Below are 115,343 nucleotides of genomic sequence, written 5' to 3'. Positions count from 1 at the left end.
GCCCGCCGGTTCGCCCAACGTGGCGCGACACGCCGCGCTTTGCATAGCTGACTTCCGCCAGGGAAGGATGTCGGGCATGCGCGTCTACCTGGGGGCCGACCACGCCGGCCTGGAGCTCAAACAGCAGATCATCGAGCACCTGAAAGCAACTGGGCACGAGCCGATCGACTGCGGTGCATTCACCTATGACGCCGAGGACGACTACCCGGCGTTTTGCATCGCCGCCGCGCAACGCACCGTGGCAGACCCGGGCAGCCTGGGCATCGTGCTGGGCGGATCGGGCAATGGTGAGCAGATTGCCGCCAACAAGGTCCCCGGTGCCCGCTGCGCTCTGGCCTGGAGCGAGCAAACCGCATCGTTGGCGCGCGAGCACAACAACGCGCAGCTCATCGGCATCGGCGGTCGGATGCACACCGTTGCCGAGGCGCTGGCTATCGTCGACGCCTTCCTGTCCACACCGTGGTCCAAAGCCGAGCGGCATCAACGTCGAATCGACATCTTGTCCGAGTACGAGCGGACCCACCAAGCGCCGCCGGTGCCCGGCGCTCAGGACTGAGAGCACCTGTGCCCGAAGGGCATACGTTGCACCGGTTGGCGCGGTTGCATCAGCGCCGGTTCGCCGGTGCGCCGGTGGTGGTATCGAGTCCGCAAGGCAAATTCGCTGACTCGGCCGGCGCGGTAGATGGCCGAGTGTTGCGCGCCGCCAGCGCATGGGGCAAGCATCTGTTCCATCACTATGCCGGCGGTCCGGTGGTGCACGTGCACCTCGGTCTCTACGGGGCTTTCACCGAATGGGTACGTTCTGCCGGTGAGCTTCTTCCCGACCCGGTCGGGCAGGTGCGGATGCGGATGGTTGGTGCCGAATACGGCACCGACCTGCGCGGGCCCACCGTATGTGAGGTGATCGACGACGCCCAGGTTGCCGATGTGCTCGCCCGGCTGGGACCTGACCCCTTGCGTAAGGATGCCGACCCGTCGTGGGCGTGGGCTCGGATCGCCAAGTCGCGCAGGCCGATCGGTGCACTTCTGATGGACCAGAAGGTGATGGCGGGGGTCGGCAACGTCTATCGCAGCGAGTTGTTGTTTCGGCACCGCATCGACCCGTACCGCAGCGGTCAGCGGATCACCGAAGCGGAGTTCAGCGCGGCCTGGACCGATCTGGTGGCACTGATGAAAGTCGGTTTGCGCGGCGGCAAGATCGTTGTGGTTCGTCCCGAACATGACCACGGGGCACCGTCGTACGCGGCGGGACGGCCTCGCACCTACGTGTACCGGCGCGCGGGAGATCCATGCCGGGTGTGTGGGGCCACGGTCGGTACGGCCGTACTCGAGGGCCGCAACGTCTTTTGGTGCCCCTCCTGTCAGGCGTGATCTTGATCACTATCTATGTGCGCAACGTGACGTCACCTGACTTGCGTTCTGGCACTTCGGTTGTCGGCCCCAGGTTGGGCACGATTCTTCAGATTGGCTACAGGTTGGCCGGGTAAGTCTGGTGCCTATGAAAACTTACCCACGTTTAGCTGCAACAGGCTTGGCAATGGTCCTCGGTCTGGGACTGGCCGGAGTAGGCGTCGCATCCGAGGCTGCGGCGCAGCCCGGCGCCCCCACGCAGTGGTGCCCGGGCGACTTTTGGGATCCCGGCTGGGGGCAAAACTGGGACATGGGTCACTGTCACGACAACTGGCGTGGGCCAGGACCCAACCCCCAGCCCGGTCACGCAGGTCCGGAAGGGCCGGGAGAGCCCGCACCTGGGCAGCAGGGACCGGACGGGCCGGGTGGTCCCGGGGGGCCGGGAGAGGGGCTGGGCGGGCCGGGTGGTCCGCACTGATCCCTGACGACGCCTAGCCGGATGGCCGCACCCTGCCGACATCGGTTCGGCAGGGTGCGCTCGTTCGGGTTGGCCGCGGCGAGCTAGTCCGCGGCAACGTCAAGTGCCGCGTAGACCTCGTTGCTCAACGCGACGCTGCGCGGGTCGGCGTTGGCCTTGCTGGCGTCGAAGCGGTTCATCACGTACGCATAGCCGATCCGGTGTTCGAGGTCGACGAAACCGAACGACCCGCCCAGGCCGCCATGGCCGAAGATTTTCTGGTTGGGACCGTTTACGGCGCGCTGGTTGAGCATGTACCCCAAGCCCCAGCCGTGATCGGCGACCCGCGGCCCGAGCACCAGGTCGGTGTCGAAGCCGCCCTGCGAGACCCGGACCAGATCCATGTGCTCGCGGCTCAGCAGTTTCTCCTGCGCCAGTGCGTTGTAGAACGTTGCCAATCCCAGCGCGGAGACCTGCGCGTTGGTGCCGGGGAACTCCAGCTGGCGCCACAGGTGCAGGTCGTTGGAGCCAAGTTCGTCATCGGGGGCAAACCCCATCGCAATCGACAGCCCCGCCTTGGGGTGGTCGTCGAGGCTGGTGGGGTCGCTGGGGGCTTGCACATCGGCCAGCAGGTCTCGGGCGTGCGGCTTGTTGACCCGCTCGGCGCAGCGGCTCTGGTCGAAGGGGGACAGGCCGATGTGGACGTCGGCGCCGATCGGTTCGGCGATCTCGGTGCGCAGATACTGCCCGACCGTGCGCCCGGTGATCCGGCGGAATACCTCGCCGAGGATGAAACCGAACGTGGTCATGTGGTAGCCCTGGGCGCTACCCGGCTCCCACCGCGGCTCGGCCAAGGCCAATTGCTCGCACACGAAATCCCAGTCGGTGACTTGTTGCCAGCTCATTCGCGCGTTGGGGCCGATCACACCGGAGCGGTGGCTGAGCACCATGGCCACGGTGATGGCTTCCTTGCCCGCCTGCCCGAATTCGGGCCAATAGCGGGCGACCGGAGCGTGTAAGTCCAGTTCACCGCGGTCGGCGAGCTGGTGGACACAGGTGGCCGTGAGCGCCTTGCTGCCGGACAACACGGTGGTCAGGGTGTCTTGCCGCCACGGCCGGGTACCGGCGGCGTCCGCGGAACCGCCCCAGAGATTGACGACCAGATCACCGTCCACCCACACCGCGACGGCTGCTCCGACCTCCATGCACTGGGTGAAGTTCCGTTCAAAGGCAGCACGCACTCTTTGGAACTTCCGCGCACATGAGCCGTAAATATCGACGTCGCTCATGGCGCCTTTCTGTGGTGCATAGGCCGTGCTTGGAGCGGGCGACGGGAATCGAACCCGCGTAGCTAGTTTGGAAGACTAGGGCTCTACCATTGAGCTACGCCCGCATGTAGCAAGTCGAGCGAAACTCTACGTGGTGGCTGAGATCAAATCTAATCGACGCAGTCATGTGACCGCTTGGGACGCGGCGCGACTTCCTCGAGGACCCTGTCGGACCCTGGAGGTCCTTGCAGGCCCGCCGCCGCCGGGCCGTAGGATCGCGAGGTCAGTCCGGGGTGTAGCGCAGCTTGGTAGCGCATCCGCTTTGGGAGCGGAAGGCCGCAGGTTCAAATCCTGTCACCCCGACCAACTCACCGCCACGAACAACCACCAAGGAGCAGATCCGTGAAGAGCAGTGTCGAGCAGTTGAGCCCCACCCGGGTTCGCATCAAGGTGGAGGTGCCCTTCGCCGAACTCGAGCCTGATTTCCAGCGGGCCTACAAAGAGCTGGCCAAACAGGTGCGGCTGCCCGGCTTCCGGCCGGGGAGGGCGCCGGTCAAGCTTCTCGAGGCTCGCTTTGGCCGGGAAGCGATGTTGGACCAGATCGTCAACGATGCCGTGCCCAGCCGGTACGGCCAGGCGTTGGCAGAGTCCGAGATCCAGCCGCTGGGCCGACCGGACATCGAGGTGACTCAAAAGGAGTATGGCCAGGACCTGGCCTTTACCGCTGAGGTGGACGTTCGACCGGAAATTGCGCTGCCGGACCTGACCGGGCTGTCGGTTTCGGTGGATGCGATCGAGGCCACCGACGACGAGGTCAACGCCGAGTTGGAGTCGTTGCGTGCCCGGTTCGGCACGCTGACCGGAGTGGAGCGCCCGGTGGCCACGGGGGACTTCATCTCGATCGACTTGTCGGCGGCTGTCGACGGCGAGGACGTGCCTAACGCCGCCGCCGAAGGGTTGTCCCACGAGGTCGGCTCCGGCCGGCTTATCGCGGGTCTCGACGATGCGGTGGTCGGATTGTCGGTGGACGAGTCGCGGGTATTCACCGCCAAGCTGGCGGCCGGAGATCACGCCGGGCGCGATGCCGAGGTCACCGTCACGGTCAAGTCGGTCAAGGAGCGCGAACTGCCCGAACCCGACGACGAGTTTGCGCAGTTGGCCAGTGAGTTCGACACCATCGACGAGCTGCGCGCAAGCCTTCGCGAGCAGGTGCTGCAAGCCAAGCGGGTCGGCCAGGCGGAGCAGATTCGCAACGCCACCATCGACGCCCTGCTCGAGCGGGTCGACGTGCCGACGCCGGAGTCGTATGTGCAGGCGCAGTACGAGGGTGTGCTGCACAGCGCACTCAGCGGCATCAACAACGACGAGGCCAGGTTCAACGAACTGCTCGTTGAGCAAGGATCTTCGCGTGACGCGTTCGACGCTGAGGCCAGGACCGCCTCGGAGAAGGACGTCAAGCGGCAATTGTTGCTGGACGCCCTGGCCGATGACCTCAAGGTCCAGGTCGGTCAGGAAGACCTGACCGAACGCCTGGTCCTCACGTCGCGCCAGTACGGCATCGAACCGCAACAGCTGTTTGCCTACCTGCAGGAAAACAACCAGCTTCCGTCGATGTTCGCCGACGTTCGGCGCGAGTTGGCGGTCAAGGCCGTGGCCCAGGCCGCGACGGTGACCGACACCGACGGCAACACGATCGACACCAGTGAGTTCTTCGGCAAGCCGCCGGAGAACGACGTAACGGACTTGTTGGACGACGACGCCGACGGAGACGCCGGCGTGGACGCCGATGGGGATACAGAAAACTCAGCAGAGCCCGCCGACGCGGACAGCGCCGACGCGGACAGCGCCGACGCGGCCCAGGGGGCCGGCTAAGGCCACATGGCATGACGCTGTGAGCGAACGCGCCGACTTCAGGGGGTGCGTGGGCGCCACACAGTGGGTGCGGTTGGTTAGGGTCGGACACAGAAGAACTCGAGAAAGCAGGTAACCCAGTCGTGACTGACATGCGTTCGAACTCGCAGGGTCTCAATCTCACGGACTCGGTCTATGAGCGCTTGCTCTCCGAGCGCATCATCTTCCTGGGGTCGGAGGTGAACGATGAAGTCGCCAACCGGCTGTGCGCGCAGATTCTGTTGCTCGCCGCCGAAGACGCCAGCAAGGACATCAACCTCTACATCAACTCGCCGGGTGGATCGATCAGCGCCGGCATGGCGATCTACGACACCATGGTGCTGGCCCCCTGCGACATCGCCACGTATGCGATGGGCATGGCCGCCTCGATGGGCGAGTTCCTGTTGGCGGCGGGCACCAAGGGCAAGCGTTACGCGTTGCCACACGCCCGCATCCTGATGCACCAGCCGCTGGGTGGGGTGACCGGTAGTGCGGCCGACATCGCGATTCAGGCCGAGCAGTTCGCCGTCATCAAGAAGGAGATGTTCCGGCTCAACGCCGAATTCACCGGCCAGTCGATCGAGCGTATCGAGGCGGATTCGGATCGCGACCGCTGGTTCACCGCCCCCGAAGCTCTGGAATACGGTTTCGTCGATCACATCATCACCCGCGCCGCCCACGTCAACGGAGAAGCACAGTGAATCCTCAGGTCCAGCCCCAGGCGCGGTACATCCTGCCGTCGTTCATCGAGCACTCCAGCTTCGGGGTCAAGGAATCCAACCCGTACAACAAGCTGTTCGAGGAACGCATCATCTTCCTCGGCGTCCAGGTCGACGACGCGTCGGCGAACGACATCATGGCGCAGCTGCTGGTGCTGGAGTCGCTGGACCCCGACCGTGACATCACCATGTACATCAACTCGCCGGGCGGCGGGTTCACCTCGCTGATGGCGATCTACGACACCATGCAGTACGTGCGGGCGGACATCCAGACGGTATGTCTGGGACAGGCCGCTTCGGCCGCGGCCGTGTTGCTGGCCGCGGGAACCCCGGGCAAGCGCATGGCGCTGCCCAATGCGCGAGTGCTGATCCACCAGCCGTCGTTGTCGGGCGTCATCCAGGGACAGTTCTCCGACCTGGAGATCCAGGCCGCCGAGATCGAGCGGATGCGCACCCTGATGGAGTCCACGCTGGCCCGCCACACCGGCAAGGATCCCTCGGTGATTCGCAAGGACACCGACCGGGACAAGATCCTGACCGCCGAAGAGGCAAAGGACTACGGGATCATCGACACGGTTCTGGAGTACCGCAAGCTCTCGGCCCAGAACGCCTGAGGCACGGCCGGAATTTCGTTGACGGGCGACGGTCAGTACGACCGCGCTCGGCTGTCTTAGTCGAGGTCTGACCCGGCGAGTTGGCTCTCGTCGGGGTCGGGGCTCTCGTCACAGTCGGGGCGGGCAAAGCGCCGCAAGCCCAGGACGAACGCGGCCGCCAGTAACACCGAGGCGCATCCCAGCGCGATTCGGATGCCCTGCATGAAGTCCGAATCGGCGGCGCTGACGATATTGGTTTCCTGCGCCGACGTGATGCGGTGTCGCGGCCCGATGAAGGCCGCGTGCGCATGCGGATTGGCGCTGTCCACGATGGTGTTGACAACGATCGAGCGCACGACGGGATCGGGCAGGTCATCTTCCATGCTGTCCGGCAGTGTGGCGCCCAAACCATGCGGCCAGAATCGAGCCCAAGAAGGCGACACCAAAAATTCCGCCCATGGACCTTTGCAGGTTGAGCAGGCCGGCGGCCATGCCGGCGCGGTGATCATCAACCTTGGTCATACCAAGGTGTAGCAGCGGTGTGACGCTGCCGCCGGCCCCCGCGCCGAAGACGGTCAGTCCCATCAGGGCGAGCGCGGGCACATGGCCCATCGCGGTGACGAACAGCACCAGCCCGGTGACCATGGCAGCCAGACACGTCACCACCGGCAGCCGCGGGCCCCATTTGTTGACCGCCGCGCCCGCCAGCAGGCTCGCCATCCCAAATCCCGCGGCCACCGGCAACATCATCAGGCCCGCGTGCAGCGGCGACAGGTCGCGCACATTCTGGAAGAACTGCGTGATCACCATCAGCGTCCCAAAGAAGCAGGACATCACCACGAAATAGACGATCAGCACAGACCGGTACACCGGCTCGGTGAACAACTGGAGATCGATCAACGGAAACGGGGCGCGCCGTTCATGCCGGATGAAAGTCCACAACAACGCGACGATGATCAACAGCAGTGAGGTCAGCACGATGACCGACCGCTGCTGAAACCGAGGTGCCTCGATGATCGTGTACGCCAGCACCGCGATCCCGGGCACGAAGGTCAGCTGTCCCACCCAATCCAGCTCGGTCGGGTCAGGATCCCTGGACTCGTCGACACCGATCAGGGTCAGCACCAACACGATCGCGCCGAGCGGCACGTTGACCGCGAACACGCTGCGCCAGCCAAGGGTCTCCACCATCAGTCCGCCCAGCGCCGGTGCCGACGCGGCGCCGACCATCCCAATGGCCATCCAGTCCGCGATGGCCCGCGCCTTCATGCGCTGATCGGGAAAGGCGTGGCTGAGCAGGGCAAGTGACAACACCGATATGAACGATGCGCCCAGGCCCTGGATCACTCGGGCCGCGGTGAACATGCCGAGATTGATCGGGAGCACGCAAACCACCGAACTTGCGACGAACAGGGCCAGTCCGACAAAGAATCCGCGCCTGCGGCCGTAGCGGTCGCCCAGCAAGGCGCAGCTCATCAACATGGCCGCCATCCCCAGGCTGTATCCGGCGACTGCCCACTGAAGACCTTGCTCGCCGGTGTGAAACACCCTTTGGATACTGGGCAATGCGACGTTGACGATATTGACGTCCACGAACACCATGAAGATGCCCAGCCCCGTTGCCGCCACGGTCAGCCGCTGGCGTCGGGTCATGACGACATTGTCAGTGGCGGGGGCAGTGGCGGGTACCTCAGCGCTGCCTGACGTGGTTGGGGGTTCGCCGATTTCGCCTGGGTTGCTCATAGCCCGCCTTGACCTTTCGCGTGGACAGGGAATGCGGCTAGAAGTTCGTCGGCTAGGTTTGACGGCTTTGACGGGCCCGCGGATCGGGGAGCAGGCCGGGACCCCAGGGCGGACCACGAGGCCGGTCGGCGGCCGGCGCTGCCAAACCATGCGTTGCCGAGCATCGCTCTCACAATGCTCAACACTAGGGAAACTGACGTAGTAGCAACTGCGTTTTACGCAGCTTTTCCAACGCCGGCTCGGTGACGGGGGACCAGGGCTCAACCGTGGGCGCCGGCGGGACTGGGCGCCGACGCGAGCCGCCGACCTCGATCAGTGCAGAAACATCAGCCAACCGCGCAACGTCGCTGTAGGGTTGTCGCCTGGGGGCTTGGTAGCCATGAGTTTCGCCAGCTGACGGGCCTCGGTGGCGTAACGACCACGACACGCCAGAGAAACGTACAGCGCGTCTCGGCGAGTAGTGGGAGCCGTTGGGCTATATGTTGCATTCAGACGAAAGGCACGAATAACCCAGTGAATACCAAGGACGCTATTCGGTGTTAACGGTCGCGGTGGGCCGGAGCAAGCGGGTAGCGTCGGGGGGTACACGCGGCACGGCAAGACGAACGGCGAACAGGAAGTAGGCCCTCACCAAAATGGCGCGCATAGGAGACGGCGGCGACCTGCTGAAGTGCTCGTTCTGCGGAAAGAGTCAGAAACAGGTCAAGAAGCTCATAGCTGGCCCCGGTGTGTACATCTGTGATGAGTGCATCGATCTGTGCAACGAGATCATCGAAGAGGAACTCGCTGACGCCGACGATGTGAAACTCGACGAACTGCCCAAGCCGGTCGAGATCCGGGAATTCCTCGAGGGCTACGTCATCGGCCAAGACACCGCGAAGCGCACGCTCGCCGTCGCGGTCTACAACCACTACAAGCGGATCCAGGCCGGCGAGAAGTCTCGCGATTCCAGGTGCGAGGCCGTGGAGCTGACCAAGTCCAACATCTTGATGCTCGGGCCTACCGGATGCGGTAAGACCTACCTAGCCCAGACCCTGGCCAAAATGCTGAACGTGCCGTTCGCGATCGCCGACGCCACCGCGCTGACCGAGGCGGGTTATGTGGGTGAAGACGTCGAGAACATCTTGCTCAAACTCATTCAGGCCGCCGACTATGACGTGAAGCGCGCCGAGACCGGCATCATCTACATCGACGAGGTCGACAAGATCGCTCGCAAGAGCGAGAATCCCTCCATCACGCGCGATGTCTCCGGTGAGGGTGTTCAGCAGGCCCTGTTGAAGATTCTGGAGGGCACCCAGGCTTCGGTGCCCCCGCAGGGCGGCCGCAAGCATCCGCACCAGGAATTCATCCAGATCGACACCACGAACGTGCTGTTCATTGTCGCGGGTGCATTCGCCGGGCTGGAGAAGATCATTTACGAGCGGGTCGGCAAGCGCGGTCTGGGCTTCGGCGCCGAAGTGCGCTCCAAGGCCGAGATCGACACCACCGACCACTTCGCCGAAGTGATGCCCGAGGACTTGATCAAGTTCGGGTTGATCCCCGAATTCATCGGTCGGCTCCCGGTCGTTGCCTCCGTCACCAACCTGGACAAAGAGTCCTTGGTCAAGATCTTGTCCGAACCGAAGAACGCACTGGTCAAGCAGTACACCCGGCTCTTCGAAATGGATGGTGTGGAGCTGGAGTTCACCGATGACGCGCTGGAAGCGATCGCCGACCAGGCGATCCACCGCGGCACCGGCGCTCGCGGGCTGCGGGCCATCATGGAAGAAGTCTTGCTGCCGGTGATGTATGACATCCCGAGCCGTGACGACGTCGCCAAAGTGGTGGTCACCAAGGAGACCGTGCAAGACAACGTGTTGCCGACGATCGTGCCTCGCAAGCCGTCACGTAGTGAGCGCCGCGACAAGAGTGCTTAACCGGCGCTGATGCCGGGCGCTTCCGGTCGCAAGCCGGCGTCATCGACCGAGTCGAGTGACGCCGGCTTCGCTGATTCGATGGCGGCCTACGATGCGCTGCCGCGGCGAGTGGTCCATGCGCTGGACCTGGTGAACTTCTCGCTGGCTGACGTCCGCGATGGCTTGGGTCCGTACCTGTCGGTGTACCTGTTGGTGACCAACAACTGGGACCAAGCCTCGATCAGGTTTGTGATGGCTGTCGGCGGCATCGCGGCCATCGTGGCGCAGACACCGATGGGCGCGTTCGTGGACCGGACGAAGGCCAAGCGGGCGTTGGTCATCACCGGCGCCTTGGCGGTCACCGCGAGTGCGCTGGCGATGCCTCTGTTTCCCGAACTCCGCTCCATCTCGTTGCTGCAGGTGCTCACCGGGATCGCCAGCTCGGTCTTTGCTCCGGTGCTGGCTGCAATCACGCTGGGCATCGTCGGCCCGCAGCTGTTCGCCAGGCGGATCGGGCGCAATGAATCCTTCAATCACGCTGGCAACGCCACGGCCGCCGCCATCACCGGTGGGTTGGCCTTCTTCTTCGGGCCGGTGGTGGTGTTCTGGGTGCTTGCCACCATGGCGGCGATGAGCGTCGTGGCAACCCTGCGTATTCCGCATGATGCGATCGATCATGACCTCGCCCGCGGTATGGATCACGCGCCCGGGGAACCGCATGCTCAGCCATCAGGCTTTGGGGTGCTGCTGCACAACCGCACATTGATGATCTTCGCGGCGGCCGTTGTCGCTTTCCACTTCGCCAACGCGGCCATGCTGCCGCTGGTTGGCCAGGTGCTGGCCCTGCACAACAGGGACGAGGGCACGGCGTTGATGTCGTGGTGCATCGTGGCGGCCCAGGTGGTGATGGTGCCCGTGGCGTACGTGACCGGAAGCAGGGCCGATGCCTGGGGACGAAAGCCGATCTTTCTGGTGGCGTTCGCCGTCTTGACCGCTCGTGGCTTTCTCTACACGCTGTCGGACAACTCGTACTGGCTGGTTGGGGTCCAGTTGCTCGACGGCATTGGCGCCGGCATCTTCGGAGCGCTGTTTCCGCTTATCGTCCAGGACCTCACCCACGGAACGGGTCACTTCAACATCAGCCTTGGCGCCATCACCACGGCGGTGGGGGTCGGCGCGGCGTTGTCCAACTTTGCTTCCGGCTGGGTGGTCGTCACTGCGGGCTACAACGTGGCCTTTATGTCCCTTGGTGCGATCGCTGGCGCGGGCTTCATCTTGTACTTGCTTGCGATGCCGGAAACGGCATCGGCAAGACTTGCCGGGCGTTGAGTTGCGGTGGCTGTGCGCGGCGGGCTGACGTCGTGCGCCACGCTCGGCGCGGCCGGGGCGGAAGAAGTGACCAATACCACACTTTTCTTCGGCCGCCGTTATCGCCCCCTCTGACGTCGGGTTTGCGATGTATGTCCCCTGTACACGGGACATTTCGGCGTCATTGTCCCCTTAGGGAGGTGACATGAGGTTGCCATACACTCCTTATGTAAGTGCCATAATCGGTACTGCCAGTGACACAAAATCGTGAGGGCGGGGAGCCACTCCGACGACGCGTAATCTAGAGATTTGGCGCGGAGTGCCTGTCCCCAGTTAGACGGAAGGGCGGAGACGTGGATCCGAACGGCAGCGAAGCCGGACCAGAGTCTCATACCGCGGCGACCCATGGCGGGCCTGACCGGCAGCGCCTGGAGAATGTGGTTATCCGTTTCGCCGGGGACTCCGGCGACGGCATGCAGCTGACCGGCGACCGATTCACGTCGGAGGCCGCGCTTTTCGGCAATGACTTGGCGACCCAGCCGAACTACCCCGCCGAGATCCGGGCCCCCGCAGGCACGCTTCCCGGGGTTTCGTCTTTTCAGATTCAGATTGCCGACTACGACATCCTGACCGCCGGTGACCGGCCCGACGTGCTGGTGGCGATGAATCCGGCCGCGCTGAAGGCCAATATCGGCGACCTGCCGCTGGGCGGGATGGTGATCGCCAACTCGGACGAGTTCACCAAGCGCAATCTGACCAAGGTGGGGTACGTAACGAACCCGCTGGAGTCTGACGAGCTCGAGGAATACGTCGTCCACTCCGTCCCGATGACCACGCTGACGCTGGGAGCCGTCGAAGCGATCGGCGCATCGAAGAAGGACGGGCAGCGGGCCAAGAACATGTTCGCGCTGGGCCTGGTGTCCTGGATGTATGGGCGGCCGATACAGACCAGCGAGACGTTCATCAGGGAGAAGTTCGCCCGCAAGCCCGAGATCGCTGAAGCCAATGTGTTGGCCCTGAAGGCGGGCTGGAATTTCGGCGAAACCACCGAGGCTTTCGGCACCACCTACGAAGTACCCCCGGCGAAGCTTCCGCCCGGCGACTACCGGCAGATCTCCGGGAACACCGCGCTGGCTTACGGCATCGTCGCGGCCGGGCAGCTGGCCGGCCTCCCCGTGGCGCTGGGCAGCTATCCCATCACGCCGGCGTCGGACATCCTGCACGAGCTGTCCAAGCACAAGAACTTCAACGTGACCACCTTCCAGGCCGAAGATGAGATCGGTGGCATCTGTGCCGCACTTGGCGCCGCTTATGGGGGCGCGTTGGGCGTCACCAGCACATCGGGACCCGGCATTTCACTCAAGTCGGAGGCGCTCGGGCTCGGCGTGATGACCGAGCTGCCGCTGATCGTCATCGATGTGCAGCGGGGAGGGCCGTCGACCGGTCTGCCCACCAAGACCGAGCAGGCTGACCTGCTGCAGGCCCTATACGGCCGCAACGGTGAGTCGCCATTGGCGGTGCTGGCGCCGCGGTCGCCTGCCGACTGCTTTGAGACCGCTCTCGAGGCGGTGCGGATTGCGGTGTCGTATCACACGCCGGTGATCCTGTTGTCCGACGGTGCGATCGCCAACGGATCGGAACCATGGCGCATCCCGAACGTCGCCGATCTGGCGCCGATCAAGCACACCTTCGCCAAGCCCGACGAGCCCTTCCAGCCCTACGCCCGCGACCCGGAAACCCTGGCGCGCCAGTTTGCCGTGCCCGGCACTCCCGGACTGGAACACCGTATCGGCGGACTAGAGGCGGCCAATGGAACGGGCGCCATCTCGTATGAGCCGACCAACCACGACCTGATGGTGCGGTTGCGGCAGGCCAAGATCGAGGGGATCAGTGTTCCCGATCTCGAAGTCGACGATCCGACCGGTGATGCCGAGCTGCTGATCATCGGGTGGGGCAGTTCCTACGGGCCCATCGGCGAAGCGTGCCGGCGGGCGAGGCGGCGTGGGACCAAAGTGGCGCATGCTCATCTGCGCTACCTCAACCCCTTCCCGGCGAATCTGGGCGAGGTGTTGCGACGTTACCCGCAGGTGGTGGCTCCGGAAATGAACCTGGGTCAGCTGGCGTTGGTGCTGCGTGGGAAGTATTTGGTCGACGTGCAGTCAGTCACCAAGGTCAAGGGTGTCTCGTTCCTGGCCGACGAGGTGGGGCGCTTCATCCGGGCCGCGCTGGCCGGCAGACTGGGCGAACTCGAGCAAGACAAGATGATGGTCGCCAAGTTGTCGGCGGCCACGGTTGAAGCGGGAGTAGGCGCATGACCCGTGCCGCGACGACGCAGAGCGAGGCGATGAGGAGGAGCGGCGCTCATGACTAGCGTGATCGGCAATCTGGCTGGCACAAACCTGGGTGTAACGCCTGTTTTGTCCAAGAACACCGGAGTGCCCACCACCGACCAGCCACAGAAGGGCAAAGATTTCACCAGCGACCAGGAGGTCCGCTGGTGCCCCGGCTGTGGCGACTACGTCATTCTCAACACCATCCGCAATTTCCTGCCGGAGCTGGGGTTGCGTCGCGAGAACATCGTGTTCATCAGCGGGATCGGCTGCTCTAGCCGCTTCCCGTACTACCTCGAGACCTATGGCTTCCACTCGATCCACGGGCGCGCTCCGGCAATTGCGACCGGTCTCGCGCTGGCCCGCGAAGACCTCTCGGTTTGGGTGGTCACCGGTGACGGCGATGCCCTTTCGATCGGGGGCAACCACTTGATCCACGCGCTGCGGCGCAATGCCAACATCACGATCCTGCTGTTCAATAATCGGATCTACGGGCTGACCAAGGGCCAGTACTCGCCGACGTCGGAGGTCGGCAAGGTGACCAAGTCGACGCCGATGGGTTCGCTGGACACCCCGTTCAACCCGGTGTCATTGGCGTTGGGGGCCGAGGCCACGTTCGTCGGCCGCGCGCTGGACTCCGATCGTGCGGGGCTTTCTGAAGTGCTGCGCGCCGCCACCGAGCATCGTGGCGCTGCGTTGGTCGAGATCCTACAGGATTGCCCGATTTTCAACGACGGCTCCTTCGACGCGCTGCGCAAGGAGGGTTCCGAAGAGCGGGTCATCAACGTCCACCACGGCGAACCAATCGTGTTCGGCGCCAACGGGGAATACTGCGTGGTGCGATCCGGCTTCGGCCTCGACGTGGCCAAGACCGCCGACGTCGCCGTCGACGAGATCGTGGTGCATGATGCCCACGCCGATGACGCGGCCTACGCCTTCGCACTGTCGCGGCTGTCCGATCAAAACCTCGAACACACGGTGTTGGGTATCTTCCGAAGCATCAGCAGACCGGCCTACGACGACGCGGCTCGCTCCCAGATCAGTGCCGCTCGGGAGTCGACGCCTTCGGATTCGGCGGCGCTGCAGTCGCTGCTGCGTGGCCGCGACACCTGGACCGTTTCCTGAAATGGCCGGACGCGAGTCGGACGCCGTGTCGTTGGCAGGGGTCGTCCTAGCCGGGGGAGAATCCCGGCGAATGGGACGTGACAAAGCCACACTGGTGCTGCCCGGTGGCAGCACGACAATGGCCGAGCACGTGCTCGGCATTGTCGGGCAACGCTGCGAGCCCGTCTTTGTGATGGCGGCCCAGGGGCAGCCACTACCGCCCCTGCAGGTTCCTGTGCTGCGCGACGAATTGCGCGGGTTGGGACCGCTGCCGGCGACCGGACGTGGCCTGCGTGCGGCCGCGGAGGCCGGCGCTCGGTTTGCCTTTGTGTGTGCCGTCGACATGCCCGGGCTGACGGTGGATCTGATCGATGATCTGGTGCGCAGCGCTATTGAGACCGACGCCGAGGTGGTGCTGCCGTGGGACGGCCGCAGCCACTATCTGGCGGCGATATACCGGACCGATCTCGCCGAGCGGGTCGACGCGCTCGTCGCCTCGGGCGAGCGCAAGATGAGCGCTCTGGCCGACCGTTCGGATACGCAACGGATCGTGATGTCGGACTCTGCGCCGTTGGCCAATGTCAACACTGCCGCGGACCTGCCCGCACCGGTGCGGCCCGGACACTGACCCTTGCCGTATCGGTCGCTGGGTGGCCTGCGTGCACCGGTGGTTATGACTGCTTTTCTAGATTTGTCTCGCTGATTTCATTTCCGTTCGATTTGGAATGGGTCTCCGAATATTTCTCTTCTTTAGTGTTCGTCGATTCGCATCGTTATTTGTCGCGGCCTATCCCGTTATTGGTTTCCCCCGGATCTTGAACGGTCGGAGCGGCAGGGCTCCGGCGTTGTTGATTAGCAGGCTTGTGAGCTGGGTTGATGATCTTTGGTGCCGCGCTATTGGGGCCGGAGTATAGGCACGGGCTATCTGGAGAACGATCGAGTTGGTTACTGTTCGTCGTTGGTCTGGAGTTGCCCGTGCCTACCGTTTCAGTATTGCCTGTGTCGTCGGTTCCAGAGGTGTTCGACCGCTGGAGTCCTGGTGAGCGCAGCGAGCTCATCGGATCGGAGTTTCTCGATGTGTTGGCCTCGGTGCCAGACCCGAGGGACCCGCGCGGTCGGAGGTATTCGCTGATGGCTTTGTTGGCGATCGCGGTTCTGGCCACTGCCGCGGGGATGCGCGGCTATGCTGGTTTTGCCACATGGGCGGCCACCGCTCCCGATGATGTGTTGGCCCAATTAGGGGTCCGGTTCCGGAGGCCCAGTGAGAAGACCTTCCGCGCTGTTTTGTCTCGGCTAGACCCCGCCGACCTCAACGCCAGGATGGGCAGTTACTTCACTGCACACGTGGCCAGCAGCGACCCCAGTGGATTGGTGCCGATCGCGTTGGACGGCAAGATGCTGCGTGGTGCTTTACGCGCCAAAGCGACAGCCACGCATCTCGTGTCGGTGTTCGCCCACCGTGCCCGATTGGTGCTCGGTCAACTCGCTGTCGCCGAGAAAAGCAATGAAATTCCCTGCGTACGTGCCCTGCTCACGCTGCTGCCGGGTAGCTTGCGGTGGCTGGTCACCGTGGATGCGATGCATACCCAGGTCGTCACCGCGAAGTTGATCTGCGCCACCTTGAAGTCGCACTACCTGATGATCGTCAAGTCCAACCAAGCCAAAATACTTGCGCGTATCACCGCGCTGCCCTGGGCCGAGGTGCCCACAGCCGCTACCGACGACTCCCGCGGCCACGGCCGTGTCGAGACCCGCACCCCGCAAATCATCACCGCTGCACGAGGAATCGGCTTCCCCTACGCAAAACAAATCATCCGGATCACTCGTGAACGCTTGATCACCGCCACCGACCAGCGCAGCGTGGAGGTGGTCTATGCCATCTGCAGCCTGCCGTTCGAGCACGCCCGCCCTACCGCGATCATGACCTGGATGCGTCAACACTGGGGAATCGAGAACAGCCTGCACTGGATACGCGACGTCACCTTCGACGAAGACCGTCAAAGGGCACATACCGGAAACGGCGCACAGGTCCTAGCAACGCTACGCAACACCGCGATCAATCTGCACCGCCTCAACGGCGCCGACAACATCGCCGAAGCCTGCCGGATCACCGCTTTGACCGCCAACCGCCGCCTAGACCTCCTCAATCCACAATTCCCCAGCTCACAAGCCTGCTAATCAACAACGCCGGAGCCCTGGTCGGAGCGGCTACCGGCGCCGCTAGAACGTATTGCGTTGCCGTACAGGGTATTTAGTACCTACGGTCGATTCCGTTTTAGCCGGGGAGCCTTCCTATTGGTCCGGCGCTGCCCTGGGTGGGAGCTGGCGACCGTATTGCAGCAAATTCGAAAACATCGCAATCTTCGTGCCGATGCGGGGGCCTGCCCGGCTCTTGTCGCGCAGCCTGGGGTTTGCTTCGTGGAGTTAGGGTCGTCTCGGTGTGGCGGAGGTAAAAGCTCTGTCCTGCAGCGATATTCGTCCCTGCGGTGACTCTTTGCTCCGTCAGCCGCCACTGCTCGTCCATCGCGGTGAACGACACTGTGACACTTGATGTTCAGTTGTTTGACAGCAGACTTCTACGAACTGCAGCTGAATGTGGTCCAACTCGCCTTTGTCCGTGGTTATGACCTGGGTCACGGCGGCCGCGCTGTGGGTGCCTAGTGCGCCGGCCGAGTTGTTGATGGGCAAACTCGTGTCTCAGCTCACAAAATGTGCGTGATTCGGCTCACGAAGGCGCTCAAACCGGCAATGCTCGTGTATTGCCACAAACTTGCGCCTGACCAGCGGGAACATTTCTGGTATCCGGCCGTGATTCGCGCGTTATAGAACTGAAATATCGGCGTGGCGGAGATGGCGAATCCAAATCGTTATCGTACGGTCCCCGTAGCCCAAAAAACCGGGCAACAGTAATGAACAAAATTGAATCCACGGACCCGCGTGTGAGCGGAGCTGCGGGCGGCACGAGTTTCGTATAGCCGCCGCTGCGGTCGGGCAAGGCCCGCCGGGCAGATCAGGCCCTCCGCTGTCGTGCCGAAACGAGACGGCACGTCTCAAAGCAGCAATTCCTAACTGGACATCGCAACCAACCCACGTCTCGTGGGCTGGCTGGCTTTGGCGCGCGCACCGCGAAAGGAACAATCTTGAAGAACGTCCGCAAGACGCTCATCGTCGCGGCGATCACAGGGACGCTCGTGACTGTGCCCACCGCCGCCACCGCCAACGCCGACGACGGCCTGGACCCGAATGCGGTCGGTGCCGACACGACGGGCTTTGACCCCAACCTGCCTGCGGCCCCGGGTGCCTTTGAGCCGCCCGCCCCGCAGGACGCACCGCCGGCCCCCGCGCTGGCCGATGCCGACCCGGACCTGCCGCCGCCGGCGCCGGACGCCATGATCGCGCCGGTCGACATGCCGGAGGCCCCCGCTCCGGAGGAGGCACCGCCGGCCCCGCAGGACGCACCGCCGGCCCCCGAGGCCATGATCGCGCCGGTCGACATGCCGGACGGTCCCGCTCCGGAGGATGCACCGCCGGCCCCGGACGCCTTCGCGCCGCCGGCCCCTGAGGATGTTCCGCCAGCTCCGGAACCAGTCGCTTTCGAGCCGCCGGCGTCGGACGTTGCCCCGCCGCCCGCTCCCAAGGTCTACACCGTGAACTGGGACGCCATCGCACAGTGCGAATCCGGCGGTAACTGGGGCATCAACACCGGCAACGGCTACTCCGGTGGCCTGCAGTTCACCGCGAGCACCTGGCGGGCCAACGGCGGCGCGGGATCGGCCGCCGGTGCGAGCCGTGAAGAGCAGATCCGAGTGGCCGAGAACGTGCTGCGCAGCCAGGGCATCGGCGCGTGGCCGGTCTGCGGCCGACGCGGCTAGCCGACGCCACGCTGGACTTTTGATGAGAGTGTCGGGCCTTCGGGCCCGGCACTCTCACCTTGTTTGGGGTCTTACCGGGTCCAGCCCGGCCCTATCAGGTGTGAATCCGGGCGCCACTGGCCCTCGTCTGCTCACTAACCCCTGACCGCGCGGTAGCGTCGGGTCGGTGAGCGAGACGCCGCGTGAATTCGACATCATCCTCTACGGAGCGACCGGCTTCGTCGGCAAGCTGACCGCGCAATACCTGGCCCGGGCCGGCGGCGACGCGCGAATCGCGCTGGCCGGCCGGTCGACCGACCGATTGTTGGCGGTCCGTCAGACGCTGGGAGAGGCCGCACAGTCCTGGCCCGTGGTCAGCGCCGACGCCGGCGCACCGGCGACACTCAAGGAGATGGCCGCCCGCACCCGGGTGGTCGTCACCACGGTTGGGCCGTACATGCGCTATGGCCTGCCCCTGGTGGCCGCGTGCGCGGCTGCCGGCACCGACTATGCCGATCTGACCGGCGAGCCGCCGTTCGTGCGCGAAAGCATCGACCTGTATCACAAACAGGTCGCCGACACCGGGGCCCGGATCGTGCACGCCTGTGGCTTCGATTCGATTCCATCGGACCTCACCGTGTACGCCCTCTACCGTGCCGTCCGCGACGACGGTGCCGGTGAGCTGGGTCGCACCGACTTCGTCGTCCGTTCGTTCGCCGGCGGGGTATCGGGCGGCACGGTCGCGTCGATGCTGAAAATTTTGCGTGCCGTCTCCGCCGACCCCGATCTGCGTCGCCAGTTCACCGACCCCTACACGCTGAGCACCGACCGCGCCGCCGAGCCGGAACTTGGACCGCAGCCCGATCTGCCCTGGCGTCGTGGTGGACGAATCGCTCCAGAACTGACCGGGCTGTGGACGGCAGGATTCATGATGGCGCCCACCAACACCCGCATCGTGCGGCGCAGCAACGCGCTGCTGGATTGGGCGTACGGCAAGCGGTTCCAGTACACCGAACACATGAGCCTGGGCTCGTCGGCGGTGGCGCCAGTGGCCTCGGCCATGATCAGCGGTGTTGGCAACGCGATGACGGGCTTGGGCAGCCGCTACTTCCGGTTGCTGCCACAACGGTTGGTGGAGCGCATCGCTCCCAAACCCGGCACCGGCCCCAGCGCCGCAACTCGGGAGCGCGGCTACTACCGCATCGAGACCTACACCACGACGACCTCGGGTGATAGGTACGTGGCACGGATGGGGCAGGACGGTGATCCCGGGTACAAAGCGACGTCGGTGTTGCTGGGGGAGTGCGGTCTGGCACTGGCCTTCGATCGTGACCAGCTTTCGGGCCTGCATGGCGTGCTCACCCCGGCGGCCGCGATGGGTGACGCGTTGCTAGCGCGCTTACCGGCCGCGGGTGTCGCGCTGGCTACCGAACGGTTAACTTGAACTGGTCTGCCGCAACGGCTTTCGGTGAAGAGCGCGGCGGTCTAGTGTCGAAAGTGGTCCACAGAAGTTCACAGCGCACCCAATGAGCCGCAAAAGAGGTGGCATCGATGGCCGGTCTCGACGATCTTTACGCTCGGATACCTACCTCGGAAATCGCCAGTCGGCTAGGCGTCGACCAGGGCGAGGTTGACAGCGCGGTTCACGTGCCGGTGCCGGTGCTGGTCAGCGGTCTGCACCAGACTTCGCAAGATCCCGACCATGCCAGCAGGATCGAATCTGCCGCCAACCGTCAGGCGGCCCGGGGCCTGCTCGACGCCGGCGGGGGTCTGGATCACAACCTTGATGCGGCGGACCGGGGCGACGGACATCAGACGATTGCGACACTTTTCGGTGGCAACGACGCCGAGCAAGTCGCATCGGCGTTGGCCAAGGGCGGCGCCGGCAACCGCGATCTGCTCAAGCAGCTGTTGCCGATCGTGCTCCCGATTGTGTTGGCCTACATCGGAAATCAGCTAGGCTCGGGGGAAGGATCGCAGCAGAACTCCGAGTCAGCCTCCCGCGGAGGGCTAGGCGAGGTGCTGGGCAGCATCCTCGGGGGCGGATCCGTTGACAAGTCCCTGGGGAGCATTCTCGGCAGTGTGCTGGGAGGCAAAGGCGGCGCCCTGGGTGACATTCTGGGCGGCCCACTGGGCGGTAAGAAGTAGCGCCAGTCGGCGGCCGGCGTAGCTGCCGTTTCGCTCGACCACCGCGAGCCGATTCAAGATAAGTAACGAGAGGGGTATTGCCAATGTCGGACACACTGACCGAAGGACAGCAGCTGGTGCCGGGGGAGTCACTGGTTTCCAAGAACGGGGCTTACACCCTGACCTTGCAAGACGACGGCAATCTCGTGTTGGCCTCCCGCGGCACCCCGCTGTGGGCGAGCGCCACCAACGGCCAGCAGGTGGTGCGCGCCGAGGTGCAGCGCGACGGCAACTTTGTGGTGTACACGGCGGACAAACCGGTCTGGCACACCGACACCAAAGGCAAGAAGAACGTCCGGCTGGTGCTGCAAGACGATCGCAATCTGGTGCTCTATGCCGCTGACGGACCGGCCTGGTCGACGCATACCGAGACCGACGCCCCGCCGCCGCCCGAGCCCACCGCCGCGGCCGAAGCCACTGCCTCGGATACGGCTCAGCGCGTCGACACCACCCCGGAGGCCGTCGCGGCAGCGGTCGCCGAACCGGCGCCACCGGAGCCTGCTGCCGAGCCCGCGCCGCGGACCTACACCGTGGTCTCCGGTGACACCCTGTGGGCCATCGCGGAGCGCTTCTACGGCGACGGCAGCAAGTATCAGGTGATTGCCGAGGCCAGCGGTGTGGCCAATCCCGACTTGATCCACCCCGGCGAGGTGCTCACGATTCCCTGATCGCGGCTAAACGGCGTGCACCTGAGGTTTTGGGTGCCTACAGGCCGCCCGAGCGCTATTCCTAGAATTGACCGGTGACCGCCAGCGCCGATTCTGCCGCCGACCAGCTGCCCAAGTCGTGGGATCCAGCTGCGATGGAAGGCGACATCTATCAGAAGTGGGCGGATGCCGGCTACTTCGTCGCCGATCCGACCAGCTCGAAACCGCCGTACTCGATTGTGTTGCCGCCGCCCAACGTGACCGGCAGCCTGCACATGGGCCATGCGCTGGAACACACCATGATGGATGCCCTGACCCGCCGCAAGCGGATGCAGGGCTATGAGGTGCTGTGGCAGCCGGGAATGGACCATGCCGGCATCGCGACCCAGACCGTAGTGGAAAAGCAGCTCGCGGCCGACGGTAAGACCAAGGAAGACTTCGGTCGCGAGCTGTTCGTCGACAAGGTCTGGGACTGGAAGCGCGAGTCGGGCGGCGCGATCGGCGGCCAGATGCGCCGGCTCGGTGACGGGGTGGACTGGAGCCGTGACCGGTTCACCATGGACGAGGGCCTGTCGCGGGCGGTGCGAACGATCTTCAAGCGGCTCTACGATGCCGGGCTGATCTATCAGGCCGAGCGGTTGGTCAACTGGTCGCCGGTGCTGCAGACGGCGATATCCGACCTCGAGGTGAACTACCTCGAGGTGGAGGGTGAGCTGGTGTCGTTCCGGTACGGCTCACTAGAGGACTCCCAACCCCACATCGTGGTGGCCACCACCCGGGTCGAAACAATGTTGGGCGATACCGCGATCGCCGTCCACCCGGACGATGAGCGCTACCGCCACCTGGTCGGCACCACCTTGGCGCACCCATTCGTGGACCGGCAGCTGATCATCGTCGCCGATGGGCACGTGGATCCCGAATTCGGCACGGGTGCGGTCAAAGTCACCCCGGCACACGACCCGAACGACTTCGAGATCGGAATGCGCCACCAATTGCCCATGCCTTCGATTCTGGATACCAAGGGCCGGATCGTGGACACCGGAACGCAATTCGACGGCATGGACCGATTCGAAGCCCGGGTCGCGGTGCGTGAGGCGCTCGCGGCCCAGGGGCGCGTCGTCGAGGAGAAACGTCCCTACTTGCACAGCGTCGGGCATTCCGATCGCAGTGGAGAGCCAATCGAGCCACGGCTTTCGTTGCAGTGGTGGGTGCGGGTGGAGTCGCTGGCCAAGGCCGCGGGTGATGCGGTGCGCAATGGGGACACCGTGATCCACCCCGCAAGCCTGGAGCCACGCTGGTTCGCCTGGGTCGACGACATGCACGACTGGTGCATCTCGAGACAATTGTGGTGGGGTCACCGCATTCCGATTTGGTACGGCCCCGACGGGGAGAAGGTGTGCGTCGGTCCGGACGAGACGCCGCCGCAGGGGTGGGAACAGGACTCCGATGTCCTGGACACCTGGTTCTCCTCGGCGCTGTGGCCGTTTTCCACACTGGGCTGGCCCGAACTGACTCCAGAGCTGGAAAAGTTCTATCCCACAAGTATTTTGGTCACCGGATATGACATCTTGTTCTTCTGGGTGGCCAGGATGATGATGTTCGGCACCTTCGTCGGCGGAGACGAGGTGATCACCCTGGACGGCCGCCGTGGCGCCCAGGTGCCGTTCACCGACGTTTTTCTGCATGGCCTGATCCGCGACGAGTTCGGCCGGAAGATGAGTAAGTCCAAAGGCAACGTCATCGACCCACTGGATTGGATCGACACGTTCGGTGCCGACGCATTGCGCTTCACTCTGGCCCGTGGTGCGAGCCCCGACAGTGACCTGGCAGTGGGCGAGGACGCGGTCCGGGCGTCACGAAACTTCGGTACCAAGTTGTTCAACGCGACCCGTTACGCGCTGCTCAACGGTGCCGCGCTGGCCCCGCTGCCCCCGCTGGGGGAGCTGACCGATGCCGACCGCTGGATCCTGGGGCGGCTCGAAGAGGTTAGGGCCGAAGTTGATTCGGCCTTCGACAGTTACGAATTCAGCCGGGCCTGCGAGGCGCTCTACCACTTCGCGTGGGACGAATTCTGCGACTGGTACGTCGAGCTGGCCAAAACCCAGCTCGCCGAGGGCCTTTCGGCTACCACCGCGGTGCTGGCGGCGGGGCTGGACACACTGTTGCGGTTGTTGCACCCCGTCATCCCGTTCATCACCGAGGCGTTGTGGCAGGCGCTGACCGGGCAGGAATCGCTGGTGATCGCCGACTGGCCGCAGCCCTCCGGAATCACCCTGGATCCGGTTGCCGCGCAGCGGATCAGTGATATGCAGAATCTGGTCACCGAGATCCGGCGTTTCCGCAGTGACCAAGGGCTGGCCGACCGGCAAAAGGTGCCCGCTCGGCTGATCGGTGTCGAGGAATCCGATTTGGGTGCTCAGGTTGCTGCCGTCACCTCACTGGCGTGGCTTACCGCGCCGGGTGAAGGCTTTGCGCCGTCGGTCTCGCTGGAGGTTCGGCTCGGCCCGAGCATGAACCACACGGTTGTTGTCGAGCTCGATACCTCGGGCACCATCGACGTGGCTGCCGAGCGGCGGCGTCTCGAAAAGGACTTGGCCGCAGCCGAAAAGGAATTGGTATCGACCGCGGCCAAATTGGCAAACGCCGATTTCCTGGCCAAGGCGCCCGAGGCCGTCGTCGGCAAGATCCGCGATCGCCAACGTTTGGCGCAGGAGGAAAGCGACCGGATCACGACCAGGTTGGCAGCGCTGCAATGAGTTTCGATCCACCTGACTGGACAGGGTTAGCTCAAGGGAGTGACGCCGAACCGACCCCGGACGAACTCGCGTCTCTGCTGCAGGTCGAGCACCTGCTGGACCAGCGCTGGCCGGAAACCCGCATCGAGCCGAGCCTGACGCGGATCAGTGCGCTGATGGACCTGCTTGGTTCACCACAGCTGAGCTACCCGTCGATCCACATCGGGGGCACCAACGGCAAGACGTCGGTGGCGCGCATGGTTGACGCGCTAATCACCGCGCTGCATCAACGCACCGGCAGGACCACCAGCCCACATCTGCAGTCGGCGGTGGAACGGATATCGATCGATGGAAAGCCGATCACCCCGGCTCAATACGTCCAGACCTACCGCGAGATCGAGCCGTTCGTGCAAATGATCGACCAACAGTCGCAGGCCGCAGGCGGGGCGGCAATGAGCAAATTCGAGGTGCTCACCGCGATGGCGTTCGCCGCGTTCGCGGACGCGCCGGTCGATGTCGCGGTGGTCGAGGTCGGTCTGGGAGGACGGTGGGATGCCACCAACGTGATCAACGCGCCGGTCGCGGTGATCACCCCGATCAGCATTGATCACGTCGACTACCTCGGTGATGACATCGCGTCTATCGCCGGTGAAAAGGCCGGCATCATCCACAAAGCCGCCGACGGTTCCCCTGACACGGTCGCTGTCATCGGGCGTCAGCTCCCTGAGGCCATGGAGGTGCTGCTGGCCCAGGCGGTTCGCGCCGACGCCGCCGTCGCGCGAGAGGACTCCGAGTTCGCCGTGCTGGGCCGCCAGGTGGCGGTAGGCGGGCAGCTGCTTCAGTTGCAGGGCCTCGGTGGGGTCTACTCCGACATCTACCTGCCGCTGCACGGTGAACATCAAGCGCATAACGCGGTGGTGGCGCTGGCGGCAGTGGAGGCGTTCTTCGGTGCCGGCGCCCAGCGTCAGCTCGATGTCGACGCGGTGCGTGCTGGTTTCGCCGCGGTCACCAGCCCCGGCAGGTTGGAGCGCCTGCGCAGCTCACCGACGGTCTTTATCGATGCCGCCCACAATCCGGCCGGGGCGGCGGCGCTGGCGCAGTCGCTGGTCGCAGAGTTCGACTTCCGCAGCCTGGTTGGGGTGGTCGCCGTGATGGCAGACAAGGACGTGAATGGCATTCTGGCCGCACTCGAACCCGCATTCGACTCCATCGTGGTGACCCACAATGGTTCGCCACGGGCGTTGGATGTCGCGTCACTGGCCCTGGCGGCGGAGCAATACTTCGGCCCCGACCGGGTGATCACCGCAGAGAACCTGCGTGATGCCGTCGACGCGGCAACCGCGCTGGTCGATGAATCCGCGATCGACTGGGAAGCGCAGGGGGGCTCACTGTCGGGAACCGGGATCGTCATTACCGGTTCGGTGGTCACTGCCGGGGCCGCCCGCGCCTTGTTCGGTCGTGATCCGCAATGACCGGGCAGCCGCAAGAGCCGGCAAATCACGGGGATCCGGCACCACAGTCAGACCCATGGAAGAGCTTCGGCTCGGTGATGGCAGCGACACTTATCCTCGAGGCGATCGTGGTGCTGTTGGCCATCCCGGTGGTGGGTGCGGTCGGCGGCGGGCTGACTCCGGCGTCGCTGGGTTACCTCATTGGGCTTGCCGTGACGCTGGTGTTGCTGGCCAGCGTGCAGCGCAGGCCGTGGGCGATCTGGGCGAACCTGGGCATTCAGCTGGTGCCTATCGCCGGCGTTTTCGTGTACCCGGCCGTCGGGTTTTTGGGTGTGGTGTTCGGCGCGGTATGGGCCATGATGGCGTACTTCCGTGCCGAGGTCAGGCGTCGAGAGCGCCAGGGGCCTCCGCCGTCGCGCTGATCTGACCGGCCTAGGGGCATCCAGGTTTAGGCCGCAGAATCGGGCCATCTACTGTTAGCCCCCGTGACCGAACGGACCCTCGTACTGATCAAGCCAGACGGTGTGCAGCGCCAACTGGTGGGCGAGATCATCAGCCGCATCGAGCGCAAAGGCCTCGCTATCGCGGCGCTAGAGCTCAGGAACGTGACCGAGGAGCTGGCCAGCCAGCACTACGCCGAACATGAGGGCAAGCCGTTCTTCGGCTCGTTGCTGGAGTTCATCACCTCGGCGCCGGTGGTAGCGGCGATCGTGGAGGGACCGCGAGCCATCGCGGCGTTTCGCCAACTCGCCGGTGGTACCGATCCGGTCGAGAAGGCCACGCCGGGCACCATCCGGGGTGACTTCGGCCTGGAAACCCAGTTCAACTTGGTGCACGGCTCGGATTCGGCCGAATCCGCGCAGCGCGAGATCGCACTCTGGTTTCCCAGCGCCTAGCTCCGCGACGCGGGGCTTGCGGGCTGGTTTTGGACCGGGTTGCTCAGGCGAGGGTGACTCGCTCCGGTGGTATGGGATACTGACTTCGGGTGAACGTCGCTGTACCAGCGTCGGACACCCGGATGAAGACTTCGACAAGCGCGACGATCGCGTTCCCGTGATGCGGCGCGGCGTGTCAAGCCGTCATTCAGTACGGCGCCGAGTGGGTTCGTTCGGAGCTGCTCGGAGCGAGACCATCACAAGCCCGGGAGAAGTGACCCGGGCACACAGTGAAGCCCTCGCGTGGCCGCGTCGATTAGACGCGCCCGGGGGCTTGAGGAGAATACGTGGTAGACGGTGCCCCATCTTCAGACCCGGAAAACGAGCCGACACAGCGTGAGGACCTGCCGGACCGCCTGAGAGTTCACTCACTGGCGCGAACGCTGGGAACCAGTAGCCGTCGGGTGCTGGATGCGTTGAGTGCGCTCGATGGGCGGATTCGCAGCGCCCATTCCAGTGTGGACCGCGTCGATGCGGTCCGGGTGCGCGACCTGCTGGCCGAGCAACCTGCCGAGGAGGGCCAGGCCGAGGAGGGCCAGCAAGCTCCTGACGCCGTGGCCGCTGAGGTGCCCGATGCGCCCGGCGAACCCGCCGAGCCCGAATCGCGCCTGATGCTGGAAACCCAGGAGACGGTGCAGGTCGTCGAGACCTGGGTGGAGCGGCCGCACTACATGCCGCTGTTTGTCGCACCCCAGCCGATTTCGGAGCCCGTCGCTGGCGACGATGCCGATGACGAGTCGGGCGACGAAGGTGACGATGACGAAGAGCAGGCCGACCGGCCGGCCAACCGGCGCCGCCGCCGGGGTCGGCGCGGGCGCGGCCGCGGGCGCGGCGAGCAGGGCGCAAACGACGGTCAGGACCAACCCGGCGACGATGGTGACGATTCCCCGCAGAAGACGGGGGGCAACTCCACGTCATCGGACGACAGCGAGGCGCAAGACGGCGCTGACTCCGAAGAGTCGGACAACGGCGACGACGACAACGGTTCGGCCGACGGCGCCAGCCGGCGTCGGCGCCGGCGCCGGCGCCGCAAGTCGGGTGCTGGTGATGACGGCGACGAGGGTCCGGCCCCGGATGACCCGCCCAACACGGTCGTACACGAGCGTGCCCCCCGCTCCGGCGGCAAGTCGGGCAACTCGGATAGCGGTGACGATTCCGGTGGCAACGAGGTCAAGGGCATAGACGGCTCGACACGGCTGGAAGCCAAGCGGCAGCGCCGCCGCGACGGGCGTGACGCCGGACGGCGCCGCCCACCGGTGTTGAGTGAGGCCGAGTTCTTGGCTCGTCGCGAGGCGGTCGAGCGGGTGATGGTGGTGCGCGACCGGGTTCGCACCGAGCCGCCCCACCCGGGCTCGCGTTACACCCAGATCGCGGTGCTTGAAGACGGCATCGTCGTTGAGCACTTTGTGACCTCGGCTGCTTCTGCCTCCCCGGTGGGCAACATCTACCTGGGGATCGTGCAGAACGTGCTGCCTTCGATGGAGGCGGCATTCGTGTATATCGGTCGTGGCCGCAACGGCGTGCTCTACGCCGGTGAAGTCAACTGGGACGCGGCGGGCCTCGGCGGGGCCGACCGCAAGATCGAACAGGCTCTCAAGCCAGGCGACTACATCGTTGTGCAGGTCAGCAAGGACCCGGTCGGCCACAAGGGTGCCCGACTGACGACACAGGTATCGCTGGCGGGCCGCTATCTGGTGTACGTGCCGGGTGCGTCATCGACCGGGATCAGCCGCAAGCTGCCCGACACCGAACGTCAGCGGCTCAAGGAAATCCTGCGTGAGGTGGTGCCCTCCGACGCCGGCGTGATCATTCGAACCGCGTCCGAGGGTGTCAAAGAGGACGACATCCGTGCGGACGTCACCCGGCTGCAGGAGCGCTGGAACCAGATCGAGGCCAAGGCCGTCGAGATCAAACAGAAGGCCGCGGGCGCCGCGGTAGCGCTCTACGAAGAGCCCGACGTGCTGGTCAAGGTCATCCGGGATCTGTTCAACGAAGACTTCGCCGGGCTGGTCGTATCCGGGGACGACGCGTGGGACACCATCAACGAGTACGTGAGCTCTGTTGCCCCTGATTTGGTTTCCAAGCTGAGCAAGTACGAACCGGCCGTCGGGTCGGAGGGGCAGGTCGGGCCGGATGTCTTTGCGGTGCATCGCATCGACGAGCAACTGGCCAAGGCAATGGATCGCAAGGTGTGGCTGCCCTCGGGCGGCACTCTGGTGATCGACCGGACCGAAGCGATGACGGTGGTCGACGTCAATACCGGCAAGTTCACCGGTTCCGGCGGAAACCTCGAGCAGACGGTGACCAAGAACAACCTGGAGGCCGCCGAGGAGATCGTGCGCCAGCTGCGGCTGCGCGACATCGGTGGCATCGTGGTGATCGACTTCATCGATATGGTGCTGGAGTCCAACCGTGACCTGGTGCTGCGCCGGCTGACCGAGGCGTTGGCCCGCGACCGGACCCGTCACCAGGTGTCGGAAGTGACTTCGCTGGGTCTGGTCCAACTGACTCGCAAGCGGTTGGGGACCGGGCTGATCGAAGCCTTCTCAACCTCCTGTCCGCACTGCAGCGGCCGTGGGATTCTGCTGCATGCCGACCCGGTGGATTCGGCGCCGACGACTGGACGTAAAGCTGACTCGGGTGGTCGGCGGAACCGCCGATCGAAGAAGAACCGCGCCGAAGAGCCCAGCGAGAAGGAGGCCGTGGCCAAGGTTCCCACCCACGCCCCGGGCGAACACCCGATGTTCAAAGCCATGGCCGCGAGTTCGTCATCGGAGGCCGAGCACGGTGACGGGGAAGTCGAGGAGTCCGGCGAGGAGTTGACCGCCGCGGTCGACGACCAAACCGCGGTTCAGGTGGCCCTTGATCTCGGCGAGACCGAAGAGTCCGAAGAGACCGACGGGTCCGACGAGACCGACGAGACCGACGAGACCGACGATTTTGATGACGACTCGGACGACTCGGACGAGGACGACGACACCGACGAGACCAACGACACCGACGTTGACGCCGATGAGGACGAAGACACCGACGAGGACGTCGACGGGGACGAAGACACCGAAGACGACGACGAACTCGACGACGACCTCGACGAGGACGATCTCGACGACGACGACGACCTCGACGAAGACGACGACGACCTGGATGACGAGCTGGATGACGACGATTCGGATAGCGACGACGAGGATGGTGAGAGCGAACTCACAGAGCCGGCTGCTGGCCGTCCCGCAGCCCTCGAGGTCACCACGATTGCCGAGCGCCCGCGCCGGCGGCGTGCGGCCGGCGCGGGCGGTCCGCCCATCCATCTGGGCTGATGACAGGGCGAGTGAAAGACCTGGTGATAGGGCTATGGGAGGGCTGGTGACAGGTTCAACGCACCAACCCGCTGGACGCCAGGAGCCAGTTTGACCCTGTAGCCGCTGGTCACGTACCCTCGGAAAGTTGTCATCAGGCGTTTGCCGAGCGTTGACGTCTCGGCCGGTGACAGCGGGACAGATGAAGTCCCCAAACCAGACCAGCACGCGTAAGCAGTCTTTGCGCGTGCCCACGAGAAGCAAGCACAACAACGAGTAGAGGTGCACCCACGATGGCGACCTACGCAATCGTCAAGACCGGCGGCAAACAGTACAAGGTTGCCGTGGGAGACGTGGTCAAGGTCGAGAAGCTCGAATCTGAGCCCGGTGCGAAGGTATCGCTGCCGGTCGCCCTGGTCGTTGACGGTGCCGCCGTCACCTCCGATGCCGACGCCCTTGCCAAGGTCGCGGTGACCGGCGAGGTGCTGGAGCACGTCAAGGGCCCCAAGATCCGGATCCACAAGTTCAAGAACAAGACCGGCTACCACAAGCGGCAGGGTCACCGTCAGCAGTTGACGGTCCTTAAAGTCACTGGCATCAAGTAGTAGCGGAGACCAGACACATGGCACACAAAAAGGGCGCGTCCAGCTCGCGCAACGGTCGTGATTCCGCCGCACAGCGGCTGGGGGTCAAGCGGTTCGGCGGCCAGGTCGTCAAGGCCGGCGAAATCCTGGTTCGCCAGCGCGGTACCAAGTTCCACCCCGGTGTGAATGTCGGACGCGGCGGTGATGACACGTTGTTCGCCAAGGCGGCCGGTGCGGTCGAGTTCGGCATCAAGCGTGGACGCAAGACAATCAACATCGTGGAGCCGGCCACACAGGACGCCTAGTCGCGTCCGCCTCCAGGTCGAGATCGACGTTTTGCAGCTGAGTTCTCGCACAAAGTCTGCAAAACGTAGATTTCGTCCGGGAAAGGATATGTAAGGAAGCCCGATGCCTCGGTTCGTCGATCGGGTCGTCATTCACACCCGAGCGGGTTCCGGTGGTAATGGCTGCGCCTCGGTTCATCGTGAGAAATTCAAGCCGCTCGGTGGTCCCGACGGCGGTAACGGCGGGCGCGGCGGCAGCGTCGTCTTTGTGGTAGATCCACAAGTGCATACCCTGCTCGACTTCCATTTCCGCCCGCACGTCACCGCGGCGTCAGGCAAACAGGGCATGGGCAGCAACCGGGACGGCGCTGCCGGTGCAGACTTGGAAGTCAAAGTTCCCGACGGCACCGTCGTACTCGACGACAACGGCCGGCTGCTTGCCGACCTGGTGGGAGCCGGCACCCGCTTTGAAGCCGCCGCGGGTGGTCGCGGCGGGCTGGGCAACGCAGCGCTGGCGTCGCGGGCGCGCAAGGCGCCAGGCTTTGCCCTGCTTGGTGAGCCGGGACAGGCCCGTGACCTCACCCTAGAACTCAAGACCGTCGCCGATGTGGGGCTGGTTGGATTCCCCTCCGCCGGAAAATCCTCGCTGGTGTCGGTCATCTCGGCGGCCAAGCCCAAGATCGCCGACTATCCCTTCACCACCCTGGTTCCCAACCTCGGCGTGGTCGCTGCCGGTGGTCACTCATTCACCGTCGCCGACGTTCCCGGTCTGATTCCGGGCGCCTCACAGGGCCGGGGGCTGGGGCTGGACTTTCTGCGGCACATCGAGCGCTGCGCGGTGCTGGTACATGTCGTGGACTGCGCCACCGCTGAACCGGGCCGGGACCCTATTTCCGACATCGACGCGCTGGAGGCCGAATTGGCGGCCTACCAACCCACGCTGCAGGGCGATGCGGTGCTCGACGACCTGGCCGAGCGGCCACGTGCGGTGGTGCTCAACAAGATCGATGTGCCCGAGGCCCGCGAGCTTGCCGAGTTCGTTGAGGACGAGCTCGCGCAACGCGGCTGGCCGGTATTTCTCGTATCCACGGTCACCCGGGAAAACTTGCAGCCGTTGATCTTCGGGCTGTGGCAGATGGTCTCGGAGTACAACGCGGCTCGGCCGCAAGCCGCGCCGCGACGGCCGGTGATCCGCCCGGTTCCGGTCGATGACAGCGGCTTCGACGTGCAGGCGGACGGACACGGGGGCTTCGTGGTGACCGGCGCTCGACCCGAGCGTTGGATCGGCCAGACCAACTTCGACAACGACGAGGCCGTCGGCTACCTGGCCGACCGCCTGGCGCGGCTGGGGGTCGAGGAGGAGCTGCTGCGGTTGGGGGCAAAGCCGGGGTGCGCGGTCACCATCGGTGAGATGACTTTCGACTGGGAGCCGCAAACGCCCGCGGGTGGTCACGTCGCAATGTCCGGTCGGGGTACCGATGTGCGGCTGGAACGCAGCGACCGCGTCGGTGCGGCCGAGCGCAAGGCTGCCCGCCGCCAACGTCGTGAACGCGATGACGATTGATGGGCAGCCCGCACCGCGAAGCCATTCGCACCGCCCGCAGTGTCGTGGTCAAGGTTGGGACGACGGCACTGACCACGCCATCGGGGGTGTTCGACGCCGGCAGGCTGGCTGAACTGGCCGACGCGATCGAGTCGCGGATGAAGGCCGGTACCGACGTCGTCATCGTGTCTTCGGGGGCGATCGCTGCCGGCATCGAACCGCTCGGACTATCACGTCGGCCAAAGGACCTGGCGACAAAGCAGGCGGCGGCCAGCGTCGGTCAGGTGGCGTTGGTGAACTCGTGGAGTGCCGCCTTCGCCCGCTACGGCCGCACGGTAGGGCAGGTGTTGTTGACGGCACACGACATTGCGATGCGGGTGCAGCACACCAATGCCCAGCGCACACTGGACCGGCTGCGGGCACTGCATGCGGTGGGAATCGTCAACGAGAACGATACGGTTGCTACCAACGAGATTCGCTTCGGCGACAACGATCGGCTTTCGGCGCTGGTAGCGCACCTAGTAGGTGCGGACGCCTTGGTGCTGCTGTCCGACATCGACGGCCTCTACGATGCCGATCCACGAAAATTCCAGAACGCCAGATTCATTCCCGAGGTGTCCGGTCCGGCCGACCTCGATGGAGTAGTCGCCGGACAAGGCAGCCACCTGGGCACCGGCGGCATGGCGTCGAAAATGTCGTCGGCGCTGCTGGCCGCGGATGCCGGAGTTCCGGTGTTGCTCGCTCCTGCGGCGGATGCGGCGGCCGCACTCACCGATGCGTCGGTGGGCACCGTCTTCGCCGCGCGGTCCGAACGCATGTCGGCCCGCCGATTCTGGGTACGCTATGCGGCCGAGTCCGCCGGATCGCTGACCCTCGACGAAGGTGCTGTGCGGGCCGTCGTCGGGCATCGGCGCTCGTTGCTGCCGGCGGGCATCACGGCAGTGGCGGGCAAGTTCTTTGGCGGCGATGTCGTTGATCTGTGTGGGCCCGACGCGACGATGGTGGCCCGCGGTGTGGTTGCCTATGACGCGACGGAGTTGGCCGCCATGATGGGCCGGTCCACCTCAGAGTTACCCGGTGAGCTGCGCCGGCCCGCGGTCCACGCCGACGACCTTGTCGCGGTGTGAGCGAGGTGGCGCCGGCCGCCGAGCCGGGAGGCTCGACGACCGCCCCAGTGGTTCCGTGACGGGCCGTTGCTGATGTCGACGGTGTTTCGGCGTCAAGGGCTTTGAAAGGCGCGGGATTCGGGTTCCGGCCAGATCGCCAGCGGCAAGTCCGTTGCGAGCGACTCAACCCGGGCGATGGCCGCTCCGCTCGCTCGCCGAATCGGCGGGAATCGTTGGTTCCGCTTCGGAAGCGACGCCGAGCCGTTGTGACCAATCTTCTTAGTGATGAGACGACTATCGCCGAGTGATCGGCCTATGTCCACAGGTAGAGGCCTTGCGCTGAGATTTTTGTGTGAGGGCTTGGGGCCGTGAGGTTTTCAACTTTCTATGGTGATTTCGCTGCACCGGCGGTGCTCGGTCTGTCCGGCTATCGTGGGGCCTCGTCGGAGATGACGGAGGTCTTGATGTCATTCGTGAGCGTGGCGCCCGAGGTAGTGGCGACGGCGGCTTCGGATTTGGCGCGCATTGGTTCGTCGATCGATGCGGTCAACGCAGCGGCGGCGGGCGCCACGACGACGGTGCTGGCCGCCGGTGCCGATGAGGTGTCGGTCGCGATCGCGGCCTTGTTCGGCACCCATGCCCAGGAATATCAGGCCATTAGCACCCGGATCTCGGCCCTCAATGAGCGCTTTGTCGCGCTGTTGACCGCGGGGAGCAACAGCTACGCGGCTAGCGAGTCGGCCAGCGTCTCGTGGTTGCAGGCCGTGGAGCAAGACGTGCTGGGTTTGGTGAATGCACCCAGCCAGAACTGGTTTGGGCGGCCGCTGATCGGCAATGGCGCCGATGGGGTGGCGGGGACCGGGCAAGCCGGTGGGGCTGGCGGAATTCTGTGGGGTAACGGCGGCGCCGGCGGCTCCGGCGCGGTCTGTCAATCCGGTGGCGCCGGCGGGTCGGCGGGGTTGCTCGGCCATGGCGGTGCCGGTGGGGCCGGGGGCAGGCCGGGGCTTCCGGTACCGGCGGTGTCGGTGGGGGCGGCGGCGCCGGCGGATGGCTGTACGGCAACGGTGGAACCGGGGGAGTTGGCGGTGCGGGCCCGGTCAACGGGGGTGTTGGAGGTGCCGGCGGGCGGGCCTGGTTGCTGGGTGCTGGCGGGTCCGGTGGTGCCGGGGGACAGGGGCTTGGTCTAAACGGGGGTGCCGGCGGGTCCGGCGGAAACGGCGGTTTATTCGGCATCGGCGGCACCGGCGGTGCCGGTGGTGACAGTTCCGGCTCCGGTAGTGCTGGGGCCGGTGGCGATGGCGGTCATGGCGGGTTGTGGGGTCGGGGCTGGGCTGGCGGTATCGGCGGAGTCAATTCGGACTCTGGCGATGGTGGGGCCGGTGGCGGTGGCGGCGATGGCGGACGGCTGTTCGGTAGCGGTGGCGCTGGCGGGGCCGGCGGAACCGGCGCGGTCGCCGGTAGCGGCGGTGACGGGGGCGCCGGTGGCTCTGCTGTCGGGCTGTGGGGGTTGGGCGGTCACGGCGGCGCGGGTGGCGACGGTGCTGTCGGTCTGGCAGGCGGTGTTGGTGAGGCGGGTGGTGAGGGCGGCAGTGCCGGCAACGGTGGTGCCGGCGGGCTCGGTGGTTGGCTGATCGGCTCCGGCGGGGCGGGTGGCCTCGGAGGTGTTGGTGGCGCCGGTGGCGCGGGCGGGGCCGGGGCTGCCGGGATCGCGCCCGGGAGCAACGGCGGCAATGGCGGCAGTGGCGGCGTTGGTGGTGCCGGCGGGGCGGGCGGTTCTGGCGGGCAGGGCGGCTTTTTGCGGTTCCTGGGCGGGCAGGGTGACGGTGGCGCCGGTGGCACCGGCGGAGCCGGCTCCACCGTCGGTGCCCACGGGGCGGATGGGTTCAGTCCCATCACTGGTGGTAACGGCGGTGGCGGTGGAAACGGTGCCTCCGGTCCAGCCGCGTCTGCCGGGGTTGCCGGTGGGGCGGGTGGTGCCGGCGGTGATGGCGGGTTGTATGGCAATGGCGGCGCCGGTGGGGACGGCGGTGATGGTGTGGCCGGTGGCGGGGGGCGGATGCCACCGCGGCTGGCGGATCAGGCGAGAACGGCGGCATGGGCGGGGCCGGTGGCATGGGTGGTGCCCTGGGCGGTCACGGTGGCGCAGGCGGGTCCGGTGGTGTCGGCGCGGCCGGCGGGTCCGGCGGGCTTGGTGCTACCGGCGCTGAGGGTGTGACCGGGGGCAACCTTCATGGCGGTGACGGTGGCAGTGGGGGCAAGGGTGGTGTCGGCGGGGCCGGTGGTGACGGTGGCGCCGGCGGTAAGGCTCAGGTCGCGGGATTCGCCGACGGCACCGAGGGTGTCGGCGGGGCCGGTGGTGAGGGCGGATCCGGCGGTGTCGCTGGTGACGGTGGTAAGGGTGCCGACGCGGCGGCGTTCTCGGGTGCGGCCGGGGGTAACGGTGGGCATGGTGGCGATAACGGTGCCGGTGGCGCCGGTGGTACCGGCGGAGCCGGCTCCACCGTCGGTGCCACCGGGGCGGATGGGTTCAGCCCCATCACCGGCGGCAACGGCGGTGACGGTGGAAACGGCGCCTCCGGTCCAGCCGCGTCTGCCGGGGGTGCCGGTGGTGCCGGCGGTGATGGCGGGTTGTATGGCAATGGCGGCGCCGGTGGGGACGGCGGTGATGGCGTAGTCGGTGGCCAGGGGGCGGATGCCACCGCGGCTGGCGCATCCGGGGAGAACGGCGGTGATGGCGGGGCTGGCGGCATGGGCGGGGTCGGTGGCATGGGTGGTGCCCTGGGCGGTCACGGTGGCGCCGGTGGGGTCGGTGGTGTCGGCGCGACCGGTGGTGCGGGCGGGCTTGGTGCTACCGGCGCTGAGGGTGTGACCGGGGGCAACCTTCATGGCGGTGACGGTGGCAGTGGGGGCAAGGGTGGTGTCGGCGGGGCCGGTGGTGACGGTGGTGCCGGCGGTAAGGCTCAGGCCGCGGGATTCGCCGACGGCACCGAGGGTGTCGGCGGGGCCGGTGGTGAGGGCGGATCCGGCGGTGTCGCTGGTGACGGTGGTAAGGGTGCCGACGCGGCGGCGTTCTCGGGTGCGGCCGGGGGTAACGGTGGGCATGGTGGCGACAACGGTGCCGGTGGCGCCGGTGGCACCGGCGGAGCCGGCTCCACTGACGGGGCCCACGGCGCGGATGGGTTCAGCCCGACCACCGGCGGTAACGGCGGTGACGGCGGCAGCGGCGGCAGCGGTTTTCAAGGTGTGAAAGGTGGTGCCGGCGGGGTCGGCGGTGACGGCGGGTTGTATGGCACCGGAGGCACCGGAGGCACCGGAGGCACCGGGGGCACCGGGGGCATCGGCTTCAACGGCAGCACCACCATCGGAGGCGGCAACGGTGGTGATGGCCACACCGGGTTGACCGGTGGTGACGGTGGCGCCGGGGGCAAGGGTGGTGCCTTGGCCGGCCACGGCGGTGACGGTGGTACCGGTGGTGTCGGTGGTACCGGCGGCACCGGTGGTAGCGGTGGTACCGGTACCTCTGGCATTTTCTCCTCCGCAAACGGTGGTGACGGCGGCAACGGCGGCAACGGCGGCAACGGCGGTGACGGTGGTACCGGCGGGACCGGTGGTGTCGGCGGCCTAGGCGGCCAGGCTCAGGCCGCGGGATTCGCGGACGGCACCCAGGGCGTCGGCGGCGCGGGCGGCGTGGGCGGGACCGGCGGGAACGCCGGCAACGGCGGCCACGGCGCAAACGCGGACGTTGGCTCCGGGAAGGCCGGCGGCAACGGCGGCGACGGCGCTACCGGCGTGAACGGCGGTGCCGGCGGGTCCGGTGGTGACGGCGGGCTCTACGGCAATGGCGGCGACGGTGGTGACGGCGGGAACGGCGGCAAGGGCCAGGTCGGCTCCACCGGCCCTGTGGCAGGTAGCGCGGGCGGAACCGGAGGAACTGGCGGCACTGGCGGTCAGGGCGGTGCCGGTGGCAGCGGGGGCGCGTTGGCCGGTCACGGCGGTGATGGCGGTAGCGGTGGAGACGGGGGTACCGGGGGTACCGGCGGTACCGGCAGAAATGGTGCGAACGGGATCACCGGGGCCGATATCGATGGCGGGTCCGGCGGTAAGGGCGGAAATGGTGGGACCGGCGGAGCTGGCGGTGCCGGTGGACAGGGCGGTCAGGCCCAAGCCGCGGGTTACTCCGATGGAACGCAGGGCGTTGGTGGTGCTGGCGGGGACGGTGGGACCGCCGGAATCGGCGGGACGGCGGTGACGGCGCCAACGCGGTAGCGGGCTCCGGTGAGCGTGGTGGTGACGGCGGACATGGGGGTGACTCCGGTAACGCCGGGGCCGGTGGCCAGGCCGGCGCCGGTCCCACATCTGGCGGAAACGGCAAAGCCGGGTCCGGCGTAACCACCGGTGGTAACGGCGGTGACGGCGGAGACGGCGGCAGTGGCGCTATCGGCGTCAAAGGTGGTGCCGGCGGGGCCGGTGGCGACGGCGGACTCTACGGCAATGGCGGAAACGGCGGTGATGGTGGAACCGGCGGGAAGGGCACCGTCGGGGACAGCGGTGCCACATTGTCCGCGGACGGCGATAGGGGCGGGGCTGGCGCGACCGGTGGTGTCGGCGGGGCCGGTGGCGACGGCGGTGCCAAAGGCGGCAACGGTGGCCTCGGCGGGTCCGGCGGTACCGGTGGCATGGGCGGTACCGGTGGCGATGGTGCGCATGGAGCAGACATGGCTTCTGGCAGCGGCGCTAACGGCGGCTATGGCGGCTACGGCGGCTTTGGTGGTGTCGGAGGTGCCGGTGGTACCGGCGGCGTCGGTGGTCAGGCTCACGCCGCGGGGTTCACTGACGGTGCCACCGGGGCCGGCGGCGACGGCGGACAGGGGGGTACCGGCGGCCTCGGGGCCTGGGGAGACAATGGTGGTAAAGGAGCTGACGGGAGCATCTCTGGTCCGCCACAGAATGGCGGCAAGGGCGGTGACGGCGGAGGTGGGGGCCCGGGCGGGCTTGGCGGTCAAGGCGGCCTGAGTGGGGACGGATCAAGTACGGGCGCGGCCGGCGAGCTCGGCACTTTCGGCAACGGCGGCTCAGGCGGAAACGGTGGCATCGGCGGAAATGCCACTGGTTTCAACGCACCCGGTACCGGCGGCGCCGGCGGCGACGGCGGCAACGGGGCCTTTGGTGGCTCGGGAGGAACCGGTGGCAGAGGTGGCTACTCCAGCGTGGGTACCGGTGGCGCCGGCGGTGACGGCGGTATGGGCTTCGGGGGCATAGGTGGCGGCGGCGGCACTGGCGGCCAGGGTGGTAGCGGAGTTGATGCCCAGGGTATTGGTGGTGCCGGCAACGGCGGGGTAGGCGGCAACGGCGGTGACGGTGGTGACGGCTGGGATGCTCCTGGCGGCCAGGGCGGCCAGGGCGGCCAGGGCGGCCAGGGCGGCCAGGGCGGCCAGGGCGGCCAGGGCGGCAAGGGCGGCCAAGGTGGCAACGGCGGTGACGGATCCCCGCCCGTCCCTCCGTTCGGCGGCAGCAGCGGCGGCACCGGCGGCACCGGTGGCACGGGCGGCGCTGGCGGTGACCGGTTCGTCGATACCGAACTTGTCGGGATTGGCGGAGCAGGCCATGGTGGCGTGACCGGCGGCGGGCCGACCGGGCCGGCGCTGGTCGACGGCGGCCTCGGCGGCGCAGGCGGATCCGGCGGAACCGGCGCACACTAATCGCACCGGAATGCCTTCGCTCAGATCAGCGACCTGCCTGCCGAGGTCGTGGTAGGCCAATCCCGGTGCGTCATCGCAGCGACGTTGACGTGAGATACAGGGCACCCCATACGATTTCAGAGAGCGTATCGGCCAGTTCGGCGTCGAATTCGGGCGGTCTGCTCGGTAGGTTCTGATGACAGGTTCGCTCGACCATCCATGTGAGCGCGTTGGCCGTGGTGGTCGCGGATAGTTCGGGGCGGATTGAGCTATCGGCCTGGCCGTCCTCGATGACCCGGGCTAATCGCGCGGAGATGGCGGTCAGGATGTCCCGATATGTTTGTGCTGTCTGGGGGTCATAGCCGGCCATCTCGTTGAGGGCGATGAGGATCGGTTGATGACGGCGATAGCGGGCGATGATGGCGCACATCGCGGCTCTGACGTCGTCCGGATCGTGGCGCCAGGCCACGTCCCACCAATGCTGCGCGCCGGTGGCCAGGTCGTCGAACACCTGACCGGCCAGATGGCGCAGCAGGTGGCCCTTGTCATCGAAGTAGATGTAGAAGCTGGCGCGCGAAATGCCAGCCTCGGTCGCCAACCGATCGACGCTGAGCTCGGTGAAGCTGGCGCCATTGTTCATCAGTCGCTCGGTGGCCTCTAGCAGGCGGTATTCCATCTGCTCGCGCCGCTGCCGGCGGTTGGCCTGCGCATTTCGGGTGATGGACGCCATGTTTGCCCGGGCACCTCCTGGTCTTCGGACGAGCATAGCCAACCGCTCGACATATTGACTAGACATAGTGTCTAGACATAGCATCGTCGGTCTGTGACCGGGGTCATAGTTGATGAAGGAGAGCGGCGATGACGGCAATTTCGGCGAGCGTGCGGCCCTACGACACGATCGATCTGTCATCGCGTGCGTTCTGGGCATCGAGTGCGGCGCAGCGGGAGAGCTCATTTTCGGTGTTGCGGGCCGAACGCCCGGTGAGCTGGCACCCTCCGGTCGAAGACGCGCTCATCCAGGATCCCAGCGACCCGGGGTTCTGGGCGGTCACCCGGCGCGCTGACATCGTTGCGGTCAGCCGCACCAACGAGGTGTTCTTGTCCGGCAATGGCGTGCTGTTCGAGAATGTCCCCGCCGAACTGCTGGAAGCGTCACAGTCATTTCTGGCGATGGACCCACCGCGACACACCAAGCTGCGCAAGTTGGTCAGCGCGGCATTCACGCCCAGGCAAGTCCGTCGCATCGAGGACTCGATCAAGATCAACGCCAAGGGCATTGTCGAAGAGCTCCGGATGGCCGGCGGCGGTGTCGATTTCGTCGAGCACTGCGCCAAGGAACTGCCCATCCGCACCCTGTCGGACATGGTGGGAATTCCCGAAGCCGACCGTGAGCGGGTGGCACATGCCGCCGATGCGCTGGTCTCCTGGGCGGACCCCCGCTACCTGAATGGTCGAGAACCGCTGGCCGTGCTCTTCGAAAATCAGATGTATCTGCATCAGGTCGCCGCCTCTTTGGCCGCCGAGCGGCGGGACCGGCCCGGCGATGACCTGTTCAGCGCTCTGGTCAACGCCGAGGTGGACGGCGATAGGCTCGCCGATGCGGATGTGGCGGCGTTTTTTGTGCTGCTTGCGGTGGCCGGTAATGACACCACCCGCCAGACCATCAGTCATGGCCTGAAGGCGCTTACCGACTTTCCCGGCGAGAAGGCTTGGCTGCTAGTCGATTTCGACACTCGCATTGGTACAGCGGTCGAGGAACTCGTTCGGTGGGCTACGCCGGTGATGACATTTCGCCTTACTGCGGCAGCGGATTTCGAGCTGGGCGGACAACTGATTCGTGCGGGGGAGAAGGTGGTGATGTTCTATGCCTCCGGAAACTGGGACGAGGATGCGTTCTGTCATCCCGAACGCCTCGATCTGAGCCGCAGTCCAAATCCCCACGTGGGCTTCGGTGGCGGTGGAGTGCACTTTTGTCTCGGCGCGCATCTGGCCCGCGCGCAACTGCGTGCCATCTTCGGCGAGCTACTTGTGCAACTTCCCGATATCCAAGCCGGTGATCCGGTCTACGTGCCCGGCAACTTCGTACACGCCATCCGCAGCATGCCCTGCACCTTCTGACGGTGCGGGACATGGCATCGGTCCAAGCGGATCATCGGCCTTTGCGCAGGGGCATCCGCTGGTCAAGCTGGCGATCAAAGACACTGCTAGCAAACGGTTATCGGTTCCACGTAAACCGCTGCGGCTAGTTCGGAAGCCAGCAAGACCAGCAGTTCAGAACAACCGCCGTCGACTTTGACGTCGGCCAGATCGTCTCCGCGGGTGTGGCCCCGGTTGATGATCGCGACCGGAATGCCCCGTGCCGCGGCGTGACGTAGAAACCGGTAGCCCGAGAACACGGTCAGTGACGAACCGGCCACGAGCAGCGCGTCGGACTGATCGACCAGTGAAAATGCTTGATCCACACGTTCTTTGGGGACACTTTCGCCGAAGTAGACGATATCGGGCTTGAGCATCCCACCGCAGCAGCGGCAGTCGATGTAGCGAAACGATTCGGTATCGGCGATAACAGCGTCCGCGTCGGGAGCCACGGCCAGGCCGCCGACGGCTTCGGCGCGCTCGATGAATCCCGGGTTGAGCGACTCGAGTTCGGCGGCCAGCGTCGAGCGGCTGATCGTGTGACCACAGCCCAGGCACGTCACCTGCGCATAGGTGCCGTGCAGGTTGACCACATTCTTGCTGCCCGCCTTGGTGTGCAGCAGATCGACGTTCTGGGTGATCACTCCGGTCACCACGCCGGCACGTTCGAGCGCGGCCAGCGCGCGATGGCCGGCATTGGGTGCGGTGTCATCCATGTGCCGCCAGCCAACATGATTGCGCGCCCAGTACCGCTGCCGGAAAACCGGGTCCGACGTGAACTGGCGGATTGTCATTGGATTGCTCGGCGGCGAATCGGGTCCGCGATAGTCCGGTATGCTGGAATCGGTGGAAATCCCGGCGCCGGTGAGCACGGCTATCCGGTGACCGGTCAGCGCCGCGACGAGTTCCGGGGATTCCACAGCCTCGAGAGTAGGCACGAATCAGCTTGCCTGCCAATCGGCCGTCGGACAATCGAGCGGTTTCGTGAGGCGGGTATCCGACCCGGTAGCGGCGCCGACGCGATGGGCGGCAGTGTCGCCGAACTCGGTGAGCAGACCGAAGCCGTTCAGGCCCAGGGGCGGGTGGGGCATGGGCGCCGCGACAACGCACCGAGCGGGACATCTTGCCTGCGATCTAGGCGCCCACCCGGACCCCTAGACAAGGCTCGTTGATCGGTTTCCGCCCGTCGTTTCGGTCTTCGGCGGTGGGAAGCCGATAATGGAACGACGATGGACTTCTACAACGCATACGGCCAGGGCTTTGTGCGCGTTGCCGCGTGCACCCACCACACCACGCTTGGTGACCCGGCGGCCAATGCCGCGTCGGTACTGGGGTTGGCCCGCCAGTGCCACGACGACGGTGTCGCGCTGGCGGTGTTTCCTGAGCTGACGCTGTCGGGCTACTCGATCGAGGACATCCTGTTGCAGGACGCTCTTCTCGACGCCGTGCAGGACGCGCTGCTCGATGTGGTGACGGCGTCGGCCAATCTGTTGCCCGTTTTGGTGATCGGCGCGCCACTGCGGTATCAGCATCGCATCTACAACACCGCCGTCGTCATTCATCGCGGAGCCGTGCTGGGGGTGGTGCCGAAGTCCTATCTGCCCACCTATCGCGAGTTCTACGAACGCCGTCAGGTCGCGGCCGGAGACGACGAGCGGGGCACCATTCGGGTCTGCGGCGCGGACGTGCCGTTCGGCCCCGACTTACTCTTCGCCGCCTCCGACCTGCCCGGCTTCGTGCTGCACGTCGAGATCTGTGAGGACATGTTCGTCCCCATACCGCCCAGTGCTGAGGCAGCGTTGGCGGGCGCGACGATACTTGCCAACCTGTCCGGGAGCCCGATCACCATCGGGCGCGCCGAGGACCGTGCGCTGCTGGCCCGCTCGGCGTCGGCACGGTGTCTGGCCGCCTATGTCTATGCCGCGGCGGGGGAGGGCGAGTCGACGACGGACCTGGCCTGGGACGGCCAGACCATGATTTGGGAAAACGGGGTGCTACTGGCCGAATCCGAGCGGTTTCCCCGCGGAGAACGCCGCTGCGTGGCCGACGTGGACACCGAGTTGCTCCGATCGGAGCGGCTGCGGATGGGCACCTTTGACGACAACCGCCGCCATCACCGGTCATTGGCGGACTCATTTCGGCCCGTCGTGTTCCGGCTGGATCCACCGGCCGGAGACATCGGGTTGCGGCGCGAGCTCGAACGCTTCCCCTTCGTCCCAGCTGATCCGCAACGGCTGCAACAGGATTGCTACGAGGCCTACAACATCCAGGTGTCCGGCCTCGAACAGCGGCTGCGGGCGCTCAACTATCCGAAGGTGGTCATCGGGGTCTCCGGCGGGCTCGACTCCACCCACGCGCTGATCGTCGCCGCTCGCGCCATGGACCGCGAAGGCCGCCCGCGCAGCGACATTCTGGCGTTCACCCTGCCCGGATTCGCCACCGGTGATCGCACCAAGAACAACGCGATCAAGCTGGCCAAGGCGCTGGGGGTCAGCTTCGAGGAAATCGACATCACCGAGACGGCCCGGTTGATGCTCGACACCATCGGGCACCCGTTCTCCAGCGGGGAGAAGGTCTACGACGTCACTTTCGAGAACGTTCAGGCCGGGCTGCGCACCGACTATCTATTCCGCATCGCAAACCATCGCGGCGGAATCGTGCTCGGCACCGGCGACCTGTCCGAACTCGGGCTGGGGTGGTCGACATATGGTGTCGGCGACCAGATGTCGCACTACAACGTCACCGCCGGCGTCCCCAAGACATTGATTCAGCACCTGATGCGCTGGGTCATCTCATCGGGTCAGTTCGACGAGCATGTGGACGAGGTATTGCAGTCGGTGCTGGACACCGAGATCACTCCCGAACTGGTGCCCACCGGCGAGGAAGAAGAATTGCAGAGCAGCGAGTCCAAGATGGGCCCCTTCGCGTTGCAGGACTTCTCGCTGTTTCATGTGCTGCGGTACGGATTTCGCCCCTCGAAGATTGCCTTTCTGGCCTGGCGCGCGTGGAGCGACTCGCAACGTGGCAACTGGCCACCCGGTTTCCCCGACGACAAGAGGCCGTCGTACTCACTATCCGAGATCCGGCACTGGCTGATGGTCTTCGCCCAGCGCTTCTATTCGTTCAGCCAGTTCAAGCGGTCGGCACTGCCCAATGGTCCCAAGGTGTCCCACGGAGGTGCGCTGTCTCCGCGCGGCGATTGGCGGGCTCCCTCGGACATGTCGGCGCGAGTCTGGCTCGACGAGATCGAAACCACCGTGCCGCGCGACTAGCCAGACAGACCGGCCGTAGCGGCCACGTCTGCTAGTTCCATCAATCCGCGAACACCGTTGGGCCCCTAAGGGTTTCCGCGACCGGAAGAACGGCCGCCTCGACGTGCGGGGTTCACCCAGGCTGGCCCTCGCTGCCGTTCTGGCCGGGGCGGCCGGACACCGCGCCGCCTCCGCCCCCCGCACCACCAGCGGTGCCGATACCGCCCGTACCGCCGGCACCGACGGGTGAACCGTCACCGCCGTTGCCGCCGTCACCGCCGTCACCGCCGTCACCGCCGTCACCGCCGTCACCGCCGTCACCGCCGTCACCGCCGTTGCCGCCGTCACCGCCGTTGCCGCCGTCACCGCCGTTGCCGCCGTCACCGCCGTTGCCGCCGTCACCGCCGTCACCGCCGTCACCGCCGTCACCGCCGTCACCGCCGTCACCGCCGTCACCGCCGTCACCGCCGTTGCCGCCGTCACCGCCGTTGCCGCCGTCACCGCCGTTGCCGCCGTCACCGCCGTTGCCGCCGTCACCGCCGTTGCCGCCGTCACCGCCGTTGCCGCCGTCACCGCCGTTGCCGCCGTCGGCGACCTGACCGTTGCTGTCGATGCCGCCAGCGCCTCCGTTGCCGGCCTTGCCGCCGTCGCCTCCGGCACCGCCCGCGCCGCCGTCGAAGGTGCCTTTGCCGCCGGAACCGGCGCCGCCCCCGTTACCGGCGTTGCCGCCGGCACCACCGGTGCCGGCGGTGCCGCCGTCGAGAGCGTCACCACCTTTGCCGCCGTCGCCGGCATCGCCGCCGGCGCCACCGGCACCACCGCCATGACCGGCCACACCGGCGGAGCCGTCGGTGCCGTGGCCGCCCCCGCCGCCCACGCCGCCGCTGCCGGCGCTGCCGCCGCCCGTTGCGATACCGCCAGCACCGCCGCTGCCGCCCCGACCGCCGGTGCCACCGTCGCCACCGACGCCGCCGGTGCCGCCGCTACCGGCGTCGCCGCCCGCGGTTGCGGTGCCGCCGACGCCGCCATTGCCGCCGTTGCCGCCACCACCACCATGTCCGACCCGGAATCCACCGCCACCCAAACCACCGGCGCCGCCTGTGCCGGCCGTCCCGCCGTTGCCGCCGTCGCCGCCGCCGGTTGCGTTGCCGCCGTTGCCGCTATCGCCGCCGTCACCACCTGCCCCGCCGGCACCGCCATTGATCCCGGTCACGATGCCGCCCCCGGTGCCGCCGTTGCCACCGCCGACACCGGCGATGCCAGCGCCGCCGCTTCCGCCGTTGCCGTCGTTGCCGCCGTCGGTGTGGAGATCGCCGTTTCCGCCGGTGCCGCCGGTGCCGCCGGTGCCGGTGTTGCCCGCATGCCCTGGGGTAACCAGTGGACCACCGGCACCCGCCGCGCCACCGCGGCCCGCGGCGCCGCCCACGCCACCGTCCCCGCCGGTACCGCCGGCCAGGCCTGATCCGACACCCGAGCCACCGGCCCCACCCGTGCCGCCGGCACCACCGGTACCGCCATGGCCACCGTCCCCGGCGTGGCCGAAGAACTGATTGGCCCCGCCGACCCCGCCGGTCCCGCCGGCACCGCCGGCCGATCCGGTCCCGCCGGTCCCACCGGCGGTACCGCTGTCACCGGGAGCGCCATCGCCGCCGGCCCCGCCGCTGCCACCGGAACCGGCCGCCCCGAACAGCCCATTGGCGCCGCCGGTCCCGCCGGTCCCGCCGGTCCCGCCGGTACCGCCCGCCGAGCCGACTCCACCGACACCCCCGGCCCCACCGCCCCCTCCGACACCGCCATTGCCGAACAACAGACCGCCGGCCCCGCCATTGCCGCCGGTGCCGCCGCCCTGGCCGAGCGCGCCGACCCCACCGGCACCACCGGCCCCGCCCTGGCCGAACAACAGACCGCCGGCGCCGCCATTGCCGCCGGTGCCGCCGGCCTGGCCGAGCGCGCCGACCCCACCGGCACCACCGGCCCCGCCGTTGCCGAGCAGAAGCCCGCCGGCCCCGCCGGCCCCGCCGCGTTGACCGGACGCTCCGGACCTGCCGGCGCCGCCGTTGCCGACAAGCAGGCCGCCGTTGCCGCCGGCTTGCCCGGTGCCCGGTGCCCGGTGCCCCGTTGGTACCGTCGCCGATCAGCGGGCGTGCCAGCAGTGCCTGGGTCGGCGCATTGATCAGGTCGAGCAGCGGCTGCAGGGGCCCGGCGTTGGCGGCTTCGGCTGTGGCGTAGGCGGTGCTGCCGGCGGTCAGGGCGCGGGTGAAGGACTCATGAAATTCGGCCACGCGAACACTGAGGGCCTGGTACTGCTCGGCGTGGGCGTTGAACAGCGCCGCGATGGCCGCAGACACGTCATCGGCGGCGGCAGTGGCTATCGCGGTGGTCGGGATCGCCGCGGCGGCATTGGCCGCGCTGACCGTCGAGCCGATCGCAGCCGCATCCGCGGCCGCAGTGGCTACCATCTCGGGCGTAACCAAAACGTACGACATCAAATTGCTCCTTTAGCTAGCCTCGGACAATGACGGAGGGGTTTCGCGCCGAGGTCAACCGATTCGGGCAGCGCCGCCGGCTATTGCGTGTGCGGTAAGGGCTGGATCGACTGTCGGGCCTTTCGCGCCAGCCCCAGCGGGCCAAGCAATTGAGGCGGGATGGGCCGATGGCGGGCAACCGTGATCACCGCCCCGTCGGCGTTGTTCGACGGCTCGCGATCCCAGGGCAGGCTTCCGGTCAAAAGGGTTACCTGGATGAAGATTTCGGCAACGTCGTGCGGTGACTGGCGGCGCACTGGTCAACCGGTGTCCCGGCTTGGCGACATCGCGACCTTGATCGTTGGAACCACAGGAGTCGGCCATCGCTTGCTATCCGCCTTAGGTGCCGTGGGGAATTGGTCCGGGCGGAAGACACGTTACGTTAATGGCCGGTCTAATTGAGGCCCTTTAAACATTCTATTAATTCATTATCGAGCGAATTGATAATTCAGTATTGAACGAATTTTCGTTCCGCCCATAATTGTCGCGTCGGTGAATTGGTGCACCCCGGCAGGCCAGGGCTCCGGCGTTGTTGATTAGCAGGCTTGTGAGCTGGGTTGATGATCTTTGGTGCCGCGCTATTGGGGCCGGAGTGTAGGCACGGGCTATCTGGAGAACGATCGAGTTGGTTACTGTTCGTCGTTGGTCTGGAGTTGCCCGTGCCTACCGTTTCAGTATTGCCTGTGTCGTCGGTTCCAGAGGTGTTCGACCGCTGGAGTCCTGGTGAGCGCAGCGAGCTCATCGGATCGGAGTTTCTCGATGTGTTGGCCTCGGTGCCAGACCCGAGGGGCCCACGCGGTCGGAGGTATTCGCTGATGGCTTTGTTGGCGATCGCGGTTCTGGCCACTGCCGCGGGGATGCGCGGCTATGCTGGTTTTGCCACATGGGCGGCCACCGCTCCCGATGATGTGTTGGCCCAATTAGGGGTCCGGTTCCGGCGGCCCAGTGAGAAGACCTTCCGCGCTGTTTTGTCTCGGCTAGACCCCGCCGACCTCAACGCCAGGATGGGCAGTTACTTCACTGCACACGTGGCCAGCAGCGACCCCAGTGGATTGGTGCCGATCGCGTTGGACGGCAAGATGCTGCGTGGTGCTTTACGCGCCAAAGCGACAGCCACGCATCTCGTGTCGGTGTTCGCCCACCGTGCCCGATTGGTGCTCGGTCAACTCGCTGTCGCCGAGAAAAGCAATGAAATTCCCTGCGTACGTGCCCTGCTCACGCTGCTGCCGGGTAGCTTGCGGTGGCTGGTCACCGTGGATGCGATGCATACCCAGGTCGTCACCGCGAAGTTGATCTGCGCCACCTTGAAGTCGCACTACCTGATGATCGTCAAGTCCAACCAAGCCAAAATATTTGCGCGTATCACCGCGCTGCCCTGGGCCGAGGTGCCCACAGCCGCTACCGACGACTCCCGCGGCCACGGCCGTGTCGAGACCCGCACCCTGCAAATCATCACCGCTGCACGAGGAATCGGCTTCCCCTACGCAAAACAAATCATCCGGATCACTCGTGAACGCTTGATCACCGCCACCGACCAGCGCAGCGTGGAGGTAGTCTATGCCATCTGCAGCCTGCCGTTCGAGCACGCCCGCCCTACCGCGATCATGACCTGGATGCGTCAACACTGGGGAATCGAGAACAGCCTGCACTGGATACGCGACGTCACCTTCGACGAAGACCGTCAAAGGGCACATACCGGAAACGGCGCACAGGTCCTAGCAACGCTACGCAACACCGCGATCAATCTGCACCGCCTCAACGGCGCCGACAACATCGCCGAAGCCTGCCGGATCACCGCTTTGACCGCCAACCGCCGCCTAGACCTTCTCAATCCACAATTCCCCAGCTCACAAGCCTGCTAATCAACAACGCCGGAGCCCTGCCCGGCAGGCGGGTAGCGGCCGCGGCAACGACGGCGAAGGTGACGCGGTTGTCACCAGGCGGTCGCACAACAAACACGGCAAACCGGGCCCGCGCTGCGTGTCGGCGCTCGTCTGGCGCGCAATCGGTGCATCGTAGAGCGGTTGGGCGGCAAATTACAGAAAGGAAGTCTTTTGACGGCGGCCGAGGCGAAAGATCCGGAGCCGGTGGTGGAGGGTGCCCCGGCTCACGATGGTGCGAAGGGCAAGCGCCGCCGCCGGCCGCGCTTCCGGGTGAGCATCCAGTCCAAGCTCATGGTGCTGTTGCTGCTGTCGAGCATCGTTTCGGTGGCCGCGATCGTGGCGGTCGGTTTTCACGCCGGCCGTAGTTCGCTCAGCGCTGCCGCGTACGGACGTCTGACCCAGCTACGCGAATCGCAGCTGCGTGCGGTGGAGACGCTGTTCTCCGACCTGACCAATTCGCTGGTCATCTACGCCCGCGGGCTGACCGTGATAGACGCGGTCGCGCAGTTCACCGCCGGATTCGACCAACTGGCGGACGCGACGATAAGCCCGGCGCAGCAAGAGTCGCTCGTCAACTACTACAACGACCAGCTCATCAAACCGGTCGAACACCTGACTGGAACCAAACTCGACCTCGAAGCGCTGCTGCCGACATCGCCGGCGCAGAAATACCTGCAGGCGTACTACACCGCGCCGTTCACGTCCGATCAGGATTCGATGCGGCTGGACGACGCCGGCGATGGCAGCGCGTGGTCGGCCGCCAACGCGGAATTCAACGGCTACTTTCGCGAGATCGTCACCCGATTCGATTACGACGATGCGGTTCTGCTTGATACCCGTGGCAACATCGTCTACAGCTTGAGCAAGGACCCCGATCGCGGCACCAACATACTGACCGGGCCGTATCGCGAATCCAACCTGCGTGATGCTTATCTCAGGGCGCTGGGCGCCAACGCCGTCGACTTCACCTGGATCACCGATTTCGAGCCGTATCAACCACAGCTGGACGCGCCGACGGCCTGGCTGGTGTCCCCGGTGCTGCAGGGCGGCAGAACCGAAGGTGTGTGCTGGCGCTACCGCTGCCCATCGCCAAGATCAACAAGATGATGACCGCCGACAAGAACTGGCAAGCGGCCGGGATGGGTACCGGGACCGAGACCTATCTTGCCGGGCCGGACAACCTCATGCGATCGGATTCGAGGTTGTTCCTGCAGGATCCCGAAGAATATCGCCGCCAGGCGGTGGCGGCCGGGACCTCACCGGAGGTGGTGAACCGGGCGATCCAACTCGGGAGCACGGTGTTGCTGCATCCGGTGGCGACCGCGGGTCTGCGTGAGGCGCAGCGGGGCCAGACCGGAACGGTCAGCGCGGTCGACTATACGGGTAACCGCGAGCTGGAAGCCTTTGCGCCGCTGAATATTCCCAACTCGGATCTGCATTGGTCGATCCTGGCGACCAACGACGATTCTGCGGCATTCGCCGCCGCGGCCGCATTCAGCAAGGCGCTGGTATTGGTGACCGTGGCGATGATCGTGATCATCTGTGTCTTCTCGATGTTGATCGCCCGACTGATGGTGCGGCCGATCAGACGCCTGGAGGCGGGCACCGAGAAGATCAGCGGCGGTGACTACGACGCCGCGATTCCGGTGAAGTCGCGTGACGAGATCGGCGATCTGACCGCCGCTTTCAATGAGATGAGCCGAAGCCTGAATATCAAGGAGGATCTGCTCAACGAGCAGCGCCGGGAAAACGATCGGCTGCTGCTGTCGATGATGCCCGAGCCGGTGGTGCAGCGGTATCGCGAGGGCGAGCAGACCATTGCCCAGGAACACCAGGACGTCACCGTGATCTTCGCTGACATCCTGGGCTTGGACGAGGTCTCCCGATCGCTGTCGGGCAACGAGTTGGTCGCCATCGTCGATGACCTGTTCCGCCAGTTCGACTCGGCGGCTGAATCCCTTGGGGTGGAACGGATCCGCACGCTACATAACGGCTATCTGGCCAGCTGCGGGGTCACCACGCCACGTTTGGACAACGTCGCCCGCACGGTCGCATTCGCGCTGGAGATGCAGCGCATCATCGAGCGGTTCAACCACCAAAGCGGCCACCAACTACGGCTGCGGGCCGGAATCAACACCGGCAACGTCATCAGCGGGCTGGTCGGTCGAACCAGCGTTGTCTACGACATGTGGGGTGCGGCGGTAAGCACCGCTTACCAAATGCATAGTGGGTCAACGCAACCCGGTATCTACGTCACCTCGCAGGTGTATGAGGCGATGCGAGACGAGCGGCAGTTCGCACCGGCAGGGACCATCTCGGTCGGCGGTGTGCAAGAGCAGATCTACCGGATGTCGGAGCAGTCATGAACGTCCTGGGCGCCTCGTGGTTCCACTGGGCCATCGGCATCGCGATCGGAGTGCCGGTTGGCCTGATCCTGCTCACCGAGCTGCACAATTCGCTGGCCCGCAGGAACAGCCACGTGGCCCGTCAGGTCACCCTGCTACGCAACTTCCTGCTCCCGCTCGGCGCGTTGCTGCTGTTCCTGGTCAAAGCCTCACAAGTGCCGGCAGGAGAAGGCACGGTACGAATCCTGACCACGGTGTTCGGCTTCCTGGTGCTGGTGTTGCTGCTCTCTGCGCTCAACGCGACGGTATTTGCCAGCGCGCCGCAGGACAGTTGGCGCAAGCGGTTGCCCACCATCTTTCTCGATGTGGCCCGGTTCGCGCTGATCGGTATCGGGCTGGCGATGATCCTGTCCTACGTCTGGGGGGTTCGGGTCGGAGGCATCTTCACCGCCTTGGGCGTGACGTCGGTCGTGATCGGCCTGATGCTGCAGAACTCCGTCGGCCAGATCGTGTCGGGCTTGTTCATGCTGTTCGAGCAGCCATTCCGGATCGACGACTGGTTGGACACGCCCACTGCGCGAGGGCGAGTGGTGGAGGTCAACTGGCGTGCCGTACACATCGAAACCGGAACCGGGCTGCGAATCACCCCAAACTCGGTGCTGGCGACGACGGCTTTCACCAACCTCAGTCGCCCGGGTGGTTCGCACAAGTGCAGCATCACAACCAAATTCGCGGCGGACGATGCGCCGGACAAGGTATGCGCGATGCTGACCAGGGTCGCCAGCGCATTGCCCAATCTCAAGAGCGGGGTGATGCCGGCCACGGTTGCCCTGGGCGGCGCCGAGTACCGCACCACCGTCCGGATCAAGTCTCCCGCCGAAGACGGTGCTGCCCAAGATACGTTTTTGCGGTGGGTCTGGTACGCCGCCCGTCGCGAGGGGCTTGCGCTGGACGGGGCCGGTGACAGCTACTCGACCCCCCAACGAGTCCAGGACGCGTTGCGCGCGGTGAGCCCGGAACTCAAGCTCAGTCTGCTCGATCAGCAGTCGCTGGCCCCATACGCCAAGGTGGTGCGCTACGGCACCGATGAAACCGTCCAGCAAGCCGGCGTTGTGCCCAAAGGCATGTCCTTCATCATCGCCGGCAGCGTCCGTCTGATGGTGACGCCGGCGGACGGTCCCGCCGTCGCGGTCGGCACCCTCGGTAAGGGCGCCTTCCTGGGGGTGACCGCGTTGACTCGGCAACCCAACCCGGGCGGTGCGGTGGCGCTGGAAGAGGTGACCGTGCTCGACATCGATCGCGAGTATCTCGAGCGCATCGTGATGAGCAAGCCGGCGCTGTTGCAGGAGCTGGGGCGACTGATCGACGAGCGGCAGATGAAGGTGCGGCAAGTAACCCAGCGCGAACGGGTCGCTTGACAGCAGCCGCGGTCGCGACGTGGGCCCATCGGCCGGCGAGACTTGAGATCAACTGCTGGCTCATGCGCGATCGCGTGTTTCGCGCAAACGCCGTTTTGTCTGCGTTTCCGCGTTAGTCTGCTGCGGGATCTGCCGGTCCCGCGGCCATAGGCGAAAGGAAGCCGGGTGACATCGGGGCAGCCAACGGAACCCGTCACAGCAGCCGCGTCCGGTCAGACCGGCAGAACCGACAGTCGAGGTCGTCGGTTGCTGCGATTTCTCCGGGTCGGCATTCAGGCCAAGTTGTTGGTGACGCTGCTGGTCTGCAGCATCCTTTCGGTCGCGGTGGTCGGGGTCATCGGCTACGTCAGCGGCCGCAACGCGTTGCAGCGCGTTGCCGTTGAGCGACTACTCCAGCTGCGGGAGGCCCAGAAGCGGCAGGTCGAGGCACTCTTCTCCGAGTTGACCAAGTCGGTGATGGTGTACAGCAACGGGATGAGCGCCAACGAAGCCATCGCGGCGTTCACCGACGGCTTCGCGCAATTGGCCAACGCGACCGTCGACCCGGTCCAGCAGCAGGCGATCGTCGACTACTACGTCAACGAGCTGATCAAGCCGATCGACCAGGCGACCGGACACGAACTCGATCTCGAGGCGGTGCTGCCGGCATCGCCCGCGCAGACGTACCTGCAGGCGTACTACACCGCACCGTTCAGTTCGTCGAGTGAGTCGATGCGCTTCAACAACGCCGGTGATGGCAGCGCATGGTCGGCGGCCAACGCCCGTTTCAACGACTTTTTCCGCGGCATCGTCACCCGATTCCAGTACCGCGACGCGTTGCTGCTCGACCTGCAAGGCAACGTCGTCTACTCGGTCAACAAGGGACCCGATCTGGGGACCAACCTCTTTACCGGCCCGTATCGCGAGACCAACCTGCGTACCGCGTATCAAAAGGCGCTGGCGTCCAATGAGATCGACTTCGTGTGGATCACAGACTTCCAGCGCTATCAGCCCGAAGTTGACGCCCCCACCGCGTGGCTGGTGTCGCCGGTCGGGGTGGACGGCAAGCTGCAGGGAGTGATGGCCCTGGCGTTGCCGCCCACCAACTTGAACCAGATCATGAACGCCAACGAGAAGTGGGAAGCCGTTGGCATGGGTCGATCGACCGAAACGTATCTGGCGGGCTCGGACAACCTGATGCGTTCGGACTCACGGCTTTTCCTGGAAAGCCCGGACGAATACCGCCGCGAGGCGCTGGCCGGCGGTACCCGAGAAGACGTCGTGAACAAGGCGATCCGGTTGGGGACCACGGTGCTGGTCCAACCGGTGCCCAGCGCGGGCTTGCGCGCTGCCCTGCGTGGACAGTCCGGCATCACCAAGGACACCGACTATCTGGGCAATCGAGAGTTGGAGGCCTACGCCCCACTGGACGTGCCCAATTCCGATCTGCGGTGGGCGATTCTGGCGACTCGAGACGACTGGGATGCCTACGAGCGATTGTCGTCGTTCGGCCGGACGGTGGTGTTGGCGGTCGCGGGCATCACCCTATTCATCTGCGTGGTGTCCATGGTGCTGGTCAAGCTGCTGGTGCGCCCGATCCGTCGGCTGGAGGCGGGCACCGAGAAGATCCGCTCCGGCGACTACGAGGTCACCGTGCCGGTCAAGTCGCGCGACGAACTTGGTGATCTCACTGCGGCTTTCAACGAGATGAGCAGCAATTTGAAAGTCAAGGATCAGCTGCTCACCGAGCAGCGCAGCCAAAACGAGCAGCTGCTGCTCGCACTGATGCCAGAACCGGTGGTGCAGCGCTACCGAGCGGGCGGCGAGGTCATCGCCGAAGAGCATCAGGATGTCACGGTCATCTTCGCCGAGCTCATCGGGCTCGAAGAGATCTCCGACGGGCTCTCTGGTGACGAATTGGTCGGTATCGTCGACGAGCTGTTCCGACAGTTCGATTCGGCGGCCCAATCCCTGGGCGTGGAACCGATTCGCACATTTCACAATGGCTACCTCGCCGCCTGCGGCGCCACCACGCCGCGACTGGACAACGTGCACCGGGGCATCGAGTTTGCCCTCGAGATCGAGCTCATCGTGAACAGGTTCGCCAACCAGTCACAGCATCCGCTGCGAGTGCGGGTCGGGGTCACCACCGGCAGAGTCGTCAGTGGTCTGGTGGGCCGATCGAACCTGGCCTACGACATGTGGGGCGGCGCGGTGCAGATGGCCTACCGAATGCTCGGCCACCTGTCGGATCCGGGCATCTACGTCAGCGCCCGGGTGCACGACGCGATGCGCGAAATATGGACGTTCACACCGGCCGGCGCCATCTCGGTCCGGGGATCACAGCAGCAGATCTGGCAAGTGTCGGAGCGGCGATGAGCGTGTTCGGCTCGGCTTGGTTCTACTGGGCCGTCGGAATCGCGGCGGCTCTGCCCGTGCTGGTCGTGATTCTCACCGAAGTCCAGCGGCTGTTGCGCCGCAGGCAAAGCGCGCTGGCCCGCCAAGTCGGCCTGCTGCGCAACTATGTGCTGCCGCTGGGCGCGCTGTTGCTGCTGCTGGTCAATGCGACGGGAGTGCCGGCCCACGACACCGCGGTGCGGCTGCTGGCCACCGTATTCGGCTTCCTGGTCTTGGTCCTGCTGTTGTCCGGGCTCAATGCCGCGGTCTTCTCCGGGGCCCCGCAGGGTTCGTGGCGCCGACGGCTACCGGTCATCTTCGTCGACGTCGCACGGTTCGTACTGATCGGCGCCGGACTGGCGGTGATCCTCTCGTTCGTCTGGGGCGTTCGAATCGGCGGCCTGTTCACCGCGCTGGGGGTGACATCGGTCGTCATCGGTCTGATGTTGCAGAACTCCGTCAGCCAGATCGTCTCCGGCCTGTTCATGCTGTTCGAGCAACCGTTCCAGATCGACGCCTGGCTCGATACGACCACCACGCGGGGACGAATCGTCGAGGTGAACTGGCGTGCAGTGCACATCGAGACCGGCAGCGGACTGCGAATCACCCCGAACTCGGTACTGGCCAGCACACCGTTCACCAACCTGAGCCGCCCGGCCGGCGCCTACCAGTTGGCGATACCGACCAAGTTTTCCGACGCGGACGCCCCCGGATCGGGTGTGCGCGCTGCTGTCCCGGGTTGCCGCCGCGCTGCCGCAGCTCGACGGCGGGTTCCTAGTTACCACCGAGCCGGTCGGCGGCACCGAATACTGCACCACCATCGGGCTGCGGTCGCCGGCCGAGGAGAGTGCCGCGCGCGCAACATTTCTGCGCTGGATTTGGTACGCCGCGCGGCGGGAGGGGCTGCACCTCAACGAGGCCGATGACGATTTCTCGACCACCGAACGCGTCCAGCCCGCGCTCAAGACGGTGGTGGCACCGGTGATGAGGCTCAGCGATACCGACCAGCAGGCGTTGTTGTCCAGCGCCAGGATCATTCGGTTCGCGGCCGGCGACACCATGGAGTACGCCGGACAGGTGCCGGCTGGGATGACGTTCTTGATCACCGGACGCGTGCGGCTGACCGCGACGGCCGAAGACGGGTCGGTCGTGCCGGTCACCACGTTGCATGAAGGCGGATTCCTGGGGCTCACGGCGTTGACCCGCCAACCCAACCTGGCCGGCGCACATGCGCTCGACGAGGTCACCGCGCTCGAGGTCGACCGCGAGCACCTCGAACATCTGGTGATGCGTGAACCACTGCTGCTGCAGGATTTTGGTCACATCCTCGAGGAGCGGCAAAGCAAGGTGCGACGGGTGGGCGGCCTCAATTAGCCCCCCGAGCCGCCCGGCCGGCCCCGCGCGGCCGGGCGGCCACCCGAACGGGCCGTCTTACTCGTCCGGCTAACGCCCGTTACCCTGGGGTAATGACTCTGCAAGCAGCACCCAGGAGTGCAGCGGCCCAGCAGCGCGAGCCGGACTTGCGCCAAGAGGTGCATGACGCCGCGCGCCGGGCGCGGGTCGCCGCTCGACTGTTGGCCGTGGTGCCGACCGGGGTCAAAGACCGCGCGCTGCATGCGGCCGCCGATGCGATATTGGCCCACGTCGACCGGATTCTGTCGGCCAACGCCGAAGACCTCGACGCGGCACGGGCTGCCGATACCCCCGCCGCGATGCTCGACCGGCTGGCCCTCAACCCGCAACGGGTCGATGGGATCGCCGCGGGCCTGCGTCAGGTCGCGGGCCTGCCCGACCCGGTTGGCGAAGTGCTGCGCGGCTACACCTTGCCCAACGGTCTGCAGCTGCGCCAGCAGCGTGTCCCGCTCGGGGTGGTCGGCATGATCTACGAGGGGCGTTCGAACGTCACCGTGGATGCTTTCGGACTCACCCTCAAGTCGGGTAACGCGGCATTGCTGCGCGGCAGTTCGTCGGCGGCGCGGTCCAACGAAGCCCTGGTCAATGTGTTGCGGTCGGCCCTCGACAGCGAGCAGCTGCCCGCCGACGCGGTCCAGCTGCTCTCCAGCGCCGACCGGTCCACGGTCACCCATCTCATCCAGGCCCGCGGCCTGGTCGACGTGGCGATTCCGCGTGGCGGTGCGGGTCTGATCGACGCGGTGGTGCGTGATGCGCAGGTTCCCACCATCGAGACCGGCGTCGGCAACTGCCATGTCTACGTGCATGAAGCCGCCGACCTCGACGTCGCCGAACGAATCCTGCTCAACTCCAAGACCCGCCGACCCAGCGTCTGTAACGCGGCCGAGACGCTGTTGGTCGACGCGGCGATCGCCGAGCATGCCATGCCCCGGCTGATTGGCGCTCTGCAGGACGCCGGTGTCACCGTGCATCTCGATGCGGATGAGCAGGACCTGCGTCGTGAATACCTGGCGATGGAGATCGCGGTGGCGGTGGCGGACGGTGTGGACGGTGCCATCGCCCACATCAACGAGTACGGCACCGGTCACACCGAGGCCATCGTGACCACTAACCTTGCTGCGGCCCAACGGTTTACCGAGCGGATTGATGCCGCTGCGGTGATGGTCAACGCATCGACGGCCTTCACCGACGGTGAGCAGTTCGGCTTCGGCGCCGAGATCGGTATCTCGACTCAGAAGCTGCACGCCCGCGGTCCGATGGGCCTGCCGGAACTGACCTCGACCAAGTGGATCGTGTGGGGTGAGGGTCACACGCGTCCGGCCTGACGGCCCCCGTTAGGACCTGTAAGGAGAACCATTGTGAGCGTGCCAGCACGGTCCGTACCGCTGTTCGCCGACATCGCCGATGTCTCACGCAGGTTGGCGCAGACCGGCTATCTGCCGGACACCGCCACCGCGACCGCGGTCTTTCTCGCCGACCGGCTCGGCAAGCCGCTGCTGGTAGAAGGCCCCGCCGGGGTGGGCAAGACCGAACTGGCCCGCGCCGTCGCGCAAGCCACCGGCTCCGGGCTGGTCCGGCTGCAGTGCTACGAGGGCGTGGACGAGGCCCGCGCGTTGTACGAGTGGAACCACGCCAAACAGATCCTGCGCATCCAGTCCGGCTCGGGTGACTGGGAGGCGACAAAGGATGACGTCTTCAGCGAGGAATTCTTGCTGCAGCGCCCGCTGCTGACCGCTATTCGGCGCACCGAACCGACGGTGCTGCTGATCGATGAAACCGACAAGGCCGACATCGAGATTGAAGGCCTGCTGCTGGAGGTGCTGTCCGACTTTGCGGTCACCGTCCCCGAGCTGGGCACGCTGACCGCAACCCGGGCGCCGTTCGTGCTGCTGACCTCCAACGCCACCCGAGAGCTGTCCGAGGCGCTCAAGCGGCGCTGCCTATTCCTGCACATCGACTTCCCGACTCCCGAAATGGAACGCCGCATTCTGTTGTCGCGGGTTCCCGAGCTGCCCGAGCACATCGCGGAGGAGCTGGTGCGCATCATCGGGGTCCTGCGCGGGATGCAGCTCAAGAAGCTGCCGTCGATTGCCGAGACCATCGACTGGGGCCGCACCGTGCTGGCGCTGGGGCTGGACACCATCGACGATGCGGTCGTTGCTGCCACCCTCGGTGTGGTGCTCAAACATCAGTCCGATCAGCAACGTGCAACCGGGGAACTCCGGTTGAACTGAGGGGATTGCGCTGATGGCCACTCGCCGTATCCGACCTAGCTACCCGCTCGCCCCGCACGGGTTGCCCGGCCATCTGGTTGGTTTCGTGGAAGCGCTTCGCGGCAGCGGAATTTCGGTGGGCCCCTCGGAGACGGTGGACGCCGGCCGAGTGATGGCGGCCCTTGGGTTCGAGGATCGTGAGGTGCTACGCGAGGGCATCGCTTGCGCGGTGCTGCGCCGGCCCGACCACCGCGACACCTACGACGCCATGTTCGACCTGTGGTTCCCGGCCGCCCTGGGCGCGCGGGCGGTCATCACCGAGGAGCAAGCCGGGCAGTCCGAGGGCTTGCCGCCTGACGACGTCGAGGCGATGCGGCAGATGCTGCTGGATTTGCTCACCGACAACCCGGATCTGGCCGACATGGACCAGCGGCTGGTGGGGATGATCGCGCTGATCGTGGAGACCTACGGCAAGTACAACTCCAGCCGGGGGCCGTCGTTCTCGTCGTATCAGGCGCTCAAGGCGATGGCGCTGGACGAACTCGAGGGCAAGCTGTTGGCCGGCCTGCTTGCCCCCTATGGTGACGAGCTCACCCCCACCCAAGAGCAGATCGCTAAAGCGATTGCAGCGCAGAGGGTTTCTCAGCTCCGCAAGATGGTCGACGCGGAGACCAAGCGGCGCACCGCCGAGCAGCTCGGGCGTGACCACGTCCAGATGTACGGCATTCCGCAGCTTTCCGAAAATGTCGAGTTCCTGCGAGCCTCCGGTGAGCAACTGCGTCAGATGCGCCGGGTGGTTGCCCCACTGGCGCGCACGCTGGCGACCCGGTTGGCGGCTCGGCGGCGCCGCGCTCGGGCGGGTTCCATCGATCTGCGCAAGACGCTGCGCAAATCGATGTCCACCGGTGGGGTGCCGATCGACGTGGTGTTGCGCAAGCCGCGCCCGGCGCGCCCGGAACTGGTTGTGCTGTGCGACGTCTCCGGTTCGGTGGCGGGGTTCAGTCACTTCACGTTGCTGTTGGTACATGCGCTACGCCAACAGTTTTCGCGGGTGCGGGTCTTTGCGTTCATCGACACCACCGACGAAGTGACGCACATGTTCGGGCCGGATGCTGACTTGGCTGTGGCGATCCAGCGGATCACCAGGGAGGCCGGGGTTTACAGCCGAGACGGCCATTCCGACTACGGCAACGCGTTTGTCTCTTTCATGCAGGGTTTCCCCAACGTGCTGTCCCCCCGCAGCTCGCTTCTGGTGCTCGGTGACGGTCGCACCAACTACCGGAATCCGGCCACCGACGTGCTGGCCGACATGGTGACCGCGAGTAGGCACGCGCACTGGCTCAACCCCGAGCCCCAACACCTGTGGGGCAGCGGAGACTCGGCGGTGCCGCGCTATCAGGAGGTCATCGCGATGCACGAATGCAGATCGGCAAAGCAGCTGGCCACCGTGATCGACGAACTACTGCCGGTGTGACCGGGGCACTTCAGTGCGTCTTGCGAAAGACCAGCCAGCGCAGCTCGATCGGGCTCATCTCGCGGGCCACCGGAAACACGTCGAGGCCGCTGACCCAGTCGGCGTACCAGCTGGTGGGAGGCCAGGCGTCGGCCGGCAGATGCGCCTTCTCGTAGTCGTACACGGAGTCGTCGGCGATGAGTTCGACGGGTAGTCCGGCCGCCGCAACCGATAGCTCGTGCCGGGTGAAAATGGTCGTGTAGGCCTGTTGGCCGAACTCGCGCGCCGCCTGGTCCGGCGTGTAGCCGCCGCAGGCCAGGAAGGCGTTGAAGACCAAGCGCGCACCGGGAGCAAGGCATTGCGCGGCTAGTTCGAAGAGCTCGCGCAACTGCTGGGTGGTCCGAAAGTCCGACACCACCTCCGAGAGCACGATCAGCTGATAATCGCGCCGCAGGTCCGCAATGGTCGTGAAGACGTCGCGCACGATGACGCGTACGTCGAGGCCCTCCTTCTCGGCGTCGGCCCGGATCATCTCGGCGAATTTCGGCGTCAGTTCCACGACGTCGACCGGATGCCCCCGTCGCGCCAGGGCAAGGGCATTGCGCCCGGTCCCCGCACCGATCTCGAGCACCCGATGCGTGCTGGGATCGGCCGCCTCGTTAGCCAGCGCCCACACCCGAGCGTCGGGTTCGGTACCGAACAGCGGGGCCTTGCGGGTGTCGATCCAGTTTTCGTAGGCGGCCTCCACGGTCCACCAGCGCGCATTGACCTCGTAGTTCAGCGTGGGGCCGACGGGCGCGTTGAACGAGATGATGATGCTGGAACGGGGCGAGGCCGAGTAGGCCTGAGCCAACTGGCCTTCGAGCACCGAACGCAGATGGGCAAGCTCCTCCTCGGAGAACTTTCGTCCCACATCGGCGAACATGCCATCGCACATCTTCACGTACTCGTCGATCATGGCCGGCACCGCCGGCAGCGTGATCTTGCCGGTGACCTCCGATCGGCTATAAAACCGCCGGGTCATCGAATTTTTCAGCGACTGCTGGGAGTCCACGGAGCCCAGCGGCATGTTTTCCACAGACCCCTTTTACCTGACCGGGCGGCTCGATGCGGCGCCATTGCTCAAAGGCTCATGATTCGCAAAACGCGAAGCGGCTCCCGCAGGTCCGGGCTGGGCCAGGCGGACCAGCGGCCCAGTGCCTGTCGTTTGCTCCGTCCGGGCCGGTTCCCGCACGATCTGAGCGGCGCCGTGCGCTCAAGTAAGCTGGCAAACCGTGCAAAAGCACCGTCGCAGGCTAGGTGTCATGGGTGGGACTTTCGATCCCATCCATTACGGTCACCTGGTCGCCGCCAGTGAGGTAGCCGACCGCTACGAACTCGACGAGGTCGTGTTCGTGCCCAGCGGACAGCCGTGGCAGAAGGGACGGCGTGTTTCGCCTGCCGAAGACCGCTATCTGATGACGGTCATCGCGACGGCTTCCAACCCCCGCTTTTCGGTCAGCCGGGTCGACATCGACCGGGGCGGTCCTACCTACACCAAGGACACGCTGCGGGATCTGCATGCCCTCAACCCGGCTGCGGAGCTGTACTTCATCACCGGCGCCGACGCCCTGGCCTCGATCATGTCCTGGCAGGGCTGGGAGCAGATGTTTGAGTCGGCGCGGTTTGTCGGAGTGAGTCGGCCGGGCTACGAACTGCGCCACGACCATGTCACCGCCGCGCTGGACGGGCTCGCCGAGGACGCCTTGTCCCTGGTGGAGATCCCGGCGCTGGCGATCTCATCGACGGATTGCCGTCGGCGCGCCGCGCATGGTCGCCCCCTGTGGTACCTGATGCCCGACGGCGTCGTGCAGTATGTCTCAAAGCGCAGGCTCTACCGCACGCCACCGGACTCGGGGGGCGGGGAGACCCTGGACACCACGACCATTCTGCCCGCGGGGAACAACACATGAGCGCTACTCAGGAAGCCATCGACATGGCGACGGTGGCTGCCGGCGCCGCGTCGGCCAAACTGGCCGACGACGTGCTGGTCATCGACGTGTCCGGCCAGCTGGTCATCACCGACTGCTTCGTGATTGCTTCGGCGTCCAACGAGCGCCAGGTCAACGCCATCGTCGACGAGGTCGAGGAGAAGATGCGCCGAGCCGGCTATAAGTTGGCGCGCCGCGAGGGGGCCCGCGAGGGCCGCTGGACGTTGTTGGACTATCGCGACATCGTGGTCCACGTCCAGCATCAGGATGACCGCAGTTTTTACGCACTCGACCGGTTGTGGGCCGACTGCCCGGTGGTGGCGGTGGACTTGGCGGAGGGCTCCGATGACCCGGCGGAGGCGCCATGACCGTGCGCCGGCTGGTGATGCTGCGGCATGGGCAGACCGACTACAACCTGGGTAGCCGGATGCAGGGGCAACTGGACACCGATCTAAGCGACCTGGGCCGCGCCCAGGCCGTGGCCGCCGCAGAGGTGCTGGGCAAACTGCAGCCGCTGCTGATCGTCTCGTCGGATCTGCGGCGCGCGTACGACACCGCAACCAGGCTGGGGGAGCGCACCGGCCAGCAGGTGCGGGTGGACCCCCGGCTGCGTGAGACCCACTTCGGTGATTGGCAGGGATTGACCCACACCCAGATTGACGCCGAGGCGCCAGGCGCCCGGCTGGCATGGCGCGAAAATGCCGAGTGGGCTCCGCACGGCGGGGAAAGCAGAATCGACGTGGCCGCGCGCAGCGTGCCGTTGGTCACCGAGCTGGTCTCCGCCGAGCCGGAATGGGGTGGCCCCACCCAGGCGGACCGCCCGGTGGTGCTCGTCGCACATGGCGGTCTGATCGCCGCGTTGTCGGCCGCGCTGCTGAGGCTGCCGGTTTCCAATTGGCCCGCGTTGGGGGGCATGGGCAACGCCAGCTGGGTGCAGCTGTCCGGCCATTCCGACGCTGCCGGCAGCGATTTCGACGCGATCCGGTGGCGTCTGGACGTGTGGAACGCTTCGGCGCAGGTCGCCAACGATGTCCTCTGAGCGCGGGGCAAGCCCCAGCCAACGGCCCCTGCTGCTGGTTTTCGCCGACTCGCTGTCCTACTACGGTCCGACCGGCGGACTGCCCGCCGACGATCCCCGCATCTGGCCGAATATCGTTGCAGCACAACTGGGGTGGGATCTGGAACTGATCGGGCGGATCGGCTGGACATGCCGCGACGTCTGGTGGGCGGCCACCCAGGATCCGCGGTCGTGGGCGGCGCTACCCCGAGCCGGCGCGGTGATCTTTGCCACCAGCGGGATGGACTCACTGCCCTCGGTGTTGCCGACGGCGCTGCGCGAGCTCATTCGCTATGTGCGTCCACCGTGGTTGCGACGGTGGGTGCGCGATGGGTACGCCTGGGTGCAGCCACGGCTGTCACCGGTGGCTCGCTCGGCCCTGCCGGCGGATCTGAGCGCTGAATACCTCGAACAGACGCGTAGCGCAATCGATTTCAACCGCCCGGGCATTCCCGTTGTGGCGTCCCTACCGTCAGTGCACATCGCCGAGACCTACGGCAAGGCGCATCACGGCCGCCCCGGCACCGTGTCCGCGATAACACGATGGGCGCAGCGCCACGATGTCCCGCTGGTAGATCTCAAAGCCGCAGTTGCCGAAGAGATCATGAGCGGGTGCGGCAACCCGGACGGAATCCACTGGAACTTCGAGGCTCACCAGGGGGTCGCGGAGCTGATGCTCAAGGCGCTGGCCGAAGCCGGGGTGCCCAGCGAGAAGCCGCGCAGCTAAACCATGGCCGTTGTGGTGGTCACGGATACATCGGCGCGCCTGCCCGCCGATATCCGAGAACGGTGGGCGATACGCGAGGTCCCGCTGCATATCCTGCTCGACGGCGTCGACCTGCGTGACGGTGTGGATGAGGTCCCCGACGATATTCACAAGTGTCATGCCACCACTGCCGCGGCCACCCCGGCCGAGCTGCGTGCCGCCTATCGCGCAGCGCTGGCCGATAGTGCCGGTGATGGGGTAGTGGCGGTGCATATTTCGGCGGGACTGTCGGGAACCTACCGCGCCGCCAAACTGGCCGCGGCGGATCTGGGGCCCGAGGTGCGCGTCATCGACTCGAAGTCGGCCGCGATGGGAACCGGGTTCGTCGCGCTCGCGGCGGCACGGGCCGCTGCGGCCGGAGAAGATCTCGAATCCGTTGGGCGCGCTGCCGATGCCACCGTGAGCCGGACGCACGCGTTCGTCGTCGTCCACCGGCTGGACAACTTGCGCCGCAGCGGACGAATCGGCGGCGCCAAGGCATGGCTGGGCACCGCCTTGGCCCTCAAGCCGCTGTTGCGGGTTGAGGACGGAAAACTCGTGCTAGCCCAACGGGTTCGCACCGTCAAGCATGCAATGGCGGCGCTGGTCGACCGAGTATGTGAAGTGGTCGGGCGCGAACCGGCGCTCTTGGCCGTGCATCATGTCGCCAATGTGGAGGGCGCCAACAGCGTCGCGGTGGAACTGGGCCGCCGCCTTCCGGCATGTGAGCCGGCGCTGGTGACCCCACTGGGGCCGGTGCTGGCGTTGCACGTCGGCGCCGAAGCGGTCGCGGTTTGCGTGCAAGTCGGCGCTGCTTCGCTGCGGGGGTAGCCCAAACACCGAGTTGTTCGGACAGGGCGCGGTTTTCAGTGGGTTGGCGCCGCGACCCTGGGCCGGGCATTGTCGCCGCGCGGGTGCACAACCTGCGGCCACCAGAACCAGCGGCCCAGCAACGTCGCGATCGATGGCATCAGCAGGGTGCGCACGATCAGCGTGTCCAGCAGTAGGCCGATGCACACCGTGGACCCGAACTGTCCGAGCACCCGCAGATCGCTGCCCAGCATGGACGCCATGGTGAAGGCGAAAACCAGACCTGCGGCGGTCACCACCCCACCGGTTCCGGCCATGGACCGGATGATCCCGGTCTTGAGTCCGGCGTGGATTTCTTCGCGGAACCGCGAGACCAGCAACAGGTTGTAGTCCGAACCGACGGCCAGCAGGATGATGACCGACAGCGCGGCCACGATCCAGTGGATCTTGATGCCGAACAAATCCTGCCAAATGAGCACGGACAGACCGAATGACGCGGCGATCGAGCTGGCTGCGGTGCCGACGATCACCAGGGCGGCGACTACGCTTCGGGTGAGCAGCAACATGATCAAGAAGATCAGTGTCAGCGCAGATACCACCGCGATCATCAGGTCGTACTTTTCGCCGTCGGCCATGTCTTTGAAGGTGGCGGCGGTTCCGCCCAGATAGACCTTGGCATCCGAGAGCGACGATTGCTTCAGGCCCTCCTGCGCCGCTGTGCGTTCCGCGTCGACCCGCGAAATCCCCTCCGGGGTCATCGGATCGCCCTGGTGGGTAATGAAAAACCGGGCCGATTTTCCGTCCGGAGACAAGAACATCCGAAGCCCCGTCTGGAAGTCCGGGTTGTCGAAGGCTTCCGGGGGCAGGTAAAAGAAGTCATCGTTCTTGGAAGCGTCGAAACTCTGGCCCATGACGATAGCGGTGTTGCTGAGTTCGTCCATCTGGTCGAGCATCGCCGAGAACGTGGACTGCATGGTCAGCGTCAGCGCTTTGGTCGTCTTCATGGTGGCGATCATCGGCGGAATCAAAGTCGGCATCTGTGACGTGAGACCGGCCGTGTGCTGTATGTCTTCGGTGAGTTCGGAGAACTTCTCGGAAAGCTTGTCGATCCCGTCCAGAGAGTCGAACAGCGATCTGAACGACCAGCAGATCGGAACGTCGAAACAGTGTTTTTCCCAGTAGAAGTAGGACCGCATCGGTCGCCAGAAGTCATCGAACTCGGCGAGGTGGTCTCGCAGCTCGTCGGTGATGGTCGAGGTTTCGGCGGTGACGCGCGCCATGTCGGTCGTGGTGGTGTCGAGCTCGCGCATGACGGCGTACATGCGTTCTGTGGTGTCGATCAGGGCCTGCATCTCGTCGGCCATCTTGGTCATGTCGGCCATCCGCTCTTTCAGGAAGGTCATGTTCTGCATCATCGTCTGGCTTTGCATGCTGTTCTGAAACGGTATGGAGCTGTGCTGGATCGGGATACCCAGCGGCCTGGTGATGTCCTGGATCATGGCGATGCCCACGGTGCGGATGACGTTCTTGGCCACTTTGTCCAGGACAAGCATGTCCGCCGGGTTTCGCATGTCGTGTTCGGCCTCGACCATCAACATGTCGGGGTTCATCCGGGCGTGCGAAAAGTGCCGGTCGGCAGCGGCCTCGCCGAGATTGGACGGCGCTGAGGCCGGTAGGTAGTAGCGGTCGTTGTAGCTGGTCTTGAAACCGGGCAGGGCGACCATGCCGACCAGAACGATCGCGCCGCTCAGCGCCAGAATCGGTGCGGGCCAACGTACCACCGCGGTGCCGACCCGCCGCCACAGCCGGCCTCTATTGGCGGCCCGCTTGGATTCGAATAGGTGGAATCGGCTGCCCACGAATACCACTGCGGGACCCAGTGTCAGCCCGGCCAACACGACGACCAACATCCCGATTGCCACGGGTGCGCCCATCGTGTTGAACCAGGGCAGCCGCGCGAAACTCAGGCAGTAGGTGGCACCGGCGATGGTCAGGCCGGATCCCAAGACCACCGGGGCCACCCCACGAAAGGTTGTGTAGTAGGCGTCTTCTCGGTCCTCGCCCGCTTGGCGCGCCTCTTGGTAGCGGCCGACCAGAAAGATCCCGTAGTCGGTCCCGGCGGCGATCGCCAGCATCGTCAGAATGTTCGCGGCAAACGTGGTGAGTCCGAATACGTTGTGGTAGCCCAATACCGCCACCACTCCCCGCGAGGAGGCCAACGCGATTCCGGTCATGAACAGCTGGATCACGGTGGTGACGATGGAGCGGTAGACCAGCAGCAACATCACCGCGATGGCGCCCAGGGTGAACATCGTGATCTTGGCCAAGCTGGCGTTGCCGATCAGGTTCATGTCGTCGCTGAGCGCGGCGGGCCCGGTGACATATGCCTTGACCCCGGCGGGTTCGTGCGTCCGGTTGATGACGTCACGCACGGCTTCGACCGATTCATTGGCCAGGGTCGTGCCCTGGTTTCCGGCCAGGTTCACCATCACGTAGGCGCTTTTTCCATCGGCGCTTTGGGCCCCCGCGGCGGTCAGCCGGTCGCCCCAGAAATCCTGGATGTGCTGTATGTGTTCGGGGTCCTGGCGCAGCTGGCGAATTAGGCTGTCGTAGTACTGGTGCGCATCATCGCCGAGCTTGTGCTGGCCCTCCAGGACGATCATGACCGTGCTGTTGGAGTCGAATTCCCGGAAGTTGTGTCCCAGCCGCATCATCGCCTTCATCGACGGCGCGTCCATCGGGGTCATCGGCGCGGAATGTTGTTCGCTGACCACCTCGAGCGACGGGACGACCACGTTGACCAGGACCGTCAGCAGCACCCAGCCCAGGATGATCGGCACGGCAAGGATCCGGATGGTGTGCGGAATGACCGGGCGGTGGCCGCGCTCGCGGTTGGGTGCGCCGCCGGTGGCCGCGCCGATTTCGATCGGGCCGGTGTCCTCGGTGCTGATACTGGCGCCGCTGTTGGACTCGCTCATGCCGATTTCACTAAGCAAAAGGTCTGCGGATTGACCCCGGCGGCCGACTTCTCTTCCCGCACCACACCATCCACGGTGATACGGCAGCCGATCTGACTACCGTCGCCTTGAGCCATAATGTTTGCGCTCACCGAGGGCAGCGTCGTCGAGATAGTGAACGACCACGGCAGGGGGGCCGCGTTTACCTGGTGTGTGTTGGCGTCGGCGTCCCAAAAGTTGATGTTGGCGGTGGATCCGGCGGGGCCGGAGATTTCATAGATGACGACCTTGGGGTTGAACTGCACGATGTCGATCCCGGCGCCGGCGTTGGCGTTTAGGTCCTCAGAACCGAATATCTTGTGCAGGCGTGACACCACCAAGCCCGAGATGGCCAGTACCACCACCATCAGCAAGGGGATCCACGCTCGTTTGAGCACGCTGGTAACAGGAATCGTAGGCACCCGACCGCCCCTCCGCTCGCCGATGCAGCTCGCCGTGGCCTGCTGGGCAAGCAAGCTTCCGGCGTAGGCAAGAAAATATTTGCTTGGCTAAGCAGTCTAACTCTTAGTGCACGACTTCGTTCCTCCGGGGGGGGCAGGCGCCGGCGGGCGGGGGTGATCGCTTCGGATCGGCATGGCCGACCGCCACAATGGGCGCTTTTAAACTTGCTTGATCGACGCATCGAGGCGCCGCTCATCGGCAGTTATTGATCTGACTTTCGCCGGGGGACCGCTCTCGGCAGTGTTGTTCAGCCGTTCGAGTCACGTGCGCTGCGGGCGCGAATCGCTGTCCTGCGCCACCGGCAGGAACGCAAACAGCACCTGCCCGCCAAAGTAAAGAATCCAGTTCAGCGCATACAGGTCGAACCCAGGAACATTCGAGTCCTGGCCCGAGGGCAGCCAGGTGAAAAATAGGTACAGGTCTGAGACGGGGATGAGCAATCCGCCAATCAGTACCGATAGCGCCAGCAAGCTGAATCGGTCGGCCCAGAAATACCAGATGCTGAAACTGATCAGCGCCGTGTAGATGATCAGATTGAAGAGGAAGCTGCCCACCTCGAGGAAGTGATGGCCCTGCACCGAGTTCCGGATGTGCAGGACCCAAGTCGCCGTGTTGGCCGCCGCAACCACGGCGACGATAAGCCAGCGAGCCCGATATGCGAAGCCGCCGTACGAGCGCAGCCTGGGCGCGGCAAACTTGTACAGCACAATGGCATATAGGCCGTAGGCGATGCCGAAAAGAATCACCGCGGCCGACAGTTTGCGGCTGATCGGCTCGATGCCGGAGATCGCGCTATTGACCACATCTCCGACCGTGGCGAATGCCATCCCCACGATCAAAACCAGGGAATACTTCGCCACTTCTGGCGAAAGCTGTCGCTGATATGCGAGCCGCACCGCCAGGACGAAGAGCATCAGTCCGATATGCCACAGGTGGTAGAGGACCGTGGGTGGGCGGGCAGGGCTCCGGCGTTGTTGATTAGCAGGCTTGTGAGCTGGGTTGATGATCTTTGGTGCCGCGCTATTGGGGCCGGAGTGTAGGCACGGGCTATCTGGAGAACGATCGAGTTGGTTACTGTTCGTCGTTGGTCTGGAGTTGCCCGTGCCTACCGTTTCAGTATTGCCTGTGTCGTCGGTTCCAGAGGTGTTCGACCGCTGGAGTCCTGGTGAGCGCAGCGAGCTCATCGGATCGGAGTTTCTCGATGTGTTGGCCTCGGTGCCAGACCCGAGGGGCCCACGCGGTCGGAGGTATTCGCTGGTGGCTTTGTTGGCGATCGCGGTTCTGGCCACTGCCGCGGGGATGCGCGGCTATGCTGGTTTTGCCACATGGGCGGCCACCGCTCCCGATGATGTGTTGGCCCAATTAGGGGTCCGGTTCCGGCGGCCCAGTGAGAAGACCTTCCGCGCTGTTTTGTCTCGGCTAGACCCCGCCGACCTCAACGCCAGGATGGGCAGTTACTTCACTGCACACGTGGCCAGCAGCGACCCCAGTGGATTGGTGCCGATCGCGTTGGACGGCAAGATGCTGCGTGGTGCTTTACGCGCCAAAGCGACAGCCACGCATCTCGTGTCGGTGTTCGCCCACCGTGCCCGATTGGTGCTCGGTCAACTCGCTGTCGCCGAGAAAAGCAATGAAATTCCCTGCGTACGTGCCCTGCTCACGCTGCTGCCGGGTAGCTTGCGGTGGCTGGTCACCGTGGATGCGATGCATACCCAGGTCGTCACCGCGAAGTTGATCTGCGCCACCTTGAAGTCGCACTACCTGATGATCGTCAAGTCCAACCAAGCCAAAATACTTGCGCGTATCACCGCGCTGCCCTGGGCCGAGGTGCCCACAGCCGCTACCGACGACTCCCGCGGCCACGGCCGTGTCGAGACCCGCACCCCGCAAATCATCACCGCTGCACGAGGAATCGGCTTCCCCTACGCAAAACAAATCATCCGGATCACTCGTGAACGCTTGATCACCGCCACCGACCAGCGCAGCGTGGAGGTGGTCTATGCCATCTGCAGCCTGCCGTTCGAGCACGCCCGCCCTACCGCGATCATGACCTGGATGCGTCAACACTGGGGAATCGAGAACAGCCTGCACTGGATACGCGACGTCACCTTCGACGAAGACCGTCAAAGGGCACATACCGGAAACGGCGCACAGGTCCTAGCAACGCTACGCAACACCGCGATCAATCTGCACCGCCTCAACGGCGCCGACAACATCGCCGAAGCCTGCCGGATCACCGCTTTGACCGCCAACCGCCGCCTAGACCTCCTCAATCCACAATTCCCCAGCTCACAAGCCTGCTAATCAACAACGCCGGAGCCCTGGGTGGGCGGGAGATCCCGCCGGTCCACAAGACCTCCAAAGTGATGCTGATGGCAATGACACTGAGCAGGGCCCTGGCGTAGGCAGCCATTGTCAGAGGGCCGCCCGCCCGGTGATCGGCGGCAGATCGGCAAGCGTCACGATCCCCGGTTTGGCGGCCACCACCGCCGGAACCGCATTGGTGACCGGCATCGCGGTGTAGATCATGCCCAGGCCCATGAAACCGGGCTCCGTCCAGTCCTTCGGCGGCAGACAGTGCAGCACCGTGCGCATGTTGGGCAACCCGAACACCTGGATGACATGTCCGTGCTCGAGTGGCTTGGGCGGAACCACATGATTGCCCATCGTCCAGTTGAATCCGACGCTGACGACGTTGCGATCACCGACCCAGCCGCGGTGGTAGCCGTATACGCTGCCGACAGTGCCCGCGGGGATCTTCATGAACCCCAAATCGGTGTCCGCGGTGGCCGCGGTGAAGGTGACGTCGAAGGTCATCTTGTCCAACGTTGCGCCGATCGCGTCGGCCATCATCGCCGCCGATTCGGCGAAGACCTCGCTTTCGGCCCGCACGCTCTCGGCCAGGCCGGGGGTGTCGGGATGCTGGGAGAACCCCATCGCCGTCTGGGTGGCCGCCGATTCGTAGGTCGAGCAGTCGACGGATTCGGTGATCCGGATTTCGTCGACTCGCTCGCACGAGCCGCTGAGCACCATGCCGACCATGTTGGTCATCCCCGGATGTGCGCCGCTGCCGAAGATCGTCGCGCCGCCGCGTTCGCAGGCGGCCAGGATGCGTTCCCGGTCCCGCGGTGTCTGCTTGCCCCCGGTGATCCAGGCGGCGCTGGTGCACACATTCACGCCCGACTCGAGCAATCCCACCAGCTCATCGATGTTGGGCCACAACGGGTTATAGCAACACGCGTCGGCGCCCAGCGCGAGCAGCGCGCCGATGTCGCTGGTCGCCCGCACCCCGGTGGGGTCCGGCCAGCCCGCCAGCTCGGCGGCGTCGACACCAACCTTGTCCGGGCCGTGTGCGTACACCCCCACCAGTTCCAGGTCGGGTCGCCCGATGATGGCGTGCAGCGACCGCCGCCCGATATTTCCGGTGGTCCACTGGATAACCCGAAGCGGGCGTTCTGTGCTCATCGAAGGCTCCTTTGCCGTTGCGATTGGACCCATTATGTTCACCGAGCTTTGGTGGGCTCGGACTGCCTCCCGGGCGGAGCCGGTAAATGGGATGCGGGCCGGCGCCGCCGTGTGCCAGAGTCGGAGCCCGTGACTGCAGTACTGCCCGCATCGGTGACGTTGACCACTCCGGCCGAGGACGACTGGGCCGGGATGTACCTTTTGGCCGCGGCAAGTTTCACTGATTTCATCGGTGCGGAGTCGGCCGACGCCTGGCGGGGGCTGATACCTGCCGATGGGGCGGTGGTGGCCCGTCACGGCCGTGATGTCGTCGGGATGGCGCTGTTCATTGATCTGCAGCTGACGGTGCCCGGCGGCAACGTGCTTTCCACCGCCGGCATGAGCTTTGTCGCCGTCGCGCCAACGCACCGCCGGCGCGGGCTGCTGCGCGCGATGTGCGGTGAACTGGACCGGCGGATGGCCGATTCCGGGTATGCCGTGGCTGCGCTCCATGCCAGCGAGGGCGGCATCTACGGCCGATTCGGCTACGGCCCGGCGACGATTCTGCAGGAGCTGACCGTCGACAGACGCTTCGCCCGACTGCATGCCGGGGTGCCCGACGGAGGGCCGGTCAGGTTGGTCAGCCCCGCGCGCCATCGCGCTGAGTTCGAAGCGATCTACGAGCGCTGGCGCCAACGCGTACCAGGCGGCCTAGTGCGCCCGCCGGTGTTCTGGGACCAGCTGATGGCCGAATGCAAAGCCTCGCCCGGGGGCGAGCGCGAATCGTTTGCGCTGCTGCATGCCGACGGCTACGCGCTCTACCGGGCGGACAGATCCGACCCCAAGCTGACCCGCGTCGACGAGCTGCGCGCTGTGACCCCGGAAGCGCGGGCAGCCCTGTGGCGAACACTGCTCGGGCTGGACTCGATGGAGCGGGTCAGCATCGTCAGCCATCCGGCTGAGCCGATGCCGTTCCTGCTCACCAACACCCGACTGGCTCGCACGACCTGGCGGCAAGACGGCCTGTGGCTGCGCATCATGGACGTTGTGCCCGCCCTCGAGGCCCGCGCCTATTTCGGCGACCTCACCACGGTGATCGCCATCACCGGTGGTGGCCGGTTCGTGCTGCAGATCCGTGACGGACGCGCGGCCTGCACCCCGACCGACGCACCGGCGGATGTCGAGATGGATCGCGACGTGCTGGGCAGTCTCTACCTGGGTGCCCACCGCGCGTCCACACTGGCCGCGGCCAACCGGTTGCAGGCCAAAGATGTTGGCGTGATTGCCCGGCTCGATGCGGCGTTTTCCAGCGAGGTCCCCGCCGAGACGGCTTTCGAGTTCTAGGTTCCGCCGCGCTGCCCGGTGGCCGCGCGGCATCGCCGCTGCCACCCACCGGACGCGGACCGTTGGGGTTGTGCACGGGCCCCGCCAGCGGCAACGTCTGGGGTCCTTTGGTGCTGCCGGCCCGCCCCGCGCCCGGTCGTCATAGCGGCATCCGGGTGCGGGGCGGGAGACGGCCTCGCCGCGGGCTGACCCCAGCTGGAGTTAGCCGTGTGCGCTGGCTCCCTAGGCGGTTGCGCCCGCGAGCAGCCCGACGCCGTCCGGGCAAAGAGCCGCCGCCTGGGCCGGCGATCCGCCGTACTGCAGCCACAGCGGCAGGACACTGTTGAGGCGTTGCATGAACTTGGCCATTCCCACCCGGTGCTCGCCGAATCCCAGCGGATCGGTCCGGTACTCGGGGAATGCAATGCCGATCCCGAACAGCCCGGGCGCGAGAATCCCGTTGGCGCCGTCGTGCTCCAGCGGTCCCCACTGCGGGGTCAGGGGAAGGTGCCTGCGTTCGAACCCGACGGTGTAGACGGCCTGGTCGCATTCGCGAAGCAGTCTGGCGAATTCCGGGCTGTCGACCAAACACCTGTGCAGCCGTTCGGGATGCCGTCCGTCGATGTTCTCCCGCGCCCACCGAGCCGCGTCGCCTTTGAGGCCGGTGTCGTCGAAGAGGGTCCAATCCTGGAAGGGGACAGCGTATCTGTGCGGGCTGCGGTAGAAGTTGATCACCTTGTGCACGGGATGCTCGAGCAGGTTCGGCAATGCGATCATCGTCGAGTGGGACGAGCCGAATACGGCAACGGTTGCCCCGTCCAGTTGTTGCTGCGCCAGCTTCTCAGGGTTGAGGGCAACTTCGACCGGTATCTCTTTCAGCTCGGGGTAGGTCAGCTTCTTGGGTGTCGAGCCAACCGCCAGAATCACGTTCTTGGAAGAGATTTCACCGTCGAGTGTGGTGATCTGCCAGTGTTGGTTGCGCAGTGAGAGCTCGGTTGCGGTGCTTTGAAATGCTGCCACCTTGGCCCGCAGGTGCTCGGTGACCCAACGCAGCGGCCCGGCGACTACGCCTAGTTGGCAGGTGTGCTGGGGGTCGATGTCGTGCAGGTCGAAATGCGGTGCCGCGGCGAAGCCGAACGCGGGTGAGGCGTTGAAGTAGTCCAGGAACAGCGATACTTGGGTGTTACTCGGGACGGCACCCCACTTTTCGCCCAGGTCTCCTGCCGCGAACTGCGGATCTATCCAAGCGATTTCATTGGGCCGCACGCCGTGGTCGAGCAGTCTGCCAACACTGGCGATCCCTGCGGGTCCGGCTCCGATGACGGTCCACGTGTAGTGAGTCATGTCTCCTCTTGAGGCTTGTTCGCATACGTTTGTCGGTTTGTTTCGTCTTGCCGGCGCACGTTGACGCGCCGACATTTCTAGTATTTCGGCGGCAGCCGCGCGTGGGCAGAGGGCACTTCTTTGAGTGGTTACAACCAATGGTTGTGACCACGGGCGGGTGTTGGCGCGCCGGGCGCCCCGATCGGGTGCCGGTCAAACGGTTCCGCGGATCGCCGCCGGGCTGGGCGCGGCGGGCAGGCGATCGGCGGCCCGGAGTTAGAGCCTGACCAGGTCGTAGTCGGCGATGTGATCGATGAGAACCCGAAGCTGATCCTGGGTGGAACCCAGGGTGTGGTCGATCGCGGTGAGCCGGGCCGCGTAGTGGCCCACCGGATACTCCGCGGTCACCCCGATGCCGCCGTGCAGCTGGATCGACTCTTGCGCGATGTGGCGGCCCGACCGGCCAATCTGAAGCTTGGACCGGGAGGCGATGAGCGGGTCGAGGTTGCCGTCGGCAATGGACATTGCGGCGTAGAAGTTCATGCTGCGGGCCAGCTCCAGCGACACGTACATGTCGGCCGCACGCTGGGTGAGCGCCTGGAACTTGTTCAGTGTGACGCCGAACTGCTTGCGCGTCTTGAGGTAATCGGTGGTCAGGCGAAGGGCTTCTTCCATCGCACCGACCGCTTCGGCGCACATCGCCGACTGGATCCGGATGATGGCGTTGCGAATGGCGGCTGACGCGTCGACGGCGTCGCCCAGCGGTGCCGCGGGCGCCTGGTCCAGGTCGATCTGCGCACCGCGCTGACTGTCGAACGTCGGGTACGGGTGCTTGTCGACCCCACCGCCCTCGGGGCCGGCATCCACCAGGAACAACCCGACCCCACCATCGGGCAAAGCTGCGCTGACCACCAGTGTGTCGGCGCAGTCACCAGCCAGGACCGGATTTTTCGTTCCGCTCAGGAGCCATGAATCACCTTGCCGCACAGCACGAGTCGACACGGTGGCCGCCGGGCTGCGCTGGCCCGGTTCCAGGTGTGCGAACGCCAGCAGTCGCCCTCCGGCGGCGACTTCGTCGAGTAGCTGCAGCTGTGCGTCGTTGCCCAACTCGGCGATGATCGCGCCGGGTGCCAGCGCGGCGTGCACGATGGGTTCCGGGGCCAGCCGGCGACCGACTTCGGTCATCACCAGCATGATCTCGATCTGGCCGGCCTCGGCCGGCTCGAATCCGAGCCCCAAGATCCCGGTGTCGGCCAGTTGACTCCAAACGTCGCGGCTCCAGCCGAGATCGGTGTCGATGATCTTGTTGCGGCTCTCCGCGTCATAGCTGCGAGACAACAGATCACGGGTGGTGTCGCGGAGCAGCGTTTGCTCGTCGCTGTACTGAAAGTCCATGACTGCCTCACAATCCCAAGATGGTGGACGCGATGATGTTGCGCTGCACTTCGTTGCTGCCGCCGTAAATCGATGTCTTGCGGTAGTTCAGGTAGCGCGGGGCGCTGCTCTGGGCCCACTGCGGTGACGCGATCCCTGCCGCCTGTGCACCGCCCACCGGTAGCGCGTCGGGCCCGGCTACCTCGACGAGCAATTCGGTGGCGACTTGCTGCAATTGGCTGCCGCGCAACTTGAGTACCGACGACGCCGGGTTGGGCTTACCGTCTGCCGAGTCGGTAACCACCCGAGCCTGGGTGAGTTCCAATGCCAGCAGCTCGTTTTCGGCTTCAGCAAGGCGCGCCGCGAACAGCGGATCGTCGAGCAGGCCGTTGTTGGCAGCGTGCTTTTTCACCTCGGCGAGGCGCACCTTGGTGCGGCCCACCCCGGCGATCCCGGTGCGCTCGTTGCCCAGCAGGAACTTCGCGTAGGTCCAGCCCTGGTTCTCCTGGCCAACGAGTTGATCGGCCGGTACTCGAACGTCGGAGAAAAACACCTCGTTGACTTCGTGACCACCGTCGATGGTCTTGATCGGCCGCAGCGTGATGCCGGGGGTGGCCATGTCGATGAGCAGAAACGAAATGCCGGCTTGCCGCTTGGGCGCCTGGGGGTCGGTGCGCACCAGGCAGAAAATCCAGTCGGCATACTGGCCCAGCGTCGTCCATGTCTTCTGGCCATTGACGACGTAGCTGTCGCCATCGCGCACGGCGGTGGTGCGCAGTGATGCGAGATCCGAACCGGCTTCAGGTTCGGAGAAGCCTTGACACCACCAGATGTCGAGGCTGGCCGTCGGCGGCAGGAAGCGCTGCTTGATCTCCTGGGATCCGAATTCGGCGATCACCGGACCGACCATCTTGGTGTTGAAGTTCAACGGCTCCGGGACGCTGGCCAGCTGCATCTCGTCGGCCCAGATCTGGTGCTGAGTCGGTGTCCAGTCCTTACCGCCCCATTCCACCGGCCAGTTCGGCACCGCCAGCCCGTGATCGTTGAGGATCTTGTGGCACGTGACGATCTCATCGCGGCTCGGCGACTGGCCCTGGCGCACCAGCTCGCGCAGGTCTTCGGGTATCCGGGTGGTGTAGAAGGTGCGAAGCTCGTCGCGGAAGGCGGCTTCGTCGGGGGTGAGAGCCAGCTTCATCGGCAGCCTCCTGTTTCAGGTGACCACCGTTGGGTTTGCTTCCCGCGCAGGGACTGCGCGTGCCGGAAACCGGCAGTCCTGCCTTGCACGTTAGGCGCATCGCGGGCTCACCTGTTAATCGGGTGCCTCGACACCGGTGTTGGACCGGTCCTGCTGCACCTGCCCGATGCACAGTGTCGGGTTCATCCACAAGCACCAGGCTTGGCGCCGTCGCTTCGAGTTGGTGTGGCGGTCGGCGCATTTACCGTCGGCCCATGCGAACAGAGCTTCCCGCCGAGCGACTGCAGCGACGGCTCACCACCGCCCCCGACCTCCGATTGCACGCCGAGTCCGGTGCCGCCGAATCCGGTGCGGATCCGCACGACGATCGCGATGACGACCCGAACTCGCTGCTCCCGCGCTGGCTGCCGGAGGCAGGGGATGGCAGCGGCTTGTTGAGCAGGGTGCGCGCCGACCCCGGGCGTGCCGGTGCCATCGCGTTGGCCGTAGTCGCCGCGCTTGCGGTGCTGGTCACCGCTTTCACGTTGCTGCACGATCGCCCTGCGCCGGTGATGTCGGCGAAACTACCCGCGGTGGAACATGTTTCGGGGAGCTCGGGAGCCAGCCCTGGATCCTCGGCAAGTCCCGCCGCGGCTGCCGGCCCGGATCGGCCGGTGGTGGTCAGTGTCGTTGGCCTGGTCCATACGCCGGGACTGTTCACGCTGGCACCGGGCGCCCGGGTAGCCGATGCGTTGCAGGCCGCCGGCGGCGCGCTGGCCGGTGCGGACACCATCGGCCTCAACATGGCCCGTCAGCTGGCCGATGGCGAACAGATTGTGGTGGGGCTCGCACCCGTCGCGGGGCAGCCCAAAAGATTCGGCAGCTCGATCGGCGCCGCCACACCAAGCCCAGCGCCCGCGGCGACGTCGGGCACGAGGAGCCCGGGCCCCAATCCGGCCGAGGTCCTCGACCTCAACACCGCGACGGTGGAACAACTGGATTCGCTGCCCGGGGTGGGGCCGGTCACCGCCGCTGCGATCGTGTCGTGGCGAGCGGCCAACGGCAAGTTCACCAGCGTGGACCAGCTTGCTGAAGTTGACGGCATCGGTCCGGCGCGACTGCAGAAGCTGCGGTCCCTGGTTCGCGTCTGACGCCGGTGCATAGCGGGATGGCCGGCGCCGGCCGCGACGTCGCGGAGCGACTGGATGTGCGTCTGGTTCCGGGTGCGCTGACCAGCTGGATCGTGACCGCGGCGGGAATCGTCTGGCCGGTCGGTCGCGCGTGCGCATCCGGGTGCCTGCTGCTCGCGCTCGGGGCCGAGGTGTTGTGGTGGATCAACGATCGCCGGCCGCGGTCGAGGCGGTGGCCGTGCGTAGTCAGCGCCGGCCTGGTCACGGTCGGGGTGGTGGGCGCGGGCTTTGGAATGGCGATCGCGCTGCGGACCGAGGCTCTGGCGCGCCATCCGATCAGCGCCGCGTTCGGAACCTCAGCCGCGGTGACCGTCACACCCAGTGAAAGTGCCTTGTCGCTGGGGTCTGACCGATTGATGTTTCGGGCGACGATCCAGCGGCTGCGTGATGACGAGATCTCCGGTCGTGTCGTGGTGTTCGCGCGTGCCTCCGAGTTCGAGGAGATGGGAGAGCTGATGGTCGGGCGGCCGGTGCGCTTCACGGCCCGCATCAGCGGTCCCGCCCGCCACGATCTCACGGTCGCGGTGCTCAACTCGGCGGGTGCGGTCAAGGCTGGTCGTGCCGGTGCGTTGCAGCGGGCCGCTCACCAGGTGCGCGGCCGGTTTGCCGCGGCGGCACGGCGCGTTCTGCCCGCCGACCAGGCCGCGATGCTGCCCGCCTTGGTCCTCGGTGATACCTCGACGGTCAGCACCGAGACCGGCCGCGCGTTCCGGTCAGCGGGGATGACCCATCTGACGGCGGTGTCGGGAGCCAACGTCACCATCGTCTGCGGTGCGGTGCTGTTCTCGGCGCGTTGGGTCGGACCGCGGGCCGCGGTGGCACTGGCCGGGATCGCGCTGGTGGCGTTTGTGGTCGTGGTGCAGCCGACGGCAAGTGTGTTGCGGGCGGCGCTGATGGCATCCATCGCGCTGGCCGCGATGTTGTCGTCGCGTCGACGGCAGGCGATTCCGGCACTGTCGACCACCGTGCTCGTGTTGCTGGTTGCGGCGCCGCACCTGGCCGTTGACATGGGTTTCGCGTTGTCGGTGGTGGCTACCGCGGCCCTGGTCGTCGTCGCTCCGGGGTGGTCGGACGGCCTGGTGGCGCGGGGCTGGCCCAAAGTGCTGGCGGACGGGCTCGCCGTCGCGACCGCGGCACAGGTGGTGACGGCACCGCTGGTCGCCGCGATCTCCGGCCGGTTCAGTGTGGTCGCAGTGGTTGCCAACCTCGCGGTAGCCGCCGTGATCGCGCCGATCACCGTGCTGGGCAGTGCGGCGGCCGTGCTGGTCATCCCGTGGCCGGCCGGCGCGCAGCTGCTGATCCGCTTCACCGGGCCGCAGGTGTGGTGGGTGTTGCATGTGGCGCGGTGGGCCGCCGATGTGCCAGGGGCGACCGTGGCCGTCCCGGCGGGGCTTGCCGGGGTGCTGATTGTGGGGGGAGTCACCGTGTTGGTGGTGGCGCTGTGGCGATTTCGGTGGATTCGGCTCGCGATGATTTCAGCTCTGCTGGCCACCCTCGGCAGTGGGCTGGCGTGGTCGGTGGCGGGCCTGGTCGGCCCCTCGTGACACCATCAGGGGGTGAGCGAGATTTCGCCGTTGCACTTGGTCCTGGGTGATGAGGAACTGTTGGTCGAGCGGGCGGTGGGCGACATCGTGCGGGCAGCGCGTGAGCGGGCACGCCAGGCCGCGGGCACCGACGACGTGCCGGTCAACCGAATGCGCGCGGGCGACGTCAGCACCTACGAGCTGGCCGAACTGCTGAGCCCCTCGCTGTTCGCCGAGGAGCGGATAGTCGTTTTGGAGGCCGCTGCCGAGGCCGGCAAAGACGCGGTCGCGTTGATCGCCTCGACCGCCGCCGACATTCCACCGGGCACGGTGCTGGTGGTGGTGCATTCCGGCGGTGGGCGGGCCAAGGCGCTCGCCGGTGAGCTGAAGTCGCTGGGTGCGCAGGTGCACCCGTGTGCGCGGATCAGCAAGGCTAGCGAGCGTGTCGACTTTGTCCGTGGCGAGTTCCGCGCGCTGCGCGTCAAGGTCGGCGAGGACACTGTGACGGCCCTGCTCGATGCCGTCGGATCCGATATCCGCGAACTGGCCTCGGCCTGTTCACAGCTGGTTGCCGACACCGGCGGTGACGTTGATGCCGTCGCGGTCCGTCGCTATCACAGCGGCAAGGCCGAGGTGAAAGGTTTTGATATCGCCGACAAGGCGGTGGCCGGCGACGTGGCCGGCGCCACCGAGGCGCTGCGCTGGGCGATGATGCGCGGAGAACCGCTGGTGGTCCTGGCCGATGCCCTGGCCGAAGCCATACACACGATCGGTCGGGTGGGGCCGTTGTCTGGAGACCCGTACCGCATGGCAAGCCAGCTGGGCATGCCGCCGTGGCGGGTGCAAAAGGCCCAGAAGCAAGCGCGGCGCTGGTCGCGCGACAAGGTCGCAACGGCGATGCAGTTGGTCGCGCAACTCAACGCCGACGTCAAGGGAGCCGCGGCCGACGCTGACTACGCGCTGGAATCCGCGGTCAGAACGGTGGCTGAGTTGGTCGCCGACCGGGCCTGACCAGATGTGAACCAGGCCTGAGACACGCTTGAACCGGGCCTGGACCAGGCCCGGTTTTCAGGTTTGACGGGTCAGCCCAGCTTGTTGAGGGCGCGCGCCAGTGCCGACTTCTTGTTGGCGGCCTGGTTCTTGTGAATGACGCCCTTGCTGGCCGCCTTGTCCAACTTGCGGTTGGTCGAAACCAGCAGCTCGGCGGCCTTTTCCTTGTCGCCCGAGTGAGCAGCGTCGCGGAACGACCGGACCGCCGTACGCAGCGACGACTTCACCGACTTGTTGCGCAGTCGGGCGCGCTCGTTGGTGCGGTTGCGCTTTTGCTGCGACTTGATGTTGGCCACGCGTTAGTTCCTTAAAGTCTGCTCGGTGGTTGCTCGGGTGACCTTGACACCCGACAGCGAGTGCTCAGGTTATCAGTCGGTTACGTTTTCACCCAAAAGAGGAGCCGTTAGCTCGGCGGATTGTCGAATTGAGGCACCATGAACCAGGTGAGTCTTACTGAACCGATGCAAGCAAGTAGGCGGCGGTCACAAGCGCGTCCGGAACGCATATTCGGCGGCTACAACTCGTCGGATGTGTATTCCCAAGCCTTTGACGAAATGTTCGACGCCCAGGGCAACGTTCGCGGCCCCTACAAGGGCATCTACGCCGAGCTTGCGCCGTCGGATGCGTCGGAGCTCAAGGCCCGCGCCGATGCGTTGGACCGCGCATTCCTAGACCAGGGCATCACGTTTTCGCTGTCGGGCCAGGAGCGGCCGTTCCCGCTTGACCTGGTGCCCCGGGTGATCTCGGCGGCCGAATGGTCCCGGTTGGAACGCGGCATCATCCAACGCGTCAAGGCCCTCGAGATGTACCTGGACGACATCTATGGCGACCAGGAGATCCTGCGTGACGGCGTCATTCCGCGGCGGCTGATCACCTCCTGCGAGCACTTCCACCGGGAGGCCGTGGGGATCATTCCGCCCAACGGTGTGCGCATCCACGTCGCCGGCATCGACCTGATCCGCGACGAGCGCGGTGACTTCCGGGTCCTCGAGGACAACCTGCGCTCGCCGTCGGGGGTGTCCTACGTCATCGAGAACCGGCGCACCATGGCGCGGGTCTTCCCGAACCTGTTCGCCACCCATCGGGTCCGTGCGGTCGACGACTACCCTTCGCACCTGCTGCGGGCGCTCCGCAACTCGGCGGCCACCAACGAGGCCGACCCCACCGTGGTGGTGCTGACCCCAGGTGTCTACAACTCGGCCTATTTCGAACATTCGCTGCTGGCCCGGCAGATGGGCGTCGAGTTGGTCGAAGGCCGCGACCTGTTCTGTCGCGACAATCAGGTGTACATGCGCACCACCGAGGGGGAGTGCCAGGTCGACGTCATCTACCGGCGCATCGACGACGCCTTCCTGGACCCGCTGCAATTCCGCGCCGACTCGGTGCTGGGAGTGGCCGGTCTGGTCAATGCCGCCCGCGCGGGCAATGTGGTCATCTCGAGCTCGATCGGAAACGGTGTCGGTGACGACAAGCTAGTCTACACCTACGTGCCCACCATGATCGAGTACTACCTGCGCGAAAAGCCGTTGCTGGCCAATGTGGACACCTATCGGTGCTGGCTGGACGAGGAACGCGAAGAAGTGCTGGACCGGCTCAAGGAACTGGTGCTCAAGCCGGTCGAGGGATCCGGGGGCTACGGCATCGTGTTCGGCCCGGACGCGTCGGACAAGGAGCTGGCCGCGGTCGGCAAGAAGATTCGTGACGATCCGCGTAGCTGGATCGCGCAGCCGATGATGGAACTGTCGACCGTGCCGACACGCATCGAGGACTCGCTGGCGCCGCGCTACGTCGACCTGAGGCCGTTTGCGGTCAATGACGGCAACGACGTGTGGGTGCTGCCGGGTGGGTTGACCCGGGTGGCCCAGGTCGAGGGGTCACGGGTGGTCAATTCCAGTCAGGGCGGCGGGTCGAAGGACACCTGGGTGCTGGCGCCGCGCTCCTTGGCTACCGGCCGTGAGCTGGGCGGCGCCCAAGTGCTGCGGTCGTTGCCGCGGACCGTGCCCGAGCAGAGTCCCGACGATACGCGGCCCAACCAGCAGCAGCCGCAGCAAAATCAGCCGCAAGAAGGTCAGCACCAGCAACAACAGCAGCAGAAAGCGAAGAAGTGATGCTTGCCCGCAACGCCGAAGCGCTGTACTGGATCGGTCGCTACGTAGAGCGCGCCGACGACACCGCCCGAATTCTCGATGTCGCGATACACCAGCTGCTCGAGGATTCCAGCATCGACCCCGACCATGCCTCGCGGCTGCTGTTGCGGGTGCTCGGCATCGACCCTCCCGATCACGAGCTGGATGTCTGGTCGTTGACCGACCTGGTGGCCTTCAGCACCAACGCTTCGGGCGGCTGTTCGATCGTCGAGGCGATCTCAGCGGCGCGGGAAAACGCCAAGTCGGCTCGCGAAGTGACGTCCATCGAGACCTGGGAGTGCCTGAACACCACCTACCACGCTCTCCCGGAACGTGAGCGAGCAGCCAAACGACTTGGGCCGCATGAATTTCTGTCATTCGTCGAAGGGCGTGCGGCCATGTTCGCCGGGCTGGCCGACTCCACTCTGTCGCGCGACGACGGATACCGGTTCATGTTGCTGGGCCGCGCCATCGAACGGGTCGACATGACGGTGCGCCTGTTGCTGTCCCGGGTAGGGGACAGCGCGTCATCGCCGGCCTGGGTCACGTTGCTGCGTTCGGTGGGTGCCCATGACACCTATCTGCGCACCTATCACGGGGTGTTGGACGCGGCCCGGGTGGTCGAGTTCATGATGCTGGACCGGCTGTTCCCGCGCTCGGTCTACTACTCGCTGCGCATGGCCGAACACAACCTCGATGAGCTGCTGCATAATCCGCAGAGCCGCATCGGGGCGACCACCGAAGCGCAGCGGCTGCTTGGGCAAGCGCGCAGCAAACTCGAGTTCGTCCAGCCCGGGGTCTTGCTGGAGTCCCTGGACAGCCGCTTGTCAGGTCTGCAACGAACCTGTCGTGACGTCGGAGAAGCGTTGACACTGCAGTATTTCCACGTAACCCCATGGGTAGCCTGGACCGATGCCGGCCCCCGCGGCCAGATGGTCGTCAGGAAGGGAGAATCCTGATGTGGCGGATGCGGGTGGTGCACAGCACCGGGTACGCATACGAGGCGCCGGTCACGGCGTCGTTTAACGAGGCGCGACTGACGCCGCGGTCCAACTCCCGGCAGAGCGTGATCCTCAACCGGGTCGAAACCATTCCGGCTACCCGGTCCTACCGCTACGTCGACTATTGGGGTACCGCGGTGACGGCGTTCGACCTGCACGCCCCGCACACCGAGCTGACGGTCACGTCCTCCTCGGTCGTCGAGACCGAGCGTCCGGAGCCGCCGGAGGCGAAGGTCACCTGGGAAGAACTCGAGTCGATGGCCGTCATCGATCGTTTCGACGAGGTGCTGCGCCCCACCTCGTACACCCCGACAAGCAAACGTGTCGCCGCCGTGGGACGCCGGATCAGGAAGTATCACGACCCGGTGGAGGCGGTCGTCGCGGCGGCCCGTTGGGCGCGCAGCGAATTGGACTACCTGCCCGGCACCACCGGTGTGCACTCCTCCGGGCTCGATGCCCTGGAACAGGGCAAAGGCGTCTGCCAGGACTTTGCGCACTTGTCGCTGATTGTGTTGCGGGGCATGGGAATTCCTGCGCGCTATGTGTCCGGTTATCTGCATCCCAAGCGCAACGCGGTGGTGGGGAAGTCGGTGGCCGGACGCAGTCACGCCTGGATCCAGGCGTGGACCGGCGGTTGGTGGCACTACGACCCGACCAACGACACCGAGATCAGCGAGCAGTACATCAGCGTGGGCGCCGGCCGCGATTACAGCGACGTACCTCCGCTGAAAGGCATCTACTCCGGGCTTGGCGTCACCGACCTCGACGTGGACGTGGAGATCACCCGGCTGGCCTAGGGCCTTAAACGGTGGTGCCGTCGCTGCCGGGGCTGCCAAGCAGCCCCGCGGCGCCGCCGGTACCACCGGAGCCGTTGGCGCCGCCGCCGAAGCCGACCCCACCGTCACCGCCGTTGCCGCCGTTACCGATGAACTTGGCGTCACCGCCATTGCCGCCGGTGCCGCCCGCGAGGCTGCCCGCGTTGCCGTCCCCGCCGGCCCCGCCATCACCCCCGTCGCCGATCAGATAAGCGCCGGCGCCGCCGTCACCCCCGGCGCCGCCGCCCGCCCCACCGGCTCCGCCGTCGCCGCCGACGTCGACCAACCCGGCGGCGCCCCCGAGCCCGCCGCTGCCGCCAGCGCTGCCGACGACGTCGCCGCCGGCGCCGCCGGCCCCGCCGTCACCACCGACGCCGTAGAGCAACGCGGCGCGTCCGCCCGATCCGCCATTCCCGCCGGTGCCGAGGCTGCCCGCACCACCACCGTCGCCGGCCGCACCGCCGGCACCGCCGTTGCCGATTCCGTAGCCGCTGGCGCCGCCCGCGCCGCCGTCGCCGCCAGCGGAACTCCCGGTGCCGCCGCCCCCGCCGGAACCTCCGGAACCGAACAGCGCACCGCCGTAGCCGCCGTCGCCGCCCTGGCCGCCCTGACCGGTCAGGCCCAGGCTGTTGTCGCCGCCAGTCCCGCCGGCGCCGCCGGTGCCGAACAGCCGCGCGTCACCGCCCAGCCCGCCCATGCCGCCCAACACGGCGCCCGCGGCACCGGCACCACCCGTGCCACCCGCACCGCCGCTGCCGTAGAGCAGCCCGCCCAGGCCGCCGTTTCCGCCGGTACCCCCGAATCCGGATGAGACACCGGCACCCCCGGTGCCGCCGGTACCGCCGCTGCCGAGCAGCCAGGCATTGCCGCCGAGCCCGCCACTGCCGCCGTTGCCGCCGGTGCCACCGGCGCCGCCGTTACCGATCAGCCCGGCGTCGCCACCGCCGCCTCCCGAGACACCGGCAAGGGTGCTGTCACCGCCCCGGCCGCCGTTGCCGTACAACAGCCCGCCCGCCCCGCCGGGCGTCCCGATTCCGCCGACGGTCGCGCCGTCGGCGCCGTTACCGATCAGCGGGCGCCCCAGCAGCGCTTGGGTAGGAGCGTTGATCAGATCGAGCAATGCTTGTGCGGCGTTGGAGGCCTCGGCCCCGGCGTAGGACGCGCTGCTGGCGGACAGGGTCTGCACGAGCTGGTCATGCATTGCCGACATCTGTGTGCTGATGCTCTGATAGCCCTGGGCATGCGCGGCGAACAACGCCGCGACGGCCGCTGACACCTGATCGCCGGCGCAGGCCTGCACGGCGGTCGTCGGGATCGCGGCAATCCCGTTGGCTGCCGCGATTGCCGAATTCACCCCGGCCAAATCGGCGGCCGCCGCGGCCATTGCCTCCAGGTCGGCGATCACATATGCCATGGCGCACCTCTGAGGGTCAGGACCACTGGGCCAGGTGCGGATCGTATCGCGATGCGATCAGCAGTCCGGGCACATTTCGCCCGCGTCCGCCCGACGCTGTGGGCTATCCGCCATCGCTGCCGTTCTGTCCGAACAGGATGCCGCCGCTGCCGCCGGTACCGCTGGCACCGTCGGGGGTACCGTCACCTCCGTGAGCGCCGTCGCCGCCGTTGCCGATGAACCGAGCGTTACCGCCATTGCCGCCGGCCCCACCGGTTGCTGAGCTGGTGCCGCCCTCGGCGCCGTTACCGCCGTTGCCGAGCAGCCACCCGCCGTCGCCACCGCTGCCGCCGGCGACGCCTCCCCAGCCGCCATTGCCAATCAGGTAGGCGCCGCCGCCGTTGCCACCTTGACCGCCGGCGGGGTTACCGGAATCGCCGCCGATGCCGCCGATGCCGCCGTTGCCGCCGTTGCCGATCACCAGGCCGCCGAGGCCGCCGTTTGCGCCCTGGCCGCCGCCGGCGCCGCCGTTGCCGCCGGCACCACCGTCGCCGAAGAGCAGGGCCGAGCCGCCGCTGCTGCCCCAGCCGCCCCCGTTGGCGACGTCGAACCCGTCGCCGCCGTTGCCGCCGTCGCCGCCGTTGCCGAAGAACATGCCGCCGGTGCCGCCGATCCCACCGAAACCGTCGCCGCTGGTAGCCGTGCTGCTAGCGCCGTTGCCGCCGCTACCGCCGCTACCGCCGCTACCGCCGTTGCCGCCGCTACCGCCGTTGCCGGCAAGGATGGCGGTGCCGGCGGCGCCGCCGGACCCTGAACTGAACCGGCCGGCACCGCCGTCGCCGCCGTCGCCGCCGTCGCCATAGAGGATTCCGGCTCGACCGCCGCTGCCACCACTGCCGCCGTCACCGTCGGTGCTCTGACCGCCCAGCCCGCCCGCGGCGCCGTTTCCGAACAGCCCGCCCTGGCCGCAGTCCCCGCCGGTGCCGCCGAATCCGGACGTCCCCAGGCCCACCCCGCCGTTGCCGCCTGCGCCGGCGGCCCCTAACAGGTAGCTGTTACCACCCGCGCCGCCGTTGCCGCCGAACGAGGCGAAGGAATTGATGCCGCTGCCGCCGGTGCCGCCGGCTCCGCCGAAGCCGAATATCAGTCCGGCGTTGCCGCCCGCCCCGCCGGCGCCACCGTTGGTCGCGCTCACATCAGCATCCGCGCCGGTGCCGCCAGCGCCGCCATTGCCGAAGAGCCCGGCACTACCGCCGGCGCCGCCGGCCACACCGGCACTGGTGCTGTCGCCGCCGTTGCCGCCGTTGCCCCACAGGAAGCCCCCGTCGCCGCCGGCCTGTCCCACCCCGTTGACGGTTTGCCCGTCGGCGCCGTCGCCGAGCAGCGGGCGTCCGAACAGGGCCTCGGTGGGTGCGTTGATCGCGTTGAGCAGCGTCTGCTCGACATTGGTGGCTTCCGCGGACCAATACGAGGTCCCGCTCGACGCCAGGGTCTGAACAAACTGGTCATGAAATGACGTCGCCTGCGCGCTCAGTGACTGGTACGTCTGCGCGTGCCAGCCGAACAGGGCCGCGATCGCGGTAGACACTTCGTCGGCCGCGGCCGCCTGCACCGCGGTCGTTTGGGCCGCCGCGACCGCGTTGGCGGCGCTGAGCGTGGAGCCGATATTGGCCAGATCCGAAGCGGCCACCCGCATTAGCTCTGGCGCTACGACCGCAAACGACATCACGACCACCACCACTTCACGACCATTGACCAATTACCAGGCGATATGGATGTTACGCAGCGTGAGCAGGCGGATTTGCGTTTCCACGAAACCCGCACCGCGCCGACAAAAGGGCAATTCGTGTCGGCGGTGAACAGTCAGTGGGGCGTGCCCGGAGGACCGCTAGCGGGCGTGCACCTCGACGCGATGCAGGTCGTTGCCCAGTTCGATGCGCCCGCCGAACTCGGTCGCGGCCAACGCCCGCCACTGGTCTTCCTGACCCGCGATGATGGCTGGCACGTAGTGCGTCATGACCAGCGTGCCCACCCCCGCGCGGGCGGCGGTCGCGGCCGCCTCCTGTACCGAGGAGTGGTAGTCGCAGATGTCCTTGACTCGCTGTTGGGGGAAGTTCGTGATGATGTCCTTGCGGATCACGGTGTGCACCAACGCACCGGCGCCGGCGGCCAATTCGTCCAGGCTGGGACAGGGCACGGTGTCCCCGGCCAGCACCGCCGACGCGCCGTCGAACTCGACGCGGAACCCGATCGTCGGCGCCACCGGGCGGTGATCGGTGGGTGCCACTCGGATCGCTACACCATCGCGGTCCCAGACCGTCCCGTCGGTGTATTCGTGAACCTCGATGGGCGGCGGAGCGTTCAGGTCGGCGTGATGGGCGATCCGGTAACCGATGTCGCGGCCGAACGCTTTGAGCATTGCCTCGACAGTTTCCGCGGTGCCGGGCGGCCCGATGACCTGAAGGGGCGCGGGATCGGCCGCGAAGTTGGTGACCCAGCTGGTGATGAGCACGTCGCCGAGTTCGGCAATGTGGTCGCTGTGCAGGTGGGTGAGCAGCACTGCCGACAAGCCGGCCGCACCCACCCCGACGGCCGCCGCGCGCTGCAGCACCCCGCGGCCACAATCGACCAGGAAGACCTGTCCGCCGGCTCGCACCAGGGTCGATGGCCCCGCACGATCCGGGTCGGGGATGGGACTTCCCGTTCCGAGCAACGTGATCTCAATCATGAGCCCATCCTTGCAAGCCGGGTCGGTGCGTCATCGCTCAACCGGTCGATCCGGCTGGCGGGTATCAGGATTGGTTCTATCGGTCAGGGGGCTCGGGAAGCGCCCAGGTGCAGGTGACCGGATCGATACTTGGCTGTTTGTGCCCGGTTGGGGTGTTGGCTTTCCTGCCGCACGAGTTAGTCGTAGCCTGGGTGTGAGTCGGGTCACAAGCTGCGGGAGGCCTCAATGCGGATCGCGGACGTCTTGCGGAACAAGGGGGCAGCGGTGACGACCATCAACCCCGATGCGACGGTCCGGGAATTGCTTGCCGGTTTGGCTGAGCAGAACATCGGCGCGATGGTGGTGGTCGGAGTGGAAGGTGTGGTCGGCATCGTGTCGGAGCGCGATGTCGTGCGCCAGCTACACACGCACGGCGCCAGCGTGCTGACTCGCCCGGTCTCCAAAATCATGACCAGTGCCGTCGCCACCTGCACAAAGTCCGACACGGTCGACAGCATCAGTGTGCTGATGACGCAGAACCGGGTGCGGCACGTGCCGGTGCTCGACGGCCAGAAGCTGATCGGCATCGTCAGCATCGGCGACGTGGTGAAGTCGCGGATGGGAGAACTCGAGGCCGAGCAGGAGCAGCTGCAGTCCTACATCACCCAGGGGTGATCACTGCCCGGTGCCGCGGCGGCCAATAGCCGCATTCGTCGCTAGCGCCAGCTGTACTCGGCACGCAGCCGCGCCGCCACCACGTCGAACACGTCGCGCTGCAGGATCGCACCCTGGCGGCGGATGCTCTCCTCGGGTACATCGAGCACCCGGTCCAGCCGCACCCAGCCTTGCTGGCCCTCGAAGTCCCAGTCGCCGGTGCCGATTGCGACCCAGTCCGGATCGGCCGAGTACTGCTCCTGGCTGGACAACATCAATGCCAGCAACACGTTGCGCTCACGGCCTACGACGAGCACCGGCCGGTCTTGGCCCTGGGTGGGATCGTCTTCGTAAACCACCCAGGTCCACACGATTTCGCCCGGGTCGGCTCGGCCATCGAGGTCGGGGGAGTAGGTGAGCTTGCGCGCCCGCGCAGCGGTCGGGGAGCTGGTGTCGGTCACCGGCCGGCCCGCGGTGATCTCGGCCGGTGGCGGCGGCAGCCCCATCGCCACGATGTTGGCGGTGATTTTGACGGCTTGCTGAATGGTCCGCAGCGTTTCCTGGGTGTTCTGCAGACGATGGACAACCTTGGGCGCCTCGTTGAACACGAGGTTCTCCGCGAAGCGCTGGAACGTCTTCCACTGGGACTTCCCGGCAGACGTCATATTCGCAGCATAGACGCGATCCGCCGAGCGCGATTGGCCTCAAGTAGGTCCGGGCGGCGCTGCACAGATAGGCTGGAAACCCGCAAACCCCCGCTTCAGGAGAGTCCCATCAGCAGTTTCGCCGACAAAACCTTCACCCCGCCGGCGCAGATTCGGAACTTCTGCATCATCGCTCACATCGACCACGGAAAGTCGACGCTGGCGGACCGAATGCTGCAGTTGACCGGGGTCGTTGACGAGCGCTCGATGCGGGCCCAGTACCTGGACCGGATGGATATCGAACGCGAACGCGGGATCACCATCAAGGCGCAGAATGTGCGGCTGCCCTGGCAGCTCGATGGAACCGAGTACGTCCTGCATCTCATCGACACGCCAGGACACGTCGACTTCACCTACGAGGTGTCACGTGCGCTGGAGGCCTGCGAGGGCGCGGTGCTGCTGGTTGACGCCGCCCAGGGCATCGAGGCCCAGACGCTGGCCAACCTCTACCTGGCACTGGACCGCGACCTGCACATCATTCCGGTGCTGAACAAGATCGACCTGCCGGCCGCCGACCCGGACCGCTACGCGGGCGAGATTGCTCACATCATCGGCTGCGAGCCCGGCGACGTGCTGCGGGTTTCCGGCAAAACCGGGGAAGGCGTCGCAGACCTGCTCGACCACGTGGTGCGCGAGGTGCCGCCACCGCAGGGCGATGCCGACGCACCCACTCGCGCAATGATCTTCGACTCCGTCTATGACATCTACCGCGGTGTGGTCACCTACGTCCGCGTCGTCGACGGCAAGATCACCCCCCGCGAGCGCATCGCCATGATGTCCACCGGCGCCACCCACGAACTGCTCGAGGTCGGCATCGTCTCACCCGAACCCAAGGCCAGCGACGGCCTTGGTGTCGGCGAGGTGGGTTATCTGATCACCGGGGTCAAGGACGTGCGGCAGTCCAAGGTCGGCGACACCGTCACGACCGCCCGAAAAGGTGCCACCGAGGCACTGACCGGCTACCGCGAACCCAAGCCGATGGTGTATTCGGGACTGTATCCCGTTGACGGATCGGACTATCCGAACCTGCGGGACGCCCTGGACAAGCTGCAGCTCAACGACGCGGCCCTGACCTATGAGCCCGAAACGTCGGTGGCGCTGGGTTTCGGATTCCGGTGCGGCTTCCTGGGCCTGCTGCACATGGAGATCAGTCGGGAACGTCTGGAGCGCGAGTTCGACCTCGACCTGATCTCGACCTCGCCCAACGTCGTGTACCGCGTCATCAAGGACGACGGCACCGAAATGCAGGTGACCAACCCGTCGGACTGGCCCGAGGGCAAGATCCGCACCGTCTACGAGCCGGTGGTGAAGACCACCATCATCGCGCCCAGCGAATTCATCGGCACCATCATGGAGCTGTGCCAGTCGCGGCGCGGCGAGCTGGGGGGCATGGACTATTTGTCGCCCGAACGGGTGGAACTGCGATACACAATGCCGTTGGGGGAGATCATCTTTGACTTCTTCGACTCGCTCAAATCGCGGACCCGTGGCTACGCCAGTCTCGATTACGAGGAGTCCGGCGAGCAGGAAGCCCAACTGGTCAAGGTCGACATCCTGCTGCAAAGCGAGGCCGTCGATGCGTTCAGCGCTATCGTCCACAAGGATTCGGCGTTCGCCTACGGCAACAAGATGACCACCAAGCTCAAGGAGCTGATTCCGCGTCAGCAGTTCGAGGTGCCGGTGCAGGCGGCCATCGGTTCCAAGATCATCGCGCGCGAGAACATCCGCGCGATCCGCAAGGATGTGTTGTCGAAGTGCTACGGCGGTGACATCACCCGCAAACGCAAGCTGCTGGAAAAGCAGAAAGAGGGCAAGAAGCGGATGAAGACCATCGGCCGGGTCGAGGTGCCGCAGGAGGCGTTTGTCGCGGCACTGTCCACCGACGCCGCGGGGGATAAGGGCAAGAAGTAGCCGTGACGGTGGGGCGAGCCGGCTGGGCGGGAGCCGTTGCCCTGCTGGGTATCGGCCTGCTGGGAACCGGCTGCACGAACACCGTTGCGGGAGTGTCCACCCACGCCGGCCAGCCGGGTGCGAATGCGCTTACCCCCGAGCAAGTATTGCCGGATGGCGAGGAGGTCAAGGCCGCGGTCGGCAACGATCTGCCGCCCCACAGCCCGCCGATGGTGGGTGATATCGGCGTGTTGCCCAACGGGATTCGCGACAATTCTGCCGCCGCGCCCATCGAATGTCTGGGGGCGATAGCGCCGGCGATGCGGATCAGCTACGAGGTGGCGCCGGTCCGCGCGGCGGCACTGCAGGATTATTGGAATTACGACTCCGGTGTGGTGACGTCTAGTGCAACGGTGGCCGCGATCAAGTTGGCGTCCTCAGACGACGCGCAACGACTATTCGCGTCTTTCACGCAGCAATGGCGACAATGCGAGGGCCGCACCGTCACGATGTACACCCATGACAGGAGCGATACAGAGTTGTATTCGAAAGTGACCGAAGTCCGAACCGACGGGCCGATACTTTCGGCGACCATCATCAGCTGGGACAACCACCACACTCCGCAGTCCCCGGTCGAACGGGCCGTCGGCGTCCAGGGCGACGTCCTCGCCGATGCCAAGGTGGCGCTCAGGCCGCACTCGCAACCCGGGACCAGGGCGATCGAACTCGTCAAGGTGATGCTGCGCAAGGTATCGAGCACGAACTGATGAGAACTCGATTGGTCTTGGCCTGCCTGTTGGTCATCAGTCTGGCTTCGGGCTGCACGTCTGTCGTTGCGGGCACCGCGCTCCCCGCGGCGGGGCTTGCCCCCCAGCTGGTCACCGGAGAAGCGATCAAGGACGTGCTGTTGGACAGCGCCGCACTGGCAAATATTCTCGGCCAGGACTTCACGGCCAAGTCAGAATTGCCACCGCGCTTCGGTGGCCCGGAGAGGTTGCAGGAAGCCTTCGGTCGGGTGTCGCGGGTCGACTGCCTGGGCATCACGACCATGCTGGCCAAGAGCGCCTATCAGTCGGCGCGTCGATCCGGCAGCGTGGAGAACGTGGCGCGGGAGACCTGGTGGAACTCCGCGGGACCGGCGAAGGTGATCAGCGTGGCGGAGGGCGTGGTCGCGCTGTCGGGGCCCGACGAGGCCGCCGAACTGTTCGAGAGCTTCACCCAGCAATGGGACAGCTGCGACGGCGCGATGGTGACCATCGATAGCGGCAAGGTTGCCTTCGCGGACAAGATCACCGACGTGCGCATCACCAACTCCGTGCTGGCGGCGACCGTTTCGATTGGCACCCGAATATCCGGTTCACAGCTCAAAGCGGCCAGACCGGAGGCGCGTGCCATTGGCCTGCGGGGGAATTGCCTGGTCGAAGTCGAGATCGCGTTTTTCAGTGTGCGAGGACCCGCAGACAAGGGGTCCGCCGACATCAATACCAGCGCTATCGAGATCGCCCACGCCATGATGGAAAGAGTCAGCAATATGAGCTGACCCCGAATCGACGGGGGCTACATCGGCGCGTTGGCCGGCTGGAACATCCCGGAACTGTCGGCCTCTTCCTCGGCGCGGATCACGTGGACCACCGCGTTGATCAGCGCCAGGTGGGTGAACGCCTGCGGGAAGTTGCCCAGATGCCGCCCGGTGCGTGGCTCGATCTCTTCGGCGTACAGATGCAACGGGCTGGCGTAGGACAGCAGCCGCTCGCAGAGCCGCTTGGCCTGGGCCACTTCGCCGATCTCAACCAGCGCCGAGACCAGCCAGAACGAGCAGATGGTGAAGGTACCCTCCTCGCCGGAGAGTCCGTCGTCGGTCTCCTCGACCCGGTACCGCAGCACCAGGCCCTCCTCGGTGAGCTCGTTGGCGATCGCCAGGACGGTATTGCGCACGCGCGGGTCATCCGGGGGCAAGAAGCGAGTCAGCACCACCAGCAGCAGCGAGGCGTCCAGCGCGTCGTCGCCGTAGCGCTGGGTGAACACCCCGCGCGAGTCCACCCCGTGCTCGAGAATGTCCGCCTTGATCTCGTCGGCGATCTGGTGCCACTGCTGGGCATAGCTTTTCTCGCCCTGGCGCTCGGCGAGTTTGGCCCCGCGGTCCAGCGCCACCCAGCACATCACCTTTGACGAGGTGAAGTGCTGCGGCTCCCCCCGCACTTCCCAGATTCCGCGGTCGGGCTCGCGCCAGTGCGTGATCGCCTCTTCCACTTGTCGCTTCAGCACCGGCCACAATGTTTCCGGGACTTGTTCACGCGACTTGGCGTGCAGATAGAACGAATCCAGAATCGAGCCCCAGATATCGTGCTGGTCCTGGTTGTAGGCGCCGTTGCCGATCCGGACCGGTCGCGCATGGTCGTAGCCGGACAGATGGTTGAGCTCTTCTTCAACCAGGCTGCGCTCGCCGCCCACGCCGTACATCACCTGCAACGGGTGGCGCTCGTTGTGGTTGGCGCCGGATACATCGGCGATGAAGGCGAAGAAGTCGTCGGCCTCGCGGTCCAGACCGAGGGTGTAGAGCCCCCACAGCGCGAAGGTCGAGTCGCGAACCCAGGCGTATCGGTAGTCCCAGTTACGTTCGCCGCGCGGTGTTTCCGGAAGCGAGGTGGTGCTGGCCGCCAGCAGTGCGCCGGTGGGCGAGTAGGTCAACCCCTTGAGTGTGAGCGCGCTGCGCTGCAGGTATGCCCGCCACGGGTGGTCGGGAAAGTTGCCGATGTTGATCCACTGCCGCCAGCATTCGGTGGTTTGCCACATCTTCTGGGCGGCCTCTTGGTAGGTCTGTGGCGCCGGGTGCTTGGTCCAGCTCAACGCGACGAACACGTCGTCGCCCTCTTTCATCCGGGTGCGCGCCCGCGCCTCCCGGCCCTCCAGCCCGATCCGCAGGTTGGTGGTCAGCCGCAGCGTCGGGTGAGCATCGGGTTGCTTGCTGGCCCGGGCGATGGCCTCACCGTAGGCGTTGGCCGAGTACTCCCAGGTGGCCCCGAGACGGTGGTAGTCGAACGCCGGTTCGCAGCTCATCATCAGCTCGACGGTTCCGCTGACGCAGCGCACGGTGCGCAGCAAGATGTGTTCGGCGTCCCAATCCATCGGCGTACGCCGATGAGTCCGCGAGCGCCTTTCGATGTCGTGCCAGGGCCCCATCACCAACGCGTCGCGCACGATCAGCCACCCGGTGTGGGTCTGCCACGTGGTCTCCATGATCAGGCTGCCGGGAAGGTAGCGCCGCGCCGACGGCACCGAAACCCCGTAGGGGCCCAGCCGGAAATGACCGGCGCTGCGATCCAAAATCGCGCCGAACACGCTGGGGGAGTCCGGCCGGGGCACACACATCCACTCCACCGAGCCGGCCGGAGAGATCAAGCACGTCGTTTCCCAATCGGACAGGAACGCGTAGTCGGCAATCGGCGGAAACGGATTGCGCAGCGATGCGCTGGACGGGGAGATGCCGTGCTGGCTGAGTTCGACCGACGCCGCGGGGGCCCCGTCCAACGCGGGAATCTGGGTAGCCGGCGCGGCGTGCGGGGCCTCCGTCGGCTCGACGGTGAGCTCGACGTCCTCGTCTGCGTGTTCGGCGTGCAAAACCATCCCACCATCATCGACTGTCGACCTGCCCTGCGTCCACCACTGCGCTCCGCGCGGCGCCGAGGTGTCGGGTCTACCGTGCCCGCCTCGCGTACTTTGGGGCGTGTTCGGGCAGTGGGCCGATCGCCACCAGATAGCCCATGATCCGCCGCACTGGCACCGAACGGCTCACCAGGCGCACCACCGGCGGCGGTTGCGGCGGCCCGCCGGTTACCGCCACCGCGACGATGGCGGCGTGGATGGCCCGCTGGATGCCCTGCAGAAAGGCCGTCCGGGGCCCACCGGCGTGCCTGCACCCGCGCCAGCTGGCCGGTGGACACCCGCCCGACGCGCAACGACGGCGCCAGCATCCGGGCGGTGGCCACCGCGTCGGCCAGGGCCAGGTTGATCCCGACGCCGCCGACCGGGGACATCGCGTGCGCCGCATCGCCGATGCACAACGCGCCGTCGCAGTACCAGCGCCGCAGCCGATTGAGTTGTACATCAAGCAGTTTCACGTCATCGAAAGACTTCAGTGCGTCGACGCGGTCGGCGAGCCAGGGCATCAAGTCCGCCAGCGCCCGGTGCAGTGCCTCAATACCCTGCGCGCGCAATTGGGAATCGCTGCCCTTGGGAATGATGTAGGCGATCTGGTAGTAGTCGCCGCGGTCGATGGCAATTCCGCCGTGACCTGAGTTGAAGATGCCGGCCAGACCGGTCGGATCATCGGGCCGACGTGGTAGTCGGAACCACCAGACGTCCATCGGTGCGCCGAAGCTGCGGGTCGCCATGCCCAAGGCCGAGCGCACCGTGGAGCCCCGGCCATCGCAGGCCACGGTCAGATCGGCGTGCATGTGTTTTGTTTCACCGGATTGCGCGCGGTAGGTGACACCGACGACGCGGCCCGGGTCGGGTCCGTCACCCCACAGCACCCCGGTCACCTCGGTGCTGCGCAGCAATCGGAAGGTGGGTTCAGCCTCAGCCGCGGCGGCCAGCAACTCGAGGAAATCCCACTGGGGCACCAAGGCGATGTGCTGGTGGGCGCCGGGCAGGTGTTTGAGGTCGAGGTCGACCGGTTGGCCCTGCACCTTCATGCTGATGGTGTCGATCAGGCGATGCGGGATCTGAGCGAATTGGGATCCAAGACCGAGTTCGTCAAGCAGACGCAGGGTGCTGGCGTGCACCGTGTCACCGCGGAAGTCGCGCAGGAAGTCCGCGTGCTTTTCCATCACGGTGACGTCAACGCCGGCCCGGGCCAGCAACAAGCCCAGCATCATGCCTGCCGGTCCGCCGCCGGCTACCAGAACGCTTGTCGTTTCCGATGGCTGAGGCACTGGGCGATCTTAGGCAGATCATCCGGCCGATCAGGCGCATTGGTTTCGGCTGCCGCGCCGCATAGGGTGAGTCCGGTGAGCGGCATCCTGAATTGGTGGGACTGTGTTGAGCTGTGGCTCTCCGGGCTTCCGTTCGCACTGCAGGCGCTCACGGTGATGCCGGTGGTGCTGGGTGTGGCCCTTATCTCGGCGGCAATATTGGATGCCCTGCTGGGCATGGGTATCGAGCTGATGCAACGCGTCCGCCATAGCGACGAAGCGTCGGGGTAAGCGATGCCACGGTCGCACGTCACGTTGGTTCTCGTCGCCCTGCTGGTGTTGGTGGTCGCCATGTGGTTGCTCACGCACTGAGATGCGGACGCGGTCTGTCCCCGGCGGATTCTGTTAGGCTTCGCGGCATGCACGCAGTGGCCAGTGCTTTGGGGTGCTTGGGGTTTGCAGTGGCCTGCGTGAGTGAAGCCGTGGTGATCTGCGCCACTGCTGACGTGCGCTGTTGTCGCTGACGCCAAACCCGTGCGCGGTCTGGTGCGGAGTTCGTCAATGCCTCAGTTGCTAGCCGATCGCTCCTTCCGCAGTCACGGGAAACGTTGTCCACAAATCCCGCACTGGAAGGCCACCAATGCCGCAGACGTTCATGGGCGCGGCGCGCTCGCGGCGGCCCGGCACGTTCGGGGTCATCTTCGCGCTGATCGCCGTCCTGGCCTCGGCGTGTCAGGGAGGTCCTAGCGACATCGCGGGTGGTGGTGGACCCACCGACGCGCACACCAGCATCACGCTGGTGGCCTACTCGGCCCCGGAGCCCGGCTGGAGCACGGTGATCCCGGCCTTCAACGCCTCCGAGGAAGGCAAGGACGTGCAGGTGATTACCTCCTACGGTGCCTCTGCCGACCAATCTCGCGGTGTCGCCGACGGCAAACCGGCCGATCTGGTGAATTTCTCGGTCGAACCGGACATCGCTCGACTGGTCAGGGCCGGCAAGGTCGCCAAGGACTGGGACGCCGACGCCACCAGGGGCATTCCGTTCGAGTCGGTGGTCACGCTGGCCGTGCGGGAGGGCAATCCCAAGAACATCAGGGATTGGGACGATCTGTTGCGGCCCGGCGTGGAGGTCATCACCCCCAGCCCGTTGAGCTCGGGGTCGGCCAAATGGAACCTGCTCGCCCCCTACGCGGTCAAGAGCGAGGGCGGCAGAAACAGCCAGGCCGGGATCGACTTCGTCAGCAGGTTGGTGCGCGAGCACGTCAAACTACGCCCCGGCTCGGGCCGCGAAGCCACCGATGTCTTCGTCCAGGGCAGCGGCGACGTCTTGATCAGCTACGAGAACGAGGCGATCGCCACCGAGCGGCAAGGCAAGCGCGTTCAACACGTCACCCCGCCGCAGTCCTTCCAGATCGAAAACCCCCTGGCGGTGGTGACCACCACCGCACATCTGGCCACGGCGACGGCATTCAAGAACTTCCAGTACACCGTCGAGGCGCAACGGCTCTGGGCGCAGGCCGGATTCCGGCCGGTCGACCCCGCCGTGGTCGCCGAGTTTCGCGATCAGTTTCCCCTGCCGGAGAAACTGTGGACGATCGCTGACCTGGGCGGTTGGGACACGGTGGATCCGCAGCTATTCGACAAGGGCACCGGCAGCATCACCAATATCTACATGCAGGCCACCGGATGACGGTGACAGCACATTCCGGGCAGTCCGATCCGCCGGCGGTGGCGCCGGATCCCGGTCAGCGCGCCGACGGCGGTCCGCAATGGATATCCGGACTCGGCCGCTCGGGCCGTAGGGGCGCCACGGCGCTGCAGGTTGGTGTGTCGATGGTGTGGCTTTCGGTCATCGTGCTGCTGCCGTTGGCGGCCATTGCCTGGCAGGCCGCCGACGGCGGCTGGCACGCATTTTGGTTGTCGGTCTCCTCGCGCGCGGCGCTGGAGTCGTTGCGGGTGACGTTGACCGTCTCCGCCGGCGTCACGTTGCTCAACACGGTGTTCGGCCTGTTGATCGCCTGGGTGCTGATCCGGGACGAGTTCGTGGGTAAGCGACTCGTCGATGCCGTCATCGATCTGCCGTTTGCCCTGCCCACCATTGTCGCCAGCCTGGTCATGCTGGCGCTCTACGGGCATAACAGCCCGCTGGGGCTGCACCTGCAGCACACCGTGTGGGGCGTGGGGGTGGCGCTGGCATTTGTCACCCTGCCGTTTGTGGTGCGTGCCGTTCAACCGGTGTTGCTGGAACTCGACCGCGAGACCGAGGAAGCGGCGGCATCGCTGGGTGCCACCGGTTGGAAGGTCTTTACCTCCGTCATCTTTCCGTCGCTGATGCCGGCGTTGTTGTCCGGTGCGGGCCTGGCGTTCTCCCGTGCCATCGGCGAGTTCGGGTCGGTGGTGTTGATCGGCGGCGCAGTCCCGGGTGAGACCGAGGTGTCCTCGCAGTGGATTCGCACCTTGATCGAAAACGATGACCGCACCGGGGCCGCGGCGATCTCCATTGTCCTGCTGTCGATCTCATTCGCGGTACTGCTGGTGCTGCGGGTCCTCGGTGCGCGCGCGGCCAAGCGGGAGGAGTTGGCCCCATGACTTCGTCCCCGCTGGTTCGCTACCTGCTCCGGGCCATCGCGCTCACGTATGTCTTTGCGCTGCTGGTGGTTCCGATGGGGGTGATCTTGTGGCGCACCTTCGAACCCGGCTTGGGCCAGTTCTATGACTGGATCAGCACCCCGGCGGCGATTTCGGCGCTGCATCTGTCGCTGTTGTTGGTGGCCATCGTGGTGCCGCTGAACGTGATTTTCGGCATTCCGACCGCATTGCTGCTGGCCCGCAACCGGTTCCGGGGCAAGGGCGTGTTGCAGGCGATCATCGACCTGCCCTTCGCGGTCTCGCCCGTCATCGTGGGCACCGCGTTGATCTTGTTGTGGGGATCGGCGGGTGCCCTGGGCTTCGTCGAACGAGACCTCGGGATCCGAATCATCTTCGGCCTGCCCGGGATGGTCCTCGCCAGCATCTTCGTCACCCTGCCGTTCGTCGTACGCGAGGTCGAACCCGTGTTGCACGAATTGGGCACCGACCAAGAGCAGGCCGCCGCAACCTTGGGTTCTGGCTGGTGGCAGACGTTCTGGCGCATCACGCTGCCATCGATCCGGTGGGGCCTGACCTACGGAATTGTGCTGACTGTCGCCCGTACCCTGGGCGAATACGGTGCGGTCCTGATGGTGTCGTCCAATCTCCCAGGGACATCGCAAACGCTGACGTTGCTGGTCTCGGACCGCTACCACCGCGGGGCCGGGTACGGGGCCTATGCGCTGTCGACGCTGCTGATGGCTGTCGCGGTGGTGGTCTTGATCGTCCAGGTGGCACTTGACGTGCGCCGGTCTCGAACGACCAGCCGGGCATGAAGAAGGAGACTTCATTGACTGGACCGGGAACCGGTGGTCACGCCATTGTCGTGCGGGACGCCTTCAAGCAATACGGGGACTTCGTCGCGCTGGACCGCGTGGACTTCGTGGTGCCGGCCGGTTCGCTGACCGCCTTGCTGGGGCCCAGCGGTTCGGGCAAGTCGACGCTGCTGCGTACCATCGCCGGGCTCGATCAGCCCGACAGCGGCAACATCACGATCAATGGACGCGATGTGACCCGGGTGCCGCCCCAGCGACGCGGCATCGGCTTCGTGTTCCAGCACTACGCCGCCTTCAAGCACCTCACCGTTCGCGACAATGTGGCCTACGGCTTGAAGATCCGCAAGCGGCCCAAAGCCGAGATCAGAGACAAAGTCGACAATCTGCTAGAAGTGGTGGGATTGAGCGGATTTCACGGCCGCTACCCCAATCAGCTCTCCGGTGGTCAGCGGCAGCGGATGGCGCTGGCCCGCGCGCTGGCCGTCGACCCGGAAGTGCTGCTCCTCGACGAGCCTTTCGGTGCGTTGGACGCCAAGGTCCGGGAGGATCTGCGGGCCTGGCTGCGCCGACTCCATGATGAGGTGCACGTGACCACCGTCCTGGTCACCCATGATCAGGCCGAAGCGCTGGATGTGGCGGATCGGATCGCCGTGCTCAACTCGGGCCGGATCGAACAGGTTGGTTCCCCCACCGAGGTGTACGACGCCCCCGCGAATGCGTTCGTGATGTCCTTCCTGGGTGCGGTTTCCGCGCTCAACGGTGCGCTGGTGCGCCCGCACGACATTCGGGTCGGCCGCACCCCCGAAATGGCCGTCGCGGCGGCCGACGGCACGGGGGAATCCACCGGTGTCACGCGCGCCGTCGTGGACCGGATCGTGGTGCTGGGCTTCGAGGTGCGGGTGGAGCTGACCAGCGCGGCCACCGGCGGAGCCTTCACCGCCCAGATCACCCGGGGTGACGCCGAGGCGCTGGCTCTGCAGGAAGGCGACACCGTCTATGTGCGCGCCACCCGGGTGCCCCCGATCGCCGGAGCTGCCCCGGCCGTTCCGGACGACGGTGCCGGCAGCACTCCCAGGGCAGCGCAGATCGGTGTGGGGGGACAGTAACGGTCACCCCGTAGCTGTGACGGGCGTCCTATCCGGCCCGGCCGGATAGCGGTTCAGGCTCCTGGCCAGGCGTTGTGGGGCGATACAACGCCGCCGCCCGGACGTACCGGTAGAGCAGCGCGATCATGGCGGCAAAGACAAACAGACCCAACAGCTCGGCCCAATGCGTGAATCCGTCGCCCAGGATGGCCAGGGGGTCCTCGGTGCCAGTCCCCACGACGATGCCGGCGAAGGCCACGCCGAAAAGACTTTCGCCCACGATCAGGCCGGTGGCGAGCATGACGCCCATGCGTCTCTTGCTTTCATCCTCATCACCGGATCGCTGCGCCCACGAGTCATAGATCCGGCCGAGCACCGCGCCGACCGGGATAACCAGCGTCAGCGAGATCGGCAGGTACATGCCCATACCCACCGCGAGCGGGGGGAGCCGAAGTGTCGCGGTGGTCCTGGTCAGTACTTCATCGACCACGACTACCACGATGCCGATCAGCGCGCCCAATCCCACCAGCGACCAGTTCAGCGATCCGCCGAAGACCCCCTTCGCCAGTGCCGAGATCAGTGCCGCCTGCGGAGCGGCCAGCGCATTTCCGGTAGCGCCGGGGGCTCCTTGAAAGCCGAACGCGCTTTGCATCAACTGCAAAACAGGAGCTATCACCGCCGCGCCGATCGTTACCCCGATCACCAGGGCCACCTGCTGCTTCCAGGGGGTCGCTCCCACCAGCTGACCGGTCTTGAGGTCTTGCAGATTGTCGTTGGAAATGGTCGCCACACCAAAAATCACCGCGGCGGTAAAGACGGCGTACGCCACCAAAGCTGGGGTCTGGGCATCGCTGGCCGGACCATAGGTCCACTTGATCAGCAGCGCGGCCAGCAGCACCACCAGGATGCCGACCCCGGAGATCGGACTGTTCGACGAGCCGATCAGGCCGGCCATATACCCACACACCGATGCGACCACCAGACCGATGGTCACGATCAGCAGCAAGCTGACGGCGATGATGCTGCCGGCCCGCCCAGCGATCGGCGTGTGGTCGGTGAAGTCGCCGAGCAGCAACCCAATCGGGATCAGCGAGACCAGCACCACCAGCCCGACCAGCTGGATCGGGATGTCGCGCTCGTGCAGGTCGACGGCCTCGCCCCGGCGACGGGTGCGCGCGGAGACCGCGGCCTCGGCGATACCGGCCATGATGGGGCCGGCGATTTTCAGGAACGTCCAAACCGCCGCCACCGCAATGGCTCCCGCCCCGATGAAACGCACGTCCGACGAGAAGGTCCTGGAGACGAAATCGGCCAACGCCCCATCCTGGGGCAGCTGACCGGCGGTGCGCATCGGCAGCAGCACACCGTAGCTGATGAGCACACCCACAATCATCGCGATACCGACGCCCAGCCCGACGAGATGGCCCACGCCGACCAGCGCCAGCGACAGGCTCGCACCCGCCATCGTCGCGCCCGAACCCAACCGGAAGGTCACCGCCAGCGAGTTGCTGATCACCTTGAGCGCGGCCAACAGCGAGTATCCGGCCGCGGTCACCGCGCCCAGCGCGATGACCGAAAGTCCCCTCCGGTTTTCCTCCGCCCCCGTGCCGATGCGCCGATCTTCAAAACCTCTGCCCCCGCGACGCCTTCGGGGTAGGGCAGATCGGAACCGGTGACCAGCGCGCGGCGCAGTGGGATCGAGTACATGACACCCAGCAGGCCACCGAATCCGCATACGGCCACCGTCGTCCAGTACGGGAACCCGCTCCACCAGCCGATCATGATCAGTGCCGGTAGCACGAAGATGATCGCCGACAGGGTGCCTGCGGCCGACGCGATGGTTTGCACGATGTTGTTTTCCACGATCGAGTGGTTCGCGAAAAACCTCAGGACTCCCATCGAGATCACCGCGGCCGGGATGGAAGTGGCAAACGTCAGCCCGACCTTGAGGCCGAGATAGACATTCGCCGCGGTGAACACCAGCGTGATCAGCCCACCCAGGATGATCCCGCGGGTGGTGATCTCGCGTGTACTGCCCAGTGCACCAGACATGGGGCTCGACCATATCCGCTAGTGCCGCCATCCGCAGCAATCCCCACCTGGCCCCGGCGGGCCGACCACGGCAGGTGCCGCGCGCGGGGGGCTAGCTGGTGTCGCCCATCACCACACCTTCGCGGCGCGGGTCGGCGCCACCGGTCCACCCCGACTTGCTGCGGGTGATCGCCGATAGCCCGCTGGACTGGTCAGCCAGGTTGACCTGATGGCCCAGCGCGCGCAGGCCTTCCACCAGCGGATCGTGGGCGCCGTTGTCGGCGGTGTTGATGTCGGGGTGCTCGCCGCCGACATTGGTTCGTGGCGTGTTTGCCGCGCCGAAATCGACCGCTGACACCGCCTGCTGCGGATCCAGCCCCCAATCGAGCATCGCCACAAGGGTTTTCACAACGAACTGGACGATCGTTGACCCGCCGGGGGAGCCCACCACCGCATACAGCGAGCTGTGTTCTGCTGGTGCGCCATCGAAGACGAAGGTGGGTGCCATCGAACTTCGCGGCCGCTTCCCGGGCTGGATGCGGTTGGCCACCGGTGCACCATCGGAGTCGTATGGCTGCGCGTTGAAATCGCTGAGCTGGTTGTTGAGCAGGAAACCGTCGACCATGTGAAAGGAACCGAACGCCGATTCCACCGTTGTGGTCAAAGCGGCCGCGTTTCCGTATGAGTCAACGACGCTGACGTGGCTGGTGCCGTGTTCGGGAACCGGCGCGGCGATGGTGGTCGGCAAGCCGAAGTCGCCGGGCTTGGCGGTTCCCATGCTGTGCTGGGGCGAGATCAGCGCCGCGCGCCCGGCCAGATACGCGGGGTCGACCAGGGCGCTCAGCGACCCACCGGGCGGTGGGACGAAATCCGCGTCGGCCACGTATTTATCGCGGTCGGCGTACGCCAGCCGCTCGGCCTCGGCGACCAGGTGCACGCCCATCACACTCGGGCGACCACCGTTGGGGTCGAGATTGTCGGGCCGGTACTCACTCATGGGGAAGTGCTCGAGGATTCCCAAAGTGGCGGCCACCGCGACGCCACCCGATGACGGCGTCGGCATCCCACAGATCTGCCGGCCACGGTAGGTCGTGCACAGCGGTTCGCGCTTCTTGGCGGGATAGGCGGACAGATCTTCAAGGGTGATCAGGCTGGGCGTGCGGCCACCGGAGGTGTCGCCGGCGGCGGCCATGATGTCGTGAGCAATATCGCCGGTATAGAAGACGCTCGCGCCGGCCGATGCGATCTCGGACAACGCCTTTGCGTAGGCGGGATTGGTCAGCCGGGTGCCAACGGCCTTGGGGGTGCCGTCGGGGGTGAGGAAATACCCGCGCGCTTGTGGGTCGGCGCCCAATTGCGGCGCCGAGTCGGAGATGGCCGCGGCCATCCGCGGGCTGATGTCGAAACCATTGTCGGCCAATGCCACCGCGGGACTGAAGAGGTCACGCCACGGTGTGGTGCCGTGCTCGTTGTGCACCATCTCGAGCATTCGCAGGATGCCCGGCACTCCGATCGATCGTCCTGAGGCACGCGGATCGGGCCTGGGCGCGCTGTGGTCGGCATCGCTGATCCAGCGCATGTAGTTCTCGGTGGCCGCCGCCGGGGCGACCTCGCGGCCATCATAGGCCTGCACCGACCGCGTTCTGGCGTCGTAGTACAGCAGCACCCCGCCGCCGCCGATGCCCGAGGACTGGGGTTCGACCAGGCCCAGCACCGCCTGGGCTGCCACCACAGCGTCGGCGGCGGTGCCACCGTCGCGCAGCACTCGGCAGGCGGCCTGAGTGGCCAGTGGATTGGCGGCCGACACCGAATAGTGCGCGGTATGCACCGGGGTCATGTCCGTGCGATAGCCGGTGGCGATCTCCGGGTTGGTCGCCACGTTTCTCGATGACGGGGCCGCGGCGGCGACCGAGGTTTTCGGCGCCGGGGTGCCGTTGGGCACGATCTCGCACGGGCCCGCCGAGTTCGGCGCCCCCACGTGGGTAGTGCCACATCCGGCCAGCGCAAGGGCCGCTACGGCCAGCACTGCACCACAACGCTTGACAAAAGTCATTGAACGAAACTCCGTTACGCCGCGACGCGACCAGCGGTTGCCTGCGCGAAGCGATCTAGTACTGTCTCGGCCACCAAACGGTGCGCACCCAGGGGTGCGGCCATGGCGAGCCCAGTATCGGCCGCAAAGCGCTGCACCCGGTCCGGCAGTCTGCCATGGGCCAAGAACCACGGTGCAACGACCACCCGGTGGGCACCGCGCCGACGCGGCCGGCTGACGGCTTCGGCCAGGGCGGCCGGCGGGTGGGTGGCGAACGCGGTCGCTACCGCGGCCCAGCGGGTTCCCTCGGCCAGTTTCGGCCCGACCTGGGCGGTATGGGAGTTGACCGCGGCGTTTGACGAGCCGATCGCCACGACGAGTACGCCGAGGCCGTCGTCGAATCGGGAAACTCCCAACGCCGTCACGCGTTGCCGCAGCACCGACACCAGCCGGTCGTCGGTTCCGAGCACGTTGGCCTGGCGCACCCGCAAACTCTCCCGGCAGCTTGCGATTTGCGCGGGAATGTCGATGCCCGCGTGGTACCGTTGGCCAGCAGTAGGGGTGTGACCACAGCATCACCGGAACATCCGTTGAGCACCTCGACCAGGCCTGGCGAGTTCAGCTCGCAAAACGCCAACCGCACATCGAGATCGGGCCGCATGCGCGCGACTCGGGCCGCCACCGCTCGTGCGTTCGCCGAAGACCGGGGATCCCTGCTGCCGTGCGCCGTGAGTACCAGCGCCGTCACGAAGCGTGCAACCCGCATTCGGTCTTGGCCAGCCCCTGCCAGCGCCCGCTGCGCGGGTCGGCGCCGGCGGCCGGCTTGACCGTGCACGGGGCACAGCCGATCGACGGATAGCCCTCGTCGACAAGCGGATTGACCAGAACATTGTTGGCCACGATGTAGTCCTGGACTTCGTCATCAGACCAGGCCGCCAGCGGGTTGATCTTCACCAGCTTGAAGGCCTCATCGAAGCTGATCACGGGTGCATTGGCTCGCGTTGGTGCCTCGACCCGGCGCAGTCCGGTCACCCAGGCGGAAAAGTTGCTCAGGGCCTGACGCAACGGGACCACCTTGCGCAGCCGGCAGCACTCGCCGGGATCGCGGGCGAACAGGTCTTGGCCCAGCAGCTTGTCCTGCTCGGCAACGGTGTGCTCGGGAGTGATGGTGAGCACCTGGACGTCGTAGACGGATTCGACCGCATCGCGGGAACCGATGGTTTCCGCGAAGTGGTATCCGGTGTCCAGAAACAGCACCGGTACGCCCGGGCGGACCTTGGACGCCAGGTCGATCAACACGGCGTCCTGCATGTTGGAGGCCACCACGTAGTTAGCCGTCTGGACACCAGCGACACCGGCGGCACGATTGGCACCGCCGAAGGTCTCATCGGTCCACTGCAGCAGTTCGGTGGCACTGGCCCCTTCGAGTTCGGCCGCACCGCGTGCCGCCAGCTCGCGCAGCTCGGCTTCTGTCAGGTTGCTTGTTTCGATCATCGCAGGTCGTCCTCCTCGGCCCGAATTGCCCACTGAGCAAAGCGTTCACCGGCGGCGCGGTTCTTGACGAAGTTGCGCACCACCCGATCGATGTAGTCACCCAGCTCGTCGCTGGTGACCTTGTGTTGACGCAGTTTGCGGCCGAAGCCACTGTCCAGGCCCAGGCTGCCGCCCAGATGTACCTGGAAACCCTCGACCTGGCCGCCGGCGCCATCGTCGACCATCTGGCCCTTGAACCCGATGTCAGCGACTTGAATTCGTGCACAGGAGTTCGGGCATCCGTTGATGTTGACGGTGACTGGGACATCAAGCGTGGAGTTGAGATCGTCCAGCCGCTCTTCGAGTTCGGGGACCAAAGACTGTGCCCGGACCCGGGTTTCGGCGAACGATAGCTTGCAGAACTCAATGCCACTGCAGGCCATGAGATTCCGGCGCCAATGCGATGGCTGCGCGCGCAGACCCAGCGCCTGCAGGCCGGCGATGGTCTCATCGAGCTTGTCGTCGGGAATGTCGAGGATGACCAACTTCTGGTAGGGCGTGAACCGGATCCGGTCCGACCCGGCCCGCTCGGCCAGCTCAGCCACCGCCGTCAAGATGGTGCCCGATACCCGACCGGCGATAGGGGAAACCCCCACCGCGTTGTGCCCGTTCTTGAGCCGTTGCACGCCGACGTGGTCGATCGGATGCTTGGCGGGTTCGGGGGCAGGACCGTCGATCAACGGCCGCTTGAGGTACTCGGTTTCGAGAACTTCCCGGAATTTCTCGATGCCCCAGTCCTTGATCAGGAACTTCAGCCGCGCCTTGGACCGTAGGCGCCGGTAGCCGTAGTCGCGGAATACCGAGGTGACCGCTGCCCACACTTCGGGCACTTCTTCCAGCGGCACCCAGGCCCCGACCCGTTTGGCAAGCATCGGGTTGGTGGAAAGACCGCCGCCTACCCACAGATCCAGTCCCGGCCCGTGCTCGGGGTGGTTGACGCCGATGAACGCGACATCGTTGACCTCGTGCACAACGTCCTGCAGGCCCGAGATCGCGGTCTTGTACTTACGTGGCAGGTCGGCGAAGTCAGGCTTGCCGATGTAGCGGCGCACGATTTCGTCGATCGCCCAAGTCGGGTCCAGCACCTCGTCGAGTGACTCGCCGGCCAGTGGCGAGCCCAGCACGACGCGGGGGCAGTCCCCGCACGCCTCGGTGGTGTGCAGCCCGACTTCGTCGAGCCGCCGCCAGATCTCGGGTACTTTCTCGACCTCGATCCAGTGGTACTGCAGGTTCTCCCGGTCGGAGATGTCGGCGGTGTCTCTGGCGAATTCGGTAGAAATGGCGCCCAAAGTACGCAATGCGGCCGTCGAAAGGGCACCGCCGTCGCAGCGCACCCGCAGCATGAAGTATTTGGCTTCGAGTTTGTCGATGTTCTCGTCGCCCGTCCAGGAACCGTCGTAGCCCTGTTCGCGCTGGGTGTAAAGACCCCACCAGCGGAAGAGCCCCCGCAGATCACTCTTGTCGATGCTGTCGAATCCGGCCTTGGCGTAGATGTTCTCGATGCGTTCGCGCACATCGAGTAGGTTGCCCGCCTTCTTGAGTTCCTCGTTGGCGTTGAGCGGCTCGCGATTTCCCAGCGCCCACTGGCCCTCACTGCGGGGCTTGGCGGGACGTGCCGTGGTCATTGGTTCTGTTCTCCTTCGCGAGAAATGCCAACCTGGGCGTGCACAAAACCATCGAGTCTGACGGGGTGCGCAGATCCGATGGCCAGCTAAAGGTATAAAGGGGCCGGGTCTACGACATCAAGGAAGACAGCAACAGCTGCAGACACGCTTGAGGTCGATGTGCCGACGCATAACCAGCGCGATGTGCGGGTTCGAATTGGCGGGCACCGTGACATTCTGCCACGGACCGCGGTCGTCGCGCGAACAGGGCTGATTTTGTCTCACAGTGACCAAAACTACCGAGCGAGACTGGGGGCTTGGATAGACGAAGCCGCGAAGCGGCTGAGAACATCCAGGCCCCGCGGCAGACGGGCCCACTTCCCGGGGTGGGGGCCCCTCGTTGACCGCCGGCGTGCACACCGGCGTCCGGGTCTCGGCCGGCGTGCGAAGATTTGGCATGACTGTTCGCGAGGCACCGGTCGACCTGCCCGCCCTGTTGCCCAGCCCCGGACGGCCGTTTGGGCTGTACCTGCATGTCCCGTTCTGCGTGACCCGCTGCGGGTATTGCGACTTCAACACCTATACACCGGCTGAGCTGGGCGGCGTCAACCCCGACGCGTGGCTGCTGGCGCTACGCAGCGAACTGGAGCTGGCCGCGGCACGGCTGAACGCGCCGACAGTGAACACGGTGTTTGTCGGCGGTGGGACACCCTCGCTGCTGGGCGGTCAGCGCCTGACGACGCTGCTGGACATGGTGCGCGACCATTTTGTGCTCGCGCCCGACGTCGAGATCACCACCGAGGCCAATCCCGAGTCCACCTGGCCGGAATTCTTCGACGCCATCCGCTCGGCCGGCTACACGCGGGTATCGCTGGGCATGCAGTCGGTAGCGCCCCGTGTGCTCGCCACCTTGGACCGGGTGCATTCGCCCGGCCGGGCTTCGGCGGCGGCGCGCGAGGCCTTTGCCGCGGGTTTCGAACACGTCAACCTCGATCTGATCTACGGAACCCCCGGGGAGACCGACGACGACCTGCTGCGCTCGGTAGACGCCGCTATCGAAGCCGGTGTCGACCACGTTTCGGCCTACGCCCTGGTCGTTGAGGACGGAACCGCGATGGCGCGGCGAGTGCGGCAAGGCGAGTTGCCCCCCGTCGACAACGACGTGCTGGCACATCGTTACGAATTGGCCGACGCGCGGCTGACCGCGGCCGGGTTGGCGTGGTACGAGGTGTCCAACTGGGCCCGGCCGGGCGGTGAATGCCGGCACAACCTCGGCTACTGGAATGGGGGTCAATGGTGGGGTGCGGGCCCCGGCGCACACGGGTACGTCGGCGCGACCCGCTGGTGGAATGTCAAGCACCCCAACACTTATGCGGAGATACTGGCGGGTTCTTCGCTGCCGGTGGCCGGCCTCGAGCGGCTCGAAGAGGACGCCTTGCACACCGAAGAGGTGATGCTGGGGCTACGGCTGCGGCAAGGGTTGCCGCTGGCGCATCTCGATGCCGGCGAGCGTGAGCGAGCTCAGGCCGCGGTGGCCGACGGGCTGCTGACCGCCGAGGGCGACAGCGTGGTGCTCACCGATCGGGGACGGCTGCTGGCCGACGCCGTGGTGCGCACGCTGCTCGGGTAGCTTCGGGCGGCTCAGCCCGTGGTGTGAAACCAGATCCCGACCATGCGGGCGATCTCGATGTAGAGCGGGATCCCGATCGTCACGTTGTAGGAGAAGGTCAAACCCAGCGATGCGGCCAGCGGCAGCGTCGGGCTTGCTTCGGGTATCGCCAGTCGCTGCACGGCCGGCACCGCGATGTAGGACGCCGCACCGCACAACACCGCGAACAACACGTAGGTGCCCGGCTTGAAGTCGCTGTTGGTGAGGTAGGCGTAGCTGTGCGCCACGATGATGCCGATGGTGGCAAAAAGGTTTGGGGCCAGTAGGCCGAAGAAGATGAACCCGCGCCCGGCCGTCTTGAGGTCCTTCAACTTGCGCGACGCTGTCATGCCCATCTCGAGCAGGAACAGGGCCAGCACACCCTGGAACGCGGTAACGAAGAAGGTGTCGTCGTCGTGGACGACCTTCTCGCCTTGCAGGCCACTGATCAGGCCGATGATGATGCCCCCGAGCAGCAGAGCCAGCCCGGGGTTGAGGAAGACCTCCTGGAAGAGCTCCCGGGAGAACAGCGACGGCTGGCCGCTGCCCTTGGCGGGTTCGTCCTGGTCCGTGTGCTCCCGCTTTTCCAGCGAAAACTCCAGCTCCTGCTCGATTTCGCGGTCATGTGTGCTTTCCAGGCTCTCGCCGCGCGCGGGCCGTGCGGCGGTACCCGGTCCGACCGAGACCTTGGCCGGGGGCGTGTAGCCCGGTTCGTCGGGCATGTATCCGGCCTCGTCCATCCCGCGGTGCCGCAGCCGCGCCACCAGATACAGGGCCACCAGGCAGCCGGGGATCTCCATGACGGCCAACATGACCGGCATGTAGGCGTTGAAGGCGATGCCCACGCTGGTGAGGACGGCCACGCAGGTGGCAAAGGTCCCCGCCGAGTCCGACCCGTAATAGCCGGCGACGGTAGCTCGGTCGACTCGCCGCATTCGGCTCATCCGGCTCAGCAGCAGGTAGGCCAGACCGCCGATCAGGAAATTCAGGACGAAGCCCACACCCATGAAGCCGACGATGCTGCCGATGCTGGACGGTTTGATCTTGGCGAGTTCCTCACCGCCGTGCCAGCCGATCGCCAGCAGCAGGTACATGGTGAGGCCCTGATAGATCACATACGGGAACTCGAACCGCACCTTCAGGATCGGAATCAAAAACCCGAAATAGAAAAACAACAAGAGCGGTTTGAACAGGTTATGGGTGAAGTTCTCCCAGAACTCGTGCAGCATTGACGCCTCCCATCGTGCCGCGATCCAGGAAGCACCCACCGCCAGCGGAGCAACCGGGAACACACCCCAGACAACGCTGAGAATTTAGCGAGGCGGCTGCCAAATCGCCACTTGGTACGCCTATTAAAGTATTAAAGTAGCTGGATTTGGGCCGTTTTGGCCGACACGGCAGCGGCCGAAACAGCCATGTAACAGTCGGCGATGGCAATTGTGCTGGCAACATGCCGTAAAAGTCAGCTGGCCGCCAGTTTAGTGTGAGTTATCTGGCAATCCACTGTGAGACGGGCGTTGCGGCGTTCAACGCGCCGAAGAAACCAGCGACGGCCTGACGCCGATGTCGCGCTTTCGGTACGTCACCGACCGCCAGGCGTATGGCGAGTAGTGAGTCGTCGTTTCCTCGAAGCCGTCGACCTTGCAGGCCGTCAAAACGCCGGTGTCGTGGTTGATGGTGAGCTCATCGCATTCGCCGGTGACTTCTTCTCCGTCGGCAAGCCGGATTACGAACATGTGCTGGTCCTCCTTGATGCTTGCGGCAGGCGGTCTTGGGCGGGGGTGGGTGAGCGCCGGCGGGCATCTCTGCGACTGGCTAGCTGGCTAGACAGTGATGGTAAGAGAACTGCCCGCTCAGCAGCATCTCACGGTGTGTCGATCAGGTAAATGGTTGGCGATCTGTGGTCGTTGTGCAAGCCAGAGGTCGGCGAGGCGAGCGTGATGGGCTGGTGGCGGCGGGTGAGCTGGCGTGACTCGGGGTTGAGGTGGGATGCGTTGGCGCCACCGGCCGGGGGGTCCGGCGCGCATGGGTCCCGCCATTGATTCCCGCTGAGTCTTGGCCGGTAGCCGCGTCTTACGGGAGCGGATAGCGCGAATTTACGTAGGTTAGGCTACATTTACCTACTGTGGTGGAGGTTAGTGTCGAAGCGAGTGCTGTCAGTACCGCTGAACCGTCGATCCCGATGCCGGCCGATATCGGTCCGGCCGACCTTGCGGCCGAGTTGGCCGTCGTGCTGTGCGAGGCGGTGAGACCCGAAGGTACCCAATACCTGCTCTACGAGCGTGACGGCCAGTGGGTCCTGGCGTCGGGTGTGCAGGCGATGGTGGAGTTGGACAGCGACGAGGTCCGGGTTATCCGCGACGGTGTGACTCAGCGCCAGCAGTGGTCGGGGCGACCTGGGGAGGTCCTGGGCGAGGCCATCGACAGATTGTTGTTGGAGACCGATCAGGTCTTCGGCTGGGTGGCTTTCGAATTCGGGCTGTACCGCTACGGTCTGCAGGCGCGCCTGGCCCCGGGCACCCCGCTGGCTCGGGTCTTCTGGCCGCGCACCCGCATCGTGGTGACCCGCGATGACGTAAGCCTGTTCGGCGCGGAGCCGCACGAGCGCGAGGCGGTGCTGCGGCTGCTGCGCGACGGGCTGCCCACGGTGCCGCGATCTCGAACCATCGATCTGAGCGCCGATCCGTCGGGCTATCGCGACCGCGTGGCGGCAGCGGTTCGTGAGATCGCGTCCGGTGCGTACCACAAGGTAATCCTGTCCCGTTGCGTAGAGGTGCCGTTCCGGCTCGATTTTCCGTCGACGTATCGGCGGGGCCGTGAGCGCAACACACCCGTACGGTCATTCTTGCTGCGGCTTGGTGGAATTCGCGCCCTCGGCTTTAGCCCGGAACTCGTCACCGCGGTTTCGCCCAGCGGTGTGGTGGTCACCGAGCCGTTGGCCGGCACGCGCGCGCTGGGCCGGGGTGCCGCCCATGATCGGCTGGCCCGTGGGGACCTGGAGAGCAATGCCAAAGAGATTGTCGAGCATGCTATTTCGGTGCGCACGTCGTTGCACGAGATCACCGAGGTGGCCGAGCCCGGAACCGCAGCGGTGATCGATTTCATGTCGGTGCGCGAGCGCGGTAGCGTGCAGCACCTCGGTTCGACGATCAGCGCCCGCCTGGATGCGGCCAGCGATCGGATGAATGCGTTGGAGGCGCTTTTTCCCGCCGTGACGGCATCGGGCATCCCCAAGGCCGACGGTGTCGACGCGATCTTGCGTCTCGACGAAGGTCCGCGCGGACTGTATTCGGGGGCGGTCGTCATGTTGTCGGCCGATGGTGGGCTCGATGCCGCCCTGACACTGCGCGCCGCCTACGAGCGTGACGGGCGCACCTGGTTGCGGGCGGGTGCCGGCATCATCGAGGCATCCCAGCCCGAGCGCGAATTCGAGGAGACCTGCGAGAAGCTCTCCACGTTGGCGCCGTATCTGGTTGAGCGTCAGTAGCCTTCGAGGCTTTCGCAACGCCGGCGGTAAGTGCCGCCGCGCGCTCACACTGCGGTAGGGCACGAGGACGTCTGCCGTACGCCGGGTGAGTGGACGCCGTTGACCAAACGGTGATCAATCGCACACCGTGCGCAAGGACTTTCGGCCCTAGCCGAGTAGGCATCTGGCCAGCCAGGCTTCCCTTTCAGCGGCAGCAACACATGTCGAGAAAGCGGGGTCGGTGCGCCGTGTATGCACCCAGGCCGTGGTCGGTGCGGGAGTTCCCTGATGTGACCGTGCTTTCCAGTGCGTCGGTGTCGGCTGCTCATGGTGAGCAGGTGGCGCGCGCGGTGGGTCAAATTCTGGTGCACCGCGAGATCGTCGGAGGGGCCCGGGTGCGTCTCAAGACGGGAGCTTGTGGCCGTGGCCCGATGGTGGTGCAGGTGAACCTGCGGGTGGGGGAACTTCCGGCTCGGGTGCTTGCCGTTACGCCCGGCATCGATGATCTGACGCCGGCATTGCTCGGGCTGGACCGTCATATCGTGCGGATGCATGACCAGTGGCGTCCCCGGCCCTGGCCCGATCTGACGCGTCGTCGGCTGTTCGTGCGGCCTGATGCGGCCATCGCGCGTCGCAAGCCGGTCTCGCTGCAGTGCTCGACGCCCCTGGCGGCGGTGGCCGTGATGGATGCGATGGACTACGACGCGCACGTGTTCACCGACGCAGAAACGGGCGAGGACGCGGTGGTCTACCGGGCCGGCCCCTCGGGGCTGCGGCTGGCTCGGCAGCGGCACGTATATCCGCCGGGATGGGCTTGGTCGCCGAGCAATTCGGCGCCGCCGGTACCCCTGATCGTGAATTCTCGCCCGACGCTGGCCCTCACCGAGGAGGAGGCCCTGTGCCGCGCCCGCGAACACGGGCTTCAGCTGCTGTTTTTCACCGACTCGGCTACTGGCCGCGGCCAGTTGCTCTATCCCCGCTACGACGGCGATCTCGGATTGGTCGGTCCCGCCCGGCGCGCCTGACTTGAATGTAACCGCGGTTTACAGATATATTGCCCGTAACTGGACGGAACACATAGCTGGGAGACCAACGTGTCCAAGGAAATGACCAACCTGCAGCTACTCCACGAGCTTCAGCCCGTGGTGGAGAATCTGCTCAACCGGCACATCTCGATGTTCAAAGAATGGAATCCGCACGACTACGTTCCCTGGTCCGATGGCAAGAACTACTACGCCCTCGACGGCCAGGATTGGGAGCCCGGGCAGAGCCAGCTCACCGACGTCGCTCAAGTGGCGATGGTGCAGAATCTGTTGACCGAGGACAACTTACCGTCGTATCACCGCGAGATCGCGATGAACTTCAGCATGGACGGTCCATGGGGACAGTGGGTCAACCGGTGGACCGCCGAGGAGAACCGACACAGCACCGCGCTGCGTGACTATCTGGTGGTGACACGTGCTGTCGACCCCGTAGAGCTGGAGAAGCTGCGCCTGGAGCAAATCACAAGAGGCTTCAGCCCGGGCCAGAACCAACAGGGTGATCTGTTTGCGGAAAGTGTGTTCGACTCGGTCATGTACGTGTCGTTTCAGGAGTTGGCCACCCGCGTCTCGCACCGCAACACCGGTAAAGCCAGCAACGACCCGATCGCCGAGCAGTTGATGGCCAGGGTGTCGCACGACGAGAACTTGCACATGATCTTCTACCGTGACGTCAGCGCGGCCGGGCTGGACATCGCACCGAACCAGGCGATGAAGTCTGTGCACCGGATATTGCGCAACTTCAAGATGCCCGGGTTCACCGTCCCGGAGTTCCGTCGCAAGGCCGTGATCATCGCCGTCGGCGGCATCTACGACCCGCGGATCCACCTCAACGAGGTGGTGATGCCGGTGCTGAAGAAGTGGCGGATTTTCGAGCGGGAGGACTTCACGG

Annotated in this window: 83 protein-coding genes, 2 tRNA genes and 9 pseudogenes (1 of these 94 running past the window's edge); 64 read left to right on the top strand and 30 right to left on the bottom strand. The window is 66.0% G+C overall.

Annotation, left to right across the window (positions count from 1 at the left end):
- Positions 1-76: 76 nt before the first annotated feature.
- The 3 genes from MPSD_RS19110 (at position 77) to MPSD_RS31090 (ending at position 1,828) form a co-directional block, all read left to right on the top strand.
- Positions 77-556, top strand: a complete 480-nt coding sequence (locus tag MPSD_RS19110; RefSeq protein ID WP_012395413.1) for a ribose-5-phosphate isomerase — start codon at positions 77-79, stop codon at positions 554-556.
- A gap of 8 nt (positions 557-564) precedes the next feature.
- Positions 565-1,371 (top strand): Fpg/Nei family DNA glycosylase, encoded by an 807-nt coding sequence (locus MPSD_RS19105; protein ID WP_015356556.1) that lies wholly within the window; start codon positions 565-567, stop codon positions 1,369-1,371.
- A gap of 127 nt (positions 1,372-1,498) precedes the next feature.
- On the top strand, positions 1,499-1,828 hold the full coding sequence (locus tag MPSD_RS31090; RefSeq protein WP_308205661.1) for an Mtp family mycobacterial-type pilin: 330 nt from the start codon (positions 1,499-1,501) through the stop codon (positions 1,826-1,828).
- An 83-nt stretch (positions 1,829-1,911) separates the two neighbouring features.
- On the opposite strand, the gene MPSD_RS19095 is transcribed toward MPSD_RS31090, so the two are convergent.
- Positions 1,912-3,096, bottom strand: coding sequence for a serine hydrolase domain-containing protein (locus MPSD_RS19095; protein WP_036427218.1), 1,185 nt, complete (start codon positions 3,094-3,096; stop codon positions 1,912-1,914).
- A gap of 30 nt (positions 3,097-3,126) precedes the next feature.
- A tRNA-Gly gene (locus MPSD_RS19090) sits at positions 3,127-3,200 on the bottom strand.
- Positions 3,201-3,364: 164 nt separating this feature from the next.
- Between MPSD_RS19090 and MPSD_RS19085 the strand changes: the two genes are divergently transcribed.
- The 4 genes from MPSD_RS19085 to clpP2 all read left to right on the top strand — a co-directional run bounded on the left by MPSD_RS19085 (position 3,365) and on the right by clpP2 (position 6,298).
- Positions 3,365-3,441 (top strand) — tRNA-Pro (locus MPSD_RS19085).
- Between the two features lie 36 nt (positions 3,442-3,477).
- A complete protein-coding gene (gene tig / locus MPSD_RS19080) occupies positions 3,478-4,947 on the top strand; it encodes a trigger factor (RefSeq protein WP_086085199.1) in 1,470 nt (489 codons plus the stop codon).
- Between the two features lie 131 nt (positions 4,948-5,078).
- Positions 5,079-5,666, top strand: coding sequence for an ATP-dependent CLP protease proteolytic subunit ClpP1 (clpP1, locus tag MPSD_RS19075; RefSeq protein WP_036426435.1), 588 nt, complete (start codon positions 5,079-5,081; stop codon positions 5,664-5,666).
- Positions 5,663-6,298 carry an ATP-dependent CLP protease proteolytic subunit ClpP2 gene (clpP2, locus tag MPSD_RS19070; RefSeq protein WP_011741457.1) on the top strand — a complete coding sequence of 212 codons (636 nt, stop codon included), beginning with the start codon at positions 5,663-5,665 and terminating at the stop codon, positions 6,296-6,298. Before clpP1 ends, clpP2 begins: the two co-directional genes overlap by 4 nt.
- A gap of 56 nt (positions 6,299-6,354) precedes the next feature.
- Here the strand turns inward: clpP2 and MPSD_RS19065 are convergent.
- A pseudogene (locus tag MPSD_RS19065) lies at positions 6,355-7,930 on the bottom strand (MFS transporter).
- A gap of 725 nt (positions 7,931-8,655) precedes the next feature.
- On the opposite strand from MPSD_RS19065, the gene clpX reads away from it, so the two are divergent.
- From clpX to MPSD_RS30890, 20 genes and pseudogenes are all read left to right on the top strand, one after another.
- A complete protein-coding gene (gene clpX / locus MPSD_RS19060; RefSeq protein WP_012395407.1) occupies positions 8,656-9,936 on the top strand; it encodes an ATP-dependent Clp protease ATP-binding subunit ClpX in 1,281 nt (426 codons plus the stop codon).
- Between the two features lie 78 nt (positions 9,937-10,014).
- A complete protein-coding gene (locus MPSD_RS19055) occupies positions 10,015-11,244 on the top strand; it encodes an MFS transporter (RefSeq protein ID WP_086085208.1) in 1,230 nt (409 codons plus the stop codon).
- A gap of 332 nt (positions 11,245-11,576) precedes the next feature.
- Complete coding sequence (locus tag MPSD_RS19050) at positions 11,577-13,538, top strand: 2-oxoacid:acceptor oxidoreductase subunit alpha (RefSeq protein ID WP_020786717.1); 1,962 nt, start codon at positions 11,577-11,579, stop codon at positions 13,536-13,538.
- Positions 13,539-13,586: 48 nt separating this feature from the next.
- Positions 13,587-14,678 (top strand): 2-oxoacid:ferredoxin oxidoreductase subunit beta, encoded by a 1,092-nt coding sequence (locus tag MPSD_RS19045; protein ID WP_086085198.1) that lies wholly within the window; start codon positions 13,587-13,589, stop codon positions 14,676-14,678.
- Between the two features lies 1 nt (position 14,679).
- Entirely contained in the window at positions 14,680-15,285 is a 606-nt protein-coding gene (gene mobA, locus MPSD_RS19040) for a molybdenum cofactor guanylyltransferase (RefSeq protein ID WP_086085197.1), read from the top strand.
- A 347-nt stretch (positions 15,286-15,632) separates the two neighbouring features.
- On the top strand, positions 15,633-16,835 hold the full coding sequence (locus MPSD_RS19025) for an ISAs1-like element IS2404/ISMul1 family transposase (protein WP_420811919.1): 1,203 nt from the start codon (positions 15,633-15,635) through the stop codon (positions 16,833-16,835).
- Between the two features lie 1,211 nt (positions 16,836-18,046).
- Positions 18,047-18,529: a transglycosylase family protein gene (locus tag MPSD_RS30440; protein ID WP_420811946.1), complete on the top strand. Its 483-nt coding sequence runs from the start codon at positions 18,047-18,049 to the stop codon at positions 18,527-18,529.
- A 166-nt stretch (positions 18,530-18,695) separates the two neighbouring features.
- Positions 18,696-19,952, top strand: a complete 1,257-nt coding sequence (locus MPSD_RS19010; RefSeq protein ID WP_020786721.1) for a saccharopine dehydrogenase family protein — start codon at positions 18,696-18,698, stop codon at positions 19,950-19,952.
- Between the two features lie 107 nt (positions 19,953-20,059).
- A complete protein-coding gene (locus tag MPSD_RS19005) occupies positions 20,060-20,656 on the top strand; it encodes a DUF937 domain-containing protein (RefSeq protein WP_020786722.1) in 597 nt (198 codons plus the stop codon).
- Positions 20,657-20,739: 83 nt separating this feature from the next.
- Positions 20,740-21,363: a LysM peptidoglycan-binding domain-containing protein gene (locus tag MPSD_RS19000; protein WP_011741447.1), complete on the top strand. Its 624-nt coding sequence runs from the start codon at positions 20,740-20,742 to the stop codon at positions 21,361-21,363.
- 74 nt (positions 21,364-21,437) lie between these two features.
- Positions 21,438-24,098, top strand: coding sequence for a valine--tRNA ligase (locus MPSD_RS18995; RefSeq protein ID WP_086085554.1), 2,661 nt, complete (start codon positions 21,438-21,440; stop codon positions 24,096-24,098).
- Positions 24,095-25,549, top strand: coding sequence for a bifunctional tetrahydrofolate synthase/dihydrofolate synthase (folC, locus tag MPSD_RS18990; protein WP_020786724.1), 1,455 nt, complete (start codon positions 24,095-24,097; stop codon positions 25,547-25,549). The genes MPSD_RS18995 and folC overlap by 4 nt, the downstream gene beginning before the upstream one ends.
- Positions 25,546-25,950 carry a DUF4233 domain-containing protein gene (locus MPSD_RS18985; RefSeq protein WP_036426438.1) on the top strand — a complete coding sequence of 135 codons (405 nt, stop codon included), beginning with the start codon at positions 25,546-25,548 and terminating at the stop codon, positions 25,948-25,950. The genes folC and MPSD_RS18985 overlap by 4 nt, the downstream gene beginning before the upstream one ends.
- A gap of 63 nt (positions 25,951-26,013) precedes the next feature.
- Positions 26,014-26,424, top strand: coding sequence for a nucleoside-diphosphate kinase (gene ndk / locus MPSD_RS18980; RefSeq protein ID WP_012395377.1), 411 nt, complete (start codon positions 26,014-26,016; stop codon positions 26,422-26,424).
- Positions 26,425-26,750: 326 nt separating this feature from the next.
- Entirely contained in the window at positions 26,751-29,777 is a 3,027-nt protein-coding gene (gene rne / locus MPSD_RS18975; protein WP_086085553.1) for a ribonuclease E, read from the top strand.
- Between the two features lie 272 nt (positions 29,778-30,049).
- Positions 30,050-30,361 carry a 50S ribosomal protein L21 gene (rplU, locus tag MPSD_RS18970; protein WP_011741441.1) on the top strand — a complete coding sequence of 104 codons (312 nt, stop codon included), beginning with the start codon at positions 30,050-30,052 and terminating at the stop codon, positions 30,359-30,361.
- A 17-nt stretch (positions 30,362-30,378) separates the two neighbouring features.
- Positions 30,379-30,645, top strand: coding sequence for a 50S ribosomal protein L27 (gene rpmA, locus MPSD_RS18965; protein WP_015356542.1), 267 nt, complete (start codon positions 30,379-30,381; stop codon positions 30,643-30,645).
- A 103-nt stretch (positions 30,646-30,748) separates the two neighbouring features.
- A complete protein-coding gene (gene obgE / locus MPSD_RS18960; RefSeq protein ID WP_020725983.1) occupies positions 30,749-32,188 on the top strand; it encodes a GTPase ObgE in 1,440 nt (479 codons plus the stop codon).
- Positions 32,188-33,294, top strand: coding sequence for a glutamate 5-kinase (gene proB, locus MPSD_RS18955; RefSeq protein ID WP_011741438.1), 1,107 nt, complete (start codon positions 32,188-32,190; stop codon positions 33,292-33,294). The genes obgE and proB overlap by 1 nt, the downstream gene beginning before the upstream one ends.
- Positions 33,295-33,737: 443 nt before the next feature.
- Positions 33,738-37,482, top strand: a pseudogene (locus tag MPSD_RS30890) (PE family protein); the annotation flags it as partial.
- Here the strand turns inward: MPSD_RS30890 and MPSD_RS31085 are convergent.
- A complete protein-coding gene (locus MPSD_RS31085; RefSeq protein ID WP_232022911.1) occupies positions 37,446-37,979 on the bottom strand; it encodes a hypothetical protein in 534 nt (177 codons plus the stop codon). The pseudogene MPSD_RS30890 and the gene MPSD_RS31085 sit on opposite strands and share 37 nt — an antisense overlap.
- A gap of 9 nt (positions 37,980-37,988) precedes the next feature.
- Between MPSD_RS31085 and MPSD_RS31080 the strand changes: the two genes are divergently transcribed.
- Positions 37,989-38,972 (top strand): hypothetical protein, encoded by a 984-nt coding sequence (locus MPSD_RS31080; protein ID WP_265339064.1) that lies wholly within the window; start codon positions 37,989-37,991, stop codon positions 38,970-38,972.
- A 70-nt stretch (positions 38,973-39,042) separates the two neighbouring features.
- Here the strand turns inward: MPSD_RS31080 and MPSD_RS18945 are convergent, their stop codons facing one another.
- Entirely contained in the window at positions 39,043-39,681 is a 639-nt protein-coding gene (locus MPSD_RS18945; protein ID WP_086085552.1) for a TetR/AcrR family transcriptional regulator, read from the bottom strand.
- A 128-nt stretch (positions 39,682-39,809) separates the two neighbouring features.
- On the opposite strand from MPSD_RS18945, the gene MPSD_RS18940 reads away from it, so the two are divergent.
- Positions 39,810-41,069, top strand: a complete 1,260-nt coding sequence (locus MPSD_RS18940) for a cytochrome P450 (RefSeq protein ID WP_086085551.1) — start codon at positions 39,810-39,812, stop codon at positions 41,067-41,069.
- 86 nt (positions 41,070-41,155) lie between these two features.
- Here the strand turns inward: MPSD_RS18940 and MPSD_RS18935 are convergent, their stop codons facing one another.
- On the bottom strand, positions 41,156-42,025 hold the full coding sequence (locus MPSD_RS18935) for an NAD-dependent protein deacetylase (protein ID WP_015356534.1): 870 nt from the start codon (positions 42,023-42,025) through the stop codon (positions 41,156-41,158).
- A gap of 291 nt (positions 42,026-42,316) precedes the next feature.
- On the opposite strand from MPSD_RS18935, the gene MPSD_RS18930 reads away from it, so the two are divergent.
- Positions 42,317-44,359 carry an NAD(+) synthase gene (locus MPSD_RS18930; RefSeq protein ID WP_020786732.1) on the top strand — a complete coding sequence of 681 codons (2,043 nt, stop codon included), beginning with the start codon at positions 42,317-42,319 and terminating at the stop codon, positions 44,357-44,359.
- A 112-nt stretch (positions 44,360-44,471) separates the two neighbouring features.
- Here the strand turns inward: MPSD_RS18930 and MPSD_RS29600 are convergent.
- Positions 44,472-46,824, bottom strand: a pseudogene (locus tag MPSD_RS29600) (PE family protein).
- A gap of 698 nt (positions 46,825-47,522) precedes the next feature.
- Here MPSD_RS29600 and MPSD_RS18910 point away from each other — a divergent pair.
- The 8 genes and pseudogenes from MPSD_RS18910 (at position 47,523) to MPSD_RS18875 (ending at position 59,985) form a co-directional block, all read left to right on the top strand.
- Positions 47,523-48,725, top strand: a complete 1,203-nt coding sequence (locus MPSD_RS18910; protein WP_420811945.1) for an ISAs1-like element IS2404/ISMul1 family transposase — start codon at positions 47,523-47,525, stop codon at positions 48,723-48,725.
- Between the two features lie 192 nt (positions 48,726-48,917).
- Positions 48,918-51,112 (top strand): annotated as a pseudogene (locus tag MPSD_RS18905) (adenylate/guanylate cyclase domain-containing protein).
- Positions 51,109-52,509 (top strand): mechanosensitive ion channel domain-containing protein, encoded by a 1,401-nt coding sequence (locus tag MPSD_RS18900; protein ID WP_020786737.1) that lies wholly within the window; start codon positions 51,109-51,111, stop codon positions 52,507-52,509. Before MPSD_RS18905 ends, MPSD_RS18900 begins: the two are co-directional and overlap by 4 nt.
- A gap of 165 nt (positions 52,510-52,674) precedes the next feature.
- Positions 52,675-54,867: an adenylate/guanylate cyclase domain-containing protein gene (locus MPSD_RS18895; RefSeq protein WP_174524133.1), complete on the top strand. Its 2,193-nt coding sequence runs from the start codon at positions 52,675-52,677 to the stop codon at positions 54,865-54,867.
- Positions 54,864-56,259 (top strand): annotated as a pseudogene (locus MPSD_RS18890) (mechanosensitive ion channel domain-containing protein). Before MPSD_RS18895 ends, MPSD_RS18890 begins: the two are co-directional and overlap by 4 nt.
- 92 nt (positions 56,260-56,351) lie before the next feature.
- On the top strand, positions 56,352-57,623 hold the full coding sequence (locus MPSD_RS18885; RefSeq protein ID WP_086085731.1) for a glutamate-5-semialdehyde dehydrogenase: 1,272 nt from the start codon (positions 56,352-56,354) through the stop codon (positions 57,621-57,623).
- 33 nt (positions 57,624-57,656) lie between these two features.
- A complete protein-coding gene (locus tag MPSD_RS18880) occupies positions 57,657-58,532 on the top strand; it encodes an AAA family ATPase (protein WP_011741427.1) in 876 nt (291 codons plus the stop codon).
- A gap of 13 nt (positions 58,533-58,545) precedes the next feature.
- On the top strand, positions 58,546-59,985 hold the full coding sequence (locus MPSD_RS18875) for a vWA domain-containing protein (protein WP_036426440.1): 1,440 nt from the start codon (positions 58,546-58,548) through the stop codon (positions 59,983-59,985).
- 10 nt (positions 59,986-59,995) lie between these two features.
- Here MPSD_RS18875 and MPSD_RS18870 read toward each other — a convergent pair whose 3' ends face one another.
- Positions 59,996-61,033 carry a class I SAM-dependent methyltransferase gene (locus tag MPSD_RS18870; RefSeq protein WP_223161078.1) on the bottom strand — a complete coding sequence of 346 codons (1,038 nt, stop codon included), beginning with the start codon at positions 61,031-61,033 and terminating at the stop codon, positions 59,996-59,998.
- Positions 61,034-61,268: 235 nt separating this feature from the next.
- On the opposite strand from MPSD_RS18870, the gene nadD reads away from it, so the two are divergent.
- The 5 genes from nadD to MPSD_RS18845 are packed head-to-tail and all read left to right on the top strand — an operon-like array spanning position 61,269 to position 64,567.
- Positions 61,269-61,916, top strand: a complete 648-nt coding sequence (nadD, locus tag MPSD_RS18865) for a nicotinate-nucleotide adenylyltransferase (protein WP_012395358.1) — start codon at positions 61,269-61,271, stop codon at positions 61,914-61,916.
- On the top strand, positions 61,913-62,302 hold the full coding sequence (gene rsfS / locus MPSD_RS18860; RefSeq protein WP_012395357.1) for a ribosome silencing factor: 390 nt from the start codon (positions 61,913-61,915) through the stop codon (positions 62,300-62,302). The genes nadD and rsfS overlap by 4 nt, the downstream gene beginning before the upstream one ends.
- Entirely contained in the window at positions 62,299-62,973 is a 675-nt protein-coding gene (gpgP, locus tag MPSD_RS18855) for a glucosyl-3-phosphoglycerate phosphatase (RefSeq protein ID WP_015356523.1), read from the top strand. The genes rsfS and gpgP overlap by 4 nt, the downstream gene beginning before the upstream one ends.
- Positions 62,963-63,718 (top strand): diglucosylglycerate octanoyltransferase, encoded by a 756-nt coding sequence (gene octT / locus MPSD_RS18850; RefSeq protein ID WP_020786742.1) that lies wholly within the window; start codon positions 62,963-62,965, stop codon positions 63,716-63,718. Before gpgP ends, octT begins: the two co-directional genes overlap by 11 nt.
- A 3-nt stretch (positions 63,719-63,721) precedes the next feature.
- Positions 63,722-64,567 (top strand): DegV family protein, encoded by an 846-nt coding sequence (locus MPSD_RS18845; RefSeq protein WP_020725968.1) that lies wholly within the window; start codon positions 63,722-63,724, stop codon positions 64,565-64,567.
- A 35-nt stretch (positions 64,568-64,602) separates the two neighbouring features.
- Here the strand turns inward: MPSD_RS18845 and MPSD_RS18840 are convergent, their stop codons facing one another.
- The 3 genes from MPSD_RS18840 to MPSD_RS18830 form a co-directional block, all read right to left on the bottom strand.
- Positions 64,603-67,524 (bottom strand): MMPL/RND family transporter, encoded by a 2,922-nt coding sequence (locus tag MPSD_RS18840; RefSeq protein WP_086085730.1) that lies wholly within the window; start codon positions 67,522-67,524, stop codon positions 64,603-64,605.
- Positions 67,521-67,910: an MmpS family transport accessory protein gene (locus MPSD_RS18835; protein WP_020725966.1), complete on the bottom strand. Its 390-nt coding sequence runs from the start codon at positions 67,908-67,910 to the stop codon at positions 67,521-67,523. Before MPSD_RS18835 ends, MPSD_RS18840 begins: the two co-directional genes overlap by 4 nt.
- Before the next feature lie 354 nt (positions 67,911-68,264).
- The gene (locus tag MPSD_RS18830) at positions 68,265-68,831 is read right to left on the bottom strand and encodes a hypothetical protein (RefSeq protein WP_232022596.1); all 567 of its coding nucleotides are present in this window, start codon (positions 68,829-68,831) and stop codon (positions 68,265-68,267) included.
- Between the two features lie 274 nt (positions 68,832-69,105).
- On the opposite strand from MPSD_RS18830, the gene MPSD_RS18820 reads away from it, so the two are divergent.
- A complete protein-coding gene (locus tag MPSD_RS18820) occupies positions 69,106-70,308 on the top strand; it encodes an ISAs1-like element IS2404/ISMul1 family transposase (RefSeq protein ID WP_420811944.1) in 1,203 nt (400 codons plus the stop codon).
- A gap of 111 nt (positions 70,309-70,419) precedes the next feature.
- Here the strand turns inward: MPSD_RS18820 and MPSD_RS18815 are convergent, their stop codons facing one another.
- The gene (locus tag MPSD_RS18815; RefSeq protein ID WP_036426441.1) at positions 70,420-71,469 is read right to left on the bottom strand and encodes an NAD(P)H-dependent amine dehydrogenase family protein; all 1,050 of its coding nucleotides are present in this window, start codon (positions 71,467-71,469) and stop codon (positions 70,420-70,422) included.
- Between the two features lie 192 nt (positions 71,470-71,661).
- On the opposite strand from MPSD_RS18815, the gene MPSD_RS18810 reads away from it, so the two are divergent.
- Positions 71,662-72,792, top strand: a complete 1,131-nt coding sequence (locus MPSD_RS18810) for an enhanced intracellular survival protein Eis (protein WP_232022888.1) — start codon at positions 71,662-71,664, stop codon at positions 72,790-72,792.
- Between the two features lie 222 nt (positions 72,793-73,014).
- On the opposite strand, the gene MPSD_RS18805 is transcribed toward MPSD_RS18810, so the two are convergent.
- The 3 genes from MPSD_RS18805 to MPSD_RS18795 form a co-directional block, all read right to left on the bottom strand.
- On the bottom strand, positions 73,015-74,115 hold the full coding sequence (locus MPSD_RS18805) for a hypothetical protein (RefSeq protein ID WP_020725964.1): 1,101 nt from the start codon (positions 74,113-74,115) through the stop codon (positions 73,015-73,017).
- A 255-nt stretch (positions 74,116-74,370) separates the two neighbouring features.
- Positions 74,371-75,489, bottom strand: coding sequence for an acyl-CoA dehydrogenase family protein (locus MPSD_RS18800; RefSeq protein WP_015356517.1), 1,119 nt, complete (start codon positions 75,487-75,489; stop codon positions 74,371-74,373).
- A 7-nt stretch (positions 75,490-75,496) separates the two neighbouring features.
- On the bottom strand, positions 75,497-76,663 hold the full coding sequence (locus tag MPSD_RS18795; protein WP_011741415.1) for an acyl-CoA dehydrogenase family protein: 1,167 nt from the start codon (positions 76,661-76,663) through the stop codon (positions 75,497-75,499).
- A gap of 254 nt (positions 76,664-76,917) precedes the next feature.
- Between MPSD_RS18795 and MPSD_RS18790 the strand changes: the two genes are divergently transcribed.
- From MPSD_RS18790 to holA, 3 genes are read left to right on the top strand one after another with little or no spacing between them, the layout of a single operon-like run.
- Positions 76,918-77,793 carry a ComEA family DNA-binding protein gene (locus MPSD_RS18790; RefSeq protein ID WP_015356515.1) on the top strand — a complete coding sequence of 292 codons (876 nt, stop codon included), beginning with the start codon at positions 76,918-76,920 and terminating at the stop codon, positions 77,791-77,793.
- Between the two features lie 17 nt (positions 77,794-77,810).
- Positions 77,811-79,376 (top strand): ComEC/Rec2 family competence protein, encoded by a 1,566-nt coding sequence (locus MPSD_RS28465; protein WP_020786747.1) that lies wholly within the window; start codon positions 77,811-77,813, stop codon positions 79,374-79,376.
- Positions 79,377-79,406: 30 nt separating this feature from the next.
- Positions 79,407-80,366 carry a DNA polymerase III subunit delta gene (holA, locus tag MPSD_RS28460; RefSeq protein ID WP_085979917.1) on the top strand — a complete coding sequence of 320 codons (960 nt, stop codon included), beginning with the start codon at positions 79,407-79,409 and terminating at the stop codon, positions 80,364-80,366.
- Positions 80,367-80,437: 71 nt separating this feature from the next.
- On the opposite strand, the gene rpsT is transcribed toward holA, so the two are convergent.
- Positions 80,438-80,701 carry a 30S ribosomal protein S20 gene (gene rpsT / locus MPSD_RS18775; RefSeq protein WP_011741410.1) on the bottom strand — a complete coding sequence of 88 codons (264 nt, stop codon included), beginning with the start codon at positions 80,699-80,701 and terminating at the stop codon, positions 80,438-80,440.
- 138 nt (positions 80,702-80,839) lie between these two features.
- On the opposite strand from rpsT, the gene MPSD_RS18770 reads away from it, so the two are divergent.
- The 3 genes from MPSD_RS18770 to MPSD_RS18760 are packed head-to-tail and all read left to right on the top strand — an operon-like array spanning position 80,840 to position 84,329.
- Positions 80,840-82,513: a circularly permuted type 2 ATP-grasp protein gene (locus MPSD_RS18770; RefSeq protein WP_012395343.1), complete on the top strand. Its 1,674-nt coding sequence runs from the start codon at positions 80,840-80,842 to the stop codon at positions 82,511-82,513.
- On the top strand, positions 82,513-83,490 hold the full coding sequence (locus MPSD_RS18765; RefSeq protein WP_086084830.1) for an alpha-E domain-containing protein: 978 nt from the start codon (positions 82,513-82,515) through the stop codon (positions 83,488-83,490). Before MPSD_RS18770 ends, MPSD_RS18765 begins: the two co-directional genes overlap by 1 nt.
- Positions 83,490-84,329, top strand: a complete 840-nt coding sequence (locus MPSD_RS18760; RefSeq protein WP_020786750.1) for a transglutaminase family protein — start codon at positions 83,490-83,492, stop codon at positions 84,327-84,329. The genes MPSD_RS18765 and MPSD_RS18760 overlap by 1 nt, the downstream gene beginning before the upstream one ends.
- A gap of 4 nt (positions 84,330-84,333) precedes the next feature.
- On the opposite strand, the gene MPSD_RS18755 is transcribed toward MPSD_RS18760, so the two are convergent.
- The 3 genes from MPSD_RS18755 to MPSD_RS18745 all read right to left on the bottom strand — a co-directional run bounded on the left by MPSD_RS18755 (position 84,334) and on the right by MPSD_RS18745 (position 88,468).
- On the bottom strand, positions 84,334-85,761 hold the full coding sequence (locus tag MPSD_RS18755; protein WP_086084829.1) for a PE family protein: 1,428 nt from the start codon (positions 85,759-85,761) through the stop codon (positions 84,334-84,336).
- A gap of 103 nt (positions 85,762-85,864) precedes the next feature.
- Positions 85,865-87,466, bottom strand: coding sequence for a PE family protein (locus MPSD_RS18750; RefSeq protein ID WP_165601446.1), 1,602 nt, complete (start codon positions 87,464-87,466; stop codon positions 85,865-85,867).
- Between the two features lie 162 nt (positions 87,467-87,628).
- Positions 87,629-88,468 carry an Rv2407 family type 3 sulfatase gene (locus tag MPSD_RS18745; protein WP_020786752.1) on the bottom strand — a complete coding sequence of 280 codons (840 nt, stop codon included), beginning with the start codon at positions 88,466-88,468 and terminating at the stop codon, positions 87,629-87,631.
- A gap of 225 nt (positions 88,469-88,693) precedes the next feature.
- Between MPSD_RS18745 and MPSD_RS18740 the strand changes: the two genes are divergently transcribed.
- On the top strand, positions 88,694-89,122 hold the full coding sequence (locus tag MPSD_RS18740) for a CBS domain-containing protein (protein ID WP_012395338.1): 429 nt from the start codon (positions 88,694-88,696) through the stop codon (positions 89,120-89,122).
- 41 nt (positions 89,123-89,163) lie between these two features.
- Here MPSD_RS18740 and MPSD_RS18735 read toward each other — a convergent pair whose 3' ends face one another.
- Positions 89,164-89,766, bottom strand: coding sequence for a type II toxin-antitoxin system PemK/MazF family toxin (locus tag MPSD_RS18735; protein ID WP_012395337.1), 603 nt, complete (start codon positions 89,764-89,766; stop codon positions 89,164-89,166).
- Between the two features lie 32 nt (positions 89,767-89,798).
- On the opposite strand from MPSD_RS18735, the pseudogene lepA reads away from it, so the two are divergent.
- From lepA to MPSD_RS18720, 3 genes and pseudogenes are all read left to right on the top strand, one after another.
- Positions 89,799-91,716, top strand: a pseudogene (gene lepA / locus MPSD_RS18730) (translation elongation factor 4).
- A 2-nt stretch (positions 91,717-91,718) separates the two neighbouring features.
- Complete coding sequence (locus tag MPSD_RS18725; protein ID WP_015356508.1) at positions 91,719-92,462, top strand: sensor domain-containing protein; 744 nt, start codon at positions 91,719-91,721, stop codon at positions 92,460-92,462.
- On the top strand, positions 92,462-93,235 hold the full coding sequence (locus tag MPSD_RS18720; RefSeq protein WP_036426444.1) for a sensor domain-containing protein: 774 nt from the start codon (positions 92,462-92,464) through the stop codon (positions 93,233-93,235). Before MPSD_RS18725 ends, MPSD_RS18720 begins: the two co-directional genes overlap by 1 nt.
- Positions 93,236-93,252: 17 nt before the next feature.
- Here the strand turns inward: MPSD_RS18720 and MPSD_RS18715 are convergent, their stop codons facing one another.
- Complete coding sequence (locus MPSD_RS18715) at positions 93,253-95,319, bottom strand: glycoside hydrolase family 15 protein (protein ID WP_012395333.1); 2,067 nt, start codon at positions 95,317-95,319, stop codon at positions 93,253-93,255.
- A gap of 70 nt (positions 95,320-95,389) precedes the next feature.
- Positions 95,390-96,572 (bottom strand): annotated as a pseudogene (locus MPSD_RS18710) (FAD-dependent oxidoreductase).
- A gap of 123 nt (positions 96,573-96,695) precedes the next feature.
- Here MPSD_RS18710 and MPSD_RS18705 point away from each other — a divergent pair.
- The 5 genes from MPSD_RS18705 to MPSD_RS18685 all read left to right on the top strand — a co-directional run bounded on the left by MPSD_RS18705 (position 96,696) and on the right by MPSD_RS18685 (position 101,118).
- On the top strand, positions 96,696-96,899 hold the full coding sequence (locus MPSD_RS18705) for a hypothetical protein (protein WP_232022594.1): 204 nt from the start codon (positions 96,696-96,698) through the stop codon (positions 96,897-96,899).
- Positions 96,900-97,248: 349 nt separating this feature from the next.
- Positions 97,249-98,298 (top strand): sulfate ABC transporter substrate-binding protein, encoded by a 1,050-nt coding sequence (locus tag MPSD_RS18700; RefSeq protein ID WP_020786758.1) that lies wholly within the window; start codon positions 97,249-97,251, stop codon positions 98,296-98,298.
- The gene (cysT, locus tag MPSD_RS18695; protein ID WP_020786759.1) at positions 98,295-99,197 is read left to right on the top strand and encodes a sulfate ABC transporter permease subunit CysT; all 903 of its coding nucleotides are present in this window, start codon (positions 98,295-98,297) and stop codon (positions 99,195-99,197) included. The genes MPSD_RS18700 and cysT overlap by 4 nt, the downstream gene beginning before the upstream one ends.
- Entirely contained in the window at positions 99,194-100,012 is an 819-nt protein-coding gene (cysW, locus tag MPSD_RS18690) for a sulfate ABC transporter permease subunit CysW (RefSeq protein ID WP_020786760.1), read from the top strand. The genes cysT and cysW overlap by 4 nt, the downstream gene beginning before the upstream one ends.
- A complete protein-coding gene (locus MPSD_RS18685) occupies positions 100,009-101,118 on the top strand; it encodes a sulfate/molybdate ABC transporter ATP-binding protein (RefSeq protein ID WP_051153662.1) in 1,110 nt (369 codons plus the stop codon). The genes cysW and MPSD_RS18685 overlap by 4 nt, the downstream gene beginning before the upstream one ends.
- A gap of 28 nt (positions 101,119-101,146) precedes the next feature.
- Here the strand turns inward: MPSD_RS18685 and MPSD_RS18680 are convergent.
- From MPSD_RS18680 to MPSD_RS30885, 6 genes and pseudogenes are all read right to left on the bottom strand, one after another.
- Positions 101,147-103,149, bottom strand: a pseudogene (locus MPSD_RS18680) (OPT family oligopeptide transporter).
- 91 nt (positions 103,150-103,240) lie between these two features.
- Positions 103,241-105,181, bottom strand: a complete 1,941-nt coding sequence (ggt, locus tag MPSD_RS18675) for a gamma-glutamyltransferase (protein ID WP_086084827.1) — start codon at positions 105,179-105,181, stop codon at positions 103,241-103,243.
- Between the two features lie 14 nt (positions 105,182-105,195).
- Positions 105,196-105,926: pseudogene (locus MPSD_RS28625) on the bottom strand (sirohydrochlorin chelatase).
- The gene (locus MPSD_RS18665) at positions 105,905-106,654 is read right to left on the bottom strand and encodes a phosphoadenylyl-sulfate reductase (RefSeq protein ID WP_015356498.1); all 750 of its coding nucleotides are present in this window, start codon (positions 106,652-106,654) and stop codon (positions 105,905-105,907) included. Before MPSD_RS18665 ends, MPSD_RS28625 begins: the two are co-directional and overlap by 22 nt.
- A complete protein-coding gene (locus MPSD_RS18660) occupies positions 106,651-108,318 on the bottom strand; it encodes a nitrite/sulfite reductase (protein WP_020786767.1) in 1,668 nt (555 codons plus the stop codon). The genes MPSD_RS18665 and MPSD_RS18660 overlap by 4 nt, the downstream gene beginning before the upstream one ends.
- 117 nt (positions 108,319-108,435) lie before the next feature.
- Positions 108,436-108,489, bottom strand: coding sequence for an Ms4527A family Cys-rich leader peptide (locus MPSD_RS30885; RefSeq protein ID WP_350356019.1), 54 nt, complete (start codon positions 108,487-108,489; stop codon positions 108,436-108,438).
- 265 nt (positions 108,490-108,754) lie between these two features.
- Between MPSD_RS30885 and hemW the strand changes: the two genes are divergently transcribed.
- Complete coding sequence (gene hemW / locus MPSD_RS18650; RefSeq protein WP_012395322.1) at positions 108,755-109,927, top strand: radical SAM family heme chaperone HemW; 1,173 nt, start codon at positions 108,755-108,757, stop codon at positions 109,925-109,927.
- 11 nt (positions 109,928-109,938) lie between these two features.
- Here the strand turns inward: hemW and MPSD_RS18645 are convergent, their stop codons facing one another.
- Together MPSD_RS18645 and MPSD_RS18640 are read right to left on the bottom strand one after the other, a co-directional pair.
- Positions 109,939-111,174 (bottom strand): sodium-dependent bicarbonate transport family permease, encoded by a 1,236-nt coding sequence (locus MPSD_RS18645; RefSeq protein WP_015356495.1) that lies wholly within the window; start codon positions 111,172-111,174, stop codon positions 109,939-109,941.
- A gap of 297 nt (positions 111,175-111,471) precedes the next feature.
- Entirely contained in the window at positions 111,472-111,681 is a 210-nt protein-coding gene (locus MPSD_RS18640) for a hypothetical protein (RefSeq protein WP_086084826.1), read from the bottom strand.
- A gap of 389 nt (positions 111,682-112,070) precedes the next feature.
- Here MPSD_RS18640 and MPSD_RS18635 point away from each other — a divergent pair, with 389 nt between their 5' ends.
- The 3 genes from MPSD_RS18635 to MPSD_RS18625 all read left to right on the top strand — a co-directional run.
- Complete coding sequence (locus MPSD_RS18635; RefSeq protein WP_086084825.1) at positions 112,071-113,432, top strand: salicylate synthase; 1,362 nt, start codon at positions 112,071-112,073, stop codon at positions 113,430-113,432.
- Between the two features lie 200 nt (positions 113,433-113,632).
- Positions 113,633-114,436, top strand: a complete 804-nt coding sequence (locus MPSD_RS18630) for a sigma 54 modulation/S30EA ribosomal C-terminal domain-containing protein (protein ID WP_051153663.1) — start codon at positions 113,633-113,635, stop codon at positions 114,434-114,436.
- Positions 114,437-114,517: 81 nt separating this feature from the next.
- Positions 114,518-115,343, top strand: the 5' portion of a protein-coding gene (locus tag MPSD_RS18625; RefSeq protein WP_223161290.1) for an acyl-ACP desaturase. Its footprint extends 179 nt past the window's final position; 826 of the gene's 1,005 nt are visible here — the first part of the coding sequence; the start codon lies at positions 114,518-114,520; the stop codon falls past the right edge of the window.

The organism is Mycobacterium pseudoshottsii JCM 15466 (assembly GCF_003584745.1).
GTDB lineage: Bacteria > Actinomycetota > Actinomycetes > Mycobacteriales > Mycobacteriaceae > Mycobacterium > Mycobacterium marinum.
The sequence above is the reverse complement of the archived record's forward strand: the minus strand, read 5'-3'. Positions and strand labels throughout refer to the sequence as shown.

Coding starts and splice junctions, on each gene's coding strand:
- MPSD_RS19110 (WP_012395413.1), top strand. CDS start 77: ATGCGCGTCTACCTGGGGGCCGACCACGCCGGCCTGGAGCTCAAACAG.
- MPSD_RS31090 (WP_308205661.1), top strand. CDS start 1,499: ATGAAAACTTACCCACGTTTAGCTGCAACAGGCTTGGCAATGGTCCTC.
- MPSD_RS19095 (WP_036427218.1), bottom strand. CDS start 3,096: ATGAGCGACGTCGATATTTACGGCTCATGTGCGCGGAAGTTCCAAAGA.
- clpP1 (WP_036426435.1), top strand. CDS start 5,079: ATGCGTTCGAACTCGCAGGGTCTCAATCTCACGGACTCGGTCTATGAG.
- clpX (WP_012395407.1), top strand. CDS start 8,656: ATGGCGCGCATAGGAGACGGCGGCGACCTGCTGAAGTGCTCGTTCTGC.
- MPSD_RS19055 (WP_086085208.1), top strand. CDS start 10,015: ATGGCGGCCTACGATGCGCTGCCGCGGCGAGTGGTCCATGCGCTGGAC.
- MPSD_RS19045 (WP_086085198.1), top strand. CDS start 13,587: ATGACTAGCGTGATCGGCAATCTGGCTGGCACAAACCTGGGTGTAACG.
- mobA (WP_086085197.1), top strand. CDS start 14,680: ATGGCCGGACGCGAGTCGGACGCCGTGTCGTTGGCAGGGGTCGTCCTA.
- MPSD_RS30440 (WP_420811946.1), top strand. CDS start 18,047: ATGATCGCGCCGGTCGACATGCCGGAGGCCCCCGCTCCGGAGGAGGCA.
- MPSD_RS19005 (WP_020786722.1), top strand. CDS start 20,060: ATGGCCGGTCTCGACGATCTTTACGCTCGGATACCTACCTCGGAAATC.
- MPSD_RS19000 (WP_011741447.1), top strand. CDS start 20,740: ATGTCGGACACACTGACCGAAGGACAGCAGCTGGTGCCGGGGGAGTCA.
- folC (WP_020786724.1), top strand. CDS start 24,095: ATGAGTTTCGATCCACCTGACTGGACAGGGTTAGCTCAAGGGAGTGAC.
- MPSD_RS18985 (WP_036426438.1), top strand. CDS start 25,546: ATGACCGGGCAGCCGCAAGAGCCGGCAAATCACGGGGATCCGGCACCA.
- rplU (WP_011741441.1), top strand. CDS start 30,050: ATGGCGACCTACGCAATCGTCAAGACCGGCGGCAAACAGTACAAGGTT.
- rpmA (WP_015356542.1), top strand. CDS start 30,379: ATGGCACACAAAAAGGGCGCGTCCAGCTCGCGCAACGGTCGTGATTCC.
- obgE (WP_020725983.1), top strand. CDS start 30,749: ATGCCTCGGTTCGTCGATCGGGTCGTCATTCACACCCGAGCGGGTTCC.
- proB (WP_011741438.1), top strand. CDS start 32,188: ATGGGCAGCCCGCACCGCGAAGCCATTCGCACCGCCCGCAGTGTCGTG.
- MPSD_RS31085 (WP_232022911.1), bottom strand. CDS start 37,979: ATGCGCACCATCGCCACCGGTACCGCCCATGCCACCGGTACCGCCGGA.
- MPSD_RS31080 (WP_265339064.1), top strand. CDS start 37,989: ATGGCTTCTGGCAGCGGCGCTAACGGCGGCTATGGCGGCTACGGCGGC.
- MPSD_RS18945 (WP_086085552.1), bottom strand. CDS start 39,681: ATGGCGTCCATCACCCGAAATGCGCAGGCCAACCGCCGGCAGCGGCGC.
- MPSD_RS18940 (WP_086085551.1), top strand. CDS start 39,810: ATGACGGCAATTTCGGCGAGCGTGCGGCCCTACGACACGATCGATCTG.
- MPSD_RS18930 (WP_020786732.1), top strand. CDS start 42,317: ATGGACTTCTACAACGCATACGGCCAGGGCTTTGTGCGCGTTGCCGCG.
- MPSD_RS18900 (WP_020786737.1), top strand. CDS start 51,109: ATGAACGTCCTGGGCGCCTCGTGGTTCCACTGGGCCATCGGCATCGCG.
- MPSD_RS18885 (WP_086085731.1), top strand. CDS start 56,352: ATGACTCTGCAAGCAGCACCCAGGAGTGCAGCGGCCCAGCAGCGCGAG.
- MPSD_RS18875 (WP_036426440.1), top strand. CDS start 58,546: ATGGCCACTCGCCGTATCCGACCTAGCTACCCGCTCGCCCCGCACGGG.
- MPSD_RS18870 (WP_223161078.1), bottom strand. CDS start 61,033: ATGCCGCTGGGCTCCGTGGACTCCCAGCAGTCGCTGAAAAATTCGATG.
- nadD (WP_012395358.1), top strand. CDS start 61,269: ATGGGTGGGACTTTCGATCCCATCCATTACGGTCACCTGGTCGCCGCC.
- rsfS (WP_012395357.1), top strand. CDS start 61,913: ATGAGCGCTACTCAGGAAGCCATCGACATGGCGACGGTGGCTGCCGGC.
- gpgP (WP_015356523.1), top strand. CDS start 62,299: ATGACCGTGCGCCGGCTGGTGATGCTGCGGCATGGGCAGACCGACTAC.
- octT (WP_020786742.1), top strand. CDS start 62,963: ATGTCCTCTGAGCGCGGGGCAAGCCCCAGCCAACGGCCCCTGCTGCTG.
- MPSD_RS18845 (WP_020725968.1), top strand. CDS start 63,722: ATGGCCGTTGTGGTGGTCACGGATACATCGGCGCGCCTGCCCGCCGAT.
- MPSD_RS18840 (WP_086085730.1), bottom strand. CDS start 67,524: ATGAGCGAGTCCAACAGCGGCGCCAGTATCAGCACCGAGGACACCGGC.
- MPSD_RS18835 (WP_020725966.1), bottom strand. CDS start 67,910: ATGGTGGTGGTACTGGCCATCTCGGGCTTGGTGGTGTCACGCCTGCAC.
- MPSD_RS18830 (WP_232022596.1), bottom strand. CDS start 68,831: ATGGCATTCGCCACGGTCGGAGATGTGGTCAATAGCGCGATCTCCGGC.
- MPSD_RS18815 (WP_036426441.1), bottom strand. CDS start 71,469: ATGAGCACAGAACGCCCGCTTCGGGTTATCCAGTGGACCACCGGAAAT.
- MPSD_RS18810 (WP_232022888.1), top strand. CDS start 71,662: ATGTACCTTTTGGCCGCGGCAAGTTTCACTGATTTCATCGGTGCGGAG.
- MPSD_RS18805 (WP_020725964.1), bottom strand. CDS start 74,115: ATGACTCACTACACGTGGACCGTCATCGGAGCCGGACCCGCAGGGATC.
- MPSD_RS18800 (WP_015356517.1), bottom strand. CDS start 75,489: ATGGACTTTCAGTACAGCGACGAGCAAACGCTGCTCCGCGACACCACC.
- MPSD_RS18795 (WP_011741415.1), bottom strand. CDS start 76,663: ATGAAGCTGGCTCTCACCCCCGACGAAGCCGCCTTCCGCGACGAGCTT.
- MPSD_RS18790 (WP_015356515.1), top strand. CDS start 76,918: ATGCGAACAGAGCTTCCCGCCGAGCGACTGCAGCGACGGCTCACCACC.
- MPSD_RS28465 (WP_020786747.1), top strand. CDS start 77,811: ATGGCCGGCGCCGGCCGCGACGTCGCGGAGCGACTGGATGTGCGTCTG.
- MPSD_RS18770 (WP_012395343.1), top strand. CDS start 80,840: ATGAACCAGGTGAGTCTTACTGAACCGATGCAAGCAAGTAGGCGGCGG.
- MPSD_RS18765 (WP_086084830.1), top strand. CDS start 82,513: ATGCTTGCCCGCAACGCCGAAGCGCTGTACTGGATCGGTCGCTACGTA.
- MPSD_RS18760 (WP_020786750.1), top strand. CDS start 83,490: ATGTGGCGGATGCGGGTGGTGCACAGCACCGGGTACGCATACGAGGCG.
- MPSD_RS18755 (WP_086084829.1), bottom strand. CDS start 85,761: ATGGCATATGTGATCGCCGACCTGGAGGCAATGGCCGCGGCGGCCGCC.
- MPSD_RS18750 (WP_165601446.1), bottom strand. CDS start 87,466: ATGTCGTTTGCGGTCGTAGCGCCAGAGCTAATGCGGGTGGCCGCTTCG.
- MPSD_RS18745 (WP_020786752.1), bottom strand. CDS start 88,468: ATGATTGAGATCACGTTGCTCGGAACGGGAAGTCCCATCCCCGACCCG.
- MPSD_RS18740 (WP_012395338.1), top strand. CDS start 88,694: ATGCGGATCGCGGACGTCTTGCGGAACAAGGGGGCAGCGGTGACGACC.
- MPSD_RS18735 (WP_012395337.1), bottom strand. CDS start 89,766: ATGACGTCTGCCGGGAAGTCCCAGTGGAAGACGTTCCAGCGCTTCGCG.
- MPSD_RS18720 (WP_036426444.1), top strand. CDS start 92,462: ATGAGAACTCGATTGGTCTTGGCCTGCCTGTTGGTCATCAGTCTGGCT.
- MPSD_RS18715 (WP_012395333.1), bottom strand. CDS start 95,319: ATGGTTTTGCACGCCGAACACGCAGACGAGGACGTCGAGCTCACCGTC.
- MPSD_RS18700 (WP_020786758.1), top strand. CDS start 97,249: ATGCCGCAGACGTTCATGGGCGCGGCGCGCTCGCGGCGGCCCGGCACG.
- cysT (WP_020786759.1), top strand. CDS start 98,295: ATGACGGTGACAGCACATTCCGGGCAGTCCGATCCGCCGGCGGTGGCG.
- cysW (WP_020786760.1), top strand. CDS start 99,194: ATGACTTCGTCCCCGCTGGTTCGCTACCTGCTCCGGGCCATCGCGCTC.
- MPSD_RS18685 (WP_051153662.1), top strand. CDS start 100,009: ATGAAGAAGGAGACTTCATTGACTGGACCGGGAACCGGTGGTCACGCC.
- ggt (WP_086084827.1), bottom strand. CDS start 105,181: ATGACTTTTGTCAAGCGTTGTGGTGCAGTGCTGGCCGTAGCGGCCCTT.
- MPSD_RS18665 (WP_015356498.1), bottom strand. CDS start 106,654: ATGATCGAAACAAGCAACCTGACAGAAGCCGAGCTGCGCGAGCTGGCG.
- MPSD_RS18660 (WP_020786767.1), bottom strand. CDS start 108,318: ATGACCACGGCACGTCCCGCCAAGCCCCGCAGTGAGGGCCAGTGGGCG.
- hemW (WP_012395322.1), top strand. CDS start 108,755: ATGACTGTTCGCGAGGCACCGGTCGACCTGCCCGCCCTGTTGCCCAGC.
- MPSD_RS18645 (WP_015356495.1), bottom strand. CDS start 111,174: ATGCTGCACGAGTTCTGGGAGAACTTCACCCATAACCTGTTCAAACCG.
- MPSD_RS18640 (WP_086084826.1), bottom strand. CDS start 111,681: ATGTTCGTAATCCGGCTTGCCGACGGAGAAGAAGTCACCGGCGAATGC.
- MPSD_RS18630 (WP_051153663.1), top strand. CDS start 113,633: ATGTCGAGAAAGCGGGGTCGGTGCGCCGTGTATGCACCCAGGCCGTGG.